Origin of the sequence: Marinifilum sp. D737, assembly GCF_026672275.1 — a bacterium.
Lineage (GTDB): Bacteria > Bacteroidota > Bacteroidia > Bacteroidales > Marinifilaceae > Marinifilum.
Genome location: NZ_JANQCD010000018.1, coordinates 1 through 100363, shown reverse-complemented (window position 1 = coordinate 100363; position 100363 = coordinate 1). Strand labels below are relative to the sequence as shown.

The window sequence follows — 100363 nt, the reverse complement described above, 5'->3', positions numbered from 1 at the left end:
AAAAGCGGCCACGACATAAATGCCATAACCGCCTTGATTTGAGGGTGGAGAGTACCGGAATCGAACCGGTGACCTTTTGACTGCCAGTCAAACGCTCTAGCCAACTGAGCTAACCCCCCTTTAATATGTAATGACTCCTAAAGCATTTTTTAATGATTAGGAATTCGCCTGCAAATATAAATTAAAATTAAACATACGAAACTACTTGATAATGAATTTTTACCGAAAGCAAACATTTTTTCTTCTTATACGTAAGGGAATTTAGAGTGGAGAATCTATTTTAGTTCGAAAAATTGTTTGTCAATAGACAATTGATTGGTAGCAATGTATAGTGTGTGTATAGGTAGGATGAGTTCGGACAATATGGATTTTTCACTCTTCTTTGTTAAAAAATCTAATTTAGAATGGCTTTAAAGAAAAAAATGTACTAAATTTATAGTTGATTTATTTACAGTGGGTTTATCTATATTCAAATTAGAGCATTTTTTATAATTATCATTAAATTTTCAGGCGATCTTACGTGTTGAAAATCAAAAAATACCATTAGAAAAAAATGATTGCTCGTTATTTTTATATCTTTATGCCTCAAATATTTTCGCAGAGAATAGAATTTTGATTATAAAATTGAATTACTTACTTTTAAACGCTGAATTTAAAAGAAAATTAAAAGAAGATTATGGAAGTTAAGAAGTCACCTAAAGCAGATCTTGAAAATAAGAGAGGTCTCTTTCTTGAGATTGGTCTGGCGCTGACTCTGCTTTTTGTTTTTGCTGCATTCGAATGGCGTGTAGATTCTGCTGAAGCTACAGGTTTACAAGATCAGCAAGAGATGGAAGCTGAGGAGGAGATTATTCCGATTACCAGACAGGAACAAATGAAGCCACCACCACCACCACCACCAGCACCAAAAGTAGCTGAGGTATTGGATATCGTGGATAACGATGAAGAGATCGAAGATGAGCTAGAAATTGAAGACTCGGATGCTGATATGGATGAAGAAGTTGAAATCCAAGTAGTAGAGGAAGAGGAAGAAGAAGATGAAGCTCAGGTATTCGTTATTGTAGAGGATATGCCTGAATTTCCAGGTGGACAGCTTGAATTACAGAAATGGATCGCAAGATCTATTAAGTATCCTGTAATTGCTCAGGAAAATGGTATCACAGGCCGTGTATTTGTTACTTTCGTAGTAAATAAGGTAGGTGGTGTTGAGAATGTTCGCGTTGTTCGTGGAGTTGATCCATCTTTGGATAAAGAAGCGATTCGCGTAATCAACAAGATGCCAAAATGGAAGCCAGGAAAGCAGCGTGGAAAACCAGTTAAGGTTTCTTATACTGTACCAATCAACTTCCAATTACAGTAGATCAATACTATACAATTATATAAGAGGTTTCGATTTTTCGAAACCTCTTTTTTTGTGCCTTACAGAAAGCATTGCAGAATATTGTGTATTTTTGTCCTACAAATCATCTTTTTTCTGATTACTGAAAGAGTTTGATATTGGAGCAAATAGAATTGAAAAGAGGCGTAAGCCTGTTGTTATTCCTAAAATATATAAATGGGAGACTATCTAAGAACAAAAAAAGAGCAAGAAAAAGCGGTTTTAATCGGAGTGATTGATCAGTCTAAAAGTATGACTGTTCAGGAAGTTGACGAATATTTGGCTGAGTTGGACTTTTTGGCTTTAACTGCGGGAGCAAAAACAGTTAAAAGGTTTACGCAGAAGTTAGATTATCCTAACCCAAAAACTTTTGTGGGAGCAGGAAAACTTGAGGAAATTCAAGATTACCTGGAAGCTAACGAAGATGTTGGTATGGTGATTTTCGATGATGAATTATCTCCAACTCAACTTCGAAATGTAGAGAGAATCTTGAAAAGAAAAATTTTAGATAGAACCAATTTGATTCTTGATATCTTTGCCAGTAGAGCTCAAACTGCTCATGCAAAAACTCAGGTTGAGTTAGCTCAATATCAATACATGTTGCCAAGATTGACTAGAATGTGGACTCACCTCGAACGTCAACGAGGAGGTATTGGGATGCGTGGTCCAGGGGAAACCCAGATAGAGACCGACCGTCGAATTATTTTAGATAAAATTGCCAAGCTAAAGGAAGATCTCAAGAAGATTGACAAACAAAAGGCAACTCAGCGTAAGAATCGTGGAAAATTGGTACGTGTTGCTTTGGTTGGATATACCAACGTTGGTAAATCCACTCTTATGAATATGCTTAGTAAATCTGATGTTTTTGCTGAAAATAAATTATTTGCAACTCTGGATACTACAGTTCGAAAGGTCGTGATTCAGAATGTTCCTTTTTTATTGGCAGATACAGTTGGATTTATTCGAAAATTGCCTCACCATTTGGTTGAATCTTTTAAATCAACTTTGGATGAGGTGAGAGAGGCTGATGTTATTTTGCATGTTGTTGACATTTCACATCCTAACTTCGAAGATCATATTAAAGTGGTGAACGAAACCATGGCTGAAATTGATAACAGAGAAAAGCCTTCTTTCCTTGTATTCAATAAAATTGATGCTTTCACCTATGTGAAGAAGGATGAGGACGATTTGCTACCTAAAACACGTGAAAACTATAGTTTGGATGAGTTAAAGCAAATGTGGATTGCCAAAGGAGATACTCCTTGTTTGTTTATTTCAGCAATCGAGAAGCAGAATATTGAAGAATTTAGAGAGAAAGTGTATGATGTTATTCGTGAAATTCATTCAGCGCGATTCCCATACAATGATTTCCTTTATCAGGACTATTCAAATTTGATGGATTAAAAGAATAATGATATAAAAAGAAAACCCGATGTTTTGCATCGGGTTTTTTATTGTGTTATACTAATTCTTGCTTGGCTAAATATTCTGCAATTTGAACGGCATTGGTTGCAGCTCCTTTTCTAAGGTTATCGGCAACAACCCACATGTTTAAACTGTTTGGATTTGAATAATCACGGCGAATACGTCCAACAAATACTTCATCTCGTTCATGCGAATACTTTGGCATAGGGTATTCATTATTATCCAGATTATCCTGAACAATTACACCTTCAGTTTCTTTTAGAAGTTGTTTTACCTCTTCAACATCAAAATCATTGGCAAATTCAATGTTTAATGATTCACTATGACCTCCAACAACTGGTACTCTAACTGCAGTAGCAGTAACTCTGATGCTGTCGTCCTTCAAAATTTTTCTGGTTTCATTAACTAGTTTCATTTCTTCTTTAGTGTAACCATTTTCGGTAAAAACATCGCAATGTGGAAGACAGTTTTTATCTATCTCGTGTGGATAGGCTTTTTCTCCATCAACTCCTGAGCGCTCATCTTCAAATTGCTGTACTGCCTTTACTCCTGTACCAGTGATCGACTGATATGTTGAAATCACCAGGCGTTCAATCTGGTATTTTTTATGAAGAGGAGCCAGGGCAACCACCATCTGAATTGTTGAGCAATTCGGATTGGCAATAATTTTATCCTCTTTGGTTAATTCTGTGGCATTAATTTCCGGAACAACTAATTTTTTGTTCTCATCCATTCTCCAAGCTGAAGAATTATCTACTACAGTAGTGCCAACTTTGGCAAATTCAGGAGCCCATTTTAATGATGTACCGCCACCCGCTGAGAAAATTGCAATTTGTGGTTTTAGATTAATTGCATCTTCCATACTGATAACTTTGTACTTGTTGCCATTAAATGCAACCTCTTTACCCACAGATCTTTCACTTGCGACTGGGTATAAATCGCTAACCGGAAAATTTCTTTCCTCCAGAACATCCAGTATTTTCTGGCCCACCAGGCCTGTAGCTCCTACAACTGCTATCCTCATAACATAATAAAGCTTTAATTCCTTGTTAATAAAATCGATTATAGTTAAATTAGCCTTTACTAAGAAAAGCAAATCAAAGTTAAAGTTAATTTCCTATGAAAAAAACACTTTACCAGAATTTGTTCATACTCTTGGTTTTACTGGTAAATACAAACCTACATGCAGAGGATATATGGACAAGAAACTTCTCGGATGTTGCAGATCTAAATAAAGGTTATTGGGGTTCAAAAGTTGATATGGAGGGGGTTGTTGATTGGAGTTTGGATGTTACTAACTGTACTCTTGCCGATGATTCGGATTACGTTAAAGTGGTAGAAACCAGTGGGGGAAGATTGGAAGCTGTTGATTGCGATGGTGAAGCAGTTTGGATGAGTAAAGCAATTGATATTTCCTCTTATACCAATTGTGCTATCGCTGTGCTGGCAGTTGAGACTGGCTCTTCTACAAGTTCAAAAAAGTACCTTAAATGTTATTATAAAATTGATGGTGAGACAGAACAACTTTTTACCGTAAATGGCGAAAATATTGGAAATTGGGGAAGTTCTGATGCTTCTACTTCTGGTTTGGAAGGAGATGAACTTAGAATAATCGTGAGGATGAATAATCCAAATGCCGGGGATAAAGTTTATTTCAATAACATTTCTGTTCGTGGTGATCCTATTATAGTTGAAAATGACAATTTTACAGTTTTAAAAGAAGCTGAGAATCAGATTGGAGAATTGACAATTAATACGGATGTTGATACAGAGTCAGAAGCTTTGCCTTGCTTTAGATTCGTAATTGACGAAACAGATTCAGCAAGCGATGGTGTTCCTACCAAAATTTCCAGAATGACCGTTTATAACTTAAATCCAGAAAATGGAATAGATTGGGAGACTCAATTAGGAGGTGTTAGGATTTACTCGCAAGGCAATTTTGTGAATTATCAGGCTGTAAGCATAGGTTCTGATTCGTTATATTTTGATTTTGTAGAAGATCAATTATCCATTCCTGATGGTTCAAAGAGAGAATTTGAACTAAGGGCATATCTTAATTCAGCTCATGAATTGGTTGATGGATCAAAACTTCAGTTGGCTTTAGGAAAAGCTGCAAAGGGACTTTTAACATTTGCAAGTGGATCGGATTTTGCTGGAAGCAATGAAAGCATAAATTCGGTTATTCATACCGTAAATGTAGAAGCTACTCAATTGAACTTGACTGAAATTCCGGAATCAGTTGTAAGAAATCAATTGTTTCAATTTTTGGTGGAAGCCAAAGATCAATTTGGAAATCTTGATACTGATCAAGACGAGCAGATTAGATTGGCGCTGCATTCAGGAAAAGGAGAATTGACAGCCTCCAATGGTTTAATTAATAGACTTGATAAAGGTAAACTGGTTTTTGATGCATTAAAGTATCAAATTGTAGATACGATTCAATTAAAGCTAATGGGAGAAAATTTACCAGAGCTGATTTCTCCCAAAATTATTATCAAAAATACATATGAATCAGAAGCTCTTCCAACTTCCTGGATTCCAGTGCATACCTTTATATCAGCTTTAAGCATTCACAAAAGCAGCGCATTTAAATTATTCGAATTTGCGATAAAAGATTCAGGTAATGACGATGCTCCGACTGTTCTTAAGAAAATTAGGCTTATAGGTGGAGAAAGTAATCAAGTAGATTTTAAGAAAAGCATAGCGGGCTTTTATCTTATGCGCAGTAATCATGAAATAGATGTTGATTTCGAGATTTCAAAGAACAAAATTGATGTCTTTTTTCAAGAATCGGAACCAGCTGCAATTGTTGATAGTGAAAGTGAGGTTACCTATTCTCTGTTTGCATATTTTAAGGAAGGAGCTTGTGTAGACAAAGAAATAATTCAACTACGAATTGAAAAATCCGGTGAAAACTGGGAAGTAGCAGAAGAGGAGAGTGGACTGAAACCACAGTTTGACAATGAAGTATTAGGGCCGAGCTTAGAATGTGAAGTGAAAGCTGTACAAATGCAGTTTAGTTCGATTCCAAAATCTGTAAAACCCAATGAGTTGTTTGCTGTTGAGATAGAAATGATTGATGAATTGGGAAATTTGGATACCGATTTTGATAAGCAGGTGAAAATTAGCCTGGCTGCAGGAAGTGGAGAATTGAAATCTGTATCAGGATTGAGGAAAATTATGGATAATGGTAAAATGATTTGGACCGATTTGGAGTATGATAAAGCTGAACATTTTACCATTCAGGCAGAAGCTGAAGGTTTCGAAACCATTCTTTCTAAAGATATTTCAAGTGTTGACCAAAACTCGACGCTTACAGAAGGTGAGGAAATTACTAATCACCTGTTAACATCTTTATCAGTAACAGAGGAAAGGGCAATTACTGCTCTTAATTTTACGATTACAGACCTGGCTTCTTTCGATGATTTGCCAACCATTATCAATACTGCGACATTCTATAAAAAAGAACTTCCAAATTCTTTTGATTGGGAAAAACACATTGCAGGAGCTGTAATAAAAAGTGAAGGAGAAATTCTTTCACGCAGCAATGATATTGACAATGAACGTATCAAATTTAGCTCAAGTAAGGGTTTATTTCAGGTAAGTAACGGAGCAGTTCAGAAGTTTGAATTGGCCATATACTTCAAAGAATCCAGTTTACCTGACAATATGGAATTTCAAGTTTTTATTCCAAAGTCAGGTTCAGGCTGGAAGACTGGAATTAATAGTTCGGAATTAAAAACAAGCATGCTTAAGGATATTAATTCAGATTCTTTTAGCTTAAATGTAGAAGCTGACAGGCTTAGTATTGTTTCATCACCTTTGTTTGTTAAGGATAATTCTGAACAATTTAATTTGAAAGTGCTTGCTTGTGATAAATATCAGAACATTGATAGAGATAATTCGGATAAAATTAGTTTGGAATTGATTCAGGGAGACGGTGAATTGATTTCTGATAATGAGTTAGGTTTTAATAAGGGGTCATTGGATGTGAATTCCATTAGCTATTCTGGTAAAAAAGGTTTTAAACTTAGTCTTAGTTCAATTTTAGATTCAGATACTTGCAGTATTGCATTCGGAAAAAGCTTGTTAGATATTATTTATGATTTTGAAGAATCTTCATTGGATGAATTTACAAACTCTTCAGACTGGTCAGTTTCCACATATCAACCAATCCATGGAAGAAAATCCTTGAAGCACAACTTGAGCAATCAGTTTGGAAATAGCTATATTTCTCGTAAGTTGAATAATTGGCGAAGTGAGAATGGAATAACAAGATGGACTTTTGTTTTACGAAATGGTGATTGGGACCCGAGTTCTGGAAATAATTTTGTGTTTCACCTTTGTATGGATCATGAAAATCCTGCCAAAGCGAAAGTCAAATATTCTGTAGGAGTAAACTTAAAAGGCTCTTCTGATATTTTAAGTATATGGAAAACGAATAGTGGGGAAACTCCTGAAGTATTAGCAAAGACGAGATTTGATTGGAACGCGAATGAGGCAATTGCCATAAAAGTAGAATATAATGCTAATGGCATATGGAATTTGGCCTACAATAGAATGGGAGAGAATAACTCTTGGTATAAAATGGAGGATTTTTCTTCTGTCATAACAGATAAAAGTGAAGAATTTTATTGTGGGTTGGAATTTACTTTTGAATCCGTATCGCGAGCTGGAGAATTATGGCTTGATGATTTTCAAGTACAATCAGTAAATACTGCTCCTTTTATCAAGTCTTATCAAATAATAGGACAAGATTCTATTTTAATTGCTTTTTCTGAAAGACTTAATTCGGATCAACAATTGACTTCTGAGAATTTTAAAATCAGCTGTAATGATGAAGAACTGAAAAGCTTTAGGTCTTCAATCACCAATTCAGGTAAAGAAATTCTGATTATTCTGTATTCAGAATTAAAGACAGGTAATTATCAAGTAGAAGTTTTAAGCATTATTGACAAAGATGGAGCGAAATTGGCTTCCGATTCAATTGTCTTTGAATATCTGGTTCCAGCAAATGAAAATGATGTTGTTATCAATGAAATCATGGCAGATGAAAGTCCAAGTCAGGGATTGCCTGAATATGAGTATATCGAGCTATACAATACCAGAGCTTTTCCAATTTTAGTTGAAGGGTGGAAGCTGAAAATTGGTAGTAAAGAGTTGTTATTTTCCTCGGATACCATTCAGGCAAATTCATATTTGATTCTCTGCTCAAATCCTGCAGAAGAACTATTTTCTGAGTATGGAAATGCTATGGGGTTATCAAACTTTACCGGCTTAAACAATGCAGGCAATCGTTTAAGTTTGTTGTCTGCCAATGGAAAAACAATTGATGAGATTGTTTATTCCGACACTTGGTATCAATCAGAAGAGAAAAGTAATGGAGGTTGGAGTTTAGAGCGAATTGATCCAATGAATTTTACTTGGCAAGAACCCAATTGGAAGGCATCTAATGCTACTGATGGAGGAACGCCAGGGAAACAAAATTCTGTATTTGCAGAGAATAAAGATCAGACTCTACCACAAATTGAGAACTTAGAAGTTGTGAACACAAATACGGTTAGAATAACTTATTCTGAACCTATGCAAGAGTTGGAAGTGCTTCAAATATCAAATTATAAATTGACACAAGGGAAGAACCTAATAATAGAGATTCGCAAGCTTGAGGAAGTTAAAACGATAATCGAAATTGTATTTCAGGAACATTTGCTCGAGAATGCAAGCTTTAAATTAGAGATTTCTGAAAGAGTATCAGATTTGGCAGGTAATCCACTTAAAAGTAATCTTGTTGAATTTTGGATACCTGCTTCAGCTCATCAGGGTGAAATTGTAATTAATGAAATCTTATTTAATCCATTGGTAGGTGGTTCTGACTATGTAGAGTTGTTCAATCGGACTCAAAATGTTTACGATTTATCCAAATTGTACATTGGTAAAAAAGATGCGAATTATTTGCTAACAGATAGTGTTAAGTTGGCCAAGAAACAGATTCTATTGCATCCTGAGTCATACTGCTTGTTTACATCTGATTCTTTAAATATTGCTGAAAATTATTACACATCAAATACTGCAGTTTTCCATCAAGTGAGTTTGCCAAATTATCCAGATAAAAATGGAAGGATGGTTTTGTACACAAAAGATGAGCTTATTGATGATTTGGAGTATAAGGAAGGTATGCATTTTGAATTGTTGGCAAGTAAGGAAGGTGTTGCATTAGAGCGTGTGAATCCAGATGAAGAAACCAATTTGCATTCCAATTGGCAGTCGGCGGCACAAAATATTGGTTTTGGAACTCCTGGCATTAAAAACTCTGTTTATAGTGATATAGAGGAATCTGTAGAGGAGGTTAGCTTATCATCTAAAGTATTTTCTCCAGATAACGATGGAATTGATGATCGTTTGTACATCAACTTTAATTTAAAAGATGATGGATTTGTAGCTAATATCAGAATATACAATGCATTGGGAAAGGAAATCAGGAAACTTGCCAGTAATTTGTATTTGGGAACTGATGATAGTGTGTATTGGGATGGATTGAATTCAAAAAGGGAAAGATTGCCAATAGGAATTTACCTTGTTTATATTGAAATGTTTAATCCGGATGGCCGCATGAAAACCTATAAGAAGACTTGTGTGTTAGGAGGGAAATTAAAGTAATTGATCAGTATTATATTCATTAAAAAAAAGAAACTCAATGCTTGATTATTTATGTTTGATTTTGTAACTTGATGAAGCATAGAGCATTTAAAAGGAAAAATTTTATTTTGGCATAAGCCAAAGTGCTTTAGCAATAGCTGTTAATTAATGTAGTGGTTAATAAATGGTAGAGTAAAGGGGAATCTTTTAATTCCCCTTTTATTTTATATTGAATCTGTTTCGATATTGTGTAGGTTGCTTGAGCGTTTGTTTTTCTTGACGTAGTTTAAAATCTGATTGTCGAATTTCGACTTGTCTTCATTCAAAAACTTAATGCATAAAGGAACAAAGAATAGGTGTTTTTTTATGCTTTCTTGTTTGATTTCCATATCAAAAATTCGAGTAGCATCCTTTTCTGTGGTAATAATGATTTTATTTTCGCCAGCTAGTTCATCAAACCTTTTCTCAATAGCTTGAATATCTTTCTGATTGAACGCATGATGATCTGGAAAGTGCAATTCTTCAATTGTATTTGAGAAACCATCTAAATATTCTCGTAAAGGTTTAGGATTTGCAATTCCTGTTACCAAAAGAATTGAAAAGCTTTCCTTGTTCCAGTCTTCATCACCAATTTTTACTGCATCTTTGCTAAATACGGGTTGAAGATTTCCATAATCTAAACATGTAAAATATAGTTTTTGATAAGGCAGTATCTTTAGTTCCTTCACAATGATTCTTCTCTCAATTGGAGTCATATTAGCAGGAGTTTTACTCACAATAATGATATTTGCTCTTGATCTTTCTTCTGCACTTTCTCTCAAGCGCCCATATGGCATTATAAAATCGCGAGTAATTGGTCTGTTGTAGTCAATTAAAAGAATAGATAAGCCAGGTTTTATGTATCTGTGCTGGTATGCATCATCCAATAAAATCGCACTTAAATCATTTCCATGTTCACTGTTGAGTAGATTTTTAACACCATTTACCCTTTTGCTATCAACCGAAACCAGTATGTCAGAAAACTTGCGTTTGATTTGCATAGGCTCATCACCAATCAGGTTTGCAGTGGAATTTTCGTCGGAAAGAATAAAACCTTTGCTTTTTCTTTTGTAACCACGACTTAGGGTAGCAAGCTTGTAATCATCTTTTAAAAGAGTGATAAGGTATTCAATATGAGGGGTTTTTCCAGTTCCTCCAACGGTGATGTTGCCAACCGAAATTATTGGAATCTTGAATTCGGTACTGCTTAGTATATTTAAATCGAAGAGCATATTGCGCATGGCCACAATTAATCCGTAAAGTAAACTAAATGGGAGTAGTAAAACTTTTAAAAAACGGGATAATGCTTTCATCGATTATAGTTTTAATCAGGTGTATAGATACATCTCGTTCGAGATTGACTTGTAAATAGCAACAATTAATTCCATATTAAATTTACAGAAATATTTGTTAGCATTTAATAAGGAATTAAATATGACAATAATTTTTTATTTAGTTGATAAAAAATTGCTGAATCCTAAAATAAAAAAATCCTCAATTTCTTGAGGATTTTTTATGCGATTGAATGAATGAAATTTAGTTCAATTCTATTTCGTATGGCAAGCGAGCCTGAATACCACCTAAATCCATAATGCTTTGAGCCTGATTGTAATATCTGTAAGTATCACCTAACTCAAATTTTAAGAATCGGGTTTTGGCTTCACCAGTAATATCATTTATTAATTCCTGAATAGGGTCTTTTTGTTTAGGAAGAGAAACAATTCTATAGTCATCTTTCAAGCCTGCTTTTTCTTTTGCAATCTCAATTGCGGTTTCTAAACCTCCTAAAACATCAACCAAACCATTTTCTTTGGCATCAACAGCACTCCAAACTCTTCCTTGAGCCACTTCATGAATTTCTTCTTTCGAGCGGTTTCTACCATCAGCAACTCTTGTTAGGAATGTATCATATCCTTCGTTAATGATATCCTGAAGAATTACTTTTTCGGTTTTTGTGAATTTTCTTGAAGAAACCGGAACAACCATTAATGGATAACCTCCTCCAAAAGCTGAATGTTTGTTGGTTCCATATGAATCGGTTGTGAAACCAATTTTATTCTTAATCAATTCTTCTCCCGAGAAGAACAAGCCATAGATACCAATTGATCCGGTAATGGTGTTTTTGTCAGCAACAATAGTATCTGCAGGACAAGCAATGTAATAACCACCTGATGCAGCAACGTTACCCATTGAAGCGATAACCGGTTTTTCTTGGGATGCCAATTCCACTTCTCTCCAAATAATATCAGAAACCAAAGCGCTACCACCTGGTGAGTTTACACGTAATACAATGGCTTTAACGGTAGAATCTCTTCTTGCTTTACGGATAGTGTTAGCCAATTCAGGTCCAATTGCGGTTTCGCTTTGCTCATTTCCAATGGCGCCAGAAGCATAAACCACTGCAATTTTATTTTTCGAGAATTTTGAATCAGTATCTGGAGATTTTGCGTAATCAGAAACACTAATTTTTCGAAGTTTTTTGTCTTCTTTAATATCTGTAAGCTTTCTAAGGATAGCATTCATTTCATCTTGGTAGATCACACCATCAATCAAGTTGTATTTTTTAGCATCAGCTGCCTTTTTAATAGCAAATGCGTCAATTAGTTCATTTAATTTATCAACCGAAATACCTCTTTCTTCCGAAATTCCTTTTAAGATCTGGTTCCATATATCGCCAACATAAGCCATGGTTTGCTCACGACTTTCGTCACTCATATCATCTCTGAAAAACTGTTCTGTTGCCGATTTGTATTTACCAACTCTGATTACTTGAGCTTCAACACCAATGTTTTTTAGAAATTTTTTGTAAAAAGTTCTTTCACCACCCATACCAAGAAGCATTATCATTGCTTCAGGATTTAAGTAAATACTATCTGAAACAGATGTTAGGTAGTAAGCTTTTTGTGAATATCCAAAATTGTTGTAGCTCACAATAAATTTACCGGTTTCTTTAAACTCTTTAAGTTTGTTTCTGATTTCTTCGATAGAGGCAATACCACCAAAATTGGCAGAAACATCACTAACATTTAAATAGATACCTTTGATTTTTTCGTCGGTTTTTGCCTTCTCGATACTTTCTAAAATGCTTGTTAAACCTATGCTTGAGCTTCCGGTTCCTGGTAAGTCGAAATTGTCAAAAGGCTTATCTGCACCTCTATCAGCAAGCGATTTGTTTAGTTTAATTTCCAAAACACTTTTGTTTTTAACTGTTACAGGTTTATCAGCACTTGATGCGATACCAGCTATAATCAGCATTCCTAGAAGTAAAAGGAAAATTCCACCTACAATACCTCCAATTAAAGAGGCGAATGTAAATTTGAAGAAGCTTTTCATATTGATTTTCTTTTAATTGATTATTCTAATTTATAAGATGCAGATTTATGTAAATCCGTAGTATAACAAATATATCTAATTAAACTGACAGAAGTTTGAAATGCAGATTATTTTCGATGTATATTTTGTTTCGAAAGATTTCTTTGTTTCTTTTACCGATTAAATTAAAAAAGATGGCAAAAGTTTACTTCTTAATAGGTGGAAATTTAGGTGATAGAGAGCAGATTCTGCAAAGTACAGTTGAAGCTTTGGGAAATGATGTTGGAAAAGTTCTGAAAGTTTCGGCCATATATGAAACCGAACCATGGGGATTCGAACATGAGCAGAGTTTTCTAAACCAGGTGGTGATGGTAGAAAGTAGTTTATTGCCTGAAGCTGTTCTGGATCAAACTCAGAAAATTGAGAAAATTCTTGGTCGTGTTCGAAAGAAAAATCGCTATAGCGAAAGAACCATTGATATTGATATACTATTCTATGATGATTTAATTATCGATACTGAAAGTTTGGAAGTACCGCATCCAAGAATGGGAGAGAGGATGTTTGCTTTGGCTCCTTTGGCTGAAATTGCACCTGATTTTATTCATCCCGTAATGGATAAGAGTATCTTGGAAATGAAAAAATCTTGTCCTGATACATCAGAAGTAAGTGTTTTCAAGGCATAAAAAAAAGGACTGTTATTAAAACAGTCCTTGAAATATTATCAAAAATATTGATTATCCTAGTTTAGCACCAAAAGCCAAGTCACCTGCATCTCCACAACCTGGAACGATATACGATTTGGTGTTTAGTTCAGCATCAACAACTCCATTCCAAATGGTAGTATTTTCTGCTGGTAAATTGTTCTTAATAAAATCAACACCTTCTTGACTTGCAATTACAGAAACAATATGTACGTGTTTAGGAGTACCTTTGGTTAGCATTGCTTTGTATGCCAATTCCATTGATGATCCTGTTGCCAACATTGGGTCGGCAAGAATAACTACTTTGCCATCGATAGAAGGAGATGAAATGTACTCGAAATTAATTTTAAATTTTCCATCTTCGGTATGCTTACGATATGCAGAAATAAAAGCATTTTCTGATCTGTCGAAGTAGTTTAATAAACCATTGTGCAAAGGAAGACCTGCTCTTAATATCGAAGCCACAACAACTTCATCCTTTGGAAGAGAAGCAATTGCAGTACCAAGTGGAGTTTCCACTGATTGCTCTGCAAAATCTAAAGTTTTACTGATTTCGTAAGCGTATATCTCACCAACTCTTTCAAGGTTTCTTCTAAAGCGAAGAGGATCGTTTTGAACGTTAACGTCTCGGATTTCAGCTATAAATCGGTTAAAAAGGGAGTTGTTTTCTCCTAATGTATGGATCACCATGTTTTATTATTTAAAAATTAGCTGAGCGCAAATATAGCCATATTTCAATAATATTTAGGAAGGAAATGAAGGAAAAATTAATAATCTAATTCATTCTAAATTAGTGCTTCATCGGCAAAACTATAGTAATCGTTTTCGCCAATTATTATATGATCTAATATCTCGATATTCATCAGTTTAGCAGCATCTTTCGATTTGCTTGTAATGTCTTTATCGGCTGCCGAAGGAGCCAAATTACCAGAAGGATGATTGTGACAAAGAATAAGATTTACAGCTTCAAGTTGTAAAGCCTCTTTTAGAACTAATCTGATATCGAAAACGGTGCCTGTAATTCCTCCGGAAGAGACATTTTTGATTTCGATTACTTTATTGGCTTTATTCATAAATAAAACCCAAAATTCTTCATGTCCTAAATTTTCTGCAAATGGGAAAAGAATTTCGAATGCATCGCGACTACAAGTAACTTTTTCCTTCTGTTTGCTTTGAAATGCCTTTTGTCTGCGACCAATCTCCAATGCGGCAATAATACCAATGGCTTTTGCTTCTCCAATTCCTTTGATCTTCATTAAATCACGAATGGATTTTTTTGCCAGGATATTAAGATCATTATTGCAATGGGAGAGTATCGATTTAGAAAGTTCGACAGCGGATTGATTTCGATTGCCACTGCCAATGATAATGGCTAAAAGTTCGGCTGTAGATAAACTTTTAACTCCCTTGTACATTAATTTTTCTCTTGGGCGATCTTCAAGAGCCCAGTCTTTAATGCTTAGTTTATTATATTCGTCCATGCTTTGTTGTGTAAATACTTAACGAAAGTTATGAATTTACATAAACAAAATCAACATGGAATATGCGTATACACAAAAAGGGTTCTCAACGAGAACCCTTTATAACAGAGTTATAGTGTCTTACAGCTTGTTAACGTGTGAAGCTAATTTAGATTTCAAGTTAGCAGCTTTATTCTTATGAATTACATTAATTTTAGCAAGTTTATCCAACATTGCATTTACCTTTGGAAGTAATTCATTAGCAGCTTCCTTATCTGAAGTAGCACGTAACTTTCTTACAGCATTTCTGGCAGTCTTAGCGTAATACTTATTGTGTACTCTTCTCTTCTCAGACTGTCTGATTCTTTTAATTGCAGATTGATGATTTGCCATCTCTTAAAGTTATCTAAATTATTATCTTGGTAGTCCGTACGGGAATCGAACCCGTGTTACCAGAATGAAAATCTGGCGTCCTAACCCCTAGACGAACGGACCATTGGTTTATTAATGCGCAGCAAATATAAATCAAAATTTAATCGCTGCAAAATTCTTAGTAGTCCGTACGGGAATCGAACCCGTGTTACCAGAATGAAAATCTGGCGTCCTAACCCCTAGACGAACGGACCATCTAATTTTTCAGAGCTGCAAAGGTAAGTTATTTTTTTAAAACTGCAAACACTTTGCGAAAAAAACTCTTTTTTTTTGCTTCAGGAATGTTGAAGCGTTAGCCCCTTGTTTTTTCCTTTTGCGCTGCAAAGAAAGAGATAATTCTTTATTCCTGCAAAACTTTTTTTGAAAAAAAATCACACTTTTTTTCGGCAAAGAAACTAACTGCTTCGTTATAAGCTAAAAATAAATTTAGCGCCATTCAACAATTGTTCCTCTGTCGCTGCTTAAAAAGTTATTTGGGATGATATTTTTGATTTGATCAGCCAATAAATCCAACAATCTATTTTTTGTATAATGACGAGAATAAACCAAACTAACCTCTCTTAAAGGATGAATATTTGTGAATTTTTTCACCTGTTTAAGTTTTTCGTCAGGCATATATTGAGTGGCCAATTCTGGAATTAGAGTAAAACCTCCTTCACGATCTACAATTTTCATTAATGTTTCAAGAGAATTACTTTCAAATTCGAATGGCAATTCCTGATGTTGCAAATCATGCAACTCACAAAGGTTGATTACCTGGTTTCTGAAACAGTGGCCATCACTAAGCATCCAAATTTCTGGAGTAGCAATATCTTTAACCTCAACAATAGGTTGTTTTAATAGAGGATGGTCTTTGTGTGCGTATATCATCATTTCTTCATAGAAAAGATGTCTCTCACGAATTTTATCATCTTTTGCTGGAGTGACAAAAATACCAACATCAATTTTATCTTTTTTAAGGCTTTTTACAATTTCCTCGGAAACCATTTCTTCTACCTCAACTTTAATAGAAGGATATTTTCTGATATAGTCACCAATAAACATTGGAAGAAGAAATGGAGCTAAGGTTGGAATAATTCCAATTTTTAAATTTCCTTCAACGGTATTTTTGTGCTCTTTAATAATTTCATCAACTTTTTTGGTTTCGCTAAGTATGATTCGAGCTTGTTCAATAATATTACGGCCAACATCGGTTGGAATAATTGGTTGCTTGCTTCTGTCAAATATGGTAACATCCAAATACTCCTCCAATTTCTTTATCTGCATACTTAAAGTTGGCTGAGTAATAAAGCACTTTTCGGCAGCTGTTGCAAAATGTCGATAAGTGTCAACAGCCACGATATATTCTAGTTGAGTGATTGTAATCATTAGTCTTGTCGTTTTTTATAAATTCTCTCAAATATAAACATTATCTATAAGACCATAAACAATATTGATTTGATTGATGCAGAATTGCTTCGTATATTTGATATAGAAAACAAGGAAAACTATTTTTCACAAGTACTTACAACAAAAATAGTAAACCTTATTAATAGGGTTAGTAAAAATAATAGTTTGATAGTTTTTGTTATTTAAGTTTTATTAGATGTTTGGGTTTTGCAGCCGGGAGTTTGGGTCTCCCGGCTTCTTTATTTTATATGGGGCTGTATTAATCTCCTTCCGTATGGATTATAAAGTAATTTATAAAAGTGAGTTTTCTTTTGATCTAATTCGCAAAGTCTTAATTATGAATCGATAGTGTAGATATGTTTTGTAGCACTCATGCTGAATAGCAGAAATTGCACTTAAAAAATATACTACTTTAGTCGGCGAATTAGAAATTTATAAACATCAATATAAAAACCGATTAGAGATGCATAAAGAGATTAAAACAGTTTCTTTTGAAGAAGCAGCAAAGGTAATTAAGTCTGGAGATAGAGTGCACTTGCACTCAGTGGCGTTGACACCTCATAAATTCATTAACGCAATGTGTGATCGTGGTCGTAATGGTGAAATTTACGATGTAACTATTCAGCATATTCACACAGAAGGACCAGCTCCTTATGCTGATCCTGAATTTGAAGGGATTTTTAATCTTGAGTCATTATTTGTTGGGGCTAATGTAAGAAAGCAAACTCAAGCTGGGTATGCTGATTACATTCCTGTATTCTTAGGAGAAACTCAACAATTGATTCGTGAAGGAGTTTTAAATGTAAATGTTGCTGTTGTACAGGTAAGTACTCCTGACAAGCATGGTTATGTATCTTTAGGTACTTCTGTTGAGGCAAGTAAAGCTGCAGTTGAAGAAGCAGATACTGTAGTTGCAATCATCAATCCAAATGTACCTCGTGCTTTCGGTGATGCAATGATGCCATTATCAAACTTTGATATCTTCTGCGAAGATAACTCTCCTCTTATCGAGCACCACAATGCTCCTTTATCAGAAATGGATATTGCAATTGGTAAAAATGTTGCAGAGTTGATTCCTGATGGAGCATGTTTGCAAATGGGGATTGGTGGTATTCCTAATGCTGTTTTGGCGCAGTTAGGAAATCACAAAGACCTTGGCGTGCACACTGAAATGTTTGCTGATGGTCTTCTTCCATTGGTAGAAAGTGGTGTTGTTAACGGTAGAAATAAGAAATTAGATCCAGGAAAAATCGTTGCTGGTTTCTTGATGGGAACAAAAGAGCTTTATGATTTCGTTGATGATAACCCAGGAGTTTTAATGATGGATGTTGCTTACACTAACGGTGTTGGTATTATCAAGCAAAACCCTAAAGTATGTGCTATCAACTCTGCATTATCTATTGATATTACTGGTCAGGTTTGTGCCGACTCAATCGGAACCAAGCACTATTCAGGTGTAGGTGGTCAGATTGACTTTACACGTGGTGCTGCAGCTTCTGAAGGTGGTGTACCTATTATCGCGATGCCTTCTGTTACTGGAAAAGGTATCTCTAAAATTACTCCAACTTTATTAACTGGATCAGGTGTTGTAACTACTCGTAACAATATGAGATGGTTTGTAACTGAGCACGGTGCTGTAAACTTGTTTGGTAAGTCACTTCAGCAAAGAGCGAAAGCAATTATCTCTGTTGCTCACCCAGACTTTAGAGAAGAACTTGATAAGGCTGCATTCGAAAGATTCGGAAGTCACTATCACTTTGTTCGCAAATAAAAATTACTCGATATAATAGTTTAAGATATATGAAGAGGTACCCATTAGGGTGCCTCTTTTTTTTATGCATTAGCTTTTGGCATGGATTCCAAAATTTTCTCAGATTTAGGAATTGTGATGTAAAAGCTACTTCCTTTTCCTTCTTCACTTTCAGCCCAGATTTTACCTCCGTTTTTTTCTACATACTCCTTGCAAAGCAACAGGCCAATTCCAGCTCCTTTTTCCTGTGCAGTACCTAGTGCAAGGTAATTGCTATCTAATCGGAATATTTTATTAAGGTTTGATTTGCTCATTCCAACTCCTTCGTCTGATATTTCGATCTCGACAAGATATTTTTTTTCTCGTGCTGAGAGAGTGATTTTTCCCTCTGAATAGGAGAATTTAATGGCATTTGAAATTAGATTCTTAAAAACTTCAGAAATGGCTGCAGAATCGGCATAAACCATGGAAGTATTGTCCATATTAAAAATGAACTTCAGGTTCTTTTCAATAATAGGGCCCGATAGTTTTTGAAGAATTCCATTGATAGATTCTCGTATGTTAAAATATTTTGGAGAAAATGTGGTTTTACCTGCTTGCGATGCAGACCATAGTAAAATATTCTCTACCAATTCATTGGTATGAACAGATAAATCACGAATTCCGAAGGCCAGAGATTTTTGATAATCGATATCATTTTCTTCAAAGCTTTCGATCAATTTGGAACTAATATTTTTCAGATCGATGAATGGATCACGTAAATCTGTTGAAATGATATTGAAAATTTTGTCTTTGGTTAAATTTAGATCTCTTAAAATAACATCCGACTCTTTTAATCGGGAATTGATATCTTCCAACTCTTTATTTTTATGAGTTAAAGTTTCTGTTGTTTCTTTTCTGAGCTGAATGTTTTTATATGTGATATAACCAATAATCGCAGATAAAATGATCAGGACAACAAACAGATAAATCAGAATGGTTTGCATCCTGTTGTATTCCTTTAAGCCTTTAATTTCTTCCTTTTTCTTAGAGATTTCATATTTGGCTTCGAACTCACTAATTCTGTCTTTGTCGTACTGATCAGCTATGCTGTCATATTGTGTGGTGGAATAGTTTCGGTAATACTCCAATGCTTTTTTGTAATCACCTTTGTTCGAAAAGTATTCAAAGAGATTTTCAGATGTAGATTTTTGAAGATTTCTGTCTTTTGAATAATTGGCATTTTCGTAGGCCGATTGAAGATACTTTAGGGCATCATCACTTTTATAGTAATTCATTAAAATTTCGCCTATACTATTGGATGAATAGGCAATTCCTTTTGTATTCCCTAATTTCTCATGCAGATTGAGAGCAATTTTATGGAACTCCTGACTCTTATCGAAATTGTTATAGCTTCTATACAAGTTTCCAATTAAAGAGTAAACATTAGCCTGCTCCTTTAAATCACCTGTTTCATCGTAAATTTTAAGCGATTCGTTATAGTGCTTCAATGAAAAGTCAAGTTCATTCAAATCCTTGTATACGGTTCCGATGTTTTTTAGGGTAGCAGCAGTAAAACGTTTATTACCCAGTTTACGTCTAATTTTTAAGGATCTATTGTAAAAATTAAGTGATTCGTTAAAATTATTCAATCTCCAATATATTCCTCCGATATCATTTAAAGTGTAGGCGATAAGAGATTCATCGCCCAATTTTTCACGAATGTTTAGAGCCTTTTTGTAATAATCTAATGCCTTGTTGTACTTGTTTAAATTCTTGTACACATTACCAAGGTTATTCAATGATGAGGCAATATCCGATTTGTCGCCAAGTTTAGATCTGATTTCCAGGGATTTTAAATAATATTCCAACGCATTGGCATAGTCTTTATCAAGCCAATAAACGCTTCCTATATTATTTAAGGTATAGGCTACTTCTTTTTCCGAACCTTCCTTTATCCGGATTTCCAATGATTTATTGAAATATTCAAGAGCTTCTTGGTGCTTGTTCAGAATTTTATGAATTTCTCCAATATTATTGTACGATGCAGATATAGCCAATTGATCGGATATTGTTTCACGAATTTCCAAAGCTTGCAAATGACAATCTAAAGCCCTTCTGAAGTTGTTTACTCTTCGATACAGGTTTCCCAGATCATATAAAGCTGTTGCATGATTTGTTGGGGTATCCGAGGATAAAACGACAACTTCCTTCAGGTAATCTATGCTTTTGTCAATATTAACATCCAAATAGAGTTTTGACAATTCTTGCAGTAATCCTATCCGTTGCTCACCTTCCGCTTTAGGCAATAATTCCTCAGCTTTCTGTATTTGATTTTGAGCATGTAAATTCACAAAAGCAAATGAAAGAAAAACTGAAATTAGAATGGTTAACCTGTGTATAGCAGACATGGTTTTATAGCTGTTTAATCTGATTCATACTAAAAATAGTATTATTTTACTGACAGGCAAAACAATGTGTATTCATTGAATCAGATTTTGTTGACAATTTTTGCTGCCAATTCGGATAAATTGACTCCTGAAAAATTACCGGAACTCATTAATAAAACATTGGTATGTTTGAAATCTTGCTCTAATAAATCCTTGCTAACCAATTCAGAATCAGTGTATACTGTCACGTTGTTTCCGCCGAAAGCTTCTGCTACCTGATCTTTCGTTATAGGCTCAAGTTTTTTGTGTTCAACCGTTTGGGGATTAAAATATACAATTGCTTTATCAGCCAGACTCATGGTGTTTTTATAATGAGGCAAAAATTCTTTTTTCAAGCTACTAAATGTGTGTAATTCCATGCAAGCAATCAATTTACGATTGGTAAACTGTTTTTTTACAGCTTCGGTAGTGGCTTTTAATTTGGATGGAGAGTGTGCAAAATCTTGAAAAACCGTGCATGAATTATTCTCGGCTAGCTTTTGTAAACGTTTGGCCGCTCCTGCAAAGTTTTGAATGGAATTGTAAAACTGCTTGTCACTCAATCCAGCTTTTTTACAAATGTGGTATGCTCCCATAAGGTTTTGAAGGTTGTGTTCTCCAAAAATTTCCAAAGGAACATTTCCATTGTTTGTTTTAAGGATACTGCAGTTATCAATCACTTCAAAAGGATGTGAATTATAAGGAATGTATTGGATATCTTTTCTTTTTGTTTCAACAATTCTAGCAATGTGCTCATCACCATTAAAATAGATTAATGAGCCGTTTTCTTGAATCATCTGTGTGAAAATTGCAAATTGCTCTACGTAGTTATCGAAAGTAGGAAATACATTAATATGGTCCCAGGCAATCCCGGTTAGCAGTGCAATGTCAGGATGATACAAATGAAATTTTGGTCTGCGATCGATAGGTGAGGACAAATATTCATCGCCTTCAAAAATAGCAATTTTAGCATCTCTGCTTAATTTAACCATGGTTTCAAATCCATCAATCTGAGCACCTACCATGTAATCAAACTCAATATTATTGTCCTTAAAAACATGCATTACCATCGAGGTTGTTGTGGTTTTTCCATGACTACCACCAATCACAATTCTGGTTTTATCTTTAGTCTGCTCGTAAATGTATTCAGGATATGAGTATATTTTTAGCCCAAGTTCCTGAGCTTTTAACAATTCCGGATTATTGATTCTTGCATGCATGCCAAGAATAATCGCATCAATATCAGTTGTAAGTTTTTCTGGAAACCACCCCCATTCTTTAGGCAAGATTCCATATTTTTCCAATCTTGATTTTGATGGATCAAAAATTTCATCATCTGAACCTGTGATTTCGAATCCTTTTTTATGTAGTGCGATTGCCAGATTGTGCATGGCGCTTCCACCAATTGCTATAAAGTGAACTTTCATTGATAATCTTTTATAAAATTGTATTTTTGAACCGCAATAAGTAAGAGTACTTTAACGTGATATTACTCTTTTTTTTGCGAAAATTAAAGATACTAGAATAAAACAATTTTATCATGGAAATATACAATATAGAAACAGGAAATTTTATGTGCGATGGAGGAGCGATGTTTAGTGTTGTTCCTAAAGTAATGTGGAGTAGAAAATATCCTTCGAACGAAGACAATTATTGTAATTGTGCCATGAGAAGCATGCTTGTTGTTGATGGTGAAAGAAAGATATTGATTGATAATGGAACAGGGGATAAGCAAAGTGAAGAGTTTTTCAAGCATCAACACCTAAATGGTGATGCCAATATGTTGGATTCTTTAAAAAATGCTGGATTTTCAGCTGATGATATTACGGATGTTGTTTTTACCCATTTGCATTTCGATCATTGTGGAGGAGCGGTAAAATGGAATTCTGATAAGACAGGATATGAGTTGGTGTTTAAAAACGCACAACATTGGGTTAGTAAGCAGCAATGGGAGAATTATTTAAATCCTAACATGCGTGAGAGTGATGCCTTTTTTGATGAAAACATTATGCCGGTAAAAGAGGCTGGAAAACTTAATTTTGTTGAAACAGAAGGGGAATTATTTCCTAATTTTAAGGTGAAGATTTTTGAAGGTCATACCCCAGGGCTAATGATTCCGGTGATCAATTTTAATGGTCAGGAAGTAGTTTTTGCAGGAGATTTTATTCCTACAGCAGCAAATGTTCCGGTGAAATGGTTAGCAAGTTACGACTTAAATCCAACTTCATCGTTGGCTGAAAAACAAGAGTTTCTTTCAAAGGCAGTTGAGAATAATGCAATATTATTTTTGCAACATGATATTACTACTGAGTGTTGTAGTTTAATAAAAACAGAGAGAGGTGTTAAGGTTGATAAATGTTTCTCTCTTACAGATATAAAATAAACATACAATACAGAATTAAAGCTTGCATCATGATGCAAGCTTTAATTCTGTATTGTATGTTTGATATTGACTTAGGGCATTTTCAATATTATCAATTCTCTGAAATACTGTTTTCTTGGTTCCAAAATCAGTATAATTAGAATCGAGATAGTTCATGTGGTATTCAACCAATCTGAGTTGAGTTGAGAGACTTGAGGTCGTAAATTTCTTTTTTAGATCAATATGTTTGATTCCATTTTGATCTAACAGCTTCTGAATATTAACTCCCGCCTTAACAATCCTTCTTGAAAGATTATTCTCGTTATGAACATGTAAGACCATAACACTTGTTAGCAGAGCTAAAAATAAACTAACCAGTATAAATGACATATCGCAAAAGTTTAATAAATATTAATCTCCATTCAATTTACGATAAAATTTTTGAATAGTTCAAATGTGAAAAAAATCAAAGGCTTGAAAACCAACAAAAAAACTAATATAGACAAAGTAATGTCCGCAAAAATATAGGTGTTAATCCAAGAAAATGATTTTTTCATCAAGAAAAAAGTAAATATTCTAAAAATCAACTGAAAAGCAAAAAATAAAAAGATTTGGATGCTGTAGGGATTAAGTTCTTTTGCTGATTTAACATCACCTTGAGTAAGAGCCGAAAAGCTACGAGAAAGACCAGATGAAGGACTATCTGCACCTGTTAACTGTGAAAAGACAGATGGTATTGGATGATTTACTTTTGGGTGTGAAAAAATTGCCGAATAAATAAATATTCCGGCTATTATTGATGCAAAAATGAGGTTGATTATTTGATAGCTACTTAGGCTATTCTTGTTTTTTATTGGTTTCAATTTCTACCTTAATTTTCATTTCAAGGCTATCCACCTCATTGGCAATGGAGTCGATATTGATTTCTTCAAGTTGCTGTTCCAGTTCTTCTAAAGCTTCTTGTAAATCCTGATTATGAACAGACTCTTCAATAACTTCTTCAATTACCTCTTCAACAAAACCTTCAATCTCATCTTCGTTCATACTGGCTACTCCAACAAAGAAGAACAACCATAATGATGCTACTAGAACACCTAAAACCGATACAATCAATGCGCCAATATTTAAACCAATAGCTCCATTATCTTTATTGGCTTTACTTAGACCTATGATACTTAAAATTATGGCAATAACTCCTGGTATAAAGGCTACGAAGCCTATGCAAGGAATAAATCCGATAAAGAGAGTTAAGATACCAAGAACCAAAGCGATGATTCCTAGTGTTTGTCCAGAGTTAGAGCGTACTTCTTCCATTTTGATTGATGATTGTTATTTAGATATTGCTAATATACTAATTTTTGCAAAGGATTTTTAAAAGGTCTTTCTCAAGACTTTGATTGGGTGTTTCGATAATTCTTCCTATTTCTTGATTGTTTCTATAAATTATTGCAGTTGGCACTTTGCTTACATTATTAACTTTTGCATTATAATTGGGCGACTCTTTCTTTGTGTCCAAAGCATTCATGTTTAGCTTTTCAAATGGAAACCTAATTTCATCAAGAATTTTTATAAATCGAGGTACTTCTCGATGTGAATCATGACACCATGATGCCAGAATTAAATCTATTCTTACATTTTTGAAAGATAGTTTTCTGAGCTTTTTAATTATTCCGTTTTTAGCTTTGTATTTCTTGTATTCCGGCCCATACCAATCTTTACAGATATCTAACTCAAAAGCTTCGAGAGTAACTTTGCCATACAATACATGTTTCTTTAAACGAGTATCTTCTATGGTTTTATTTTGAGCAGATATGTTTAAATTGAAGAGGATAAAAAGCAAAAGCAAAAGGGATTTATTCATGATGCTAATATTTAGATAAAAAAAAGACAGGAAGTTTTACTTCCTGTCTTTAAATATAGTGATAATCTTACGAATTAGTCTTTGTATTGCTCGATCAAGATTTCCAACATTTGGATCGCACATTTAGAAACTTTTGTTCCAGGACCAAATACACCTGCAACACCTGCTTCATAAAGGAAATCGTAGTCCTGAGCTGGAATTACACCACCTGCAGTAACCATGATATCTTCACGTCCTAATTTTTTCAATTCCTCGATAATTGCAGGAACCAAAGTTTTGTGACCAGCAGCCAATGAAGATACACCTACCATGTGTACATCATTTTCTACAGCTTGCTTAGCAGATTCTTCCGGAGTTTGGAATAATGGTCCCATATCCACATCGAATCCCATATCAGCGAAACCTGTAGCAACTACTTTACCACCACGGTCGTGACCATCCTGACCCATTTTTGCAATCATGATACGTGGACGACGTCCAGTTTGCTCTGCAAACTTATCTGCCAATTCTTTCGCTTTTGCGAAGTCAGCATCTTCTTTTGATTCTGATGAATATACTCCTGACACGGTTCTAATTACAGCTTTATATCTACCACAAATTTTCTCACATGCATCTGAAATCTCACCCAACGAAGCACGTAATTGTGCAGCCTTAACAGCAAGATCCAATAAGTTACCTTCACCTCCGTTTGCACATTCAGTGATGGCTTCAAGAGCAGCCTGAACAGCTTTCTCGTCACGGTTAGCACGAAGCTTAGCCAAACGTTCAATCTGTGCAGTACGTACAGCAGTGTTGTCAACTTCCAGGATATCCAATGGATCTTCTTTCTCCAAACGATATTTGTTAGTTCCAACAATAGTTTGAGTACCAGCATCGATCTTAGCCTGAGTACGTGCAGCAGCTTCCTCGATACGAAGTTTTGGAATACCAGACTCGATAGCTTTAGCCATACCACCTAGTTTCTCAACCTCTTCGATGTGAGCCCAAGCTTTGTCAACCAATTCCTGAGTTAATGATTCTACATAGTAAGAACCTGCCCATGGATCAACTGCTTTACAGATAGTTGATTCATCCTGGATATAAATCTGAGTGTTACGTGCAATACGTGCAGAGAAGTCAGTTGGAAGTGCAATCGCTTCATCCAATGCATTGGTGTGAAGAGACTGAGTGTGACCCAATGCAGCAGCCATAGCTTCGATACAAGTACGACCAACGTTGTTGAATGGATCCTGCTCAGTTAACGACCAACCTGAAGTCTGTGAGTGAGTACGTAATGCCATAGACTTAGGGTTTTTAGGATTGAATTGTTTTACAATCTTAGCCCAAAGTAAACGACCAGCTCTCATTTTAGCAATCTCCATGAATTGGTTCATACCAATTGCCCAGAAGAATGACAAACGAGGAGCAAATGCGTCAACGTCCATACCAGCAGCAACACCTTTTTTCAAGTATTCTAAACCATCAGCAAGAGTGTAAGCCAACTCGATATCTGCAGTTGCACCTGCTTCTTGCATGTGGTAACCAGAGATAGAAATTGAGTTAAACTTAGGCATCTTCTGAGAAGTATATTCAAAGATATCAGCAATAATCTTCATAGAGAACTCTGGTGGGTAGATGTAAGTGTTACGCACCATGAATTCTTTCAAGATATCGTTCTGAATTGTACCTGAAAGCTCTTCTAATTTAGCTCCTTGTTCTAAACCAGCAACAATGTAAAAAGCCAATACTGGAAGTACAGCACCGTTCATTGTCATCGATACAGACATCTTGTTCAATGGAATCTGATCGAAAAGGATCTCCATATCCAGGATAGAGTCGATCGCAACACCAGCTTTACCTACATCACCAATTACACGTGGGTGATCTGAATCGTATCCACGGTGAGTAGCCAAGTCGAATGCTACAGAAAGACCTTTCTGACCAGCAGCAAGGTTACGACGGTAGAATGCATTCGATTCTTCAGCAGTAGAGAAACCTGCGTACTGACGAACTGTCCATGGACGCAAAGGATACATCGCTGAATAAGGTCCACGAAGGAATGGAGGTAAACCAGAAACGAAGTTAAGGTGTTCCATACCTTCTAAATCTTCCTTGTTAAAAGCAGTTTTAACAGGAATTTGCTCAGGTGTCATCCAAGATTTTTCGATGCCGTTTTCCTTTTCCCATTCCTGAGAAGGTGCAGCAGCTCTTTGAGATGACTTGATATCTATATTTTTAAAATTTGGTTTCATTTGTCTTAATTTTTTGAAGTAAAATTTGAAAATCTACTTTTTCGTTCTCCTCAATTACTTGATACCAAGATCAGCTTGGTAAGCTTTTAATGTTTCAAGTACGTTCGACTTCACGTTGATAAAGTTTTCAACACCTTTAGCTTTTAATTCTTCAGCACAAGCAGGAGCACCAGCAACAACAACTGTAGCTTTTCCTTTTAATGCTTCATAAACTTCAGGAGCGATAGTTGCGTACTCATCATCTGATGAACAAACAACAACGATTTTCGCGTTCTTCTCAGTTACAAATTTTACTCCTTCTTCAACAGTAGTGAATCCATTGTGATCTTCCACGTCGAATCCAGCACAAGCAAAAAAGTTACAAGCGAACTGACCACGAGCTTTACGCATATTCAAGTTTCCAATTGGGAACATCATCACTTTTGGACGACCGTTTTCTTTAGCGTAAACATCAGTTTTGTAACGCATTGCTTCGAAAGCTTGAGCACCACGGTATGGCTTCAAAGTTTCGCATTCTGCATCAGCTTCAGTTTTATCTTCAGCTTCGAATAAAGCAGCATCCAACTCTTTTTCTGCAACTTCACCGAAGTTAGGGAACTGGTTAGTTCCTAAGAAGTTTTCTTTACGAGTAGCAACTGCCATATCTCTCTTCTGAGCAGTAGCTTTGATAGTTTCTTGAATGAAACCAGCTTTGAAGGCAGCTAGGTAACCACCTTTTTCCTGTACTTCAAGGAAAAGTTTCCAAGCTTCTTCACTGATTGATTCAGTAAGAGATTCAATATAGTATGATCCTGCAGCAGGGTCAGCAATTTTTCCGAAGTGTGATTCTTCTTTCAACAATAACTGCTGGTTACGTGCGATACGTTCTGAGAATTCAGTAGTATCTTCGTAAACAGAGTTGAAAGGCTTAACTGTGTAAGAGTCCAAACCACCAAGAACAGAAGACATAGCTTCAGTTTGAGTACGAAGCATGTTTACGTATGGATCGTAAACAGTTTTGTTCCAATCAGAAGTTTCTCCGTGGATAAACATTTTACACATTTCTTCAGAAGCACCAAATTCTTTCAAGATGTAAGCCCAAAGCATACGACCTGCTCTTAGCTTAGCAATCTCCATGAAATATTTAGAGCTAGTTGCAAAGTTGAAACGGATTTTTGGAGCAATTTCTTCAATTGACAAACCAGCTTCCATTAACTTGCTTATATATTCAGCACCGGCAGCTAAACTAAAACCTAATTCTTCAACGATAGATGATCCTGAGTTGTTGAATAATCTACCGCCAACAGCAACAACTTTAAAGTTTGGAAGTTCTTGTGCAGCTTCAACAGCTTCTTTCAAGTAGTTGTATGAGTTTTCTTCTGAAGTACAGAATTTACCGCAAGTACTGTAACCACCTAAAATATCAATAGCAACACCACCTTGAACTTTGTCAAGAGCAATTCCTTTTTCAGTTGCAATAGCCTGTAAGTTTTTAATTAACTCTACTGAACCGTGTGATTTTTCGAAGTTTACTTCAACACAATCCATGTAAACACCTTCCAACAAAGTTGCTAATTCATCTTTGCTAAGGCTTTTCCAATTTAAAACGAAACCTAATGAGTCGATACCCTTGTTAAGAACGTCAAGAGCTTTTGCGTTTGCAGCCTTCACATCTTCAACGATGATATCCTGACGGATAAACCAGTCGTTGTTATCTTTCTTGTTTCCGCGTACATATGGAAAATCTCCAGGATAAGTGTTCATGTACATCTTATCTTCCATGTTTTCCAGTCTGTAGAAAGGCTGAACATTGAATCCTTCATTTGTTCTCCAAACTAACTTTCTATCGAAGTCAGCGCCTTTAAGGTCTTTAGTGATTTTGTCGATCCACTCCTGTGTAGATTGTGGAGCAAACTCACTAAATAGTTTATTATCTGCCATAACTGTAACTGTTTAAAAATTAGGGTCTAAAAATAAGCCCTTTTTATCACTTTGAAAAAGTTTAAAAAATGTTTTGCATCATACTTCTAAAACACCTTTTTAATTACGAATGACGAATTATTAATTACGAAAGCAAGCCATTGTATTATGGTATGTGCTTCTCGTAATTCGTAATTTAAAACTCGTAATTCACGATAATAGGTGCATGATCAGAGATTTGCATCCACTCTTGTAAAGTTTCACCACTTTTATCGATGAACTTACCGTTTGTAAACAGATAGTCCAGTTTTCGATTCCAGTAAGCATTCTTATCTGTGGTATGCGTAAAATGATCTTTGTTATTATTTTGATATTCATTCAAAGGAATGGCCGCCTGGTAATTTTCATAGAAAGGCATCATCCACTCTGTTTCGGCTGAATAATTGTCTGCTTCAAATTCTTCATCGGTACAAACCGAATCATCAAACTTACTGGTTTGTCTAGTATAAGGAGGAAGCGAATTAAAATCACCTCCAAGTATTAATTGATCACCCCTTAATGAGATTGCATCGGCGTAAGCTTTAATAATATCCAATTGCTTTTTCTTGGTATCGTCCTTTGCATAGGCTGAGGCATGAGTGTTCAGAATATGAAATTTCTTACCTTCATGTTCCATTTGAACATCCAGAATATTTCTTTTTAAATAAAAATACCTAACAATGAAATTTTGTGATTGAATTAAAGGCAGGGCAATTCTTTTTGCATCGGTAAATTTCCATTTCGATAGAATTGCATTGCCGGAATCCATTTTGCCAATACCATCACTAGGAATTTTGGAAGCTTTCCATTGCGATGCATAAGCTGCATAATTAAAATCAGTATTATCAAGTAGATATTGAACCTGATCAACAAAGGCACTTCGTTTGGCGTTTACATCGGCTTCTTGTATGAGTAATATATCTGGATTTACTTCACGGATTTTTTCAGCCAAAGCGTTCATGTGATTGATCACTTCCGATTTTTCCATAATGACACGATCGCCATGACAATCGAAAAAGAAATCGATTCGGCCTCCACCAAATTTTATGTTCCAGGTCATTACTTTAAGGGTGTCCGGAAAGTTATATTCTTTTATTTCCTTGCTTTGAAATAGAGAAACTTCAGGTCCGATCTTGGTGTTAAATGGATCGCATGCTGCTGAAATTACCGAAAGCATGATCAGGTAATATTTTCTGAATATCTTCATGTTCCTCAATTGATTTAATAGCTTAAAAACTGGCATTAAAACCACTGTTGAATTCTGTTACACAACTCAATTAGGTGATTAAGAAAGATTTAAATTATCAAGAGATTATAAAATCTCGTCAGCGTTTTCGGCAGGATCGGCAAATACAGCTTTACAATCCTTAACGATTATAGGGCGTTGGATTAGCTTAGGATATTCAATCAATATTTTGATCCATTCTTCACGGTTAAAGTTTTTACCTTTAAAATCACTTTTAAAGATTTTTTCCTGAGTTCGAATGATTTCCTGGGGCTCTTTGTGCATTCTCATCAGTACGTCAGCAAGTTCTGCTTCGGTAAATTCTTCTTTTAAATACAATCTGATTTCAGGTTCTAAACCTTTCTCCTGAAGGTATTTTAATCCAGCACGGCTTTTTGCACATCTTGGATTGTGATAGATCTTTAATGACATTTTACATGTATTATTAAGCAAACAGTCATTATGCCGATGGATATTTAAAACTCAATTAATGAACAAAGTGATATTAGTGAGTTATTTAAATACCTTTCGGTATAACATTGTGTTGTTGTGTATCTTTGGTTTTGTGAATACAAATATACGGCTTTCGGAAAAATTAGCCGATATATCTTAATGATAAAATTCGGATGTGTTAATTGTCACATAATTGACAAAACTTTTGCAAAATCTTTATTAGGTTTGAGCTAATAATAATTTAGACAAAATGAAGAACTTTTTTAACAAGAGAAAATTTGAAATTATTGGCGGATTGATTGGTTTGTTAGGTGGTTATCTTTATTGGCGATACGTTGGTTGTGTATCGGGTACCTGTCCAATAAAAGCCAATTGGTACACCATGGTTCCTTATGGAATGTTGTTTGGGATTCTTTTTGGAGGACTAATTAAGCCAAAAGAAAAAAGCAAATCGGAGCATTAAAGGGCTGTCAACCATATTTGGCAATTTCCTCTAAACGCGAGGCATCGATAATTGTAATGGATTTACCATTGCTATCGATTAAACCTTCTTTTCTAAAATCAGCAAGATTTTTTAAAACACTCTCTTTGGAGAAGCCTATTATTCTAGCTATTTCTTGCCTGGTTAAAGGAATCTCAAATGAATTGCTATCAAAGTTTTTCTGAAATTCACAGATGAGAAAAGCAAGTGCACCTGCAGAATTCTTCTCTTTTAATTTCATTTGCCAGTTTAGAAAACCTTCATTTACCCATGATATATATTGGATAAAAGCCATAGAAAATGTACCATTCTCTTTCAATAGCTTGGCGAAAGTTTCTTTATCTAATAGTTCAATAGAACACTTGGTTAATGCACGCGCTGAAAAGCGATACTGAGCTGTTGAAAAGACACAATTGATCCCTATGAATTCGCCATTAAACAGTAAGCTGAGTATTTGGTTTTTCGGGGCTTGATCCAATGATAATTCAACAATTCCTGATTTGAGGAAATAAATATTATTAACCGGGCTTCCCTTCTTCACAATTAGCTCTCCGGCTTCAAAATTAAGACTGTTGCTATTTGAATAAAGCTCATTGTATTCTTTGGTTGATAGAATAGAAAGGCAATTCTTTCCTGAATCGTGAATTTGTTCCATGTTAATTCTCTTGTCAAAGGTGTAAAATTACACCCTCCGATATATTTAGTTACACAGGGTTGAAGTTACCTTCCAGCATCTACCTGCTTACTTTTGTAAATGTACAATTTAAATCAGAAAAGTATGGAGCAGATGGAAATTCAGAAAATAGATTTTCTTATTGAATCAAAGACCAAATCTAATTCAAGGTCAGAAATAAGTGTAAGGAACTTTAAAATAATGGTTGATGAACCAGAACCATTGGGAGGAACCGATTTGGCTCCTAATCCTGTGGAGTATATTCTTTGTGGTTTAAGTGGATGTATTCATATATTGGCTTTTAAGATTGCTCATGAAATGGATATTGAACTTAAAGATTTAGATATTGAGATAAAAGGAGAGCTAAATCCAGAGAAGTTATTTGGCATGCCTACTAAGGATAGGGCTGGTTACCAAAACATAGGAATTGTGTTGAAGCCCGTGTTTGAAGCTACTGAAGAACAAAAAGAAAAATGGTTGAAAATAATGCAAGAGAGAAGTCCGGTTTTGGATAACCTTTTAAATCCTACACCAGTATCGATTACATTTGTATAGCTTATAATTATCAAATGAAAAGGACGTAATTTTATTACGTCCTTTATGTATTTAGTTTTTTTCCTCTCCTGCAAATTCCATTAGGAACGACTTGATGAATCCATCCAAATCGCCATCCATTACTCCTTGAACGTTGGACGATTCATGTCCGGTTCTAACATCCTTTACCAATTTGTAAGGTTGCATTACATAGGAACGAATTTGTGATCCCCATTCAATTTTCATTTTGGAACCTTCAATTTTATCGATCTCTTCCTGTCGTTTTCTCAATTCCAATTCGTACAACTGAGATTTTAATAAACGAAGAGCATTCTCACGATTTCCAAGTTGAGATCTACTTTCAGTATTCTCAATGATAATTCCAGTTGGAGCATGTCGCAGTCGAACTCCGGTTTCAACTTTATTTACATTCTGCCCACCGGCACCACCAGATCGGAAAGTATCCCATGAGATATCTGCAGGGTTAATTTCAATCTCAATACTGTCATCAATTGCAGGATATACATATACCGAAGCAAAAGAAGTCATGCGTTTGTTGGCAGCGTTAAATGGAGATAAGCGAACCAAACGGTGTACTCCATTTTCTGATTTCAGATATCCGTAGGCAAAATCACCTTCAAATTCTAAAGTTGCCGATTTAATTCCTGCTTCGTCACCTTCCTGATATTCCAGTTGTTTGACTTTGTATCCATGTGATTCTCCATAACGAAGATACATTCTGTGCAACATATTTGCCCAGTCACAACTTTCAGTTCCGCCAGCACCTGCATTAATTTTAAGAATTGCTCCCAGCTTATCTTCTTCCTTACGAAGCATATTTTTTAACTCTAAGGCCTCTATAAGCTCTTGAGTAGTGGCAAACTGCTCATCAACCTCTTCTGGAGAAGCTTCTCCTTCTTTGGCAAAATCGAAAAGAACGGCCAAATCATCATACGATTCTTTTACTTCGTTGTAGGATTCTACCCACGATTTAAGGCCACGAACCTTTTTCATTTGAACTTCTGCTTCCTTCGGATTATCCCAAAATCCAGGAGCCTGAGTTCTCATTTCTTCTTCTTGTATCTGAATTAGTTTGGCATCAATGTCAAAGATACCTCCTTAACGCTTCCGTGCGTTCCGCTAAACTCTTTAGCTGGTCTGTTGTAATCATTCTAATAAATCTATAATTGAGCAGTAAAGGTAATCAAAAGTCCACAAAATCGTTGAAGTGATTCTGGTCACATCACTTTTGCCAATATAAAATCCGCGAAAATCTGTTCCATCTGTGTCATTCGTGTTCCAGGGGGAGTATAAATCTGAATTGGTTTGGCATCAATGTCAAAGATACCTCAGACCATCTTTCTGGCGCTTCCGTGCGTTCCGCTAAACTCTTTAGCTGGTCTATGGCCTTTAATTATTAGGCTGTAAATATGTGAACCGTTAGCAATTAAAATGAGTTGATTTTTGTAGGGGTATGGTTGAAGGTTAAACTATATAGAAAGATTATTCGCCTTGGATTCCTTAGGTCAATTGTTTAATAATTAAACAAATCGATTCGATAGATAGGTACTCCTACCTTACTGATAATCAATTTTCTTTCTGTTATTTTATGATTCGTTGGTGTATTGGATTAAAGCACCATAACTAAGGCTGATTATAAATTTAAAAAGAAAAACATGAAAAAACTATCTGTACTCTTAACTCTAATGATGATGGTGAGCATCTTATTTGCTCAGGAAAAAAAAGAAGTGGTATTGGTTGGGGATATCAAATGTAGCTTTAAAAATTCAGAGCAATATGCCAAGAATGTTCATGATGTAATTGTGCAAGCATTTGTTGAAAAAGGTTTACACGAGGTTATTGATATCAATACTTTGTCTGCTGTTGGTCAAGAAATCTATCGTCAGTCGGGTGAGGCCGCTATGAATGAAGCCAATTGGAAACGCTTGCAGGAAGCAGGTGTAAAAGGTGCAGACTGGGTGGTAACTGGTACTTTATCGAATTATGATGCTGTTCCAGTGAAAAATGATAAAGGACAGGTAACAGGTTATGGTGGAAAACTAAACTTTGTTTTCAAGGTGACCAACCTTAAGGATGGAACTCAAAAAGGCATGGCAGATATTGCTTGTTCAACATTTTTATCAGAAAAAACAAAGGATGCTGCGATTATGAAGGCAGTAAAAAATGCAAAAGATAAAGTTATCAAGAAGATTAAAGGCATTTTTCCGATCACAGCAGAAATCGTTGAAATTACTGCAGAGAAAAAAGGAGCGGCACGAAGCTTATTAATTGAAGCAGGTTCAGCTCTTGGGGTTCAGGAAGGTGATCAATTTAAAATTTGCGAAGAGAAAGAATTCCGAGGTAAAAAATTAATTAAAGAAATTGGAAGAATTAAAGTTGTAGAGGTTCAAGGTGATGATTTTGCTGAATGTAAGGTGATGAAAGGTGGAGATAAAATCTTAGCTGACTTTAATGGTGAATTAAAGATTTATGCGGAATTGATTGAGAGAGAAGGTCCTTTTGGTAAAGGATTTCCAGTAAAAATGTAGAATTTGAATTTCAAAATGAAAAGAAACATAGTTTCAATAATCATCTTTTGTATGTTTTTGTTATCAGCCTTTGTTTCAAAGGCTGATTCCTACTCTGTAGGTGATTCTCATACTATGGAGGTTGTAGGTGAAATGCAACTCCCAACCATCATGGTAATTCCTTACAAAAAATCAGGAGAATCCTACAAGGATATTCTTCAGAATGATTTCGATAAAAGAATTGCAGTTGCTGCAGTTCAGGAAGGCTTTAACCAAAGAGGTGTTACTACCATTGATTTTGAGGCAAAAATGAATGCGGCCATGCGTTCGGCAAATTTCGAAATGAATGATGCCCAGACAGTAGACAAACAGCTGATTCGAAATTCAGGATCTGACATCTATGTTTCGGTTGATATCAAAAAGGATTTTGCAGCCAATGGAAACAGAGTTTCCTTAATTCTGAAGGCCTATGAAACGGCATCAGGAAATATCATTGCTAGCAAACAAACTTGGTCGCCGCGTTTTCGAACTTCGGCTATAGATAAGCTAGCTTCTCTGTCAATTAAAATCATGTTGGATGATTTTTTGGCCCAGGTAAATACAAATTTCCAGAAGAAGGCCAGCAGTGGAAACACCATTGTGTTGAATGTCTCAATTGCCAGCGATTCCATGACAGATATGGATACTGAACTTGGAAACGATATGATTCCATTGTCAGACCTATTGCGTCTTTGGGTAAAAAAGAATGCCTTTAAAGGCAAATATCATGTTCAGGGATCGGTTGCAGAAGCGGTGATATTCGATCAGATTCAAGTTCCACCTAAAGATGAAAATGGAAATCCGTTTAGTGTGAGTGATTTTGCTTTCAATCTTTGGGATTATTTAAGAAGTGATGTGGGCATTGCCGTTAAAAAACGAGTGGATGGCAATACGGTTTATATCACCATTCAGGAATAGTTGATTTCAAACAAATAGAATAACAATGAATTTTCTTGTTTTAAATAAGAAAGGTACTAGCCGGAGTTCTTTATGGACTCTGGCCCTGTGCCTTTTACTATTAATTCCAATTCAATTGATTGGACAGAATAGACCTTCGTGGGTAAGTAGCCGACCAATTAATACCATGTATTATACTGGTATTGGATATGCAGATAAATCGCAGGAAGACTATATGAAAATTGCCAAGCGCAAAGCACTTAGCGATTTGGTTTCCGAGATAGAAGTAAAGCTTGCCAGCAAATCTTTGCTAAATACTTTGGAAGACAATGGGCAGGTATCCACTTCTTTCAGGGAAGATATTAAAGTGGAGACTCAACGCACCATCGAAGATTACCAATTGGTAGAAGCCTGGGAGAATGATACCGAATATTGGGTGTACTATCAGTTGAATAAATATGATTACAAAGAAAAGGAAGGTATTCGAATCGAGAGAATTCAACAAAAGGCTTACGATAATTTGCAGAAAGCAAGGAGACAAAAGATTTCTGGTAACATATCAGGAGCCATTTTTAATTACGTTGAAGGTTTAAAGCTGATTCAGAATGACCTGAATAAAAATTTGGCATACCAGGTGAATGGCGAAACCATATTCCTGGGCAATGAGCTGTATCAATCTTTACTTGGTGCTTTCGATGATGTTCAGTTATCAGCAATACCGAGTTCAGTAAATGCACAAAACTTTCAGGCAGTTAAAGAACCAATCAGTTTAATTGCAAAACAAGGAGCCTATTCCATTGCAAACTTGCCTTTAAAAGCAGAGTTCATATCGGGCTCGGGCGAGTTGAATGCGAATCTTTTAACCAATGAGCATGGTAGTGCAAAATTGCAGATTTTAAATGTGACCAGTAAGCAAAGCAGGCAGGTGGTTCGCATAAAACCTGATATGGAAAAACTTTGTGCTGCCAACGATAAAATGGTTCGAAGATTAATTCGCACCATTAAGTCTATTCCAGAGGCACAAGTAACTATTAATCTGGAGGCACAAACGCTTAAAGCTTTTCTAAGACAAGGACAATATGACAATTCAGCTTTAATCAAATCTGTAAAAAGGATTTTGAGTAACAACTACTTCAATTTTGTTCCCAATGAATCCTCAGCAGATGTTATTGTGGATTTAAGTGAAGACTTTCGAAAAGGAGGAACTGTTCCTGGTGAGATGTACAACATGAAAGAGTATTTCACATCGGTAAGCTTACAGATTTTGAAAAGAAATACGCAGGAAACTGTTTTTCAGTATTCGGTAAACGACCAGCGATCTTTAGCTCCGGAAAGCACTTCTGAATCAACGGCACGCATGTCGGCAAGTCGAAATGTATTAAAGAAGATGCAGCGAAAGCTCATTCAGGAGTTGAAAAAATTGCAAATGACCATCGATCATTCTGCTGTTGCTCCAACGGTTCAGCCAAGAGTTCAGACAGAGAGGGTGCAGCAAAATAATACCAATCCAACTCAGGAGTTACTTGTTTCTTCAGGATTACTGGCCTACTATACATTCGACGATGGAACCGGGAAAAATATTATGGGCTTGAGCAATTACAATGCATTGGTACAGGGAGATCATGCTCCTATGGTGATCAATAGTACTTTAAGTGGGGCAGGTAAATCGGCACAATTTAATGGCGATTCTTATTTGGCAATTCCTCAGCATCCAATCGAAAACTGGAGTGCTTATACCATTAGTGCATGGGTAAAAACAAGTTCGGGAGGAGCCATTCTTGGACGAAAAGCTGCAGGCTGCACCATTTTAGGAACTACGCTTCAAAATCAGTTGTTCTACCAGAAAAGATATTCCGATGGAGGATACTTAACATTTGATTTTGATGCCAACCGATTGTTGCTGGACAATCAGTGGCACATGATCACCTTAACCGTTGAGGTTTTGGAATATGAATCACGTTCAAAATTGTTTGTAGATGGCCAAATGGTTTTGGTTGAGAATACAAAGATGCGTGGCGAAATTAAGAGTGGCGAAGGTGGTTTTATTGGATACGATCCAGGCGCAAAAAGGTATTTCACAGGCGAGATTGACAACCTGAGAATTTACAATCGACAGTTGCGTGAGAATGAAATTCGACAACTCTATTTCAAACATCAATAAGAATAGAAATACAATAAAACTTAAAAATTAACAAGAAATGAAAACACGTTTAGGAAAATTATTTGCAGTAGCAATGATGGGTGCAATGTTCGCATGTTCGGCACCACAACAGGTAGCACAGGTTCAACAGCCTGATGAAGTAGATTTTGATGTTCCTTGTTCAGGACCAGAATACTTTACCAATGGAGAATATTTTAGAGCATCGGCTGATGGTTTAAGTCCAAATATGAGTATTGCTAAGAAAATAGCTTATGCAGATGCTCGTGCTGGTTTGGCATCGGAAATTCAGGCAAAAGTAAATGTTGTGACAGACAACTATTCTTCACAACACGATTTTAATGGAAATCAGGAAGCAAAACAGCGTTTTCAGGACCTTTCAAGAAGTATTGTAAGCCAGGTGCTTAATGGTACACGTGTGATTTGCGAAAAAATGAAGAAAACCAAAGATGGTAAATTTCACTGTTATGTTGCAATGGAACTTGCAGGAGAGGAAATCATTAAGAATATGGCAGATAGAATTAGCAGCGATGACAAGCTGAAAATCGATTTTGAATACGAAAAATTCAAGAAAGATTTTAAAGAGGAAATGGCTAAAATAGGATCTTAATCAATCGTTTTTTCATGACAATGAATATCAAATCACTTTTGATATTATTAGTAGTTTTCTTAGGTAATCTACAACTAAAAGGGCAGGTTCGGGATTCCTGTTCTTTGGTTGTGGATTCTCTGCAAACTCAATTTCCACAAAATTCGGAAGATGGCAAATTTCCAGACTGGATTCAGCTGGCAACCTCCGATGAGTTTTGCATTGGAGTTTCCGATCCTTACATGGATTCGGATATGGCATTGGAACAGGCCAAATTGAGAGCGGTTGCCATTGCCTGTTTAAAAAAGAATCTTGCCTACCGATCGATTGTAGACAATTACACATCTGATAAAAAGGAAAGGTACGCCAGCTCAAAATTTGTGAGTTTAACCAATGTTTTGTCGGCTGCTCAAGTCGATTTAAAATCTTTGCCAATTGAAAAAAGTTTCACTTCAAGTTTCGATGAGGTATTTGTTTTGGTGAATTCAGCCAATATCAGGCAATTATCAAATGAATGCGACAGTACAAATACCATTCGAATTTCGGCAGATTTACTGCAAAGTGAAATCAAAGGCTCCAGAGAGGAGAGCTATAGTTTTATCAAGCTTTACATCAATACACCCAAGCAATATCCCATTAAGGAGTTGAAATACTACTCCTACAATACCCAATCGGGAAAGGATATTGTTTCAAAAATTAACCAGTTCGAAATCAAATTTCCTTCCGGGATATTTAGGTATCAGCCATTTCAAAAGTCTGATACAACAGCTTACCAAAATGGAATGATAGATGCATCGCTGCACTATTCATTTTGGAATGCCTACCTCGATGTGATTCTGAATAACCTGCTTTTAATGACCAAGGAGGGTGGAAAAGTAAAGTCGGTGGGAGATCAGTACAACACCATGTTTAAGAATTTATTTCGGGTTGTCGATTATCAGAAAATGAAGTTTAGCATTGCGGATATAAAGGTAGAAGGCAACCGATTATATATGAAAACCGATTTTTAACCAAGAATACGATTATGAGGAAGTATGCACTATTATTGGGTTTTTTGTCAGCTGTTTTGCTTGTAAATATCGGACAAGTTAGAGCACAAGAATTAGATTCGTTCGAAGCCTACAAGAAGGCTGAGAAAGCCCGATTTCAAAAATACAAGGAAGAATACAAGCGACAATTTGAGGCTTTTAAAAAGAATGAGCTCGATTGGAACAAGGAGATATTAGGAATTGAGGTTGAAACGCCGATATCGGAAAAGGTAGAGGCAAAAGACAAGGATTTGATTGCAAAGCCACCAGTTCCAAGCTATGTAAATCTAACGGCAAGCTTAGATGACGAGATCAAACAAATTAAGCGCAAAGTAGAGAAAATCAAGATTGAGAAAGTTCCTGCAGAGCCAATGAAATCTACTGAAGTACAAACAGAAGCTAAGCAGGAAACAAAGGCGCAAACAGTGGTGGAGTCGCCACAAGCAATGACCAATCCTACATTGGCAGCCAAGCACAGTTCGGGTTCGAATCAGATGACAAACCCGGTGGCTTCAAATCCCAAAGTCAATCATACACCAAGTCAGAAAATGGCTGATCCTGGTGTGAAGGCCAAGGGAAATGAGATGGTAAATAGCCAGCCAACTGCAGCAGCTGAAAAAGCAGTAACACTAGATAGTCACAAGGCAAGCTTAATAGAGGTTGAAAAACGAAGCATACCCTCTACAAAACCGATTGTTGCAAAATACCGATTAAGCTCAAAATTTGGCAATCGCTTTCATCCAACCTTGTACCGTTGGCGATTCCATGGAGGTGTTGATATGGCTTGTCCGAAAGGCACCAAAATTCATGTTCCTGCCGATGGGGTAATTGTAAAATCGGGATGGAACGGCGGATATGGCAATTACATTAAGGTGAAGCACGCTAATGGCTACGAGACCATTTACGGCCACTTGTCGAAAGTGAGTGTGAAGAAGGGCCAGAAGGTGAATAAAGGAGATGTAATTGGCAAGGTAGGTAGTACTGGTCGTTCAACCGGACCGCATTTGCATTACGAAATCATCAAAAACAAAAAGCGTGTGAATCCTGAGCGATTCTTCGGATAGAAAAAGCAATTATGCATTATAAATGATGAGTTATGAATGTTGCTCCCTAATTCATCATTCATAATTCCTAACTCATAATTTAAATACTCATGATAACCAAACTATTTAAAATACTAACCCCTCTGCTGATTTATGCTTTCGGACGTGAATTTATTGCTACGCTTCAGATGGTATCATTTGCAGATGTATTTCAGAAAATATTTTTTATCGCCCTGGGAGGTGGATTTTTATTCACAACCATTTTTATAAAAACCCATGGCTATCTGGCCATTTTGGCCCACGAATTAACCCACAATGTGTTGGGCGTTTTAACCTTTAACAAGCCCATTGCTTTAAATGTTGAAGCCAATAGTGGAGGATATTTCGCCTACCAGGGAAAGCAGAATGTCCTATCGGTATTGTCTCCTTATTTCTTCCCATTGCTTACCGTTTTTATCTTCCCGATCTATTTTATTTTGGCCAGTTCGGGAGCCGAAGTCTATTTCGGATTATTGGGAGCAACTCTTGGATTCTCATTTTCCATTGCCATTCGTCAGGGCAAACCTCACCAGCCCGATTTACATGTATTCGGCATCACCTGGTCTTACCTGATCATCCTGTTTTTTCAAATCTTGATTTGGGGATTGCTCATTTCCTTCGTGATTGGAAGAATACCAATGCTGGTAAGTTTTGTGAAAATGAGTACCGACCATATTATTGAGCTTTACGAAATAGCAAAGGCCTTGGTGATGATGGGATTGGATATGATTAAGGGATAATAATAGAATTAGAAATTAACTAAAATCAGAATATGATCTAGGAACAAAATGGAGTTCAGAAACCATGTAAAAAAACGTAGCGGACCCGAAAAGCTATACGAGTAGGAAAACCTTAAACTTTTTAATTATGAGATTTCTTGGTAACATTATCTGGCATTTTCCATTTTTTGGATTTGTATCGGCATTTTTTACTTTCTTGTTAGGTAGTTTGTTGGTGTTAACCGTGGTAGGAGCACCAATTGGATTAGGCCTAATACAACTATCTAAATTCTTGCTTTCACCATTTTCGAGTTCAATGGTTGACAATAAGGAGTTGAACACAGAACCAAACAAGGCTTGGGAAACTTTCGGCTTAATCGTTAGAATTATTTATTTCCCATTTGGACTTCTGCTTACCGTAATCACTTTATTCCAAATTGTTGGCTTGTTTGTCTCAATTGTAGGTATTCCTGTAGCATTGGTTCTTGCTAAATCATTAAGTACTTATTTAAATCCTGTGAATAAAAAATGTGTTCCGCACTCAGTTGCAAAGGAATTGGAAAACAGAAAGGCAAAAGCACAGGTAGATGCTATGTTAGGCTAAGAAATTGTGTTCAAAATGTAATCAGATATGAAAACAACAACCTTCGCAATATTGGGAGCTGTTTTAGGTATATTTTTAAGTTATTATCCCTATAGTTTACTACAAGCCAATGCAGTTGAGTATTCTGTATACCTCAAGAATTTTAGAGCCCTTTTTATTCAAGATTCAAACTGGATGATCATAGGTTCATGTATGTTGATTCTGGCAGTTTTATTGGGTATTGTCGGATTTTTCATGAAAGAGATAGAGGTCAAAAATCATTATCCATTTACTGCAACATTATCTTTTATCGGTCTTATCATTGGAATCCCTGTAAGTTATCTTTTTCAAGGTGAGTTTATTCATAAGTTTATTTCGTTAAGAAAATATGTTGAGAATTTTTCAGATTTTTTTGAATGGGATGAAGCGGCATTAAGAGCTATGATTGGCGTGCTTTTGGTTGGGATATTGGGAGCAATTCTCGGTTTTTATGTGGATAAAAGTGTAAATGCAGAAAAAGAAATTAATTAAAATCAGAATATGATCTAGGAACAAAATGGAGTTCAGAATCCATGTAAAAAAACGAAGCGGATCCGAAAAGCTATACGAGTAGGAAAACTAAAACCCAAAATATGAAAAAACTGCTTATAGTAATTCTACTGTTTGTTCTCTGTGGAACAATTGGTGTGCAGGCTAGTGTTTTAGCTCAGACCGATACTTCTACTGGGAATGTAACAGAGCAAACGACCCCTGCCGATCAGACCGAATCAAAAGGAGGAGGAATCGATTGGATGCAAGTAATTTTTGCAGGAAGCTATTTATTAGGCGTTTTTGTATTGTTTCCTTTGGTAGTTTATACCAATTACCAGGAAAAAATGCTGGGCGATGAAAATCCTGATAAGTTTAAAATACCTGAAGACTTATCAGAAGAAGAGCGAAATGACAGAGCAGAACAAGTTTTGGTGGGCATAGAGGAGAAATTAACTCCTTTTACCGATGATGAGGGTAACGAAATGATTACCATTACCAGCGGTGCTCAAGCCAGATATATGCGTCATGGATTAAACTATATCAACACACGCCTGTGTCCTGGCGACCCAGTTGTAAATGCACGTGTTGAGGAGTTTTTAAATGTGTACAAGGATAGAACCACAAGAGAGTTCACCGGATCGAAATGGATACTGGGATGCGCAATTGGTATTTTGGTATTTATGGGCATCATGGATATTGGCATATTGCTTTCTTCATTCACCTTGATTCATATTATTGGGATTACATTTTATTACTTATCAAGCCGAACTGCAAAGTATGCTTTGGAGAAAAGAATGGAGAATTTTAACTCTCGCAAGCTGGGCATTATTGGGGGCGTTATGGCTGCTTTGTTTGCAGGATTCTCAATTAAAGAGTATGTAAGCATCAATGGAGGTCCTTGGCAAAGAGATTACGAATCTGAAGGAACATCAACCATGATACTTATTGTAGCAATTGTAATGGTTGCCTTTTTCGTTGGATTCCTGGTAGCCTTTTTCGGAATATTAAACTTTATCATCAACTATTCTACCTCATTTATCAACCCACTGAAAAAGCCAGAGGATTGGTATGCTGCGAAATTTAAAGAGCAAGAGGTAGCAATGGTTTCTTAAGAAATACTGTTGCTTTAAACTGGATAATAGAATCAACCATCATGGAAAAATTGTTAGTAGGAACAATTTACTGGTGCCATTTTGGTTGATTCTTACCAAAATTTGTTTGTAAGATACAGTCTTCTTTATCTAATCTTTACCCTTATTTTCTAGTGTTGCTGGTTCATTGGTAATCACCCCATCCACTCCAATATGTTCCATTCGATTGACAACAGAAGGTGAATCGCAGGTCCATGCATTTACCTTTTTATTGAGTTGATGCAATTTTTGAACAATGCCATCCGACAGAAAAAAGCAATTGATGTTGTAGGATGTAATGTAATCTTTTGGCCTGAAAAGGTGTGGCGTTTTGCCAAAAGCAATGTTCAGCGATGGAATGACAAATACTTCCAGCTTATGAAGTTCAAGCTTTGGTGCCAGTTGATGAACCTTCTCTAAAACATCCTCGTGAAAGCTTTGAACAATGCACCAGTTTTCTGCTTTGTATTGCCTTATGCAATCGACAACTTTTTTTTCGATTCCCGGGTAGTAGGAGCTTTTATTTTTGATTTCGATGATCAATTTGGATTGCCCATTTACACAATTTAAAACCTCGTGTAGCAATGGCACTTTTTCACCATTAAAGTCTGAAGAATACCACTTGCCTGCATCCAGACTTTGAATGTATTGCCAATCCAGGTTTTTAATTCTTCCCTTGCCATTGGTGGTGCGATTTACCTTATTGTCATGCATTACGCATATCTTCCCATCTTTACTGAGGTGAACATCGATTTCTATCATATCTGCACGATCGTTTAGCGCGTGCTTCACCGCAGCCAGTGTGTTTTCTGGCGAATTGGCCGAAGCTCCCCGGTGTGCAATAACAGATAGGGAGGAATGAGTCATAGTCTTCGAAAAAGTAGTGAGTTTGATGTAGTGAAACCCTCCATACAAAATTGGGATGCATAGAATCAGAAGGAGGATCTTCTTGTATTTTCTTTTTTTAGTTGTCATGATTGTTCTGTATTTAAAATTCGATGCCAAAAAGTTTGTCAAACACGTGGGTTGATAGCTTCTTGAACCATCCTTTGTAATTTTCTACCTCGGTTCCATATTGCATAATTTGCTTGAATGAGGCGCTAATTTTCGGATCATTTTGCAAAGACCAAATGATAAAATTACCAAACTTATGGGTTAGCAAATCGCCAATGTTCTCATAGGATTGATTGTAGTTGATCAGCTCTTCACGGAATTTGTCGATATCCGGGAAGGAAGAATTTCTCAAATTGTTGTAGATGAAGAAATCTACTTCTTTGTGGTGGTAGCTTTTAATGGTACCCAGCGTTTTGCACAAGAAAGTTCTGATATCGTCCTGGTAATTGGTCCGATCCACTTGTATGGCATCCAAATCTCTAATTGTGGATTCGTGCTGTATTTTATTCATCGTGTATTCGAACAATTGAAGCGCGCTTTTGTGGTAACCAAAATCGGTCACCAAAACCGCAATATTCTCGATGCAGCAGTACAGCAATTCCTTGTCCATTTTCTGCATGGCTTCATCAATCAGCTGGTAGAAAATCGGCATCGGATACTCATCTTCATCACATTTATTCCCATCGCCATATTGTACACAATAGGCTGCACCATACCAATTGAGCGTATACTGCTTGTATGGCTTGTTGTTGTTGGCTTCGTAATTGTTGTGAGCGAAATACACGCCTTTGCATCTGGCAGTCCAATTGTAGGTGAGTGTGGAAAACAATCGCATGGCTTCCTCATCGGGATTTTCGATTGCAATAAGATATCGGAACAATACGTATAAGGTAGACATCTGCATGTAATCCACACACGAATGTGCAACATCGGCCTCGTTTACCTGCTGCACGATGTACTCTATGCGATTCCAATCCTGAAAGGCCTGCATAATCAGGACTCTTTCCAGCATAAAAAAGCTGTAAGCATCTCCCGAATACATGGCTTTCATTACCAAAGGGTGCAGATCGGTAAAATCATCCTTGTCGTTGGTCAGGTAATCCAGCAGTTGATTGTAGCCTTGCTGCGACCATTCTCCATTCTTGCTGCCAACAGGTATTTTATCCCAGAAATGCTGGTATTCAATCCCATTGTTCACATATTCCGACTGAACAGTTGCCAGTTTTCGCAAGGTAAACTTCTTCAAAACCGGGAATACAATACTAAATTCAGTTAGGATTTTGATCCACTGCTTGATAATCTTAAAGGTGAAATCATAATCTTTGCTAAGATCTATCTTCTTTTTGCTCGAAAGATCTTCCACAATTAAAAGAGTACTGATTCGAATGGCAGGTTCGAACACATGTTTCTTCAATGAATCGTTCCAAAAGTTAAAGATGACATTCGATTTGGTCATTTTACCTGCAAGATGATCCAGAATTTCGAATCCCATGTTTTTATCCAGCTTGGTGATGTAATAAACATACAAACTCACAATATCTCTAACCCGAGAAACCGGGTTGGCCATGGCATGCAGCAAAGATGAAACCGGATGTTTGTCTTTGGGATACAATTGATTTTGGTAGATATCCGATTTAAAGATTTCATAAATGGCGTAAATCGCAATCTTTTTCACCTGTATGGTGGGCGATAAATCGTTCAATATCTGGTTTCGCTCTTGCAAGCGTTGTTCATATTTTGTGGATTGGCTGTTGGTTTTTTTTTTGCTGTAGTCTTCCAACAATTTCTCCAATTTGTCAAGGCGCTTTCCTTTTTCGTTGGAATCATTGCTATTGTGCGATAACATTTGTTCCAGCAAGCTCCATAGTTGATGGTAATCTTCCTGCAAAATCACCGAAAGGGCATCTATTACCAATTGCTGAACTTCGTAGTTGTTATCGTAAGCCAGGCTTAATATGGTTTTAGGATCGTTGTTTTTGTCCAAATAATCCTGAAGCAGGGCAGAGCGCAAGGCGTTGCGAACTACCGCATAATTTTTACCTGTATGCAGAGCTGTTTTATACGATTCGGGAGGAATGGGCAATGCCGGATGAACCAATTTTATATTTTCTTGTTCCTTAAAAATGCGGGCAAACAAATATTCCTGGTAACGTTCGTAAACAAATCGAATTTCATTGATACTATTTTTCTCCTCAATTTTCAGAATTCCCTTTTCAATCAAGGCTTCAAAAGGAAGACTGAACTCAAAATCATCATTGTAAAAAATACTTTTGCTTAACTTGTGCAAAGGATAATCTTCATCGTCATATGCCGAAATCAATTGTTCAACATGAATTGAATCACCATCTGATTTCCAAAGGTATTTGGCAATTTTATTAAGCAGTACATATTCGCGTTTGTTTTTACCGGTTGGCGTAATTCCTTTCTCCTTTAACAGATTTTCAAATAGATGATTAGAATGAAACAAACGAATGTCTTTTGGCAATGCTTGCTTTTGAAAAACCAGTGACGACATTTTTAGGATCAGCGGATCGGTTAAACGATTCCTGATCAAATTGAAATCGGAATGAAACAGTTCCTCACTGCTGGTTTTGAGTTGATATTTTTGTTGATATTTTTGGTAAGTACACTTTAATTCCGATTCGCTCAAGTGCTGAATGGTGGTGTGCTCCTCTTTTCTTTGATTGGAATAGTACAAATCATGTTTAATGCTCGATGCTTCCAGTTCAATCAGTTCTTTCCAGGTATAGGAACGACAACTGATTATAATCTTCAGGTCGGGTAAATTGTGTTTGATGAAATACTTGTCGATTACGGTCAACAACTCAATGGGACCTTTCTGGTTTTTCAGCGAAGTTTTATCGAAATAATCCACACACTCGTTAATCGCATCGAAAAAGAGGTAGATTTTCTTTCCTTGTTGCTGAGCCAGAATTTGCAAATTGGTCAATAGCGTTTCCAGTTTGAGTTCGCCAAATGCAGTTTGAAAATACTCTTCCACTCCAATGTTTGAGAAAATTTTACTATTGATGCAGATTACACATTCGTCCTTCTTTAGCAATTCTGAAGCCCAGTGGCAAATCTGATTGGTTTTTCCACTTCCCGCATTACCCAATAGAACAAATGCATTCGATGTTGATTCGATAAACTGGTCAAATGAATTGCTAACCAGACTGCGATCGGTGAAAACTTCGGCATCATACTTTTCTTTCGACATTTCTGCCAAAAAACCGTAGGTCTGATTTTTCGATTCCTCCAGGTAGTCATCCCACCTCTTTTTGCTTTGCAAAAGCGATATGCTTTCCTTTTTTCTCTCTTCGATAATGGCGTATTCCTTTTGCAAATCCAACATCAAAAGCCCTACTGCAAAATTGATGGTGTAATCGCGAAACTCGGTGGTACAATTTCCGGTTATTAAACTTTTGGCTTGCTTAAAATCATCGGCATCCAAATCAAAACTTTTCAGGATTTCCCTGTCCGATAAATTTTTAATTTCCGTTAAAAACTGATCCGTAATCATCCGGCATCCTTTCAACGTGTTTATGGCATCAAGCAGTATTTTTTCTTGTATAAACTCGTGAAGCTCCTTTTGTAAGCGCAGTAAGTCATCTTGTTTTCCTTTTTCTTTCCAAGCATTTGTATTTTCATCGATAATGCTTTTTAGCTCTTGGCTTTGAGCGATCAGAAACTGATGCTTTTGCTCATTAGTATTCAGGCTTGTATAATCACTTAATATGCTCAGGCAATCTTTGGCACAGAATGTTGTTTGTGTGTTTTCACTTGCAATTACTTCGTCCATCTGTCTTTGCCAATTGATCATGGAATCGTTCCAAATGGCTTGGATATATTGTAAGAGTGTTTGGTTTACATGATTCTTTATTTTGGAAGCCGTTTTTAACTTCTCCTTGAATTTGTGGTTCAGAAATTCTTTACGGATTAAGGTTCTGATTTCGCATCCGTTTGCTTTTACCTCGGCCTCGGCAAAGTATCGAATGGTAGGGGTTTCTGTTACAAGCATATCCTTGGTTTTTCTGTCGATTGTAAAAAATAATGGTTCTATATGAAATTTAGTGGGTAACTAAAGCAATCTTTATTTGACGAAAAATTATTCCACGATTCGTTATTTTAACTTTACATAGCTCAAGCCGCATGGCTTTTCCTTTCTCCATTGATGAGAAAGGAAACAAAGAATCTAGGGCGTGTAAGCTCAAACTATTTATACTTGAAAACTTTAAGTGCGACGGCGTGATCTTCGAACAAGTTCTCAGCTTCCCCGTCTTTCTACAAATTTTTCTGCGTCTAATTAGCTCGACCTTCCAATGCCCACCTGGGTCACTGAAACAAAATAACGGTCAAAACAATAATTCCAAAGAATGACCCACTATAAATCATACAGAGCCAAAATAATTGAAGCAATACGGCTCAATTTATCTTACTATCTTTTTTTGGAAATGGAAGTTTCCAATCATTTCCAAAATTAAGATTTGGGTTCTGCCTAGTTTTGTTCATAGAAATTTCAACCGAATGTTTATTTCGTTCGAACTTGGTTAGCTACCAAAGATAATAAACATTCTCAAAGAGTGAACATAAGCAATTCGAAAATTGCTATGAAAGGACGATTTCTCGTTTTGCAACCTGTTCACTCATCCTTTCAAACCCATTTTACCAGGACATTTTCTGGTTTTAAAATTAAACGCTCACCATATCGTAATGGGCGAGCCATGTCAAAAATTTAAAACGAAACAAGATGAAAACTAATACATTTTTTTATACGCTTTTAATCGCTTTATTCTCTATTTCTTTCACTGCTTGTTCTGATGATGATTCCTATGTGCCGGAAGAACAACAATCTTCTGTTTCAATTCGATTAACATTTGTAGAATCTTTAACTAAAACAGTGGATGAAGGGGATGAAGAAGATCAAATTATTGAAGTGAAAGGAGTTGTGGTTGATAGTGTTGGAAGATCAGTTCAAGCAGATGTGGAGTTATATACTATTGATATGACATTTGTGGATAGTAGTATAACAGATACAGAAGGAAACTTCTCTTTTCTAATTGATTCTCAAAAAAATTACAAGATCCATGTTTTAAAAGATGAACAGTTAATAGGAGTAGAAGAAATAAAGAATATTTAATATGAACTTCTTTTATTCAATTAATAAAATCTTTGTTAATTTAGGTTGCCCCTTGAGGGGTAACCTTTTAATAATTTAACGAAGCTCTATAATGCTCATGAAATTCAGTATAGGTGTAATTCTTATCACTCAAATTTTATTTAATGCAGTAAATACGGTTTTCGCATTTGAGTTGAATACTTCTATTTCAAAAAATAAAGTTGAATTAAAAGAACTGATTAGTCTGTGTGGTCAAAAATACAAGGCTAATGAGATGGATAGTGCATTATTCTATATCAATGCAGCATTAGACAAAGCACAACATGTTCAAGATTCCCATTTGTTTCTGGTTTGTTACAATTATAAGGGTGTCATTTTAAAGGAGCAGAGCAAATACGATCTTTGTTTACAAGCTTATAATGATGCCTTAAGGTATTTACCAAAGGAAGAATATAACATTAATCGACTAAAATTGTTACTCAATATTGCAATTGTTCATAGAAAACAAGGTCAATTTTCAAAGGCCCTATTAGTATTAGATAATACACTTAAAAATTCTGAATCTTACCCAAAAAGTAAAACATTAGCTTCTTGTTTTGATGAGTTTGGTATGATATTAAAAAATGAAAAATCTGAAAGAGCTTTGCTATTTTTGAATAAAGCACTTGAAATGCGAAAAGAGCTAGGCAATAAAAGGAGTATTGCTAAATCATACACCAACTTAGGTAGCTTTTATAATATGAGGAAAAATTATTCCAAAGCTCTTTTTTATTATAAAAAATCTTTAGAATTAAATGAAGAATTAAAATACCGGAAGTCTATCTCAGTAGTATGTACAAATATTGGAAATTTGTATTTGAAAATTGAAAAAATAGACTCTGCACAAATATACTACAATCGATCTCTAGATATAAAAGAAGTAATTGGAGATAGAAATGGGGAGGCTGTTGTTTGTACTTCAATGGGAGAGTTATATGCAATGAACAAGGAGTACAAAAAAGCAGAGAATTATCTTATGCGAGCAAATAGGATTGCTGAAGAAATTGAAGTTCTATATTTGCAACAAGAAATTAATCTTCAGCTTAAAAACCTCTACGCCGCTCAAAGTAAAGGAAAAGAAGCCTTGGCTTATTACGACAAGTACATTAGCATTAAGGATAGCATTTTCAATACCGAAAACATGCAGCACATGCAGGAGATGGAAACCCGTTACCAAACCCGAGAGAAGGAGCAAAAAATAGAGGTTTTGAATATAGAGAAGGAAGCCAAAGAAAAGGAAAGTTTCTACATGAAAATTGTACTTGGGGTGTTTCTGTTTTCACTTTTGCCTATTGGTTTCTTTGTAAAGCAGCGCCAGAAGACGAGAATTTTAAAGGAAAGGGTTGCAGCCTCGAACAGGGAATGTACAAAACTAGGCATGGAATTGCACGATTCTATCTCTGGCAGCCTTACTTATTTGTACCGAAGCATGGAAAAGGAAAGTGTGGAGGATAGTTTTGTAGATCAGTTGCGCCAAGTAAGCGATGAGGTGAGAGGCATTTCTCACCAACTGAATATGACCGCCATTGCCAACCAGGAATTCCGCGATGCCTTGTCGGATTCCTTGCAATTGGATCATTTCCCCGACGATATCGATCTGAAAATATATGTTCCCGATGGCTTCGAAATAGATGATTACGAGAAAAAAATCAACTTGATTCGTATTGTTCAGGAATTAAAAACCAACAGTTTAAAACACGGCAATGCATCTTCTATTGTAATCAGTTTTTCGCGATTGCAAAACAAAGTAGGATTGGAGTACACCGATAATGGCATTGGCTTCGATATGAAAGAGGCCAAAAAAGGAAATGGACTAATCAATATTAATGAACGGGTAGAGCTGCTCTCAGGAAAACTGGATTGGCAAACTTCTCCTGGCAATGGAGTTTCTTTTCATTTGACGGTGTAGTTTGAAATGTTCTCTTTGTCCACAAATGCACACGAATTGGCACAAATTTTCAGTTGAATGAACGTCATTTACAATTAGGGGCGTTAGTCCTACGATCTTCATAGCAATTTTAAGGATGATGTGGAATGAAGGGGCGCTAGCCCTGTCATCTGAAAGTTTAATAGTTCTCTTTCACTCTATCGTAAAAATGCTTTAGGCCTTCTTTACTTTTTATATCCAACTTGCGATAGATATTGCTAAGGTGTTTTTTTAAGGTGTTGAGTGTAATTCCTAGTTTACTTGCCAATTGTTCGTTACTATCCTTACTGTTTTCAGATGTAGTTTTAGTTACCTTTAATTCTGTTTTTGTAAGCGAGTCTTCTTTTTCCTTATCAGATATATAAAATCTTTTATTTTCTACAACAACTTTTCGTTTGTGTTCCAGGTAGGATGGAGATTCATAGAAAGTATCTGAATCTTGATTCATAACGGCATCAATGGTTGATACAATATCCTTTATTTTAGCATCTTTATTTAAGTAGGAGTTGAACTTGGCTTTGAGCAGATCTTTTAGAATTACATTTAATTTGTAATTCGTGTAAGCAATGCATTTTATATTTTTTCTTTTTCGTTTGAGCTCTGCTACAAATGAAATGATATCTTCATTTTTTCGGTCTGTATATTCATAATCAACCATCATTAAATGGATTTCATGATTTTGAATATAGGCTGTGGCTTTCGATGGGTAAGTAAAGCTTTCGATATGAGCTTCAGGATACATTTCGGCCAATAGATCGGCACTTGCCTTCTTTAATAAATGATGATCTTCGATTACAACAATGTTCATATCACAAGTTATATGCTAATGAGATAATTATCGAAAATATAAATTATTTTCTCTGAAAAGGTCATTTGCATACCTATTTTTATGAAAAAGCAGAACTTGTACTTTAATCATTTAAATTGGGTGTTGGATATCTAAAAATCGGGCTAGGATCATTTCATAAGTACAAAACCTACTACTTCGGGTTATTTTTTTTGCTTAAACAAATGCGGAATTTTGTTTTAATAGAAAATCAAACTAAAAAGTCCCAACCATGAATGCTTATTTAATCGTAGATCACTGCAAAAAGGAAATTGCAGATTTAAAATCGAAACTAAGTAAAATAGAACCGGAGTGTAAGGTTTATCATTCTACTACTGTTGAAGATGCTTTATTGCTTTACGTATTGCACAAACCTCAATTGGTTTTTTTAGAGGTAAATCTGAAAGACGAAAATGGTTTTGAGTTAATTCATGGTTTGTTGGAATTGGGAGAGCACCCAAACTTTGCCATTACAACAAAAAACGAAAGCTTTGCCATTAAAGCAATCCGATCTTCGGCAGTTGATTATTTGCTAAAGCCAATTGCCATTGAAGATTTGCAATTCTGTTTGAATCGTGTTCAGACCATGGAATACGAAGAGATGGAGAAACAGCGAATGACCGAATTGTTTCTGAAATTGAAATTTCAGAAAAGAGTCACCATAAAAAATAGGGTGGGCTTCGAGGTAATAAAACCAGAGGAAATTCTGTTTTGTAAGGCTGATAGAAATTATACCGATATCAAGTTGGTTGATGGCACAAGCTTAACTACTTCCACAACTTTAGGTAGCGTAGTGCAACAATTAACAAGCAAGGTGTTTTTCAGAATTGGTCGTTCAGCAGTAATTAACCTGGATTACTTAAAATCGGTGAATCGCAAAGACAAGCAATGTTTGCTTTCGTGCAATAGTGAAATTTATAAACTTCCGATGTCTCCTAATCGGGTTCAGGAATTATCGAGGGTATTGAATTGACTAATTCATGCCGATAGGTATTGAATACTCCGAGTTCGACATAAAATCGATTCATTAAATCGCTGACGATCTAAATAATATGGACTCAAAGCTTAAGTTAAAAGCTGTTAGCAGTTAGCTGTTGGCTTTAAAAGGTGAATATCACCATCCTACTACTACAAAAACAGCGCATGAATAATTCCATGCGCTGTTATATTTTGTGCTTAAAGCGATTAAACTTTACACATTAATCATTATTAAAAACCTCTTTGCTGAGCTTGTAGTTTTTGCATTTCTTCTTCGAAAGTTTTCTTAAACTTTTCGTAATCGTAATCAACTTTCAATTTGTCGTCTTTCGATAATTTTTGGTTGATTGCTTCTTCCAAATCTTTAGCACTCATTTCAAGAGCGATGTAAGTTTTGTATTTGTTTTGAGCAGTTCTGGTTTGCTTCTCGCAGATTACCTTAATGTTATTCAATTGTTGGTTGATTACTTCGCGAGTTAAGCCTTCAAAACGTTCTTCAACTTGTTCTACGTTGTTCAATTCAGTTGAATTTACATAGTTGTCGATTGTTCCTTGAACGGTAGATTGAATTAAAGTTGCCAATTCGGCACGAGCATTGGTTCCAGCTTTTTTCTTGGCAACCATTTGATCTAAACTCTCGCCAATTGCAGAAGCTCTAAAATGGTTTTTGTCGCTTTGGTAATCAGGACCAGTACAATAAACTTCGATAAGCTCTTCGCCTTGTGCTTTAGTAGAAACTGCTTTTTCAGCAGATCCACATGAACTTAATCCGGCAGCTAATAAAACTCCTAAACCAAGGAATAATGATTGTAATTTTCTTGTTTTCATCTTTTCTTGTTTTGAGGTAATTAATTACTAATTACCAATTATTCATTACTAATTTTTATAAGTCCAGTTGATTCAATTTTGGAATAATGGTGTTGTGAATTTCTTCAACAGCTTGTTCGTATGCTTCTTTTACCGCATAATCGTAGCTGATTGGTTTCATTCCTTTCACTTCATATATCGCATCATTAAATATTTCCATGCCACTCTTGGCATCTGTTAAGGAGAAGAAACAATCAAGATATACAATGAATACTTTGTAGTTTCTGCCTTCTTTAACTTCACCTTTGGTCACATTGGTATTGATTTTAAGAAAAACTTTGGCCTTCTCCTTATCGTTTGTAAACGAGAAGAAATTTTCCGACAGTTCTTTCTTCATGTTGTTCTTCAGAATCTCACGATTCGAATTCTTCCCAAAAATCTTTTCGCTAAAGTTCAAATAGGCTTTTAAACGCTCAACATTGATAATGATTTTGCTTTTTGGAGCCGATTCTGGCGTAAAGAACAGTTTGTTTAGCTGATAATTTTCCAATTCTTCATCTAGAATGGAACTTAAATCCAGGCCAACTTCGATTTCCTGTAATTTCTTTTTCGAAGTTATTTTTGAAAGTTTCGAAGCCGCATAACCAAATTCATCGGTGCTTACTTTGTTGTTTAAAACACCTTCTCCTTTCGAGAAATCGATAGCCAAAGGAAGCTTAGGAATCAAACTGTTTCCGCTTTCTCCCAACCATTCTGCTTTCACCAAAATTGGTTCTTTATGCGATGTTGAAATCTCGATTTTGATAGCTTTTCTATCAGGAGTTAGTTGCGTTCTCTTAAAAATATTCTGAATGGAGTTGTAGATGTCTGTTCCCAGGTTTACTCTTCCTTTAAAAGTCATTACCGACAAGTCTTCGTCCAAATGTTTCTTAATGGCATCAAGAGCCTTTGCATAGTAATTTAAAGCCTGGAAGATATCTAGTTTTTCTTCGCTGATTTTCCCTTGTTCGAAGAAGTTCTGAGCCAATTTTTTGGCTTTGTTCAGTTTCAATCTCTTTTGTAATTCGTATTGCGATTTCGATAAACGATAGTAAACCCAATATTCATCCCCTCTTTTGTTGTCCCATGTTCCAACTATTTCATATCCTTCCAATTCTTCCATTAGTGAAGTTCTGACTTCTGATTGAAATTCCTCACGAAAGGCAGTTTCATCTTCGAACTGATGAAGAACCGAGTTGGCTGAAATGTTTACTGATATTTCGGAACACAAATCGTGTAAAGCTTGATTTTTGGCTAGTTGTATGTAATTTGTTTTTGAATCGTCTTTCTTAACTACCGAAATTCCCACATAGTAATCAGGAGTAATTGGTCTCTCTTTAACCCACTTTGGAGGTCTTCTCTTTGCCATACTTTGTTGTGCCGAGCAACCAATAAGTAAGAGTATTATCAATGTAAAATTGAGAGTTTTGCGTAAAGTTTTTATCATTTGTATAGGTTTAAAGTAATATTTCGATAGCAAAATTAAAGATAAATATTCTTTAACAATAAGCTTGCCAAAAGTAAATTAAAAGTTCTATTTTATTTCTGAGAGCAAGTCTTCAATAAGGTTCAAAGACAATTGAGATTCAAATCCCCGGCTTTGCGCAAAGCGATACAATTTTGTCTTTAACTGGTACGGATCATCATCTTTAAGGCTTCGCAGTTTCGAGTGCAAAATATCCTGTAGGTTTTCTTTATATTCCTGATGATTAATTTGTTCCAAAGCTTCGTTTATTGTTCTTTCGGGAATTTGTTTGTGCTTTAAATGGTATGATATTTTTATTCTTCCCCATTTGTTGAAACGATATTTATCGCGCACATAAAAGTTCGTAAATCTACTTTCATCAATAAACTTGTCTTCGATTAAGGAGCTTATAATTTTATCCTGATCATCAGCCGAGATGTTCCAATCTTGTAATTTTTTGCGAATATCGCTACAGCATTTTTCTTGCTTGCTGCAAATAAATTGCACTTTCGAAAGAGCTGCGGCGGGGCTTATTTGGGTGGGCTTTTTTTTATACATTGCTTACTATTTTATCGCCGACATCATTCTGTCTTTGCCATTAATGTCTTTTCGAACCTGTATGTCGGAAAATCCTTTTTGCTCCAACAGTTCTGTCATCTCTTTCCCCAAACTTTCGTTGATTTCGAAGTATAGTTTTCCTCCTTTTTTCAGATGCTCTTGTGCCAATTCTGCAATTCTTCGGTAAAAAATTAAAGGATCATGATCGCTCACAAAAAGAGCTGTATGCGGTTCAAAATCCAATACATTTTTCTCCATCTTTTCCTTTTCTGCATTGGTTACATATGGAGGATTGCTTACGATGATATCCAATTGTTCCCACTCATAAGCTTCCCAATTTAGGATGTCTCTTTCATCAAATGTAAGCTGAACTTCGTTTCGTTTTGCGTTTTCTTTTGCAATTTGAATGGCTCCAGGCGAAATATCAACACTGCTTACATTTGCCTTTACAAGATGCTTGGCCAGGCAAATGGGAATGCAGCCACTTCCAGTTCCAATATCCAATATGTCCAGCTTGGCTTCCTTATTTTCATTTATAATGGCATGAACCAACTCCTCAGTTTCCGGTCTGGGAATTAATGTGTGCTGATTTACTTTGAATTTCAGTTCATAAAAATCAGCTTCGCCTAAAATATATTGAATTGGTTTATTCTCTTTTAAATCTGCAATGTATTCTTTGATTTTCTCGAATTGCTCATCCTGAATAGGCTCAGTTTTATTCAGTTGAATTTGAGTTCTTGAGTAATTCAGCAGCTCTTCAAGCAAAATATAGGCAATACTTTCACCTTCTCGCGAACTATAAATGATTTCAAGTTCTTTTTTTATGTAATTTATTGTAGATTGTATGTTGTTTAATTGGCTCATTGAATTTCAATAATAGATTAGGAATTTAGCTATTAGTAAATGGATTTTTATAGATTTCACTCAAAAATGTATCATCTCATATCTAATATTTCAAATCTGTTAAAGCACAAAGATACAAATCTTCTATTCTCTTAGATTTATGTTACTATCAATTAATTGGTCGGATTTTTGGATACAGTTGTTTGCAGCGCTGAGTATTCTTTATGCTCTAACCATTATTACTACCATTATCATTGTTCTGCTTGAGAATAGAAGTCCTTTAAAAACCATATCATGGATTTTGGTTTTGATATTTCTCCCAGTTTTTGGTTTTGTGGTTTACCTGGTTTTCGGGCAAAGTTTCCGCAAGCGAAAAATGTTCAGCATGAAAGGTTTTGGGGATTTAAAATGGTTGCAGGTAATGAGTCAGGATCAGAAACTTCGTTTGGATAAAAGCCGTTTCTTGAAAGATGAGCGCATTCATGAGAAGAAAAACATCATGACCCTGCTTTTGAATAACTCCAAAGCTTTATTGAGTGGTTACAATAAGGTGAATGTTTTGAATGATGGCAAGGAAACTTTCTCAGAGATTTTTAAATCCTTGCGAAAAGCAAAAGATCACATTCATTTGGAATATTACATCATAGAAGATGGTGAGTTGGCTTCGGAATTGCTTGAAATATTGGTAGAAAAGGCAAAAAGTGGAGTAGAGGTACGAGTGATTTACGATGATGTTGGCAGCTGGAAACTGAGCAAACAGTTTGTGGAAACTTTGGAAGAAGCTGGTGTTAAAGTTCAGGCATTTTTACCTGTTCGATTTCCAATCTTAACCAGTAGGGTAAATTATCGCAATCATCGTAAAATTATTGTGATTGATGGAACTACAGCTTTTGTAGGAGGTTTGAATTTTGCTGACCGCTATCTCAATGGAATTCCTGATATTGGAATTTGGCGAGATACGCATTTAAAGGTGACGGGAGAGTCGGCATCGAGTTTGCAAATTGTGTTTTTGATCGATTGGTATTTTGTTCGTCAGGAGGTTTTGATCAATCAGAAATACCTGCCTTATAAAAAAGCCAAAGAGAGATGTCTGTTACAAATAACAGCCTCTGGTGCCGATTCCGACTGGGCAAGTATTATGCAAGCTTACTTTTCGGCAATTACTTCGGCAAAGCGAAATGTTTACATTTCATCTCCTTACTTCATGCCGAACGGTAGCATTTTAATGGCCTTAAAAACATCGGCCATGAGTGGTGTTGATGTTCGAATTTTGATTCCAAATAAATCGGATTCATTCATGACCTATTGGGGAACTTTGTCGTACATCGAAGAATTGCTGGAAGCAGGTGTAAGAATCTATTTTTACAAAGCAGGTTTTAATCACAGCAAAATAATGACTGTGGATGGAATCCTATCAACCGTGGGTACCGCCAATATGGATGTGAGAAGTTTTGAACAGAATTTTGAAGTAAATGCTTTGGTTTACGATGAAAAAATAACCTTGGAATTGCGAGAACGATTTTTAGAAGACTTGCAGCAAAGCGAAGAGGTAATTCTTGAGAAATGGATTCACCGATCGAAGGTGCAAAAAATGCAGGAATCCATTGCTCGTTTGTTTACTCCTCTTTTGTAGAGTATTCTTCGTATAAATCTAGAATTTGTTTCATCACATCATAATCACGAGAATTCTCGGTCACATGAATTTTCTTTCCACAAAACTCCATAAATGAAACCAGTTCATCGCCTTTTAATCCTGTAGCATCCGATACAATTTGGGCATTGTATTTATTACCAATTTTCTTGTTTTTTCCTTCTTCCTTAATTCTTTTAGAAAGTTTCTTTTTAATTTTTTCCTTTTTGCTGAGCTTGTTGTGAAGAAAATCGGTAGGCCTGAAAATGGCATCAACGATACCCATCTTTTTATCTATTTTAGGTCTATATTGAGCAGGTACAGGATCAGGCTTTTTGGTATTGTAAGGAGCCAATTGTTTCCCAATGTCTTTATTAATAGGATTTTTCTCCTTCACTTTGGCTTTTACAAATTCATCTTTAAACTCATCCCAGGTTCCCAATGCGTAGATATCAACTTCTTTAAGCAGATAGGATATATCTTGCAATTTTATTCTAAAAAATGGAGGAAAATCAGGGTTTAGGATAAGAGGAACAGGCCATTCTTTCAATTCATAGCCTAAGGCACTAATCACCAAAGTATCTTTTTCCTGAATCTGCAAATGAAATACTCCGGTACCATCACATATGACACCTTTTCTCGATCGTTTTATGGTTACAGTAGCATTTGGAATTGCTTCGTTGGTTTTCGAAGAGTAGATCAAACCAGATATACTAAGAGTTGAATCTTGCAGAAAAGATTGTGCATTGCTATGAAAAGCATTTGCTGAGAGAAAAAGAATGAGTATGAATTTTAAAAAGATCTTCATTTTAAGATTATGGTCGCAGGTGATTTGGTATTTTGTCTTCCTTTTTAAGTTGTAATAAGCTAGAATTTGCCTTTTCAGGATCAAGTTTATATTCTTTGTAAAGTTCTAAAATTTTTGTCTGTATATCTAATTCACTGTCTTGATAAGTAAAGTTCGATTTTTTGCATATGTATGCATAAACCTGTTCCAATGTATTTCCTGTTTCGCCGGTTAAGTTGGTAACAATTTCCCTGTTAAACTTTTCTTGAAGCATTTGTTGGTGTACAAAGTTTACTTCATTTGAAAATACAGGCTGAGGTTTCTTTTTCTTTTTGAATATTTTACTGCCAAGTCCGATTAAACCAGCAACAACATTAGGTGGAGTTCTTGCCTGTTCCTTTAGTTTAATCTCAAACATTTGTGCTTCGCTTAGTCTAAAGCCTTCTCCTTTCTTTTTCTTTGGAGGTAGTTTTTTCTTCACGAATTCTTCTTTAAAATCTTCATAAGTTCCAAGTGCATATACATTTACTTCCTTTAAAGGAACTGCCTGATTTTTTAAATGAATTTTGAAAAATGGCGGAAAGTTGGGATCTGCAATGGCAGGAACAGGCCATTGTATCATTTCAAAACCCATTGAACTAATTACCAAAGTATCTTTGGGCAGAATTTGCAAATGAAAAACGCCGGAACTGTCGCTAATAACACCTCTTCTTGTTCGCTTAATGGTGATAATGGCATCTTCAATAGGTTCTTTCTCTTTATCTGATAAAATAAAACCGGAGATACTAATCGTTGAATCTTGAGAAAATGCTTGGGCTACACCATTTAGTGTTAGAAGAGTGAAGCAGATTAATATAAGAGATTTAGGGTTTGGTTTCATCATTAGTGGGTTGGGATGCTTAAGGTCTTAGATGATTTTCGATCCTGCCAAGTGTGTCAGTAAAGCTTAGGTTGTTCTGAAAATCTGTATCTTCCTGAAGAAATTTCTTATGCAATTCTTTTACCCTTCTTACAATGTACATGTCGCTACTTTGATAAGAAAAACTGGTTCTGGAATTGATGTATTTCATCAGAATATCCAGACGATTGCCATTTTCTTTTGTGATTTCAGCCACTAAATTTCGATTGAATTTCTCGGCAAAAAGAGTAGCTTGAATTTCCTCTAACTGGGTAGGGACTTTCATGCCTTTAAATTTCTTTTTCCTTTTGCCAAAACCCAAACTAACACCAGCACCTTGTCGTCTCATGGCTCTTCCTGTGTATTCGTCCGTTGTGAAATCTCCAAAGTTTATGGCTAAAGAAGCATCGGGATCCGCAGGTGCTTTTGCTTTTACGAATTGCTCTTTAAAGTCATTCCAGCTACCAAAAGAGTGCACCTGCACTTCTTGTAACATATAGCTTTCTATATCCATAATAATTTCCTGGAATATTTCATTCTCAACACCAGGAGTTTGAACATCTACCAATTGTGCTTTATATCCCATGGCAGTAACTTTCAATTTCTGATCAGGATTCACTCGTATTCTAAAAAATCCCAGGCTATCACAGATAACGCCCCAGTAGGTGTCATCCAAATTTACATGAGCATATGAAATTCCTTCCTTGGTTTCAGAGTTGATTACCTTACCCGAAACCACAAAAGTTTGGTCTTTATGTTCCTGCGAAAACGAATTGCCAATGGTTAAAAGCAGTAGAAAAATGGTATTAATTGTAGTTTTCAAGATTCTTCGATTAAATAATGAATGATAAATATAGCTCACTCATTTATCTTAAAAACCGATTGTTACATTTTTTAACACACTTTAACCGAATTTAAGCGCAACCCTATTTGTTTAGACCTAACCAATCTACCTTATTTTTGGTTTCGGTAAACGGATTTATTTTACCAAACAAAATGTCATTATCTCTTTGGTAGCACATCATTGGGTGCGAGGTTTCTATTTTATTTTCAATTTGAATGTCAGCAACAATTTTTTGAGCATTGTTGCCCCAAAGAAACCAAACAGCCTCTTTGTTCTTATCGGCAATATGACTCAATATTTTTTGAGTAAATTTTGACCAGATTTTGGTATGAGAATTTGGATTCCCAATTTCACAGGTAAACGCTGTATTTAATAGTAGTACATTTTCTTTTTCCCACCAATAACGGAACAATTGGTTTGGAGGTAGCACCTTAAAATCACCTTCCATTGGTAAACGATCTCCCTCATTTAGTTTTTTTAGGATTTCAGAATACTTCAACTCTTCGGCAGTATAAGCCTTGTAAATACTTCTAAGAATATTTTTTAAGGATACATTTCTAAATTTATCGAACCATGAATTCAATCCATTTACTTCAAACGATCGACCAGTAGCCACACCTTCCTGCGGATAAGGATCTTGCCCTAAAATCACCACAGGAATAGCATGTAAATCCATCTCCAAAAATCTTAAAACCAATTCTTTTTTTGGTGTAGCACTTTCTATTTGAATGGATGATTCGATGCTCTTAATCAAATCAATAATTTCATCGGTAAGAAAGGAGTTCCACGATTCGTGAATGTTTAAGCTCGATAGGAAGATTGAATTTTGCATGTTCTGATAATTTGTTTGCCCAAAAGTAATACGGATTCATTTTTAATACAACCATTTCATTTCTATTATCTGTCTGATGAAAAATAAGTCTGCAACTTTTTGACTATTCGACATTTCTACTTTTCTACTTTTTGACTAGTTTTGTGAGCATTAACCAAAATTTTACAAGTAAATAAGAATATGTACGAAAATCTTAAACAAAGCATTGAGTCTGCCTGGGAGGATAGATCTTTATTGAGTTCACCCGAAGTGCAGAAAAATATAGAAGAAGTAATTGAACTTCTTGACAAAGGAAAATTACGCACAGCAGAACCAATTGAAGGTGGTTGGCAGGTAAACGAGTGGGTGAAAAAGGCAGTGATTCTTTATTTCCCAATTCGTAAAATGGAAACCATAGAAGTGGGTCCATTCGAATTCCACGATAAAATGGCATTGAAAACCAACTATGCCGAATTGGGAGTTCGTGTTGTGCCTCATGCTGTTTCTCGTTACGGAGCCTTCCTTGCAAAAGATGTAGTAATGATGCCATCGTATGTAAACATTGGCGCATACGTTGATGAGGGAACTATGGTTGATACCTGGGCCACTGTTGGATCATGTGCTCAAATTGGAAAACATGTTCATTTGAGTGGAGGTGTTGGTATTGGTGGTGTATTGGAACCAATTCAGGCTTCTCCGGTGATTGTGGAAGACAACTGTTTTATTGGTTCTCGTTGTATCGTAGTAGAAGGAGTTCATCTTGAAAAAGAAGTTGTGCTTGGAGCTAATGTAGTGCTTACAAAATCGACTAAAATTATTGATGTAACCGGTGAAGAGCCAGTGGAATATACAGGTTTTGTTCCAGCACGTTCAGTTGTGATTCCAGGAACCAGAACCAAAAAATTCCCAGCAGGAGAATATCAAGTCCCTTGTGCACTTATCATTGGTAAGCGTAAACCATCAACCGACTTGAAAACATCTTTGAATGATGCATTGCGTGAATACAATGTAGCAGTATAAACGAATTAATAATGAACAATGAGTAATTAATAATATTGATTACTCATTGATTCTTGTAGTTAGTGAATTTAATTTGTGAGAATTAGAATATAAAGTCTTCATTCACACATTAACACATTCACACATTAACACATTCACTATGAACAACGACATTAACAAAGCACTAGAGGTTTTAAAATCGGGAGGCGTAATTCTTTATCCTACCGATACCATTTGGGGAATTGGCTGTGATGCTACAAATGCCGATGCAGTAAAAAGGGTTTATGAAATTAAACAGCGTGAGGATTGCAAGGCCATGTTGGTGTTGATGGAAAATCCTAACAGACTGAATTCATATGTTGATGAGGTTCCGGAAATAGCCTGGGATTTGATTGAAGCCAACGATAAACCAATGACATTGATTTATCCGGGAGCAAAGAATCTGGCGCCAAACTTGATCAATTCAGATAGAACCATTGGCATTCGTATCACAAATGAAGAATTTACTCAGAATCTGATTCAAAGATTTAAAAAGCCAATTGTTTCCACTTCAGCTAATATTAGTGGAGATCCATCGCCTGCAAATTTTTCTGAAATCAACGAGGAATTGAAAGAGCTGGTTGATTATGTGGTGGAGTACCGACAAGATGATATTGAAAAAGCAAGTGCTTCAAGCATTATCAAAATTGGAGTAGGAGGTGAAATTCAAATCCTTCGAAAGTAAGAATAAAAAAACCTCCCAGCATATTAATTTCTGAGAGGTTTTGTTTTATATGTATACTTATATTATTCTCCAACCGATTTAATCGATCCTGATCCTACAGATTTACAGTTAACATCTTTAGGATTTCCTCGGTAATAAATATCACCGCTACCGGCAACTCGAGCAGTTATACTTTCCGAAGCATAAATTTTACAATCTCCGGATCCCGAAATATGAACGTCTGCAACTTTTGCTTCGAAATACCCAGCTTCAATATCACCCGATCCGCTAATGTGAATTTCAAGTTCATCTTTACATTCTCCTTTTAAACGGATATCACCTGAACCTGAAATGTGACACTCAACATTATCGGCTTTCAACTTATCGATAATAATGTTACCACTTCCGCTGATTGCATAATCAACGCTGGCAGATTCGATAGGAGTTTTTGCAATAATGTTTCCTGATCCTGAAATTCTTAGATCTTCAACATTAGGAGTTGAAATGTAAACTTCAACTTTTTTGAATGAACGAGTATTCCAATTCCATCCTCTGTTCTTTTTGCGCTTGATCTTTAAAGTTGAACCATCTACTTCAGTAATAATTTCATCCAAATCATCGGCATAAGCTTTAACTTTTACAGATGTTTTTTCATTTTGACTCACATAAACTTTGGCCGCAATTGAAAGGCTGATTGATTCGAAAGAGCTTACTTTTCGATCTTCGGTTTTTTGAGCAAAAGCAATAGTACTGCTTAATAACAAAGCAAAAATTGCAATAAGGGAAGTAATACGTTTTGATTTCATATGTTATGGTTTTAGATTATAAATCGTTTCGTACTTTTTAAAGGACGAACAACTCAGCCAAAAGTTGCACCTAACTTTTTATTTGTGGATTATCAGGTATCAAATTCGGTGATTTAAATTGCTTGAAGTACGATTCTAAATTCAACATTCATAACTCATAATTTATAATTACTTCTTACCTTCGTCCAAAATTTAATACAAATGGAATTCAGGCACATCAAGAAAATACAAGTTCGTTTTGGAGATATCGATTTAATGGGACATGCCAATAATGGCGTACAGTTAAGTTATTTGGATCTGGCCAGGATGGATTATTTTCAGCAGGTATATGGTCAGGTGATCGATTGGAATAATTCAGCTCTTGTTTTAGCACATCTCGAAATTGATTACTTGTCGTCAATTACTTTGCAGGATAAAATCGAAGTGCATACCCGAATTCATAAACTAGGCAATAAAAGCGTTGGTTTGTACCAAAATATTGTCGATTCTGTTACTGGCGAAATCAAAACTAAAACTTCACAGGTTATGGTTGGCTACAGTCAAAAACTAGGAGAAAGTATTCCTGTACCGGAAACTTTAAAAATCAGAATTCGCGAATTTGAAAAAGAAGTAGTGGGGTAACAGTAAACAGTTAGCAGTAATCGGTAAACAGTAAACAGTTAGTAGTAATCGGTTAACAATCAGGTAGAATAGGAGTCGAATAATTAACTCTAAGTACTCAAGGCACTAAACTATTCAAGGTATAAATCAAGCAAACCATCAGGAGTTTCCATTACAATGGTTTTGTTTTCTTCATCAAGGTCGATGAAGTTTTCGTCGGCAAAAGGAATCATCACTTCCTCGCCATTAATTTCTACTACCATAACAATATTGCCTGCAAAATCCTGAATATCTACAATCTCACCCAGTTCACCTTTTTCTTCATCCTCGTAGGTGAATCCAATTAAAACATTAGGATCCAGTTCGTCTTGTTCTTCAATATAGTCTGGTACATCTTTCATTGGAACATAGATATCACAACCAATAAATCTTTTGGCTTTTTCTTCCGTTGCCATATCTTCCAATAAAATCCTTACACTCGAATGATTTCTCGAGTTCATCCCATTTTTAGGAATGAAAAAAGGAACCAATCCTCCATCGATATCGACGAGGATTGATTCCAATTTATTTCTTTCAAGAAGATCACCGTTTGTTTTGGCAACCAATTCACCTTTAACTCCATGAGTTTTAGTAAAGGTTCCAGCTAAATAACAATCTTCTTTTCTAAGCATGCAATTCAAATTAAGCTTCAGTTTCTTCAGCTCCTTCTTCGTTTGCAGCTTCTTCGCCTGCTTCTTCAGCTTTAGCAGCAGCTTCAGCTTCAGCAGCTTTCTTAGCGATAGCTTCTGCTCTGTCAGCGCTAATTTTAGCTTCTGCTTCTAAACGAGCTTGAGCTTCATCAGCAGCAGCTTTCGAAAGACCATCTTTCTTAGCGTTGATTTTAGCTTCTTTCTCTTGTTTCCAAGCCTGGAATTTTTCTTCTGCAGTTGCTTCATCAAAAGCACCTTTCTTAACACCATCTAACAAGTGCTTCTTCATCATTACACCTTCGTAAGATAAAATTGCTCTTGCAGTGTCGGTAGGCTGAGCACCATTACCAAGCCATGTTAAGGCTTTGTCAAAATTTAGGTCAATTGTAGCAGGATTGGTGTTTGGATTATAAGATCCAATACGCTCAATGTATCTACCATCACGTGGCGCTCTGCTATCTGCTACCACGATGTGGTAGAATGCACGTCTTTTACGACCGTGTCTTGCTAGTCTAATTTTTACTGGCATAACTCTTTAATAATAAGATTAATAATTTGCCTACATTATAGTTGTGGTATACATACCACGATTTATAAGCGCGACAAAGATACAATTTTATTTTGGTTTCGAAATAGCTTGTTTAAGAATATTTTGGATGGGTAACTTTCATTTTTAGAGCTGTTTACAGCTTGATCCCCCAACTTTGAACCATAGCTTCAAATCTTACAGCTGATATCCGGGCGTGTCCCTTCGGGTCGGGCTTTTCGTTGCAAGTCCTCGCTCGTTCCTCCCTCCGGGCTTTCCACTTCAATCCCTCACGCAGTCGAAATTGAGAGGTAAACTCTTTGTTCGGACATTTATATAATTACGAATTCGCAATTACGAATTACGAAGAATTAAATAATTGCAGTCAAAACTACGTACTTCAAAACAGCTTGCAGCTTGAGGCTGGTTGCCGAAAGCTTTATTCAATCATTGCGCTAACCCATCTGATCCGAAAGGACGTCAAAGAACTGTTTATTCTTCCAAATCACATAAATTAATTCCTTATCTTCGCATTTCGGCTCCCATTGTGAGCTTAAAATGTAAAATTCCTGATACTGAGATGTTTTTAATATTCGATACCGAAACTACAGGCTTACCCAAAAAGTGGAAAGCACCTTTAGATGATTTTGACAACTGGCCAAGAATGGTGCAGTTGGCATGGCAATGTCATGATATTGAGGGGAACTTTCTATTTGCCAAAAATCATGTAATTACACCCGATGGATATACCATTCCTGATGATGTTGTTGCAGTACATGGTATCTCAACGGAAATCGCTCACGAAAAAGGAATTCCACTTCAAGATGCCCTTCTTGATTTTATGGAGGATGTAAGAAAGTCTACATTTATCATTGGGCACAATGTTTCTTTTGATATTAACATTGTTGGTTGCGAATTGCTACGTTGCGAAATGGAAGAGCAGGAGCTTGTAAGAGCACCAAAGATCGATACCATGACGGGTAGCAAGGAGTTTTGTGATTTAAAAAGACGAGGACAACTTAAAAATCCTACGCTTACCGAACTGCATACCAAATTATTTGGCGTTCCATTTGCTGAAGCCCACAACGCGGCAGCCGATGTTGAGGCAACTTCCCGTTGTTTTCTCGAATTGATAAGAGTTGATGGATTAGGACAGGAAATTCATAGAATGTCTGCTGAGCAGGTTCAGGCATTTAAAATCAATAATCCCGATACCATTGAGTTGGTTGGAATCAAGTATGAATCTTTCAAGGTAAATACTGCTTTCGACGAAATCTCCATCGACAAGGAAGATAGAAAAAGGAAAGAAGCAGCGAAAAATATAACAATGCAGCAAGCCTTTGTTCATCTGCATGTTCATTCGCAATATTCCATACTCGATGGAGCTGCTAAAACAGCAGCAATTGCAAATAAAGCAAAAGAAGATGGAATGCCTGCTGTTGCTTTAACCGATCATGGTAGCATGTTTGGGATTAAAGAATTCCATGTAGCATGTAGCAAGGCTGGAATAAAGCCAATTATTGGCGTGGAAGCCTATGTTGCGAAACGTGGACATTTAATCAAGGAAAATAAGGTCGATGCATCCGGGAATCATCTCGTTTTGCTGGCCAAAGACTATAAAGGCTACCAAAGTCTGTTAAAGTTAACCTCTATTGCACATACCGATGGGATGTACTACAAACCGCGTATCGATAAGGAGCTGCTTGAAGAATATAGCGAGGGCTTGATTGTAAGTAGTGCTTGTCTTGGAGGAGAAGTTTCCCAGCATATCATGGCAGGTAGTATCGATAAGGCAAAAGAAACCATACTTTGGTACAAAGATGTATTTGGTGAAGATTATTACCTGGAAATTCAGCGTCATCCAAACGACGATCCTCGATTGAAAGGAGATGTCTGGGAAAATCAGGTAAGAGTAAATAAAGTAATTCGAGAGTTGGCAGCAGAATTGGGTGTTAAAGTAATTGCAACCAACGATTCTCATTTTATAAATGCAGAAGATGCAGCAGCTCATGACGTGTTGGTTTGTTTGAGTACAGGACGTGATTACGATGATCCGACTCGTATGCGTTACACCAAACAGGAGTGGTTCAAAACTACCGAAGAGATGAATGAGCTCTTTGCCGATGTACCCGAAGCACTTGCCAACACCTTGGAAATAGCAGAAAAAGTAGAAGCTTATGAGCTTGATGCCAATCCTATTATGCCTCCTTTTAATATTCCCGAGGAGTTTGGTACGGTAGAAGAATATCAAGAAAAGTTTCCTGAGGCTGCCTTAAAAGAGGAGTTTCAGGAAGAGCGATACGAGAAACTAGGTGGCTACGATAAAGTGCTGCAGATAAAACTTGAGGCTGATTACCTGAAACATCTTGCATTCGAAGGTGCGAAAGTGAGGTATGGTGAAGAGTTGGAAGATAGTGTTGTTGAACGGCTGGAGTTTGAGTTGAATACTATTAAAACCATGGGTTTCCCTGGGTATTTCTTGATCACACAGGATTTCATCAACTGGGCAAAAGACAATGGCGTAATTGTTGGTCCTGGTCGTGGTTCGGCTGCTGGTTCAGCTGTTGCGTATTGTATCTCCATTACCGATGTGGATCCAATTAAATATGATTTGCTGTTTGAGCGTTTTCTGAATCCTGATCGTATTTCGATGCCCGATGTGGATATCGACTTCGATGATGATGGACGTCAGCAAGTATTGGACTATGTTACCGATAAATACGGACATGATAAAGTAGCGCACATCTGTACTTTTGGAACAATGGCTACAAAGAGTTCCATTAAGGATGTGGCGCGTGTGCTTCGTTTGGATTTGGCTGAAGCCAATCGACTTGCCAAACTGGTTCCTGAAGCACCAAAAATGAGTTTTAAGAAGGCTTATGAAGAAGAGCCTGCACTTCTGGAAGAAAAAGATTCGCCAAATCCATTGATTGCAAGAACCATTAAGTTTGCAGAAGCATTGGAAGGATCAGTAAGACAAACCGGGGTGCATGCCTGCGGGGTTTTAATTGGAAAAAATCCGCTTGACGAGCATTTGCCGGTGATGCCAACCAAAGGCGAGGAACTGCTAACAACTCAGTACGATGGTCGTTTTGTTGAAGATATCGGATTGCTTAAAATGGACTTCCTGGGTTTGAAAACCTTATCCATTATTAAGGAGGTACTTTCCAATGTAAAACTTTCCAAAGGAATTGATGTTGATATCAACAATGTTGACCTTGAAAACGAAAAGACTTTCCAGCTATTCAGTCGTGGAGAAACAACTGCCATATTCCAGTTTGAATCCCCTGGGATGAAGAAGCATTTACGAGCATTGAAACCAAACCGTTTTGAGGATTTGGTTGCCATGAATGCCTTGTATCGTCCGGGACCAATGGAGTACATCCCTTCTTTTATCCGAAGAAAAAATGGAGAAGAGGAGATTGAATATGATCATCCAATTATGGAGGATTACCTGAAAGATACCTATGGAATTACAGTCTACCAGGAGCAGGTGATGCTCCAGTCGAGAGCGCTGGGGCAATTTACACGTGGTATGTCCGATTCCTTGCGTAAAGCGATGGGTAAAAAGATCATTGCCATGATGGATAAATTGAAGGTTGAATTTATCAATGGATGTCATGATAATCCAAAATTTATGGAAGGTGTTGGCGGTGATAATGCCAAAGCCGATAAGTTAATTGAGAAAATTTGGTCAGACTGGGAGGCGTTTGCCAAGTATGCTTTTAACAAATCTCACTCGGTTTGTTATGCTTATATTGCTTATCAAACAGGTTTCCTTAAAGCTCATTATCCGGCAGAATTTATGGCAGCCGTTCTGTCTCGTAACTTATCCGATATCACGAAAGTGACCATTTTTATGGATGAGTGTAAACGTATGGGCTTGCCAGTACTTGGGCCAGATGTAAATGAATCTTATTCAACATTTACAGTAAACAAGAATGGTGAGATTCGTTTCGGAATGGCGGGAGTAAAAGGAGTTGGAGAACAGGCCGTTCACGATATTATTGAGGAGAGAAAAAATGGACCGTTCAAGGATATTTTTGATTTTGTAGAACGTGTAAATTTAAGATCAGTAAATAAACGAACGCTTGAAAATCTTGCCATGTCGGGTGGATTTGATAGTTTCGGGTTAAAACGAAGTCAGTATTTTCAAATAGATGAAACCGATGTTACCTTTATGGAGCACTTGGTGAAGTATGGGAATAAACTTCAGGCTGAAAAGTTAAACAATCAACAAACTTTGTTTGGTGGAGTAGACGATTATGTTGTTACTCCTCCGAAAGCACCAGAATGTGCAGAGTGGGGAAAACTTGAACGCTTAAATAAAGAGAAAGAATTAATTGGTATTTACCTGTCTGCGCATCCTTTGGATGATTTTAAGACAACCATTAATAACTTTTGTAATGCTAGCTTATCGGACTTGTCTTCTGAGTTTGAAAGTTTTGCCAACAAGGATGTTAATGTAGCAGGAATGATTACTGCGATTAGAAGAGGAACAACCAAAAATGGAAATCCTTTTGCCATTGTTGGAATAGAAGATTTTTCGGATTCATATGAATTGGCATTCTTTGGTAAAGATTTTATTGAGTTTGGAAATTATTTTGTTGAAGGCCTTTCCATTTACATTAGCGGTAGAGTTCAAACTCGATCCTGGCCTAAAGATTCTACAGAGTTAGAATTTAAGGTGAAAAATATCATGATGCTTTCCGAAGTTCTTGAAAAGAAAGCAAAAGAGTTTACATTGGAAATTCCCATAACGGCACTAACAGATGAATTGGTTACCGAGATTGTGAACTGCATTGATGAGAACAAGGGAAGTATGAAACTTAACTTTGAAATTTTTGATAAAGGAAAGAAAGCTTTGAAAATGTTTTCGAGGAGTTATCGGGTTGAGTTAACCAATGAATTAATAGAATATTTTGAAAATAATTCGGAAATTAAATTCAAAATTAATTAAATTGCACTAGTTTTAAATAAAATACATAAACGCTAAAAAATAGATTACCATGACAATTGAAGTAAACGATTCTAATTTTGAAGAAGTTGTTTTGAAATCAGATAAGCCAGTATTGGTGGACTTTTGGGCAGAATGGTGTGGTCCATGTAGAATGGTTGGTCCAATTGTAGACGAATTGGCAACTGATTACGATGGAAAAATCGTAGTAACCAAATTGGATGTTGACAGCAGTCCTGCAACTTCAGCTAAATTTGGGATCCGTAATATTCCTACGGTTCTTTTCTTTAAGGGAGGAGAAGTTGTTGATAAGCAAGTTGGAGCAGTTCCAAAATCAAGCTTGGCAGAAAAAATTGATGCTCTATTGTAATAAGAGTATAAAAATATTCAGGGCATAGAGGTTTATCTATGCCCTTTTTTTATCTGAAAAATTAAAATGGTAAAGCAATTATCTGACCTGATACAGTTCGAACAATTCGATAATTTGGAATTATTGGCACATCAAATTGTCGAGGGATTTCTTATTGGTTTGCATCGTAGTCCTTACCATGGTTTTTCTGTTGAATTTGCCGAGCATCGTTTGTATAACAAAGGAGAATCAACCAAGCATATTGATTGGAAACTGTATGCCCGTAGCGATAAAATGTTCGTCAAACAATTCGAAGAAGAAACCAATCTCCGAGCTCATATTGTTATGGATACATCATCATCGATGTTGTTCCCATATAAAAACAAGTATCAAAGCAAATTAGGGTATTCTGTTTTGTGTGCTGCAGCCTTAATTCACTTGTTAAGAAAGCAGCGTGACGCTGTGGGGCTTTGTACCTTTTCGGATAAAATAGATCTTTTAACTCCATCTAAACTATCTCTTACTCATGCTCAATTAATGTATTCTCACTTGCATAAGGTGTACAATGAAGAAGAGATAGGAAAGAATAGGGAAACCAAAATTGCAGATACCTTGCATCATTTGGCTGAAGGATTACACAAACGATCGCTGGTGATTGTTTTTTCTGATTTTACAGGAACAGAAACGCCAAAGGAAATCATGGAGTCCTTGCAACATTTACGATTCAACAAACACGAGGTAATTCTGTTTGCCGTGCGTGATCATGAATTGGAATTGGATTTTAATTTTGAGAATCGCCCTAGTCAATTTGTAGATTTGGAAACAGGTGAAAGTCTAAAACTAAACCCGACTGATATTAAGGAGATGTATCAGAAAGAGCAGCAAAAGTTCTTTACAGAATTGAATTTGTTGTGTAATCAGTTTTCTATCGATTTAATTGAAGCCGACATCCGAAAGGATTTTGCTAATGTACTGCAATCATATCTTTTGAAGAGAAAAAAGTTAATGTAGCTTATTTGTTACGGAATAATTTTTAAGTTTTCAATGTTTAATATATTTTTATTGGGAATAACTCATATTCTTTATGGGTAGCACTAACTAAGAATCTCCTGATGAAATATAAATTTATATTCCTTTTTGCTTTAATTTTATTTGCCTGCGAGCAAAAAACTGATCGTAGTTCCAAGAAAGATCAGGGTTTTGTGGAAAATGGTGTGGTGAAGAAGTACGATGAGCAAAACAGGTTATCAGCAGAGATTAGCTATCAAAATGGTGTTCGTAATGGAGTTACCCGATATTACTATTCTTCAGGAGCATTGAGTGATGAAATCATGTATGTTGATGATGAGAAGAGTGGTGTTGCTAAAAAATATCACAAAAATGGGAATATCTATAGCTTAACACCATACCTCAATGATAAAAAAGATGGGATTCAGAAAAAGTATTATGCCAATGGTAAAATTTGGGCTGAAACTCCTTACATGAGAGGCCAGCCTGGAATTGGACTCAAGGAATATAAGCGCGATGGCAGTTTGCGTGAGAGATTTCCTGAAATTGAGATTCAAAAATTGGAAAAATCAGATCGGATCATTCTGAAATTATTTCTGAGTAATTATTCGAAAAATGTGGTGTTCTATATCACAGAGTTAATGAAGGATAAATATATTCCACCTGCTGCAAAACCCTATTATGCAAAAGGGGGATCAGCCCGTTATGAATTCCTGTTGGATTCGGAGTTAAAATTGGATACTACCTTGAATATTGTAGCTAAATATCAAACCAAAGATTATAATATTCACGTTTCTACACGCGAATTGGTTTTAAAGAATTAATTTATTTCTCTACAAAATTAAGTTCTGTGATTATTGGAAAGTGATCGGAATATTTTTTCTTGATTCGCTTGTAGCTGTGGCATATCATTTTCTCATCATGCAGCACAAAATCAATTCTAAAAGAGGGAAAATCACCAGAATAAGTTGTTCCAATACCTATGCCTTTTTCTCTAAAACAGTCGATTAATCCATCTTTAATTTTGTGATAGGTATAGGATTGTGCTGTATCATTAAAATCACCACAAACAATTGTTGGATGAGGCGATTTAGCGATATGTCCCCTGATGATTTCTGCCTGCTTGGCTCTGCGGATAAAAGCATGTTGTAGGCGGAACGAAATGTCTTTAATTTCTTTTAATTCCTCTTCGTCGGCCTTAAACTCTTTTTTGTTGATGAAAGCATAATTTCTACCTCCCAATCGGTTCGATTCCAAATGAAGGTTATAAACTCTTATAATTTTACCATTCTTTTTAATATCGGCATAAATGGCATTACACCAATTGCCTTTTTCAAATTTAATTTCTCCTTTTCGCACAATTGGATACTTGGAAAAAATGGCTACTCCATTGGCCTTTTTTCCTAAAGACAAATATTTACAAGCAGTGTTTTTTTTAAGGTTGTACAGACTAAGTAATCCGTTACGTGTATTATGAAATTCCTGAAAACAATAAACATCAGCTTTGTTCTGCTTTAATAGTTCCACCATTTTATTTGGTGTTTTCTTGTCTTTGCTCCACTCGTATTTATCGAAAGCTCTAACATTGTAAGTCATTATTTTAATGGATTGCGACTTGCTTTCTTCCGAATTTGATCTGTTGATTTGAATAAAATTTTGCAGATGACCATAGCCTATTACTATCACAAGCAATGGGATTAGAAAACTCCAACGCCTTCTAAGCATCCAATAAACTGCGAAAATTATATTTGCCAACAGCAAATAAGGGTACGCTAAGCCCCAAAAGGCTGGTAACCAAAAATCCTCGGGACTAATATGGGGAGCGATGTAAGAAATAAGCAAGGAGCCTGAAAAAATCAGACTAAATGCAACCAGGGCTTTATGGAGGAAATTTTTCAATGTAGGTTTTACTTTTGATTGCTTGATTTAAATAGAATTTCTTTCTCCTCTTTGCTTAAGCTATCATATCCCGATTTAGCGATCTTATCCAGGATTCGGTTTAATTCTTCCTGGTTTACCTTCTTTGATTTGTTGTATTCTTCATCAGACATTTTTCGAGTGTTTTTATAACTCACCTTCATCTTCTTTTTGCGCTTGAATAAACCAAAAAATGAATCCATTATAGAATTAAATCCACTTGAAATATCTTTTCCTTTGCGTAATTGAGAAATAAATAACCAACCATAAAATGCTCCGCCCAAATGCGCAATATGTCCGCCAATATTTACACTTTCCGACAGGTAAAGTAAATCCATGGCAATAAAGAACAGAGCGATGAATTTTATTTTTACAGGGCCAATAAATATCAAGTGAATCATATGATTTGGTGCGTACACAACAACGGCAAAAACAACTGCCATAACGGATGCTGATGCACCTAAAGCGTAGGCAATGAATTTAGCCTCCTGTAGTGCCGGGAAAATGTTATAGGAGAATATATAAATAGCTGCTCCGGTTAATCCACCAATTAAATAAACACTTAAAAGCTTTTTCTGATCGAGATAGGTTAAGAATATTCTGCCAAACCAGAAAAACCAAAGCATATTCATTAGAATGTGCATGAATTCTGTATGCAGAAACATATAGGTGAATACCGACCAGGGTTGCCTGATTAAAGATTCAGGATAAGCAGGAACCATTAATTGGCGAACAATCACATCATCAATATCAGAGCCCGTTAGCATGCCAACGATCTGCACAAGTTTTATAACAAGAAATAAGCCCAGGTTAATGTAAATTAACTTGGTAAGATTACTTCCTTCTTTAAATGAGCTTTTGATTCCTTCCCAAATGTTCTGATTGGAATAGCTCTGATATGGATTGTTAAAGTTCATGCTCATAATCAATCTTCATTATCGATATAAACTTCCTTATTTAATTTTTATTGTACTTAATTTAATAAAAACGTTTCGAATTCTTCTGCCAATATTTTATCAGGATAAAGCCAAATATCATACCTCCCAAATGGGCAAAATGTGCAATGTTATCGGTAGGATTATTTTGAATAGCCATGTACAATTCAATAGCTCCATAGCCAATTACAAAATATTTTGCTTTAATCGGAATAGGAGGGAATATTAACATCAATTCTGTATTTGGGAATAACATACCAAAGGCCAAAAGAATTCCAAAAACAGCACCTGAAGCTCCAACGGTAGGAACATTTATGCTTCCTTCTAACATTCTTTTTGCAAGGTCGATTGCTTGACTTGTAGTATTTGCATCGTTTGGATATTCTGCCCATTGATTAATGAAGTCATGCACCCAAGGTCTTACTGGTCCAACATGTTCACGTACAAATTGAGACAGTAAATCAGGAGATGGTGTATTTACAAATGCATCTAATGCATTCTTCATCGACATGTAATCAAACCAATTTACCAAGGTGTGGAGTAATGCAGCTCCAATTCCTGTAATTAGGTAGTAAGTTAAAAATCTTTTTGGTCCCCATACACTCTCCAATACACGTCCGAACATGAATAAAGCAAACATGTTAAAAAAGATATGACCAATTCCTCCATGCATAAACATGTGGGTGATGAATTGATGCGGCCTGAAGTATTCTGACTTGAAGAAGTGTAAGGCCAAAATACGATCTATGTCAAAGCCAAATTTGCTACCAACTACAGAAGCGCCAAGAAATACGATCACATTTATGATCAAAAGATTTTTAACCACTGGAGGTAAATTCAACAGTGGAGGTCTATAGTTTGTCATTCGATATGCTTTTTAAAATTCAGTTGAAGTCTAACAATAGTCAGACCAATTTAAAATTACAGGCTTCGGTCCATAATTGCAAGACAGTTTGTCAGGCTAAAAGCCTTGTTTGTAGAATTTCTACTCTTATTTAAAGCGATTTTCCAATTCTTGAGTTTCCAAAACTGAAATTACAGGTTTTCCATCAGGTGTAAAGTTTGGAACATTACAAGCAAAAAGCTGATCGATAATGGAACTCATCTCTTCGTTGGTAAGCGATTTTCCATAATTTACAGCTGAAGCTTTAGCCAATGATTTTGCCAAATTCTCTCTCACTTTCAGTTTAACATCCAGCTGATTGGTTTTATAGTTCGCCAATAGGTTTTCCAATAATTCTTTTGGATCACAATTCTGAATATCGGCTGGAGTTCCATTAATCACGAAAGTTTTCTTTCCAAATTCTCTAATGTCAAACCCCAAAGCTTTAACATCTTCTAAAATCACTTGTAAAAGAGTGTAATCAGAAGCATTTAGCTCAATGGTTTGAGGAAACAAGGTTTGTTGTGCAATTCCCTGTTGATTTTCCAGGGAACTTATGAACTTTTCAAACAAAATTCTTTCATGAGCCTTTCTCTGATCGATAATCATTAAACCAGATCGGATAGGCGTTAGGATATATTTGTTTTTCAGTTGGAAAAAATTCTTTGTCTTTTGAGGTTGATCTACAGCCTGAAGTTTTGGTTGCTGAGCCATTGGATTTTCTGGGGCCTGGAAATAATCAGGAATATTTTCCCTGTCGATTACAGGCTGTTTTTCAATAACTTCTTCTTTAGGAGTTTGATCTTCGTATAATTTTTCCCAATCATCTGGAACTTGCTTTTTAGGAGCTCTATTTGCAGAAGGTTCGGGACTTTTGGCTTTGAATTCCTGGAAAAATGGATTTGATTCGATTGAACTTGCCGATTGTTCGAAAGGATTGTAACTCTTTTCGGAATCAAAAGGGTTGTAGTTCGATTCTGCTTCAAATGGGTTAAACTCAGGATTAACCTTAATCATTGGAGCTTCTACCTCGGTGCTTTCATCTGCAACAGGAATTTCCAGACTTGTATCTTCATCAAAATCGATAGAAGGAACAATATTGAATTTTCCCAATGCCTCGCGAATTGAAGCCTGAATAATTTGGTATATCGCTCTTTCATCCTCAAACTTTATTTCCGTTTTGGTTGGATGAATGTTGATATCGATAATTTTAGGATCTACCTCGAAAAAGATAAAATACGGAGGAATGGTTTCCGGAGGCAAAATTTTGTCGTAAGCCTGAATAACAGCCTTGTAAAAATAAGGATGTCGCATGAAACGATTGTTCACGAAAAAGAACTGTTCTCCGGTATTTTTCTTTGCATTTTTGGGTTTCCCAATAAATCCGGTAAGGTTTACAATACTTGTATCGGTATTAATGCTGATTAAACGGGAATTCATACTTTTCCCAAAAACATTAATAATTCGTTGACGAATATGCGATGCAGGAAGATTGTAAACTTCACTTTCGTTGTGAATTAATGTAAATGCAATATCAGGATGTGATAGCACGATTCTGTGAAATTCCGTAATGATATTTCGAAGCTCAGTTGAATTTGCTTTCAGGAATTTACGACGAGCAGGAACATTGAAAAACAAGTTTTTTACAATAAAGTTACTGCCATCGCTACAAGCTGAGGCTTCTTGCGAAACCAATTCGGACCCATCAATTACAATATGAGTTCCCAGCTCATCTTCGGTTCGTTTGGTTTTTAGTTCAACATTGGCAATAGCCGCAATGGAAGCCAGAGCTTCACCGCGAAATCCCATGGTACGAATACCAAACAAATCACCAGCTTTGCGTATTTTAGAGGTTGCATGTCGTTCAAAGGCCAGTCGAGCATCTGTAACCGACATACCGCACCCATTATCAATAACCTGAATTAGGGTTTTACCTGCGTCTTTTAGATTAATTTTTATGGAACCAGCACCGGCATCTATCGCATTTTCAACAAGCTCTTTTACCACCGAAGCCGGTCTTTGTACTACCTCACCCGCTGCAATTTGGTTGGCAACGTTGTCTGGCAGTATCTGTATCAAATCTGACATATATAAGTTTGAAATTTGATGTTAGCGATTAGATTTTAAACTCTCCATACCACCAATAATCTTTTCTATCAACTCATCCCAACCAAAAACATATACATAGGCTGCAACGGCAAGAATCACAAAGATGATAATTAATCGAACATTTGATTTTTGTCTGGTACCTCTTGCATCAGAATATTTATGGCGCAGTTCACTTTTCATTCTCCCCTTTATATTGGGAATGTACTGTCCATTTTCATCCTTAATTCCAAGTTCTGATTTAACTCTTCGTTCACGCTCTTCTCTTTCTTCCTTGGCAGGATCCCAATAACGAGGCTGCAAATTAAATCTCTTATGTTGAGGTTTTTTAAAGAAACCGCTAGTAAATCCCATAATAAGTTGTTTTATACCTTGTTGTTAATAAGTGGTATAGGTGATTGTTATTCTTCTTTCAACAAAATAATTTCCATTATTCATTGTTGTTTAAAGAGACCTACAAATATACCTATAAAATCTGAATTTGCTTCGATAATTCACAAGGATCGATAGGTTAAAAAATGTAAAAAATCGGTTCTGAATTAGTTCAGTTTCGCTCCGCACTCGCTGCAGTATTTTGCATCATGATTATGTCCTTCCGACAAACATTCGGGGCAAACCTGGGTTGAGGTTTCTTTGGTATTGTGCTTGGTAAGTTCGGCTGTTACAATCCCAGTGGGAACAGCAATAATTGCGTAACCAATAATCATTACCATACTGGCTAAAAACTGACCCAGCGAGGTAACAGGTGAGATATCACCGTAGCCAACCGTGGTTAGAGTAACTACGGCCCAATAAATACTACGTGGGATGCTGGTAAAACCATGTTCGGCTCCCTCTACCAAATACATTACCGTACCAATGATAATGACCAGTGTTAATACACCAAATAAGAAAACGGATATTTTATAGCGACTTTCTCTTAAGGCTCGGATGATGACTGCACTTTCTTTTAAATATCGATTTAGCTTTAAAATTCTGAAAATCCTAAGCAGTCGAAGCGCACGAATTACCATTAAGCCTTGTGTGCCGGCAAAAAACAGTGCCAAATAACTTGGTAGTACCGACAGTAGGTCAATAACTCCATAAAAACTAAAAATATATTTTCGAGGGTGTCTTACAATCCAAATTCTGAGAATGTACTCCAAACTAAATATTATCGTAATAATCCATTCTGCGATTTTTAAAAAATCATGATACTTGTTTTCGATGGAAGGAACACTTTCCAACATTACAAACAGAATACTAAGCAGAATAACAATGAGTAAGGCAAGATCGAAAAACTTTCCTATTCTGGTATCGGCCTCAAAAATTACTTCGTAAAGTCTCTGTTTTATTGGTAGCATGTATTAAACTTTGGATTTATGAGTAAACTTAGAAATAAAACTTGAAAAGTCCATTTTTAATTTATAAGTCATTATTCTTAATTACTCGCTTCGTTTCGTATTTTTGGTAAAAATTAAAAAACATGATCATAAACGATATAAAACAAAGTTTTCTTGATGCTCAAGCTGTTTTAAATGAGTTCTTGGCCGACGAAGAGAACTTTAAAGCCATTGAAAAAGCAGGTGAAGCCATGGCTGAAACCATTCAAAAAGGAGGCAAAATAATTTCTTGTGGCAATGGTGGATCAATGTGCGATGCCATGCATTTTGCTGAAGAATTAACAGGTCGCTTTCGCGATGATCGCACAGGAATGGCAGCTGTTGCCATTTCAGATCCTAGCCATATTACCTGTGTTGCTAATGATTATGGATTCGATTACATTTTTTCCAGATATGTTGAAGCCATGGGACAGCAAGGGGATGTTTTTTTGGGAATCAGTACTTCAGGAAATTCGGCTAACGTGATAAATGCTATTAAATCTGCTAAGGAAAAAGGAATGACTGTTGTTGGTTTGACAGGTAAAACAGGTGGGAAAATGGCTGAAATGTGTGATGTTGAAATTAGAGTGCCTTGGAAAGCTTATTCTGATAGAGTACAAGAAATTCACATCAAAGTAATTCACTGCTTGATTCAGTACATTGAAGCGAAGATGAAATAAGGGTAAATTCAAAAAAATATTTGAAGCTGTAGCAGATTTCTGTTGCAGCTTTTTTTCTGAAAGTCTTGAAGAGTTTGAATAGTGGAAAGGCAGAAAAGTTGTAAAATTCAATGGGCAATACAATGATGTACCGACGTATAGTTCTAATTCCACCTTCACGAAAACTTTCATTTTTGTTGGTGATTGGCATTTCATCATGAAAATTTTGATATGTTTGATCAAACTGTCTAACACACCGTTTTAGCTAGATAAATTAACTCCAGAAATACTAACAGACACGACGGTGAAGTTGCGAAAATATTCATTTTCAATTCCATTTGTAGTTTTGTAATTTGAATTATGTTTTGATTGATTGCAGATTATTGTTATATTCATAGAATCATTCTATCTATATAAGAATATCAAAATATGCTTGTTAAGACTTATGGAAGTGCCGTATACGGCATTCATGCCACTACAATTACCATTGAAGTAAATGTTTTTCCTGGCGTACGCTTTTCCCTTGTTGGATTGCCCGATAATGCTGTGAAGGAAAGTCAGCAACGAATCGATTCTGCTTTGCGCGAAGTAGGTTACAAAATTCCAGGGAAAAAGATCATTATTAATATGGCTCCTGCTGATATTCGAAAAGAAGGATCGGCTTACGATTTACCGCTTGCCATTGGAATTTTAACTGCAACGGAACAAATCTCTTGCGAAAAACCGGAGAAGTTTGTGATTATGGGCGAATTGTCGCTTGATGGCAGTTTAGTGCCCATAAAGGGAGTGCTGCCTATGGCAATTCAAGCCAGGGAGGAAGGATTCGAAGGTTTGATTCTTCCCAAAGCAAATGCGCGTGAAGCAGCCGTTGTGAACAAGTTAAAAATATATGGGGCCGATAACATCAGTGAGGTAATTGGATTTTTGAAAGGAGATACAGAAATTCAACCCACCAAGGTCGATACAAGAGCAGAGTTTTATGCTCATCTGAATAAATTTCCTCATGATTTTGCCGATGTAAAAGGCCAGGAAAATGTGAAAAGAGCATTGGAGATTGCTGCAGCCGGAGGTCACAACATCATCATGATTGGCCCGCCGGGAGCAGGAAAAACCATGTTGGCCAAACGAATTCCAGGCATTCTGCCACCGCTTAGTTTGCAGGAAGCTTTGGAAACAACCAAGATACATTCCGTAGCAGGAACTTTGGAGAAGGACAGTTCATTAATGACGCAGCGTCCCTTTCGTTCTCCACATCATACAATTTCCGAAGTAATTTATACTAACTTAGGGGCATAATAATTAAATATTCTTTACTATGGAAAATGCCGTTATATATACACGAGTAAGTACGTTAGAACAAGATTCAGCCCACCAGATTGTAGCATTAAAGAAATATGCAAATTATAAAGGATACAGGGTGTTACAGGAGTTTGAAGATAAAATTAGTGGTAAGGTAAAAGGTGAAGATCGTGCGGGATTTAATGAAATGACAGAATTTATAGGGAAGAATGATATAAAGCACGTATTAATTTGGGAGCTTAGTAGACTCGGTCGAAAAATGGCTGATGTTATCAAGACCGTCAATCAATTTGCTGAAAAAGGAATCAATATTTATATAAATAAGGATGACTTAAATTCATTGGATGAAAATGGTGATTTAAAACCTGTAACCATGATCATTTTAAGTGTTCTTTCTGGTTTTGCCCAAATTGAAAGAGAGACCATAGTTGAGAGAAGTAAATCAGGACTTGATAGACATATACGTGAAGGGGGTACAAAGGCTAAACCACCTTTTGGTTTTAAGAATGTGGATAAAAGATTAGAAAGAAATGACCAAGAGGGAGAGTTGGTTTTAAAAATATTCCAATTGTATCTTGACACAGATATGGGAGTTGAATTAATTGCTGATGTCTTAAACAAATTAGATCCAAAAAAGAGAATAAAAAATAAATGGGTAGGAACGAGTGTTTTGCATATACTGAAAAATCCAATCTACTATGGTGAAAGAAGGTATCGACATTTTGTGCATTTGAAAGATAAGGATGGTAAGAGAATAGGAATTGACAAGAGTATTAAAGGTGAGTTATTACCACTACCTTCTGATTGCATTCCGTATATTTCAAAAGAGCGGTGGGAAAGGGTTCAGAAGAAGATTATCGAAAATACAAACAGGAAAGATAATTCTAGTAAAAATGTTAATATTCTGCAAGGAATAGTAAAATGTTCAAAGTGTGGAAAGGCTTTATTTTTACATCGAAACCCAGGAAGAAGTAACGCCTATATTTGTTTGGGGAGATCTAAACAGAAAATCTCATCGGGGAAGGCATGTGAGACAAGGAATGTAGACATAGATAATCTTAATAGCCTGATGTATCATGCTATGAATGAAATTGGACCTGTTAACATGGGTGAAGGATTTTTGAAAAAGTTAGAAATTAAGTTTGAAAAGGCATCTCTAGAATTTGAGAAAGCTACGGATAGAATTGAAGAATTAGATGAAGATTTAGACAGATTGGAATGGTTAGCAACTAAGGGTAAAATATCAGTAAATAATTTGGATCAATTTCAAAGAAAGTTAAGTAATCAGATGGTTGCTGCCGTTAATAAAGTTGACTATTGGACAAATGAGAAAGTTTCAATTGAAACCCAAATAGAAAATATTAAAAATTCATACCGATTTGAAAAGGATGAGAAAGGAGAAGAGCATGTGATTTTAACTGATGGAGTTGAAGACTATTCTAGCCTAAACCATTACAGCAGCATTGCATCTATTTTAAAAGTTCAAATTAAGAGTGCAGTCAATAGAGTATACATTGATAATCCCAATACTGATTTTTCTTCTTTGCCAGCCTTTGAAGGAAAGGGGTATCCTACAAAAGTTACCATCGAATTAATAAATGGAAAAAAGTATGATTATTTTATTTCTACTTGGGGAGGATGTAAAGATTATATAAATCCAAATTTTGAAGAAAAGGAACTTACTCAGGAAATTAAGATTGTTAAGAAGGAAATGCAGAACATTGAAAAGCCTAACGGTAAAGGGGCAAAGTAAATATGTCCAGTATTTTGGACTTTAAGTGTTCAAGAGTAACAACTAAAATCATATAAATCAGAAGATGGGAGTAGGAAGAAATTTTTTACACCCATTTCATTTTTATTTACTGATGAGGTGGGAGTAATGGGGTTGACTGTCAAGGAGAAATGATTGTCTATTCCTTTGTGGTCTTGCACGTTTGAACGTATTTAGCGGTATAGTTAATCAAACATAAATCGCTAGTATCATGAATAAACGTACAAACAAAGTTATCGAAATGGGGAAAGTAGTAAACGAAACAGAAAAGCAGTCCAAGGAGACAGTAAAACAAACAACCCCTACCAAACCTACAAGTAAAACTACTAAGGACAAGCAGGACAACGCTACGGCTGAAACCAAACAGGAAAAACAAAAAGTAACTACCGTTGCTCCATCCTACGTAGGTAATGACACTAAAAAGCGTATCAGAATTAAAGAGACCTATAACGGTTTTAAAATTGGTGATGAATTTAAGCACCCGAAGTATGGGGCTTGCGTAATCAAGAATTTATTCATTTCACCAAATGGTCATCAATATGCTATTGGGAAATCTACAAATATTAGGCACAAATTTTATGGGGATTTAAGGGCTGATAGGCTAGTAAAAATTGAGAAGAAGTAATTTCAAGAGTATCAGAAAAAATAAGGGGCTTTTACGCCCCTTTTTTATTACAGAGTAGAATCAATTTTGGTACATTTCACAAATGCCTTTGGGTTACGAATTACTATATCACAAAGGCGGTTAACGGTAATTTCAACCAATCCGTGTCTTTGATAAGTATATGGGTCGATGAGGATTTCAACTCCTCTCCACAAACCAACAATGGCACGGTAAAAGTCACCATAGATTAAGCTTGAATCTGTTTTGGTTCCACCCATTAGAGAAGTTCCAATAGCTGGGTAATCATCAAAGGTTTTACCTCTTGAAAAATGACCTGTTAATATTTGCTGAGTTCTTGTACCGTTATTGGTCACTTTCCCTTTGGCAAATACATCACGATTCATTACAAATATACCATTAGGCTCAATTTGTGCTTCCAACATTGTTAACAACATTCCCGTTAATGCTTGGGGCGTATTACCACTATTATAATTTAAAATGTCTGGGTGTTGTTTAATTGTGTCCAAAACAGTTTTGGTTATGGTAGTATCAATACCTGCCACCATGTCACTAATAATTGAATTAAAAACCTCAGGATTGATATTCATTAATAGCTCTTTTGGGAATATGTCGGTTATCCCAATTCTTGTAGGTTCGGTAATCGCTTTTAATGGTTTATCAACTAAATGGTCATTTGTAATAATTGGTTCTTCTTCATTCTCATACCAAACCGCTTTAGTGTGTTCCTTGTGTAACAAACCTAACTTACCCCTAAGGTTGTCCATAATACGACAACCTAATTGCTTATAAATTGGGCGAGGTACGATAATATCCAAGTCCGAAGCCGTATTTTCATGAATTAGTTTTAATCCGGTAGTTGAATTAATGCCCTCACGATAATTAATAACGCTTGGAGGAATTAATAAACCTGTTGTTCTAAGCCCAAGTTTCAAGGCTTCCTGTTGGGTGGCAAGTTCAGTACCAGTCAAACTATCTCTACCACCAAAACCAAGTTCACGAATAGCCTTACAAATATTGTAGTTTGGAAGTTCGATTTCTTCGGTCGGTTTAGGATTGGTAGCAATTAAATCAACCATTCTTTCGTCACGGTTGCTTGTAGTAGTTTTTGAGCCTTCAAATTCTGCTAATTGTCTTAGGGCAATATCCGTATTAGCGTAAGCGCCATTTCTTACAATGGATACGTCCATTAAAGCTGAGATATTCTCAACATAGCGAATAGCAATACCATCCTCAGCACGTCCCCATTTTACGTCAGCTTTAAAAGTTCCAAATGCAAAAGAAGATTCAAAATAATCTCCTCGTTTGATTTGTTCAACAATGTCATTCCCTAAAGCTGTATTTGGGATATTAATCATGTACTTTAAGCCCTTGCCATCTTTAACCAAGGCTAATGTACCACTACGAGTACGCCCTAACATTTTATTTTTATCGTGGTCAACACACGCTATAACATTAGGGTTTGTTGCTAGAATTTTATCAAAAGCATATGGGCGAATTACCTCATAAAACTTCTTTCCGTTTTCTACGATTATACGGCTTCTTTGGTTAAATACCGCTCCATATCCTTCTATGAAATGTTCGCCTGATTCGGCTTGGCGGTATGATATTTCTTGATTAAAATTTCTTGTTTCTTTATTAGTAATCATTTTTGATCTCTTTTAAAATATATATGTTTCTGAACCCCTTGACTTCTGCCAATAATTTTGAGTTCAGCATTACCATTGGTTGCTATTATTTTATCTACTAATTCGGGTTCTAAGGTTAAGCTCACACGTTCATGGGTATAATAAAATGAGTCAGGCGGTGGTGGGGGTTCTGCGTATCTATGTTTACACTTTATTGGAATGGGGTAACCATCTTGCCGCAGATATAGTTCTGCTCTTACTTTTAATTCCCAATGTGGATTATCTAATGGATATGTTTCCGATATGGAAAAGTCTAAATAGTGCTTAGTGTTTGGCGTTAGATGAATTGTTTCACTATAATCATCGGTTCGTTCTAGTCTTACTATTCTCATTGGCTTGAATAATATCTGTCCAGGCATCATCGCCCTCTTTTCCATGAAAACTATTAAAGAGATGAAGAAACTCTCTTGCTTCTATTCTTGAATCATCACGGTAAAAATTGCAGAAATCATCCCAACTACAGCGAGTGACCAAGTATAAATCCTCAGTACAAATTGCTACTTCATTGGTCATTTTAAATAGTTGTGGAAGTAAGTTGTGTTTGAATTGCTTCCATTGTTGCTTAGGGAGACAAATACGTGCGAAACACCACACGCATAGTGCTAGTATATAAGTTTTATATTTTGCCATGTTATACTGTGTATTTGGAGTTAAATAATTAAGGAGTAATTACCTAAGGCAATTCCTTGTACCTGATTAATTGTTACCTCGAAATAATCTGCTATTTGTCGGTATGTCCACTTCTCTTCTGTTGATAAATATTTATTTACTTCGAGGAAATCTCTAACCTCCCGAACCTTGTCAGGGGTTAATTTTTTAGCTTTTACTTTCATCGTTGTTCTGAGTTTAGTTCTAAAAAACTGCCCCCAAAATATGGGAGCAGTCGTAAGGACGAACTTGAAAATAACCTAGCCTGTAATATTAGCTACAGACCAAGCCTTATCTGAAGTTAGGTCAACCTCAGCATAAGAATCTATTGTCAAAACAATTTTGCCTTTCTTTTGGTAAGTGTATCGGTCAACACCAATGTAAGTACCGTACAAAGCCACGGTAATTTGACTTGGGTCACCAAACATTACCTTTTGCCCGAAGTTATCAGGTAAATCTTCAATGGCAGGGGTAAAGAGCAATTGACCATCAAAAGCCTTTGCGCTTGATTTTCCGCCTGTGAATAAATACCCGTTATTTACACCAATTTGTTTACCAGCTTTAAAAGTGGTAGGGTCGGTAATATAAATACCACTAGTTTTTACAGGTTCTTCAATATTGCATAAACCTGCTACGCCTAAAGTTTGGTCAGCAACTGATTGTGATTTAGCCAAAGCCTTTTGAATAATGTACTTTGTAATTTCTTTATCAATTGCTAACTGAATTGCTGATTGGATTTCGGCATCTTTGTTCTGGCTTTTAAGTAACTCCGTTGAGAAAGTAACCGAAGCCGTGAATCTTCTTCCTTTTAGCTTATCGCCATTGATGTTTTGTATGGTTACATCGGAAGTGTTTAGGTTACCAACTCCGCCAACGGAATCTGTTACAGTTACGATACCTACAGATTGGGGAGCAGCTGATGTAGCTGAATACTCACCAAACTCATTTGATGTAGCTACAATCGTAGTATCATCAGAGAATTTAATGGTAGTTTCGATAGTTTCAATGGTGTATTCATCATCATTAGTATAGGTCTTTTCAGGCATTTTTGTTCGACCAAATACCGTTAGTTTGCCATCACTTTCCCATTTAAAATCGGCAGTTATTTTTAAATCCCATTCATCAACCAAAGCCGCTTTGATGAAATCTGAATATGCAGTAATAATATATCCTGCTCGGTCAGAATCATCAATAACATTAACTCCCATTTTGTAGAAAGTTAAAGCATTGGTATAGGCTTTAAAAATTGATTTTTCAGAGCCTTTAATATCTTCTAAAGCTCTTTCTACTTTTACAGGTTGCATATCATCTTTGCCGTCGGCAGCCTGTCTAACTTGATTGATTGTTTTTGTAAAGTTCATTCTTGTAGAATTTGAATTATTTAAATTGTTACTAATTGCTTGCTGAGTATTTCTATCACAAGTCCTTTTAAACTTCTATTTGAAATGGAGGCGTAAGCCTTCAGTTTGTCTTTTAAGTAGCGAGGTATTTCAATGTTCAATTGACACAACTCGTCGTCGTCTAGGTTTAATGCAGCCCTAGCAAAATTCATTATTTCCCTTTCCGTGTTGTCACGGCAATCTAGGTTTGTGTTTATTCTATCCATATGGTTGTTTATTTGTGTTTTTAACAGTTTTTACAAAAAAGTAATGCAGTAACCCCATTAAGGCTACTGCATTGTTTAAAACAGATTTTCTTGAAGATTTATGTAAATGAAAATCGTATAGTTCAAAGTAAAAATTGAGGGCGGTTAAGCCCCCAATTCATAAAATAACGGCAACAACAACTTAGATTAAGTCCTTGTATAACCTTGGTAATCGAGATACGTGATTACTATATAATTAAAAATGAACTTCAATTTAAAAGAGTAGGGTAGGTAATGTGGAAACCTACCCTAAACTAATTGCAAAATATAATCATGTTAAGAACTCTTTACTCTTTAGGAGAAGGTGTCCTTATACCTATATTGAACTAAATCATATTTTCCTAGTTAAAGAGCTTGAGAGTATTTACAATACAAAGCGTTAAAGGGGGCTGTGGTAAAGCTATTTTCCTATTTATTGGTTCACCGCCCCCATGATTCGAACTGTCGGGAGAAAAAGTTTTGATGAAGGGCTGCTGGTATGAGAGTGTGCATCCACAAAGTAAACTATACCCCCCAACCCATAATGGGAATTTAATTTTTATAGAACTTTTACGCTAAATATGCAAAAATAGTGATGAATATTTTTGTTTAATTCGAATTATTTTATTAGAAGAAAAATACAGTAAGAGTTTCCTGTTTGGAAAACTTTTTGCAGAATGTTAAATGTGGAGATCTTGATAGTTAAGCAATTAACAGGAATGTGTGGATAACTTTGGTGGCGTTTACTGAAAAAATCCACTTTCTATATTTTAAAAGAGTTATCTTTATACTGATAAAACAAAGGCGGCACCTGTCTGGAAAACAATTGAGCCGACCTTTGTATTGTGTAATTATTAAAATTTTACTATTATGGTAAAACTTAGTTTTGAATTCAACAACTCAAAACTTCCTGAATTATTGGGCTTAGTACTGGTACTTGCCACCATAATTGCGGTAGTTTGGCTAGTTGTTTAGATCTGTTGATTAGGGAGTTCGTGATGGTGCTCCCTTTTCTTATTCTAATACAAATATATTACATTGAAATATAATTTACAATCATACGGTTGTAAATACTTCTATTTATAATGATGATATACAATTTGATTAGTGTCTAAATACTAAGGATCTTCATACTTATACTTGTTGCCATGTGGAAACTTTGGATTGATCTATTAAAATTATTTTACCCTACACTTGACGAAACGGATAAGGTAGAAACCATTGGGGTGTCGATTGGTTTAATTGTTGTAGTACTGCTTTGCTATTTTTTTATTGGTATGTTATAATGTTAATAGGTGCAATTATTGTTATATTTGATATTGCGAAATAGAACAATACACTAACTATGATTAAAGACTTCCTTGTCTCTTTTAAAGATAACATTAAAACAAAAACTACTAATCCTTTCTTTGGAACTCTTATCGGAGTATGGATTATCCATAATTACAAATTCGTCTACACCTTATTTAATTTTGAGAAGTCAACCAAACTAAAAGATAAGCTAGAATATATGGCTACATATCTTGATGGTTGGACGTTTGTCTGGAATCTATTCGTTTGTACACTAATAGCATTATGTGTAATGGTAATCTCTTATTTATTAATAAATCTAGCTAGGGTTATTGTATTGACATCAGAGGAAATTATACAACCTGAGGTGACTAGCCGAATAGCTCCCAAGAGAGTTGTTAAAATTGAGAAGTATGATGAGCAGGTTACAGCTACGAAACGTCTTCAAAAAAGATATGATGAGGAATTAGAAGCTAAATTACAATTGCAAAATAAAATAGATGACCTAGAGACAAAGTATCAACAGAAACAAAATGAATTAGTTGAGCTTGAAAAGGTATTTAACAAAAGAAAAGAAACACCAGAGGTAGTAAATCTGGAATTGGAGCCAGAAATAGATGAAATTTTGAAGAAAAGCAATCTATCTTCATTTGGTGCAGATCGGCTAAAAAAACAAGTAATCGATTCTAATGATAATAAATCAAAATACAATTTATCAGAAGATGAGAAAAAGCAAATTAGAGACTTAAGGAAGAATCCCCCTTTGATGGAAGAGTTTGACCGTATTACCGTATATATCCTCAAAAAGCAAAAGGTAGATTTAAATTCAACTGTTATGGATGAATTTTTGATGTTAGATTTAGTTAAGATTACCGAAGAATTTGAGACAGATAGAATCTATGAGTTTACTGAAAGAGGTAGATACCTTCGAGATATCCTTTTAAATGGCGATGCTGGTGATTTAAATTATGCATTTGGAGCTTAAACTATAATCAATATGGAATTAAAAGATTTTGTAAAAAACACATTGGTTGAGATTACTAATGGGATTAAAGAAGCTCAAAAAGCTACCGAGGAAAATGGAGCAATAATAAACCCTAATTTTGGGAAGGCATATATGAGAGACGATATATCTAATGACAATAAGCATATAATAGATTTTAAAGTAGCCGTTACAACTACTGATGAGTCTAACGCTGGTGCAGGAATTCATGTAGCAAGCCTATTCAAAGCAGGTGGCGATATAAAGGAGATCAACAGTTCCGTAAGTACAATTTGTTTTAAAGTGCCTGTAATATTCCCATTCGGCAACTAATTTTTAGATGATGAATATTAAAATATCAGACTTAATTGATTTGGACAAGATTCCTGTAAGGGTTTATATTCTTTTAAGTATTGTTTCCGGTATTATACTTTTTTCAACTCATGATTTTAAAACCTTACTAGGCTTACATGAGTTTGCACTTGAATATAAAAAGTGGATAGGTGTTACATTTTTGTTTTCTATTAGTTTTGTTCTTCTATCCATTTTTTCACTATTATTCAGGCTTTTAAAATTCTATTTTGATAGCTATTGGCTTTATTTGAAAATAAGACAAGGAGAAAAGAAACTTGAAAATCTCAATCACGATGAAAAAGCTATCCTAAGAGAGTTTTTTCTGCAACAGGAAGAATTGGTCTATTTATCCTGTGAAGATGTAGATGTATACAAATTACAACAGGCTGGAATAATAAAAAATAGAACAGATTTGAATAGAGGGGAATTCTTTTTGTATGAAATTGCTGCACCTCATCATAATATAATCACAAAGGATTTATTAGGGTTAGGTAAGGCTGAAAACTATGAGGATATAAACATTTATGAAATTCTACAAAAGAGACCCGAATGGGTAAATCATGATTACCCAGGAAAGGATGCAATAATTTAAAAACACCTAACACACCAATTATTCAATAGTGGGGGTAACGTACCATTTTGCCCTTAAAGTGTCCAAGGGTGGCTAGTTTGTCTCCCTATGGCAGTATTTAGGTTTTAGTTTGTACCAATAAAAGTTTATTTATGGAAAAAGCTGTATTTGAGAAAGCCTTCATCGAAAAATTAAATAAGAATTATCCCGATTTAGGAAAATACTTTGAGTTTGAGTTAAAGGTATTCTGTGAGTTTAATACTCTAATTTTTGAAATCAATAAATGTTTGATTCTTGAACTAAATAGAGCAAGTATAACCCTAACAAATCATTTGTTGGAACGCCTCTTAAAACTCGCTTTAATTAACCATGAAGCTGGAATTGAACCTATACCAATTGAGCAATGGAATGATACTTACAAAAGACCAAATGAAAAATATGGAGGGATGAATTTAGGGCAAACTATTGGTGTTTGTAAGAAGCTAGGGTTAATAATGGATGAGGAGAAAAAACTTCTCGATAAAACTGTTAGAAATTTATTGCGAAATGGATTTTCACATGCTGACTCTAGTGAAATATTAAAAGATATACCTGATAATACAAAAATGTATATGGGAAGCTTTACCAATCCTAAGGAGGGATTGGAGGAAGTAAGCGTAGATCAAAAAATCATTCCTACATTCCAAGCATTACAAATGGAGGAGTTTGCAAAGGCTTATGCAAAACCATATTTTGATTTTGTATTTAAATTGATATTCAAAATTGAAGAACGATTAATTGAAAAATTGAAATAATCCTCTCCACAAAACCAACTTAATAAATACTACTTACTATATATTTACTTACTATATATTGGGTACGGTTTTGTTACCCTAAATACTGCTCTAATCCATTAAAACCCTTGTAAAATAAGCGTTTGTGGTTTTTATGCACACGGTACGGTTTTGTTACCCTAAAACCAATTAGGGGTACGTTATTGTTACCCCTGTTTTGGTTCAGGTACGGTTTTGTTACCGCCATTCATAATCGTCTTTATTTAATTGCTTCTTACCATTTACCACATGATTATGTGGGTGGCTGTGTTTATCCGATTTCTGTTGGTTATACTTTCCATTCAGAATCTTTTTAAAATTCTCAGGCTTTATCACCCAACCAAAAGAAGCTTGCCAGTTTTCATTCACATGCCCTCTTAAAAAATCTGATTTGTTTATATTATCAACGACAGTTTCAAAATCTTTAATACTGTAGTTATTGAACAATTCTGTGAGAGCCTCCTTTTGTGGGAGTGTTAGCGATGTAATATTCTTAAAATCCTCGATACCGTTCCATAATTTAATGACTTCGGCATATTGAGAGGAATCCTCTTTCTTAGGGTTTCCTGGTTTCTCAAAAGACATTGTTTCAATATTAAACAACAATGTGATTTTACGTACTGTTTTCCCCTTCTCATTTATATTTCGCGAGAGGTAGCCAATTTCCTCAAGTTGCTTGAAGTAGTCCTTTATAGACTTTTCACTCTTACCCATAAACTTTGCGAAGTATGAATTGGGGTAAGAAATCTCACTAGCACCATTGGCTAGTGAGAATAGTTTTGAATACAAAAGTTTAGCAGGTAAACTAGCTTTTGATTCCGCAAAGAATTTATCTGAAATATATGTCCATCCTTTCATATCTTACCAAAGTTTCTAAATGAATCTCCACCAATTATTATTTGATATCCTAGTTCTTTTAAACGATCTGCGATTCGTTCTCCATAGATTTCTTCAATCTTCTTAGGTGACAAGTTTGTAGTTAAGAACAGCGTTTGTTGAGGTTCTAAAAAATTTGACTCATTGAACTTCTCATATATGGAAGTGACAATTTCTATAAATGGGTATTTGGGGTTTCCAAAATGACTTACCATCGCTTGTTCTGTGCCTACATCATCAATAAAAACACATTCTTTACTGTGCTTATATCTGAACTTACTACTAGATGATCCATAAATACTCTCAAACATTTTGTCGGCAGGTAAAAATGTATTGGTACTCCGTTCATCTTCACCATGTAGCCATTTACCATTACTACTAATGCACGCCATAAATGCTCTTAACAATGTAGACTTACCTGTTCCCAAATTACCAAAGATGAAAATGCCTTTATTCCTCCCTTTAAAAAGTTCTATGCGGTTAACATCCATTTTGACGGCATAACGAGCTAAGGCTTGAAGTGCATCTTCTTGATCTTTTCGTATATCTGGTTCTTTAACACCAGATTTTTTCACTAATTGTATATATTTATTTTTAATGCGATTGTACGCTTCTTCTATTGTTACTGGCACTTGGTCTCTCCAAGGCTCTCTGCCATGTCTCTGTGTCATGATTTCTTAATTTAAGTTGTTAATACCTATATTGAACTATCAGGAAATATGAGTGTTATAGGAGAGTACAGAATTTTTATAGGGAGCAATTAAGCCCCCTATAATTTGTGTTAACAACTATTTTAGGATAGGTTCATCCAAACTTTCAATGATCAATTCATTAAGCCCCTTAATTTGCTCTGTTATGTAGGTTTCAATTTCAGGACTTAAAAAACCTTCTCTCTTTTTAAATATATCCCAAAAATATCCTTCTTGGTGCATGAGCAAAATTGTAGCAAAAGCACGTTGAAAAATCATGTAGCCATCAACTCTATTCCCGTTGACAATAAGATAGTCATGTGCAATACTATATGAGATTTTAAACTCATCAAGGTTTTTTGCTTCTAAGAGATAGTTAATCAGTTCATCTCTCAAGGAGTGAAACATAGTGCTTAGCCCTATTGCTTTTCCTGTTTGTACGTAGTAGAATCTTTCACCCACTTTTTCAATGGCATTTTGAATTCTTTCTTTTAGTTCTAATTGGCGATTATTTAATACACCAGTATTTGTATCATTTTTTTCCATGATAATGTGTTTAATAAATTAAATAAATGTTACGACAACCAATATCCTAGGAAAGTATTGCAATTGTGGTTGTTCTAAAAAATAAATGTGTAGTCTCTGAGATACATTGCAAATCTAGGGTACAGATTGCAGGTGAAAAAATTTTGCGATAAAATTTCTCTTTTATTTAACCCATAATAGGTCAATTAACTTGTTCTATATATTGGTAGGGGTTGTAACTGTAAGAAATACAGTGAGTTGCAAAATGCCTACTGAACCATATCAAGTCATTATGGTTCAATAAAAATAATTTTCGAGAATTCCCCCGTAGTTCCATAAGGTTACCGATGTAGCTTTAGTCGGCGGCGGAACATATCCTCAACCAGGCGAAATTTCTCTTTCGCACAATGGGGTATTATTTTTAGATGAGTTGCCAGAGTTCAAACGAACCGTTTTGGAGGTAATGCGTCAACCTTTAGAGGACAGAACCATTACCATATCCCGAGCCAAATTCACGGTAGATTACCCGGCAAGTACCATGCTGATTTCTTCCATGAATCCTTGTCCTTGCGGATATTACAATCATCCGGAGAAAGATTGTTTGTGTGCTCCGGGAATGGTACAAAAATACCTGAGTAAAATTAGTGGTCCGTTGTTAGACAGAATCGACATTCATATCGAAGTGGTTCCGGTAACTTTCGACAAGATATCGGATACCCAATTATCGGAAAAAAGTGAAGTGATAAGAGCAAGGGTTGAGCAAGCTCGACAAATTCAGGAAGAACGATTTAAAGAAGAGGAGGGTATGCATTGTAATGCTCAAATGAGCTCCAAATTATTGCGTAAATATTGCCAGCCCGACGAGGCTGGAAACCAACTGCTAAAAACCGCCATGGAAAAAGTGGGTCTTTCGGCTCGTGCCTACGACAGAATCCTGAAAGTTTCGAGAACCATAGCCGATTTGGCAGGATCGGAAAACATAGAAAGCGACCATTTGGCTGAAGCCATTCAGTATAGAAGTCTGGACCGCGATGGTTGGGGAGGGTGATGACTATTGGTAATGAATAATGAGGGTTTTACTTGTTGTGAGGTTCTCAATGATTTTTTACGGAGATTCATGAAGTTTCTGTTAGATTCAGACGCTCTGAAGTGCTCTACCTCAAATAGAAAGTGGCTTCCAACAAAAAAGGCTGAAATTCATTAATAAGTAGAAAAAAATGATGTATTTTCGGGAAATTTTTAGTCCCAAAAATGAACCACTTATAAATGGGCTAAGAATTGCAAAATTGTCGGCGATAGAAAACAAGAAAAACGAGATGAAGAATTTATCCATAATTACACCAGTAAAAGATTCCTTACATACTACCAAGGATACCATTAAAGCTGTTGCAAAATCAACAGTTTCATTTCCTTACAAAATCTATAACGATTTTAGTACAGAGGAAACTACAAAGTATCTTACCAAGCACCAGGAAAGCTTGAATTATACTTTGGTGAACCTGGGGGATATTACCGATACACCATCACCAAATTATAAATTGGTACTTCAGATAGCACAGCAAGAAGCAATAAAAAATGAGTCTGGGCTATTGATTATTGAATCGGATGTGATGGTAAAACCAGATACCATTGAGCAATTGTTTAAGCATAGCAAAGAGCTTGATTCTTGTGGAATGGTAGCTTCTGTAACGGTTGACCGCGATGAGAAATACAATTTCCCGTACAACTTTGTAAAAGAATCAGATCCGGAGATTATGGAAACCAATAAAAGATTGAGCTTTTGTTGTACATTAATTACTTTGGATTATTTGAAAGCATTCGATTTTAGAGAGCTGTCGGATGGAAAGGATTGGTTTGATGTATACATTTCGAAAATGTCGCGAAAGCTAGGCTTTAAAAATTACATTCTTCGCAAACATACGGTTTTACACCTACCACACAGTAGTAGACCTTGGAAGCAATTGAAGTATGATAATCCGTTGAAATATTATTTCTTGAAGTTTATTAAGGGAAGAGACAAAATTTAAAAATATTCTAAGAGCTGTTTCAAATGAATGAAACAGCTTTTTTTTTGCTCTGTTTGTTTGGAATGGTAATTCTTTAGATTTATTATTATCTAACTTAGCCTTGTTCCATTGACCAAAGTGGGCATTGGAAGATCAAGCTGATTATACGCAGAAAACTTTTTAGTAATCCTGAAAGCTTTCGGGAGGGGAAGCTGATCCCGAAATAGATTTTGTAAGCATTTGAGAAGCAAATGCAACAAAAATCATAATCGGGAGAAGATCACCCGCCGCACTTAAATTTTTCAAGTAGAAGAAGTTTGAGCTTACACGCCCTAGTCCCGATAGCTATCGGGATTTTGCTTACTTTTTGATCAATGCAAAAAGTAAGAGCCATGCGGCTCGAGCAAAGCAAAGTTAAACCAAAGAAGCAGGGAAAATTTTTTCAAATAATAATCGGTATAAATTATTTACGCTTTTTAAAAATTCTTTTAAATCGGCCTCTGCGCGCTCGGTATTCCTGGTATTTTCTATCCATATCTACCAAATTTTCAGCACAGACTTCAGGATCAATTCCCACCAACTCACCATACCTTCTTCCAATAATCTTATAGTTCTCTGCTGTGGTATGAAGTTGCTTTAAATTCTCCATTCCTTTTTCAGTATCAATAGGGAAGAATTTCATTCTGTTCAGGTCAATTACACTGTAGGAGTATCCATCTTTTTCTTTGCGGATTAAGATATTCCCGGGAGAATAATCCAAATGAAAAACTCCATTTTTGTGCAATTTGTTTACCGTGTAATCCACAAAACCATTTAAAATTTGCGTTTTGTTCTCTACTTTATCTTCGAGAACATCGCGCAAGTTAAAATCGTGTTTGTGTTGGATGCTTACAAAATAACTCTCTTTTAATACGCCACCATTATGGCACTCAACCCAAGCTACCGGGGCCGGAGTTTCAATTCCTTTGCTCAATAAAAATTCGGCATATTCATACGATCGTTTGGCTTTCGATCCACGAAGGTAACGGTATGCAATTTTATTGAATAGGTTGGGAACTTTATAGCTCTTTACATTTAAAAGAAACCCATCTACTTCGAAAATCTTTACTTCGTTTCGAACTTTATAAATTGACTGACCTTCTTTGGGAAAGCGAATAGGCAGCTCTTCAACAAAGGATTTTAAGGCTAAATAGTTGCTGTTTATTTGATATGGCATAATATTCTTAAAGTATGGCGTAAAACTAATAAGAATTTGCTGAATTATTTAGGATTTGTTTAGCTTGTTATTAATCCTGTTTAGCTTACTAGGGATGATTAAAAATTGTTATACAGGAAAATATGTTTGACTTTTGACGGAAAACACTCAATTTTCGTGATTTAACAGAAAAGAAAAAGACTTCTGGGTAGATATTTATATTGTTTTACTACATTTGTTTATACCAAATGAATTAAGATCGTTGTGCCAAAACGATACTTTTAAAGAAACACTTACTATGGGAAACAAACTAAATGATCCGATAGCAAGACTAATGGGCTTGCGATACAAATCACATCCATGGCATGGATTGGATATCGGAGATAATGCGCCAGAATCGGTAATGGCATTTATCGAGATGGTTCCAACTGATACAGTTAAATACGAGGTGGATAAGGTAAGCGGATATCTTAAAATTGATCGTCCGCAGAAGTACTCGAATGTAATTCCTGCCTTATACGGATTTTTACCACAAACTTATTGTGGCGATTCTGTTGGAGAATACTGTAGCGAGCAGTCGGGAAAGCCTGGAATTAAAGGTGATGCTGATCCTTTGGATATTTGTATTCTTACTGAAAAATCGATCTCTCATGGAGATATTATTGCAGAGGTTCGTCCGATTGGAGGTTTTAGAATGATTGATGGGAACGAAGCGGATGATAAAATTATTGCGGTTTTGATTAACGATGCCACTTACGGCCAGTTTACGGATATCAAGTGCATGCCAGATGTAATTGTAGACCGTTTGAAGCATTATTTCTTAACCTATAAGGATATGCCAGGTTTAGATCGTCAGGCAGAAATTACACATACTTATGGTGTTGAAGAAGCACATGAGGTAATTAGCCGATCGATGAATGACTACAAAACCAGATTCGAGAATTTGGAAGATATTTTGAAACATGTTTAAGCAGTGATCAGTTAGCAGGAAACAGTTAACAATGATCAGTTCATGATATTAAGCGATGGCCTTTGGGTTGTCGCTTTTTTGTTGTTGAAGTCCAAATCATACCGATCATTAATAATTATTACCGTTTCTCTTAAAGCATTTCAAATAACTATCAGGACTGAAATTTAAATTGGATAATAAAAATCCCGAACCTCCAATTGATCAGGAAGTTCGGGAAAAACTTGATGTATTGATATTTTAAATTTTCAGTATTCGAATGCTTTTTCCTCCTACAACTTTAAACAAGTACATGCCAGGTTTACAATCGGAAAGGTCAAATACCTCCTTATTGTTTTGTACATCTTTAATAAGAATCATTTTTCCTAGCTGATTGTACAATGCTATTTTATCTCCCCTTTGCAGGCCATCGATGCTTACTTTGCGTTGTACTGGGTTAGGATAGGCTTTTAGCTCAATTGATTTATTGATTCCATCATCAATACCCGTAACAACTTTAATGATAATGATTCTGCTTACTTCTACAGGATTATAATTTTGATTTCCTTCCTGTGTTGCTGTAATTGTAAGTTCTCCAGCTTCCAGAATTGTGAGTAAATCACCCTCGATAAGTGCAATGTCTTCGTCAGAAATACTGTAGCTTACAGGCAAATCAGTTTCCGCAATAGCAGTTAGCTGTACCTGGTCATCAACCATCAAAGAGCTTAAATCCTGATCCCAAAAAATGTTCTGGTCAGCCTTATCTATACTAATGCTGATAAGCTTACTTACCGAATTGTAGTTATCCGAATTGTTTGGCGTAAAGATCACCTCCACGGATTGTGTTCCTGCGTTCGGAGTAGCAGAAGGATTTGCAAAAGCAAAGCTTCCGTCCACATTGGCAGTTTCTCCTGTAAGGATTGATTCATTCAATGCTTGTCCGTAAGTAATTGTACTTGCCGCTGGCCAAGCACTTACAGTAGCATCCGCTTTATCCACAGTAATGTTGATATTTCCGCTTGCTGTATTGTAATTGCTAGCATCAGTAGGTGTAAAGATAATCTCTACCACTTGCGTTCCCGCATCAGGAGTTGCTGATGGATTTGTAAAAGCAAAGCTACCCTCCACATTGGCAGTTCCTCCTGATAAGGTAGATTCGCTCAATGTCTGTCCGTAAGTAATTGTACCAGCTGTTGGCCACACGCTCACAGTCGCATCCGCTTTATCCACAGTGATGTTGATATTTCCGCTCACTGTATTGTAATTGCTGTTATCAGTTGGCGTAAAGATAATCTCTACAGATTGTGTTCCCGCGTTTGGCGTTGCTGATGGATTTGTAAAAGCAAAGCTACCCTCCACATTGGCAGTTCCTCCTGTAAGGATTGATTCACTTAAGTTTTGTCCGTAGGTGATTTTACTTGCCGCTGGCCAAGCACTTACAGTAGCATCCGCTTTATCCACAGTGATGTTGATATTTCCGCTCACTGTATTGTAATTGCTGTTATCAGTTGGCGTAAAGATAATCTCTACAGA

Annotated in this window: 88 protein-coding genes, 3 tRNA genes and 1 pseudogene; 41 read left to right on the top strand and 51 right to left on the bottom strand. The window is 35.9% G+C overall.

Features of this window, described 5'->3' with window-relative positions; all coding sequences use genetic code 11:
- Positions 1-45: 45 nt before the first annotated feature.
- A tRNA-Ala gene (locus NQ163_RS12265) sits at positions 46-119 on the bottom strand.
- A gap of 557 nt (positions 120-676) precedes the next feature.
- On the opposite strand from NQ163_RS12265, the gene NQ163_RS12260 reads away from it, so the two are divergent.
- Entirely contained in the window at positions 677-1360 is a 684-nt protein-coding gene (locus NQ163_RS12260; RefSeq protein ID WP_120238272.1) for an energy transducer TonB, read from the top strand.
- 195 nt (positions 1361-1555) lie between these two features.
- Positions 1556-2782, top strand: coding sequence for a GTPase HflX (gene hflX, locus NQ163_RS12255; protein WP_268190605.1), 1227 nt, complete (start codon positions 1556-1558; stop codon positions 2780-2782).
- A gap of 55 nt (positions 2783-2837) precedes the next feature.
- On the opposite strand, the gene NQ163_RS12250 is transcribed toward hflX, so the two are convergent.
- Positions 2838-3827 carry an aspartate-semialdehyde dehydrogenase gene (locus NQ163_RS12250; protein ID WP_268190604.1) on the bottom strand — a complete coding sequence of 330 codons (990 nt, stop codon included), beginning with the start codon at positions 3825-3827 and terminating at the stop codon, positions 2838-2840.
- A gap of 95 nt (positions 3828-3922) precedes the next feature.
- Here NQ163_RS12250 and NQ163_RS12245 point away from each other — a divergent pair, with 95 nt between their 5' ends.
- On the top strand, positions 3923-9460 hold the full coding sequence (locus tag NQ163_RS12245) for a lamin tail domain-containing protein (protein WP_268190603.1): 5538 nt from the start codon (positions 3923-3925) through the stop codon (positions 9458-9460).
- Positions 9461-9663: 203 nt separating this feature from the next.
- On the opposite strand, the gene lpxK is transcribed toward NQ163_RS12245, so the two are convergent.
- Positions 9664-10791 carry a tetraacyldisaccharide 4'-kinase gene (gene lpxK / locus NQ163_RS12240; RefSeq protein WP_268190602.1) on the bottom strand — a complete coding sequence of 376 codons (1128 nt, stop codon included), beginning with the start codon at positions 10789-10791 and terminating at the stop codon, positions 9664-9666.
- A 223-nt stretch (positions 10792-11014) separates the two neighbouring features.
- Positions 11015-12811, bottom strand: a complete 1797-nt coding sequence (gene sppA / locus NQ163_RS12235; protein WP_268190601.1) for a signal peptide peptidase SppA — start codon at positions 12809-12811, stop codon at positions 11015-11017.
- Positions 12812-12984: 173 nt separating this feature from the next.
- Here sppA and folK point away from each other — a divergent pair, with 173 nt between their 5' ends.
- Positions 12985-13473 carry a 2-amino-4-hydroxy-6-hydroxymethyldihydropteridine diphosphokinase gene (gene folK / locus NQ163_RS12230; protein WP_268190600.1) on the top strand — a complete coding sequence of 163 codons (489 nt, stop codon included), beginning with the start codon at positions 12985-12987 and terminating at the stop codon, positions 13471-13473.
- A gap of 51 nt (positions 13474-13524) precedes the next feature.
- Here folK and upp read toward each other — a convergent pair whose 3' ends face one another.
- The 6 genes from upp to NQ163_RS12200 form a co-directional block, all read right to left on the bottom strand.
- Entirely contained in the window at positions 13525-14181 is a 657-nt protein-coding gene (gene upp, locus NQ163_RS12225; RefSeq protein ID WP_268190599.1) for a uracil phosphoribosyltransferase, read from the bottom strand.
- A gap of 95 nt (positions 14182-14276) precedes the next feature.
- Complete coding sequence (gene radC / locus NQ163_RS12220) at positions 14277-14972, bottom strand: RadC family protein (RefSeq protein ID WP_268190598.1); 696 nt, start codon at positions 14970-14972, stop codon at positions 14277-14279.
- 120 nt (positions 14973-15092) lie between these two features.
- A complete protein-coding gene (gene rpsT, locus NQ163_RS12215) occupies positions 15093-15344 on the bottom strand; it encodes a 30S ribosomal protein S20 (protein WP_268190597.1) in 252 nt (83 codons plus the stop codon).
- 27 nt (positions 15345-15371) lie between these two features.
- A tRNA-Glu gene (locus tag NQ163_RS12210) sits at positions 15372-15446 on the bottom strand.
- A 59-nt stretch (positions 15447-15505) separates the two neighbouring features.
- Positions 15506-15577: transfer RNA gene (locus NQ163_RS12205), tRNA-Glu, on the bottom strand.
- Positions 15578-15809: 232 nt separating this feature from the next.
- Positions 15810-16751 (bottom strand): hydrogen peroxide-inducible genes activator, encoded by a 942-nt coding sequence (locus tag NQ163_RS12200; protein WP_268190596.1) that lies wholly within the window; start codon positions 16749-16751, stop codon positions 15810-15812.
- A 484-nt stretch (positions 16752-17235) separates the two neighbouring features.
- Between NQ163_RS12200 and NQ163_RS12195 the strand changes: the two genes are divergently transcribed.
- Entirely contained in the window at positions 17236-18543 is a 1308-nt protein-coding gene (locus NQ163_RS12195; protein WP_268190595.1) for an acetyl-CoA hydrolase/transferase family protein, read from the top strand.
- 62 nt (positions 18544-18605) lie between these two features.
- Here the strand turns inward: NQ163_RS12195 and NQ163_RS12190 are convergent, their stop codons facing one another.
- Both NQ163_RS12190 and NQ163_RS12185 read right to left on the bottom strand, forming a co-directional pair.
- Complete coding sequence (locus NQ163_RS12190) at positions 18606-20912, bottom strand: tetratricopeptide repeat-containing sensor histidine kinase (protein WP_268190594.1); 2307 nt, start codon at positions 20910-20912, stop codon at positions 18606-18608.
- A gap of 80 nt (positions 20913-20992) precedes the next feature.
- Positions 20993-22357 carry a UDP-N-acetylmuramate--L-alanine ligase gene (locus NQ163_RS12185; RefSeq protein WP_268190593.1) on the bottom strand — a complete coding sequence of 455 codons (1365 nt, stop codon included), beginning with the start codon at positions 22355-22357 and terminating at the stop codon, positions 20993-20995.
- Positions 22358-22470: 113 nt separating this feature from the next.
- Here NQ163_RS12185 and NQ163_RS12180 point away from each other — a divergent pair, with 113 nt between their 5' ends.
- The gene (locus tag NQ163_RS12180; protein ID WP_268190592.1) at positions 22471-23313 is read left to right on the top strand and encodes an MBL fold metallo-hydrolase; all 843 of its coding nucleotides are present in this window, start codon (positions 22471-22473) and stop codon (positions 23311-23313) included.
- A gap of 27 nt (positions 23314-23340) precedes the next feature.
- Here NQ163_RS12180 and NQ163_RS12175 read toward each other — a convergent pair whose 3' ends face one another.
- The 8 genes from NQ163_RS12175 to NQ163_RS12140 form a co-directional block, all read right to left on the bottom strand.
- Positions 23341-23682 (bottom strand): hypothetical protein, encoded by a 342-nt coding sequence (locus tag NQ163_RS12175; protein WP_120238286.1) that lies wholly within the window; start codon positions 23680-23682, stop codon positions 23341-23343.
- 32 nt (positions 23683-23714) lie between these two features.
- Positions 23715-24155, bottom strand: a complete 441-nt coding sequence (locus tag NQ163_RS12170) for a DUF2752 domain-containing protein (RefSeq protein ID WP_268190591.1) — start codon at positions 24153-24155, stop codon at positions 23715-23717.
- Positions 24130-24606 carry a hypothetical protein gene (locus tag NQ163_RS12165; RefSeq protein ID WP_268190590.1) on the bottom strand — a complete coding sequence of 159 codons (477 nt, stop codon included), beginning with the start codon at positions 24604-24606 and terminating at the stop codon, positions 24130-24132. Before NQ163_RS12165 ends, NQ163_RS12170 begins: the two co-directional genes overlap by 26 nt.
- Positions 24607-24643: 37 nt before the next feature.
- Entirely contained in the window at positions 24644-25153 is a 510-nt protein-coding gene (locus NQ163_RS12160) for a thioredoxin family protein (RefSeq protein ID WP_268190589.1), read from the bottom strand.
- Positions 25154-25227: 74 nt separating this feature from the next.
- Complete coding sequence (scpA, locus tag NQ163_RS12155) at positions 25228-27384, bottom strand: methylmalonyl-CoA mutase (protein WP_268190588.1); 2157 nt, start codon at positions 27382-27384, stop codon at positions 25228-25230.
- 54 nt (positions 27385-27438) lie between these two features.
- A complete protein-coding gene (locus tag NQ163_RS12150; protein WP_268190587.1) occupies positions 27439-29304 on the bottom strand; it encodes a methylmalonyl-CoA mutase family protein in 1866 nt (621 codons plus the stop codon).
- Positions 29305-29479: 175 nt separating this feature from the next.
- Positions 29480-30529, bottom strand: coding sequence for an endonuclease/exonuclease/phosphatase family protein (locus NQ163_RS12145; RefSeq protein WP_268190586.1), 1050 nt, complete (start codon positions 30527-30529; stop codon positions 29480-29482).
- A gap of 105 nt (positions 30530-30634) precedes the next feature.
- Positions 30635-30979: an arsenate reductase family protein gene (locus NQ163_RS12140; protein ID WP_268190585.1), complete on the bottom strand. Its 345-nt coding sequence runs from the start codon at positions 30977-30979 to the stop codon at positions 30635-30637.
- A gap of 271 nt (positions 30980-31250) precedes the next feature.
- On the opposite strand from NQ163_RS12140, the gene NQ163_RS12135 reads away from it, so the two are divergent.
- Positions 31251-31463: a hypothetical protein gene (locus NQ163_RS12135; RefSeq protein ID WP_268190584.1), complete on the top strand. Its 213-nt coding sequence runs from the start codon at positions 31251-31253 to the stop codon at positions 31461-31463.
- Between the two features lie 7 nt (positions 31464-31470).
- Here NQ163_RS12135 and NQ163_RS12130 read toward each other — a convergent pair whose 3' ends face one another.
- On the bottom strand, positions 31471-32136 hold the full coding sequence (locus NQ163_RS12130; RefSeq protein ID WP_268190583.1) for a Crp/Fnr family transcriptional regulator: 666 nt from the start codon (positions 32134-32136) through the stop codon (positions 31471-31473).
- Between the two features lie 123 nt (positions 32137-32259).
- On the opposite strand from NQ163_RS12130, the gene NQ163_RS12125 reads away from it, so the two are divergent.
- Entirely contained in the window at positions 32260-32709 is a 450-nt protein-coding gene (locus tag NQ163_RS12125; protein WP_268190582.1) for an OsmC family protein, read from the top strand.
- 51 nt (positions 32710-32760) lie between these two features.
- Here NQ163_RS12125 and prfB read toward each other — a convergent pair.
- Positions 32761-33859 (bottom strand): peptide chain release factor 2 gene (gene prfB, locus NQ163_RS12120; protein ID WP_120238296.1). Its coding sequence is split into 2 segments (ribosomal slippage): positions 32761-33795 and positions 33797-33859, totalling 1098 coding nucleotides; the frame shifts between segments, so codons are not numbered across the junction.
- A gap of 505 nt (positions 33860-34364) precedes the next feature.
- On the opposite strand from prfB, the gene NQ163_RS12115 reads away from it, so the two are divergent.
- From NQ163_RS12115 to NQ163_RS12070, 10 genes are all read left to right on the top strand, one after another.
- Positions 34365-35237 (top strand): hypothetical protein, encoded by an 873-nt coding sequence (locus tag NQ163_RS12115; protein WP_268190581.1) that lies wholly within the window; start codon positions 34365-34367, stop codon positions 35235-35237.
- A 51-nt stretch (positions 35238-35288) separates the two neighbouring features.
- On the top strand, positions 35289-36173 hold the full coding sequence (locus NQ163_RS12110) for a DUF6175 family protein (protein ID WP_268190580.1): 885 nt from the start codon (positions 35289-35291) through the stop codon (positions 36171-36173).
- Positions 36174-36198: 25 nt separating this feature from the next.
- Positions 36199-38313 (top strand): LamG-like jellyroll fold domain-containing protein, encoded by a 2115-nt coding sequence (locus NQ163_RS12105; protein ID WP_268190579.1) that lies wholly within the window; start codon positions 36199-36201, stop codon positions 38311-38313.
- A 37-nt stretch (positions 38314-38350) separates the two neighbouring features.
- A complete protein-coding gene (locus NQ163_RS12100; RefSeq protein WP_268190578.1) occupies positions 38351-38920 on the top strand; it encodes a hypothetical protein in 570 nt (189 codons plus the stop codon).
- A 14-nt stretch (positions 38921-38934) separates the two neighbouring features.
- A complete protein-coding gene (locus NQ163_RS12095; RefSeq protein WP_268190577.1) occupies positions 38935-39909 on the top strand; it encodes a hypothetical protein in 975 nt (324 codons plus the stop codon).
- 14 nt (positions 39910-39923) lie between these two features.
- Entirely contained in the window at positions 39924-40991 is a 1068-nt protein-coding gene (locus tag NQ163_RS12090; RefSeq protein ID WP_268190576.1) for a M23 family metallopeptidase, read from the top strand.
- A gap of 89 nt (positions 40992-41080) precedes the next feature.
- A complete protein-coding gene (locus tag NQ163_RS12085) occupies positions 41081-41749 on the top strand; it encodes a hypothetical protein (RefSeq protein WP_268190575.1) in 669 nt (222 codons plus the stop codon).
- Between the two features lie 127 nt (positions 41750-41876).
- Positions 41877-42332 (top strand): YccF domain-containing protein, encoded by a 456-nt coding sequence (locus NQ163_RS12080; RefSeq protein WP_268190574.1) that lies wholly within the window; start codon positions 41877-41879, stop codon positions 42330-42332.
- A gap of 27 nt (positions 42333-42359) precedes the next feature.
- Positions 42360-42842 carry a hypothetical protein gene (locus NQ163_RS12075; RefSeq protein ID WP_268190573.1) on the top strand — a complete coding sequence of 161 codons (483 nt, stop codon included), beginning with the start codon at positions 42360-42362 and terminating at the stop codon, positions 42840-42842.
- 101 nt (positions 42843-42943) lie between these two features.
- Positions 42944-43954 carry a hypothetical protein gene (locus NQ163_RS12070; RefSeq protein ID WP_268190572.1) on the top strand — a complete coding sequence of 337 codons (1011 nt, stop codon included), beginning with the start codon at positions 42944-42946 and terminating at the stop codon, positions 43952-43954.
- A gap of 129 nt (positions 43955-44083) precedes the next feature.
- Here NQ163_RS12070 and NQ163_RS12065 read toward each other — a convergent pair whose 3' ends face one another.
- A complete protein-coding gene (locus NQ163_RS12065) occupies positions 44084-44947 on the bottom strand; it encodes a glycerophosphodiester phosphodiesterase (RefSeq protein WP_268190571.1) in 864 nt (287 codons plus the stop codon).
- Between the two features lie 13 nt (positions 44948-44960).
- Entirely contained in the window at positions 44961-48884 is a 3924-nt protein-coding gene (locus tag NQ163_RS12060; RefSeq protein ID WP_268190570.1) for an NACHT domain-containing protein, read from the bottom strand.
- 729 nt (positions 48885-49613) lie between these two features.
- Here NQ163_RS12060 and NQ163_RS12055 point away from each other — a divergent pair.
- Positions 49614-50003, top strand: coding sequence for a hypothetical protein (locus NQ163_RS12055; protein WP_268190569.1), 390 nt, complete (start codon positions 49614-49616; stop codon positions 50001-50003).
- Between the two features lie 97 nt (positions 50004-50100).
- Complete coding sequence (locus NQ163_RS12050; RefSeq protein WP_268190568.1) at positions 50101-51930, top strand: tetratricopeptide repeat-containing sensor histidine kinase; 1830 nt, start codon at positions 50101-50103, stop codon at positions 51928-51930.
- 157 nt (positions 51931-52087) lie between these two features.
- On the opposite strand, the gene NQ163_RS12045 is transcribed toward NQ163_RS12050, so the two are convergent.
- Positions 52088-52756 (bottom strand): response regulator, encoded by a 669-nt coding sequence (locus NQ163_RS12045; protein WP_268190567.1) that lies wholly within the window; start codon positions 52754-52756, stop codon positions 52088-52090.
- 250 nt (positions 52757-53006) lie between these two features.
- On the opposite strand from NQ163_RS12045, the gene NQ163_RS12040 reads away from it, so the two are divergent.
- Complete coding sequence (locus NQ163_RS12040; RefSeq protein ID WP_268190566.1) at positions 53007-53747, top strand: LytR/AlgR family response regulator transcription factor; 741 nt, start codon at positions 53007-53009, stop codon at positions 53745-53747.
- 236 nt (positions 53748-53983) lie between these two features.
- On the opposite strand, the gene NQ163_RS12035 is transcribed toward NQ163_RS12040, so the two are convergent.
- The 4 genes from NQ163_RS12035 to prmC form a co-directional block, all read right to left on the bottom strand.
- On the bottom strand, positions 53984-54580 hold the full coding sequence (locus NQ163_RS12035; protein ID WP_268190565.1) for a hypothetical protein: 597 nt from the start codon (positions 54578-54580) through the stop codon (positions 53984-53986).
- Positions 54581-54635: 55 nt separating this feature from the next.
- The gene (locus tag NQ163_RS12030; RefSeq protein ID WP_268190564.1) at positions 54636-56045 is read right to left on the bottom strand and encodes an LPP20 family lipoprotein; all 1410 of its coding nucleotides are present in this window, start codon (positions 56043-56045) and stop codon (positions 54636-54638) included.
- 87 nt (positions 56046-56132) lie between these two features.
- A complete protein-coding gene (locus tag NQ163_RS12025) occupies positions 56133-56621 on the bottom strand; it encodes a regulatory protein RecX (RefSeq protein WP_268190563.1) in 489 nt (162 codons plus the stop codon).
- A gap of 6 nt (positions 56622-56627) precedes the next feature.
- Positions 56628-57485: a peptide chain release factor N(5)-glutamine methyltransferase gene (gene prmC / locus NQ163_RS12020; protein WP_268190562.1), complete on the bottom strand. Its 858-nt coding sequence runs from the start codon at positions 57483-57485 to the stop codon at positions 56628-56630.
- A gap of 139 nt (positions 57486-57624) precedes the next feature.
- On the opposite strand from prmC, the gene cls reads away from it, so the two are divergent.
- Positions 57625-59097 (top strand): cardiolipin synthase, encoded by a 1473-nt coding sequence (cls, locus tag NQ163_RS12015; RefSeq protein WP_268190561.1) that lies wholly within the window; start codon positions 57625-57627, stop codon positions 59095-59097.
- On the opposite strand, the gene NQ163_RS12010 is transcribed toward cls, so the two are convergent.
- The 4 genes from NQ163_RS12010 to NQ163_RS11995 all read right to left on the bottom strand — a co-directional run bounded on the left by NQ163_RS12010 (position 59081) and on the right by NQ163_RS11995 (position 62455).
- Positions 59081-59902, bottom strand: coding sequence for a carboxypeptidase-like regulatory domain-containing protein (locus NQ163_RS12010; protein ID WP_268190560.1), 822 nt, complete (start codon positions 59900-59902; stop codon positions 59081-59083). The genes cls and NQ163_RS12010 overlap by 17 nt on opposite strands.
- 7 nt (positions 59903-59909) lie before the next feature.
- The gene (locus NQ163_RS12005; RefSeq protein ID WP_268190559.1) at positions 59910-60761 is read right to left on the bottom strand and encodes a carboxypeptidase-like regulatory domain-containing protein; all 852 of its coding nucleotides are present in this window, start codon (positions 60759-60761) and stop codon (positions 59910-59912) included.
- A 19-nt stretch (positions 60762-60780) separates the two neighbouring features.
- The gene (locus NQ163_RS12000) at positions 60781-61602 is read right to left on the bottom strand and encodes a carboxypeptidase-like regulatory domain-containing protein (protein ID WP_268190558.1); all 822 of its coding nucleotides are present in this window, start codon (positions 61600-61602) and stop codon (positions 60781-60783) included.
- A gap of 103 nt (positions 61603-61705) precedes the next feature.
- Positions 61706-62455, bottom strand: a complete 750-nt coding sequence (locus NQ163_RS11995) for a uracil-DNA glycosylase (RefSeq protein WP_268190557.1) — start codon at positions 62453-62455, stop codon at positions 61706-61708.
- 180 nt (positions 62456-62635) lie between these two features.
- On the opposite strand from NQ163_RS11995, the gene NQ163_RS11990 reads away from it, so the two are divergent.
- Positions 62636-63454 carry a 2,3,4,5-tetrahydropyridine-2,6-dicarboxylate N-succinyltransferase gene (locus NQ163_RS11990; protein WP_268190556.1) on the top strand — a complete coding sequence of 273 codons (819 nt, stop codon included), beginning with the start codon at positions 62636-62638 and terminating at the stop codon, positions 63452-63454.
- Positions 63455-63593: 139 nt separating this feature from the next.
- Entirely contained in the window at positions 63594-64157 is a 564-nt protein-coding gene (locus tag NQ163_RS11985) for an L-threonylcarbamoyladenylate synthase (RefSeq protein ID WP_268190555.1), read from the top strand.
- Positions 64158-64219: 62 nt separating this feature from the next.
- Here the strand turns inward: NQ163_RS11985 and NQ163_RS11980 are convergent, their stop codons facing one another.
- Positions 64220-64942, bottom strand: a complete 723-nt coding sequence (locus NQ163_RS11980) for a head GIN domain-containing protein (RefSeq protein ID WP_268190554.1) — start codon at positions 64940-64942, stop codon at positions 64220-64222.
- Between the two features lie 201 nt (positions 64943-65143).
- Between NQ163_RS11980 and NQ163_RS11975 the strand changes: the two genes are divergently transcribed.
- Positions 65144-65563, top strand: a complete 420-nt coding sequence (locus NQ163_RS11975) for an acyl-CoA thioesterase (RefSeq protein ID WP_268190553.1) — start codon at positions 65144-65146, stop codon at positions 65561-65563.
- 110 nt (positions 65564-65673) lie between these two features.
- Here the strand turns inward: NQ163_RS11975 and rimM are convergent, their stop codons facing one another.
- Positions 65674-66213, bottom strand: coding sequence for a ribosome maturation factor RimM (rimM, locus tag NQ163_RS11970; RefSeq protein ID WP_268190552.1), 540 nt, complete (start codon positions 66211-66213; stop codon positions 65674-65676).
- A 10-nt stretch (positions 66214-66223) separates the two neighbouring features.
- The gene (locus tag NQ163_RS11965; RefSeq protein WP_120238333.1) at positions 66224-66760 is read right to left on the bottom strand and encodes a 30S ribosomal protein S16; all 537 of its coding nucleotides are present in this window, start codon (positions 66758-66760) and stop codon (positions 66224-66226) included.
- A gap of 577 nt (positions 66761-67337) precedes the next feature.
- Here NQ163_RS11965 and dnaE point away from each other — a divergent pair.
- The 4 genes from dnaE to NQ163_RS11945 all read left to right on the top strand — a co-directional run bounded on the left by dnaE (position 67338) and on the right by NQ163_RS11945 (position 73895).
- Positions 67338-71717, top strand: a complete 4380-nt coding sequence (gene dnaE / locus NQ163_RS11960) for a DNA polymerase III subunit alpha (RefSeq protein WP_268190551.1) — start codon at positions 67338-67340, stop codon at positions 71715-71717.
- Positions 71718-71766: 49 nt separating this feature from the next.
- Positions 71767-72084: a thioredoxin gene (gene trxA / locus NQ163_RS11955; RefSeq protein ID WP_054716587.1), complete on the top strand. Its 318-nt coding sequence runs from the start codon at positions 71767-71769 to the stop codon at positions 72082-72084.
- Positions 72085-72150: 66 nt separating this feature from the next.
- Complete coding sequence (locus tag NQ163_RS11950; RefSeq protein ID WP_268190550.1) at positions 72151-73074, top strand: DUF58 domain-containing protein; 924 nt, start codon at positions 72151-72153, stop codon at positions 73072-73074.
- A 101-nt stretch (positions 73075-73175) separates the two neighbouring features.
- A complete protein-coding gene (locus tag NQ163_RS11945) occupies positions 73176-73895 on the top strand; it encodes a toxin-antitoxin system YwqK family antitoxin (RefSeq protein ID WP_268190549.1) in 720 nt (239 codons plus the stop codon).
- A gap of 1 nt (position 73896) precedes the next feature.
- Here the strand turns inward: NQ163_RS11945 and NQ163_RS11940 are convergent, their stop codons facing one another.
- The 6 genes from NQ163_RS11940 to NQ163_RS11915 form a co-directional block, all read right to left on the bottom strand.
- Positions 73897-74757, bottom strand: coding sequence for an endonuclease/exonuclease/phosphatase family protein (locus tag NQ163_RS11940; protein ID WP_268190548.1), 861 nt, complete (start codon positions 74755-74757; stop codon positions 73897-73899).
- Between the two features lie 221 nt (positions 74758-74978).
- On the bottom strand, positions 74979-75911 hold the full coding sequence (locus NQ163_RS11935) for a rhomboid family intramembrane serine protease (RefSeq protein ID WP_268190547.1): 933 nt from the start codon (positions 75909-75911) through the stop codon (positions 74979-74981).
- 55 nt (positions 75912-75966) lie between these two features.
- On the bottom strand, positions 75967-76788 hold the full coding sequence (locus tag NQ163_RS11930) for a rhomboid family intramembrane serine protease (protein WP_120238338.1): 822 nt from the start codon (positions 76786-76788) through the stop codon (positions 75967-75969).
- 126 nt (positions 76789-76914) lie between these two features.
- Positions 76915-78894 (bottom strand): DNA mismatch repair endonuclease MutL, encoded by a 1980-nt coding sequence (gene mutL, locus NQ163_RS11925; protein ID WP_268190546.1) that lies wholly within the window; start codon positions 78892-78894, stop codon positions 76915-76917.
- Between the two features lie 21 nt (positions 78895-78915).
- Positions 78916-79266, bottom strand: a complete 351-nt coding sequence (locus NQ163_RS11920) for a hypothetical protein (RefSeq protein ID WP_268190545.1) — start codon at positions 79264-79266, stop codon at positions 78916-78918.
- Between the two features lie 185 nt (positions 79267-79451).
- The gene (locus NQ163_RS11915; protein WP_268190544.1) at positions 79452-80255 is read right to left on the bottom strand and encodes an ion transporter; all 804 of its coding nucleotides are present in this window, start codon (positions 80253-80255) and stop codon (positions 79452-79454) included.
- A gap of 122 nt (positions 80256-80377) precedes the next feature.
- Here NQ163_RS11915 and lpcA point away from each other — a divergent pair, with 122 nt between their 5' ends.
- From lpcA to NQ163_RS11895, 4 genes are all read left to right on the top strand, one after another.
- Positions 80378-80953, top strand: coding sequence for a D-sedoheptulose 7-phosphate isomerase (gene lpcA, locus NQ163_RS11910; RefSeq protein ID WP_268190543.1), 576 nt, complete (start codon positions 80378-80380; stop codon positions 80951-80953).
- Positions 80954-81361: 408 nt separating this feature from the next.
- Positions 81362-82228 carry a YifB family Mg chelatase-like AAA ATPase gene (locus NQ163_RS11905; RefSeq protein WP_268190542.1) on the top strand — a complete coding sequence of 289 codons (867 nt, stop codon included), beginning with the start codon at positions 81362-81364 and terminating at the stop codon, positions 82226-82228.
- A 19-nt stretch (positions 82229-82247) separates the two neighbouring features.
- Positions 82248-83984: a recombinase family protein gene (locus NQ163_RS11900; protein WP_268190541.1), complete on the top strand. Its 1737-nt coding sequence runs from the start codon at positions 82248-82250 to the stop codon at positions 83982-83984.
- 229 nt (positions 83985-84213) lie between these two features.
- Positions 84214-84627 carry a hypothetical protein gene (locus tag NQ163_RS11895; protein ID WP_268190540.1) on the top strand — a complete coding sequence of 138 codons (414 nt, stop codon included), beginning with the start codon at positions 84214-84216 and terminating at the stop codon, positions 84625-84627.
- 47 nt (positions 84628-84674) lie between these two features.
- On the opposite strand, the gene NQ163_RS11890 is transcribed toward NQ163_RS11895, so the two are convergent.
- From NQ163_RS11890 to NQ163_RS11875, 4 genes are all read right to left on the bottom strand, one after another.
- Positions 84675-86273: an HK97 family phage prohead protease gene (locus NQ163_RS11890; RefSeq protein WP_268190539.1), complete on the bottom strand. Its 1599-nt coding sequence runs from the start codon at positions 86271-86273 to the stop codon at positions 84675-84677.
- 339 nt (positions 86274-86612) lie between these two features.
- Positions 86613-86825 (bottom strand): hypothetical protein, encoded by a 213-nt coding sequence (locus NQ163_RS11885; protein WP_268190538.1) that lies wholly within the window; start codon positions 86823-86825, stop codon positions 86613-86615.
- A gap of 137 nt (positions 86826-86962) precedes the next feature.
- On the bottom strand, positions 86963-87145 hold the full coding sequence (locus NQ163_RS11880; protein ID WP_268190537.1) for a hypothetical protein: 183 nt from the start codon (positions 87143-87145) through the stop codon (positions 86963-86965).
- A gap of 75 nt (positions 87146-87220) precedes the next feature.
- A complete protein-coding gene (locus NQ163_RS11875; protein ID WP_268190536.1) occupies positions 87221-88321 on the bottom strand; it encodes a hypothetical protein in 1101 nt (366 codons plus the stop codon).
- Between the two features lie 1608 nt (positions 88322-89929).
- Here NQ163_RS11875 and NQ163_RS11870 point away from each other — a divergent pair.
- The 4 genes from NQ163_RS11870 (at position 89930) to NQ163_RS11855 (ending at position 92575) form a co-directional block, all read left to right on the top strand.
- Entirely contained in the window at positions 89930-90859 is a 930-nt protein-coding gene (locus NQ163_RS11870) for a hypothetical protein (RefSeq protein WP_268190535.1), read from the top strand.
- A gap of 12 nt (positions 90860-90871) precedes the next feature.
- Complete coding sequence (locus NQ163_RS11865; protein WP_268190534.1) at positions 90872-91189, top strand: hypothetical protein; 318 nt, start codon at positions 90872-90874, stop codon at positions 91187-91189.
- 10 nt (positions 91190-91199) lie between these two features.
- The gene (locus NQ163_RS11860) at positions 91200-91802 is read left to right on the top strand and encodes a super-infection exclusion protein B (RefSeq protein WP_268190533.1); all 603 of its coding nucleotides are present in this window, start codon (positions 91200-91202) and stop codon (positions 91800-91802) included.
- Between the two features lie 131 nt (positions 91803-91933).
- Complete coding sequence (locus NQ163_RS11855) at positions 91934-92575, top strand: hypothetical protein (protein WP_268190532.1); 642 nt, start codon at positions 91934-91936, stop codon at positions 92573-92575.
- A gap of 216 nt (positions 92576-92791) precedes the next feature.
- Here NQ163_RS11855 and NQ163_RS11850 read toward each other — a convergent pair whose 3' ends face one another.
- From NQ163_RS11850 to NQ163_RS11840, 3 genes are all read right to left on the bottom strand, one after another.
- Complete coding sequence (locus NQ163_RS11850; protein ID WP_268190531.1) at positions 92792-93451, bottom strand: helix-turn-helix domain-containing protein; 660 nt, start codon at positions 93449-93451, stop codon at positions 92792-92794.
- Positions 93448-94140, bottom strand: coding sequence for a hypothetical protein (locus NQ163_RS11845; RefSeq protein ID WP_268190530.1), 693 nt, complete (start codon positions 94138-94140; stop codon positions 93448-93450). The genes NQ163_RS11850 and NQ163_RS11845 overlap by 4 nt, the downstream gene beginning before the upstream one ends.
- Positions 94141-94257: 117 nt before the next feature.
- Positions 94258-94704, bottom strand: coding sequence for a hypothetical protein (locus tag NQ163_RS11840; protein ID WP_268190529.1), 447 nt, complete (start codon positions 94702-94704; stop codon positions 94258-94260).
- Positions 94705-95029: 325 nt separating this feature from the next.
- On the opposite strand from NQ163_RS11840, the pseudogene NQ163_RS11835 reads away from it, so the two are divergent.
- The 3 genes and pseudogenes from NQ163_RS11835 to NQ163_RS11825 form a co-directional block, all read left to right on the top strand.
- A pseudogene (locus tag NQ163_RS11835) lies at positions 95030-95401 on the top strand (ATP-binding protein); the annotation flags it as partial.
- Positions 95402-95422: 21 nt separating this feature from the next.
- A complete protein-coding gene (locus NQ163_RS11830; RefSeq protein ID WP_268190606.1) occupies positions 95423-95731 on the top strand; it encodes a hypothetical protein in 309 nt (102 codons plus the stop codon).
- 268 nt (positions 95732-95999) lie between these two features.
- Positions 96000-96710, top strand: coding sequence for a hypothetical protein (locus tag NQ163_RS11825; RefSeq protein WP_268190528.1), 711 nt, complete (start codon positions 96000-96002; stop codon positions 96708-96710).
- 442 nt (positions 96711-97152) lie between these two features.
- Here NQ163_RS11825 and NQ163_RS11820 read toward each other — a convergent pair whose 3' ends face one another.
- On the bottom strand, positions 97153-97905 hold the full coding sequence (locus tag NQ163_RS11820) for a lipopolysaccharide kinase InaA family protein (RefSeq protein ID WP_268190527.1): 753 nt from the start codon (positions 97903-97905) through the stop codon (positions 97153-97155).
- A gap of 277 nt (positions 97906-98182) precedes the next feature.
- Between NQ163_RS11820 and NQ163_RS11815 the strand changes: the two genes are divergently transcribed.
- Positions 98183-98854, top strand: coding sequence for an inorganic pyrophosphatase (locus NQ163_RS11815; RefSeq protein WP_268190526.1), 672 nt, complete (start codon positions 98183-98185; stop codon positions 98852-98854).
- A 237-nt stretch (positions 98855-99091) separates the two neighbouring features.
- On the opposite strand, the gene NQ163_RS11810 is transcribed toward NQ163_RS11815, so the two are convergent.
- Positions 99092-100363 (bottom strand): T9SS type A sorting domain-containing protein (locus NQ163_RS11810; protein WP_268190525.1); only part of this gene is annotated, 1272 nt, incomplete at its 5' end.

What these genes read in the sequence shown, in the direction of transcription:
- NQ163_RS12260 (WP_120238272.1), top strand. Translation starts at nt 677, where the DNA reads ATGGAAGTTAAGAAGTCACCTAAAGCAGATCTTGAAAATAAGAGAGGT.
- hflX (WP_268190605.1), top strand. Translation starts at nt 1,556, where the DNA reads ATGGGAGACTATCTAAGAACAAAAAAAGAGCAAGAAAAAGCGGTTTTA.
- NQ163_RS12250 (WP_268190604.1), bottom strand. Translation starts at nt 3,827, where the DNA reads ATGAGGATAGCAGTTGTAGGAGCTACAGGCCTGGTGGGCCAGAAAATA.
- NQ163_RS12245 (WP_268190603.1), top strand. Translation starts at nt 3,923, where the DNA reads ATGAAAAAAACACTTTACCAGAATTTGTTCATACTCTTGGTTTTACTG.
- lpxK (WP_268190602.1), bottom strand. Translation starts at nt 10,791, where the DNA reads ATGAAAGCATTATCCCGTTTTTTAAAAGTTTTACTACTCCCATTTAGT.
- sppA (WP_268190601.1), bottom strand. Translation starts at nt 12,811, where the DNA reads ATGAAAAGCTTCTTCAAATTTACATTCGCCTCTTTAATTGGAGGTATT.
- folK (WP_268190600.1), top strand. Translation starts at nt 12,985, where the DNA reads ATGGCAAAAGTTTACTTCTTAATAGGTGGAAATTTAGGTGATAGAGAG.
- upp (WP_268190599.1), bottom strand. Translation starts at nt 14,181, where the DNA reads ATGGTGATCCATACATTAGGAGAAAACAACTCCCTTTTTAACCGATTT.
- radC (WP_268190598.1), bottom strand. Translation starts at nt 14,972, where the DNA reads ATGGACGAATATAATAAACTAAGCATTAAAGACTGGGCTCTTGAAGAT.
- rpsT (WP_268190597.1), bottom strand. Translation starts at nt 15,344, where the DNA reads ATGGCAAATCATCAATCTGCAATTAAAAGAATCAGACAGTCTGAGAAG.
- NQ163_RS12200 (WP_268190596.1), bottom strand. Translation starts at nt 16,751, where the DNA reads ATGATTACAATCACTCAACTAGAATATATCGTGGCTGTTGACACTTAT.
- NQ163_RS12195 (WP_268190595.1), top strand. Translation starts at nt 17,236, where the DNA reads ATGCATAAAGAGATTAAAACAGTTTCTTTTGAAGAAGCAGCAAAGGTA.
- NQ163_RS12190 (WP_268190594.1), bottom strand. Translation starts at nt 20,912, where the DNA reads ATGTCTGCTATACACAGGTTAACCATTCTAATTTCAGTTTTTCTTTCA.
- NQ163_RS12185 (WP_268190593.1), bottom strand. Translation starts at nt 22,357, where the DNA reads ATGAAAGTTCACTTTATAGCAATTGGTGGAAGCGCCATGCACAATCTG.
- NQ163_RS12180 (WP_268190592.1), top strand. Translation starts at nt 22,471, where the DNA reads ATGGAAATATACAATATAGAAACAGGAAATTTTATGTGCGATGGAGGA.
- NQ163_RS12175 (WP_120238286.1), bottom strand. Translation starts at nt 23,682, where the DNA reads ATGTCATTTATACTGGTTAGTTTATTTTTAGCTCTGCTAACAAGTGTT.
- NQ163_RS12165 (WP_268190590.1), bottom strand. Translation starts at nt 24,606, where the DNA reads ATGGAAGAAGTACGCTCTAACTCTGGACAAACACTAGGAATCATCGCT.
- NQ163_RS12160 (WP_268190589.1), bottom strand. Translation starts at nt 25,153, where the DNA reads ATGAATAAATCCCTTTTGCTTTTGCTTTTTATCCTCTTCAATTTAAAC.
- scpA (WP_268190588.1), bottom strand. Translation starts at nt 27,384, where the DNA reads ATGAAACCAAATTTTAAAAATATAGATATCAAGTCATCTCAAAGAGCT.
- NQ163_RS12150 (WP_268190587.1), bottom strand. Translation starts at nt 29,304, where the DNA reads ATGGCAGATAATAAACTATTTAGTGAGTTTGCTCCACAATCTACACAG.
- NQ163_RS12145 (WP_268190586.1), bottom strand. Translation starts at nt 30,529, where the DNA reads ATGAAGATATTCAGAAAATATTACCTGATCATGCTTTCGGTAATTTCA.
- NQ163_RS12140 (WP_268190585.1), bottom strand. Translation starts at nt 30,979, where the DNA reads ATGTCATTAAAGATCTATCACAATCCAAGATGTGCAAAAAGCCGTGCT.
- NQ163_RS12135 (WP_268190584.1), top strand. Translation starts at nt 31,251, where the DNA reads ATGAAGAACTTTTTTAACAAGAGAAAATTTGAAATTATTGGCGGATTG.
- NQ163_RS12130 (WP_268190583.1), bottom strand. Translation starts at nt 32,136, where the DNA reads ATGGAACAAATTCACGATTCAGGAAAGAATTGCCTTTCTATTCTATCA.
- NQ163_RS12125 (WP_268190582.1), top strand. Translation starts at nt 32,260, where the DNA reads ATGGAGCAGATGGAAATTCAGAAAATAGATTTTCTTATTGAATCAAAG.
- NQ163_RS12115 (WP_268190581.1), top strand. Translation starts at nt 34,365, where the DNA reads ATGAAAAAACTATCTGTACTCTTAACTCTAATGATGATGGTGAGCATC.
- NQ163_RS12110 (WP_268190580.1), top strand. Translation starts at nt 35,289, where the DNA reads ATGTTTTTGTTATCAGCCTTTGTTTCAAAGGCTGATTCCTACTCTGTA.
- NQ163_RS12105 (WP_268190579.1), top strand. Translation starts at nt 36,199, where the DNA reads ATGAATTTTCTTGTTTTAAATAAGAAAGGTACTAGCCGGAGTTCTTTA.
- NQ163_RS12100 (WP_268190578.1), top strand. Translation starts at nt 38,351, where the DNA reads ATGAAAACACGTTTAGGAAAATTATTTGCAGTAGCAATGATGGGTGCA.
- NQ163_RS12095 (WP_268190577.1), top strand. Translation starts at nt 38,935, where the DNA reads ATGACAATGAATATCAAATCACTTTTGATATTATTAGTAGTTTTCTTA.
- NQ163_RS12090 (WP_268190576.1), top strand. Translation starts at nt 39,924, where the DNA reads ATGAGGAAGTATGCACTATTATTGGGTTTTTTGTCAGCTGTTTTGCTT.
- NQ163_RS12085 (WP_268190575.1), top strand. Translation starts at nt 41,081, where the DNA reads ATGATAACCAAACTATTTAAAATACTAACCCCTCTGCTGATTTATGCT.
- NQ163_RS12080 (WP_268190574.1), top strand. Translation starts at nt 41,877, where the DNA reads ATGAGATTTCTTGGTAACATTATCTGGCATTTTCCATTTTTTGGATTT.
- NQ163_RS12075 (WP_268190573.1), top strand. Translation starts at nt 42,360, where the DNA reads ATGAAAACAACAACCTTCGCAATATTGGGAGCTGTTTTAGGTATATTT.
- NQ163_RS12070 (WP_268190572.1), top strand. Translation starts at nt 42,944, where the DNA reads ATGAAAAAACTGCTTATAGTAATTCTACTGTTTGTTCTCTGTGGAACA.
- NQ163_RS12065 (WP_268190571.1), bottom strand. Translation starts at nt 44,947, where the DNA reads ATGACAACTAAAAAAAGAAAATACAAGAAGATCCTCCTTCTGATTCTA.
- NQ163_RS12060 (WP_268190570.1), bottom strand. Translation starts at nt 48,884, where the DNA reads ATGCTTGTAACAGAAACCCCTACCATTCGATACTTTGCCGAGGCCGAG.
- NQ163_RS12055 (WP_268190569.1), top strand. Translation starts at nt 49,614, where the DNA reads ATGAAAACTAATACATTTTTTTATACGCTTTTAATCGCTTTATTCTCT.
- NQ163_RS12050 (WP_268190568.1), top strand. Translation starts at nt 50,101, where the DNA reads ATGAAATTCAGTATAGGTGTAATTCTTATCACTCAAATTTTATTTAAT.
- NQ163_RS12045 (WP_268190567.1), bottom strand. Translation starts at nt 52,756, where the DNA reads ATGAACATTGTTGTAATCGAAGATCATCATTTATTAAAGAAGGCAAGT.
- NQ163_RS12040 (WP_268190566.1), top strand. Translation starts at nt 53,007, where the DNA reads ATGAATGCTTATTTAATCGTAGATCACTGCAAAAAGGAAATTGCAGAT.
- NQ163_RS12035 (WP_268190565.1), bottom strand. Translation starts at nt 54,580, where the DNA reads ATGAAAACAAGAAAATTACAATCATTATTCCTTGGTTTAGGAGTTTTA.
- NQ163_RS12030 (WP_268190564.1), bottom strand. Translation starts at nt 56,045, where the DNA reads ATGATAAAAACTTTACGCAAAACTCTCAATTTTACATTGATAATACTC.
- NQ163_RS12025 (WP_268190563.1), bottom strand. Translation starts at nt 56,621, where the DNA reads ATGTATAAAAAAAAGCCCACCCAAATAAGCCCCGCCGCAGCTCTTTCG.
- prmC (WP_268190562.1), bottom strand. Translation starts at nt 57,485, where the DNA reads ATGAGCCAATTAAACAACATACAATCTACAATAAATTACATAAAAAAA.
- cls (WP_268190561.1), top strand. Translation starts at nt 57,625, where the DNA reads ATGTTACTATCAATTAATTGGTCGGATTTTTGGATACAGTTGTTTGCA.
- NQ163_RS12010 (WP_268190560.1), bottom strand. Translation starts at nt 59,902, where the DNA reads ATGAAGATCTTTTTAAAATTCATACTCATTCTTTTTCTCTCAGCAAAT.
- NQ163_RS12005 (WP_268190559.1), bottom strand. Translation starts at nt 60,761, where the DNA reads ATGAAACCAAACCCTAAATCTCTTATATTAATCTGCTTCACTCTTCTA.
- NQ163_RS11995 (WP_268190557.1), bottom strand. Translation starts at nt 62,455, where the DNA reads ATGCAAAATTCAATCTTCCTATCGAGCTTAAACATTCACGAATCGTGG.
- NQ163_RS11990 (WP_268190556.1), top strand. Translation starts at nt 62,636, where the DNA reads ATGTACGAAAATCTTAAACAAAGCATTGAGTCTGCCTGGGAGGATAGA.
- NQ163_RS11985 (WP_268190555.1), top strand. Translation starts at nt 63,594, where the DNA reads ATGAACAACGACATTAACAAAGCACTAGAGGTTTTAAAATCGGGAGGC.
- NQ163_RS11980 (WP_268190554.1), bottom strand. Translation starts at nt 64,942, where the DNA reads ATGAAATCAAAACGTATTACTTCCCTTATTGCAATTTTTGCTTTGTTA.
- NQ163_RS11975 (WP_268190553.1), top strand. Translation starts at nt 65,144, where the DNA reads ATGGAATTCAGGCACATCAAGAAAATACAAGTTCGTTTTGGAGATATC.
- rimM (WP_268190552.1), bottom strand. Translation starts at nt 66,213, where the DNA reads ATGCTTAGAAAAGAAGATTGTTATTTAGCTGGAACCTTTACTAAAACT.
- NQ163_RS11965 (WP_120238333.1), bottom strand. Translation starts at nt 66,760, where the DNA reads ATGCCAGTAAAAATTAGACTAGCAAGACACGGTCGTAAAAGACGTGCA.
- dnaE (WP_268190551.1), top strand. Translation starts at nt 67,338, where the DNA reads ATGTTTTTAATATTCGATACCGAAACTACAGGCTTACCCAAAAAGTGG.
- trxA (WP_054716587.1), top strand. Translation starts at nt 71,767, where the DNA reads ATGACAATTGAAGTAAACGATTCTAATTTTGAAGAAGTTGTTTTGAAA.
- NQ163_RS11950 (WP_268190550.1), top strand. Translation starts at nt 72,151, where the DNA reads ATGGTAAAGCAATTATCTGACCTGATACAGTTCGAACAATTCGATAAT.
- NQ163_RS11945 (WP_268190549.1), top strand. Translation starts at nt 73,176, where the DNA reads ATGAAATATAAATTTATATTCCTTTTTGCTTTAATTTTATTTGCCTGC.
- NQ163_RS11935 (WP_268190547.1), bottom strand. Translation starts at nt 75,911, where the DNA reads ATGAGCATGAACTTTAACAATCCATATCAGAGCTATTCCAATCAGAAC.
- NQ163_RS11930 (WP_120238338.1), bottom strand. Translation starts at nt 76,788, where the DNA reads ATGACAAACTATAGACCTCCACTGTTGAATTTACCTCCAGTGGTTAAA.
- mutL (WP_268190546.1), bottom strand. Translation starts at nt 78,894, where the DNA reads ATGTCAGATTTGATACAGATACTGCCAGACAACGTTGCCAACCAAATT.
- NQ163_RS11920 (WP_268190545.1), bottom strand. Translation starts at nt 79,266, where the DNA reads ATGGGATTTACTAGCGGTTTCTTTAAAAAACCTCAACATAAGAGATTT.
- NQ163_RS11915 (WP_268190544.1), bottom strand. Translation starts at nt 80,255, where the DNA reads ATGCTACCAATAAAACAGAGACTTTACGAAGTAATTTTTGAGGCCGAT.
- lpcA (WP_268190543.1), top strand. Translation starts at nt 80,378, where the DNA reads ATGATCATAAACGATATAAAACAAAGTTTTCTTGATGCTCAAGCTGTT.
- NQ163_RS11905 (WP_268190542.1), top strand. Translation starts at nt 81,362, where the DNA reads ATGCTTGTTAAGACTTATGGAAGTGCCGTATACGGCATTCATGCCACT.
- NQ163_RS11900 (WP_268190541.1), top strand. Translation starts at nt 82,248, where the DNA reads ATGGAAAATGCCGTTATATATACACGAGTAAGTACGTTAGAACAAGAT.
- NQ163_RS11895 (WP_268190540.1), top strand. Translation starts at nt 84,214, where the DNA reads ATGAATAAACGTACAAACAAAGTTATCGAAATGGGGAAAGTAGTAAAC.
- NQ163_RS11890 (WP_268190539.1), bottom strand. Translation starts at nt 86,273, where the DNA reads ATGATTACTAATAAAGAAACAAGAAATTTTAATCAAGAAATATCATAC.
- NQ163_RS11885 (WP_268190538.1), bottom strand. Translation starts at nt 86,825, where the DNA reads ATGACCAATGAAGTAGCAATTTGTACTGAGGATTTATACTTGGTCACT.
- NQ163_RS11880 (WP_268190537.1), bottom strand. Translation starts at nt 87,145, where the DNA reads ATGAAAGTAAAAGCTAAAAAATTAACCCCTGACAAGGTTCGGGAGGTT.
- NQ163_RS11875 (WP_268190536.1), bottom strand. Translation starts at nt 88,321, where the DNA reads ATGAACTTTACAAAAACAATCAATCAAGTTAGACAGGCTGCCGACGGC.
- NQ163_RS11870 (WP_268190535.1), top strand. Translation starts at nt 89,930, where the DNA reads ATGATTAAAGACTTCCTTGTCTCTTTTAAAGATAACATTAAAACAAAA.
- NQ163_RS11865 (WP_268190534.1), top strand. Translation starts at nt 90,872, where the DNA reads ATGGAATTAAAAGATTTTGTAAAAAACACATTGGTTGAGATTACTAAT.
- NQ163_RS11860 (WP_268190533.1), top strand. Translation starts at nt 91,200, where the DNA reads ATGAATATTAAAATATCAGACTTAATTGATTTGGACAAGATTCCTGTA.
- NQ163_RS11855 (WP_268190532.1), top strand. Translation starts at nt 91,934, where the DNA reads ATGGAAAAAGCTGTATTTGAGAAAGCCTTCATCGAAAAATTAAATAAG.
- NQ163_RS11850 (WP_268190531.1), bottom strand. Translation starts at nt 93,451, where the DNA reads ATGAAAGGATGGACATATATTTCAGATAAATTCTTTGCGGAATCAAAA.
- NQ163_RS11845 (WP_268190530.1), bottom strand. Translation starts at nt 94,140, where the DNA reads ATGACACAGAGACATGGCAGAGAGCCTTGGAGAGACCAAGTGCCAGTA.
- NQ163_RS11840 (WP_268190529.1), bottom strand. Translation starts at nt 94,704, where the DNA reads ATGGAAAAAAATGATACAAATACTGGTGTATTAAATAATCGCCAATTA.
- NQ163_RS11825 (WP_268190528.1), top strand. Translation starts at nt 96,000, where the DNA reads ATGAAGAATTTATCCATAATTACACCAGTAAAAGATTCCTTACATACT.
- NQ163_RS11820 (WP_268190527.1), bottom strand. Translation starts at nt 97,905, where the DNA reads ATGCCATATCAAATAAACAGCAACTATTTAGCCTTAAAATCCTTTGTT.
- NQ163_RS11815 (WP_268190526.1), top strand. Translation starts at nt 98,183, where the DNA reads ATGGGAAACAAACTAAATGATCCGATAGCAAGACTAATGGGCTTGCGA.